Origin of the sequence: Vibrio sp. McD22-P3 (genome assembly GCF_021568915.1) — a bacterium.
Taxonomy (GTDB): domain Bacteria; phylum Pseudomonadota; class Gammaproteobacteria; order Enterobacterales; family Vibrionaceae; genus Vibrio; species Vibrio mediterranei.
The window spans coordinates 115343-229613 of the sequence record NZ_JAKGTN010000006.1; the positions used below are offsets into that span (position 1 = coordinate 115343).

At 42.9% G+C, this 114271-nt stretch carries 123 protein-coding genes and 1 pseudogene (1 of these 124 only partly in view); 80 read left to right on the top strand and 44 right to left on the bottom strand.

Going from position 1 to position 114271, the window contains the following annotated elements; translation table 11 throughout:
• On the top strand, positions 1-681 hold the 3' portion of the coding sequence (locus tag L2W36_RS08800; protein ID WP_006070739.1) for a glyceraldehyde-3-phosphate dehydrogenase. The gene continues 777 nt to the left of window position 1, outside the view; the window shows 681 of its 1458 coding nt (coding positions 778-1458); the start codon falls outside the window, past its left edge; it ends in the stop codon at positions 679-681.
• A 167-nt stretch (positions 682-848) separates the two neighbouring features.
• On the opposite strand, the gene L2W36_RS08805 is transcribed toward L2W36_RS08800, so the two are convergent.
• Positions 849-1739, bottom strand: coding sequence for a LysR family transcriptional regulator (locus tag L2W36_RS08805; protein ID WP_006070738.1), 891 nt, complete (start codon positions 1737-1739; stop codon positions 849-851).
• 471 nt (positions 1740-2210) lie between these two features.
• Between L2W36_RS08805 and L2W36_RS08810 the strand changes: the two genes are divergently transcribed.
• The 15 genes from L2W36_RS08810 (at position 2211) to L2W36_RS08880 (ending at position 15499) form a co-directional block, all read left to right on the top strand.
• Positions 2211-2426, top strand: a complete 216-nt coding sequence (locus L2W36_RS08810) for a Flp family type IVb pilin (protein WP_088877449.1) — start codon at positions 2211-2213, stop codon at positions 2424-2426.
• 170 nt (positions 2427-2596) lie between these two features.
• Positions 2597-3022 (top strand): A24 family peptidase, encoded by a 426-nt coding sequence (locus L2W36_RS08815; RefSeq protein ID WP_236109833.1) that lies wholly within the window; start codon positions 2597-2599, stop codon positions 3020-3022.
• A gap of 21 nt (positions 3023-3043) precedes the next feature.
• Complete coding sequence (gene cpaB / locus L2W36_RS08820) at positions 3044-3868, top strand: Flp pilus assembly protein CpaB (protein ID WP_236109834.1); 825 nt, start codon at positions 3044-3046, stop codon at positions 3866-3868.
• The gene (locus tag L2W36_RS08825; protein WP_236109835.1) at positions 3868-5238 is read left to right on the top strand and encodes a type II and III secretion system protein family protein; all 1371 of its coding nucleotides are present in this window, start codon (positions 3868-3870) and stop codon (positions 5236-5238) included. The genes cpaB (L2W36_RS08820) and L2W36_RS08825 overlap by 1 nt, the downstream gene beginning before the upstream one ends.
• Positions 5235-5711: a hypothetical protein gene (locus L2W36_RS08830; RefSeq protein ID WP_236109836.1), complete on the top strand. Its 477-nt coding sequence runs from the start codon at positions 5235-5237 to the stop codon at positions 5709-5711. The genes L2W36_RS08825 and L2W36_RS08830 overlap by 4 nt, the downstream gene beginning before the upstream one ends.
• Position 5712: 1 nt before the next feature.
• The gene (locus tag L2W36_RS08835) at positions 5713-6954 is read left to right on the top strand and encodes an AAA family ATPase (protein ID WP_006070731.1); all 1242 of its coding nucleotides are present in this window, start codon (positions 5713-5715) and stop codon (positions 6952-6954) included.
• Entirely contained in the window at positions 6951-8222 is a 1272-nt protein-coding gene (locus tag L2W36_RS08840; protein WP_006070730.1) for a CpaF family protein, read from the top strand. The genes L2W36_RS08835 and L2W36_RS08840 overlap by 4 nt, the downstream gene beginning before the upstream one ends.
• 1 nt (position 8223) lies before the next feature.
• Positions 8224-9126: a type II secretion system F family protein gene (locus L2W36_RS08845; protein WP_006070729.1), complete on the top strand. Its 903-nt coding sequence runs from the start codon at positions 8224-8226 to the stop codon at positions 9124-9126.
• Positions 9123-9971 carry a type II secretion system F family protein gene (locus L2W36_RS08850; protein WP_236109837.1) on the top strand — a complete coding sequence of 283 codons (849 nt, stop codon included), beginning with the start codon at positions 9123-9125 and terminating at the stop codon, positions 9969-9971. Before L2W36_RS08845 ends, L2W36_RS08850 begins: the two co-directional genes overlap by 4 nt.
• A gap of 3 nt (positions 9972-9974) precedes the next feature.
• Positions 9975-10697 carry a tetratricopeptide repeat protein gene (locus L2W36_RS08855; RefSeq protein WP_006070727.1) on the top strand — a complete coding sequence of 241 codons (723 nt, stop codon included), beginning with the start codon at positions 9975-9977 and terminating at the stop codon, positions 10695-10697.
• Positions 10698-10699: 2 nt separating this feature from the next.
• Positions 10700-11182 (top strand): TadE/TadG family type IV pilus assembly protein, encoded by a 483-nt coding sequence (locus L2W36_RS08860; RefSeq protein ID WP_063606277.1) that lies wholly within the window; start codon positions 10700-10702, stop codon positions 11180-11182.
• Entirely contained in the window at positions 11169-11729 is a 561-nt protein-coding gene (gene tadF, locus L2W36_RS08865; protein WP_236109838.1) for a tight adherence pilus pseudopilin TadF, read from the top strand. The genes L2W36_RS08860 and tadF (L2W36_RS08865) overlap by 14 nt, the downstream gene beginning before the upstream one ends.
• A gap of 4 nt (positions 11730-11733) precedes the next feature.
• Positions 11734-13338 carry a pilus assembly protein gene (locus L2W36_RS08870; RefSeq protein ID WP_236109839.1) on the top strand — a complete coding sequence of 535 codons (1605 nt, stop codon included), beginning with the start codon at positions 11734-11736 and terminating at the stop codon, positions 13336-13338.
• An 8-nt stretch (positions 13339-13346) separates the two neighbouring features.
• Entirely contained in the window at positions 13347-14000 is a 654-nt protein-coding gene (locus L2W36_RS08875; RefSeq protein WP_236109840.1) for an OmpA family protein, read from the top strand.
• A gap of 116 nt (positions 14001-14116) precedes the next feature.
• Positions 14117-15499, top strand: a complete 1383-nt coding sequence (locus L2W36_RS08880) for a hypothetical protein (RefSeq protein ID WP_236109884.1) — start codon at positions 14117-14119, stop codon at positions 15497-15499.
• Between the two features lie 2 nt (positions 15500-15501).
• On the opposite strand, the gene L2W36_RS08885 is transcribed toward L2W36_RS08880, so the two are convergent.
• Both L2W36_RS08885 and L2W36_RS08890 read right to left on the bottom strand, forming a co-directional pair.
• Complete coding sequence (locus L2W36_RS08885) at positions 15502-16221, bottom strand: transglycosylase SLT domain-containing protein (RefSeq protein WP_236109841.1); 720 nt, start codon at positions 16219-16221, stop codon at positions 15502-15504.
• Between the two features lie 160 nt (positions 16222-16381).
• Positions 16382-17233 (bottom strand): LysR family transcriptional regulator, encoded by an 852-nt coding sequence (locus tag L2W36_RS08890; RefSeq protein WP_062459551.1) that lies wholly within the window; start codon positions 17231-17233, stop codon positions 16382-16384.
• Between the two features lie 326 nt (positions 17234-17559).
• Between L2W36_RS08890 and L2W36_RS08895 the strand changes: the two genes are divergently transcribed.
• The 14 genes from L2W36_RS08895 to L2W36_RS08960 are packed head-to-tail and all read left to right on the top strand — an operon-like array spanning position 17560 to position 29174.
• On the top strand, positions 17560-17784 hold the full coding sequence (locus tag L2W36_RS08895) for a Flp family type IVb pilin (protein ID WP_124939778.1): 225 nt from the start codon (positions 17560-17562) through the stop codon (positions 17782-17784).
• An 18-nt stretch (positions 17785-17802) separates the two neighbouring features.
• Positions 17803-18243 carry an A24 family peptidase gene (locus L2W36_RS08900; RefSeq protein WP_236109842.1) on the top strand — a complete coding sequence of 147 codons (441 nt, stop codon included), beginning with the start codon at positions 17803-17805 and terminating at the stop codon, positions 18241-18243.
• A 9-nt stretch (positions 18244-18252) separates the two neighbouring features.
• On the top strand, positions 18253-19098 hold the full coding sequence (gene cpaB, locus L2W36_RS08905) for a Flp pilus assembly protein CpaB (protein WP_006070717.1): 846 nt from the start codon (positions 18253-18255) through the stop codon (positions 19096-19098).
• Positions 19098-20459, top strand: a complete 1362-nt coding sequence (locus L2W36_RS08910) for a pilus assembly protein N-terminal domain-containing protein (RefSeq protein ID WP_200874597.1) — start codon at positions 19098-19100, stop codon at positions 20457-20459. The genes cpaB (L2W36_RS08905) and L2W36_RS08910 overlap by 1 nt, the downstream gene beginning before the upstream one ends.
• Positions 20456-20941, top strand: coding sequence for a hypothetical protein (locus L2W36_RS08915; RefSeq protein WP_236109843.1), 486 nt, complete (start codon positions 20456-20458; stop codon positions 20939-20941). The genes L2W36_RS08910 and L2W36_RS08915 overlap by 4 nt, the downstream gene beginning before the upstream one ends.
• Positions 20941-22176, top strand: a complete 1236-nt coding sequence (locus tag L2W36_RS08920; protein WP_006070714.1) for an AAA family ATPase — start codon at positions 20941-20943, stop codon at positions 22174-22176. Before L2W36_RS08915 ends, L2W36_RS08920 begins: the two co-directional genes overlap by 1 nt.
• Positions 22173-23447, top strand: coding sequence for a CpaF family protein (locus L2W36_RS08925; RefSeq protein WP_006070713.1), 1275 nt, complete (start codon positions 22173-22175; stop codon positions 23445-23447). Before L2W36_RS08920 ends, L2W36_RS08925 begins: the two co-directional genes overlap by 4 nt.
• A complete protein-coding gene (locus L2W36_RS08930) occupies positions 23447-24352 on the top strand; it encodes a type II secretion system F family protein (RefSeq protein WP_006070712.1) in 906 nt (301 codons plus the stop codon). The genes L2W36_RS08925 and L2W36_RS08930 overlap by 1 nt, the downstream gene beginning before the upstream one ends.
• Positions 24349-25200 (top strand): type II secretion system F family protein, encoded by an 852-nt coding sequence (locus tag L2W36_RS08935; protein ID WP_006070711.1) that lies wholly within the window; start codon positions 24349-24351, stop codon positions 25198-25200. The genes L2W36_RS08930 and L2W36_RS08935 overlap by 4 nt, the downstream gene beginning before the upstream one ends.
• 1 nt (position 25201) lies before the next feature.
• A complete protein-coding gene (locus L2W36_RS08940) occupies positions 25202-25915 on the top strand; it encodes a tetratricopeptide repeat protein (RefSeq protein ID WP_031494400.1) in 714 nt (237 codons plus the stop codon).
• 5 nt (positions 25916-25920) lie between these two features.
• Positions 25921-26406 carry a TadE family protein gene (locus tag L2W36_RS08945; RefSeq protein WP_006070709.1) on the top strand — a complete coding sequence of 162 codons (486 nt, stop codon included), beginning with the start codon at positions 25921-25923 and terminating at the stop codon, positions 26404-26406.
• Complete coding sequence (gene tadF, locus L2W36_RS08950; RefSeq protein ID WP_006070708.1) at positions 26406-26930, top strand: tight adherence pilus pseudopilin TadF; 525 nt, start codon at positions 26406-26408, stop codon at positions 26928-26930. The genes L2W36_RS08945 and tadF (L2W36_RS08950) overlap by 1 nt, the downstream gene beginning before the upstream one ends.
• Before the next feature lies 1 nt (position 26931).
• Entirely contained in the window at positions 26932-28503 is a 1572-nt protein-coding gene (locus tag L2W36_RS08955; protein ID WP_124939775.1) for a TadE/TadG family type IV pilus assembly protein, read from the top strand.
• 5 nt (positions 28504-28508) lie between these two features.
• Positions 28509-29174 (top strand): OmpA family protein, encoded by a 666-nt coding sequence (locus L2W36_RS08960; RefSeq protein ID WP_006070706.1) that lies wholly within the window; start codon positions 28509-28511, stop codon positions 29172-29174.
• A 34-nt stretch (positions 29175-29208) separates the two neighbouring features.
• Here L2W36_RS08960 and cobA read toward each other — a convergent pair whose 3' ends face one another.
• The 4 genes from cobA to nirB all read right to left on the bottom strand — a co-directional run bounded on the left by cobA (position 29209) and on the right by nirB (position 33930).
• Entirely contained in the window at positions 29209-29961 is a 753-nt protein-coding gene (gene cobA, locus L2W36_RS08965) for a uroporphyrinogen-III C-methyltransferase (RefSeq protein WP_006070705.1), read from the bottom strand.
• A 126-nt stretch (positions 29962-30087) separates the two neighbouring features.
• Entirely contained in the window at positions 30088-30948 is an 861-nt protein-coding gene (locus L2W36_RS08970; protein WP_236109844.1) for a formate/nitrite transporter family protein, read from the bottom strand.
• Between the two features lie 97 nt (positions 30949-31045).
• A complete protein-coding gene (gene nirD / locus L2W36_RS08975) occupies positions 31046-31369 on the bottom strand; it encodes a nitrite reductase small subunit NirD (RefSeq protein WP_006070703.1) in 324 nt (107 codons plus the stop codon).
• 2 nt (positions 31370-31371) lie between these two features.
• Positions 31372-33930 (bottom strand): nitrite reductase large subunit NirB, encoded by a 2559-nt coding sequence (gene nirB / locus L2W36_RS08980; RefSeq protein WP_006070702.1) that lies wholly within the window; start codon positions 33928-33930, stop codon positions 31372-31374.
• Positions 33931-34356: 426 nt separating this feature from the next.
• Between nirB and L2W36_RS08985 the strand changes: the two genes are divergently transcribed.
• Both L2W36_RS08985 and L2W36_RS08990 read left to right on the top strand, forming a co-directional pair.
• Positions 34357-34527 (top strand): hypothetical protein, encoded by a 171-nt coding sequence (locus tag L2W36_RS08985; protein ID WP_006070701.1) that lies wholly within the window; start codon positions 34357-34359, stop codon positions 34525-34527.
• A complete protein-coding gene (locus L2W36_RS08990) occupies positions 34514-36724 on the top strand; it encodes a hypothetical protein (RefSeq protein ID WP_236109845.1) in 2211 nt (736 codons plus the stop codon). Before L2W36_RS08985 ends, L2W36_RS08990 begins: the two co-directional genes overlap by 14 nt.
• Positions 36725-36754: 30 nt before the next feature.
• Here L2W36_RS08990 and L2W36_RS08995 read toward each other — a convergent pair whose 3' ends face one another.
• Positions 36755-37375, bottom strand: a complete 621-nt coding sequence (locus L2W36_RS08995; RefSeq protein WP_038222142.1) for a LysE family translocator — start codon at positions 37373-37375, stop codon at positions 36755-36757.
• Positions 37376-37657: 282 nt separating this feature from the next.
• Here L2W36_RS08995 and L2W36_RS09000 point away from each other — a divergent pair, with 282 nt between their 5' ends.
• Entirely contained in the window at positions 37658-38740 is a 1083-nt protein-coding gene (locus L2W36_RS09000) for a TRAP transporter substrate-binding protein (RefSeq protein WP_006070697.1), read from the top strand.
• A 49-nt stretch (positions 38741-38789) separates the two neighbouring features.
• Here L2W36_RS09000 and L2W36_RS09005 read toward each other — a convergent pair whose 3' ends face one another.
• From L2W36_RS09005 to L2W36_RS09045, 9 genes are all read right to left on the bottom strand, one after another.
• Positions 38790-39338, bottom strand: coding sequence for a DUF3124 domain-containing protein (locus L2W36_RS09005; protein ID WP_096443271.1), 549 nt, complete (start codon positions 39336-39338; stop codon positions 38790-38792).
• 178 nt (positions 39339-39516) lie between these two features.
• Positions 39517-41601, bottom strand: coding sequence for a transporter substrate-binding domain-containing diguanylate cyclase (locus L2W36_RS09010; RefSeq protein WP_236109846.1), 2085 nt, complete (start codon positions 41599-41601; stop codon positions 39517-39519).
• 267 nt (positions 41602-41868) lie between these two features.
• Entirely contained in the window at positions 41869-43077 is a 1209-nt protein-coding gene (emrD, locus tag L2W36_RS09015; protein WP_124939770.1) for a multidrug efflux MFS transporter EmrD, read from the bottom strand.
• 192 nt (positions 43078-43269) lie between these two features.
• Positions 43270-44943: a mechanosensitive ion channel domain-containing protein gene (locus L2W36_RS09020; protein WP_236109847.1), complete on the bottom strand. Its 1674-nt coding sequence runs from the start codon at positions 44941-44943 to the stop codon at positions 43270-43272.
• 29 nt (positions 44944-44972) lie between these two features.
• Entirely contained in the window at positions 44973-45137 is a 165-nt protein-coding gene (locus L2W36_RS09025) for a hypothetical protein (protein ID WP_006070692.1), read from the bottom strand.
• 263 nt (positions 45138-45400) lie between these two features.
• A complete protein-coding gene (hpf, locus tag L2W36_RS09030; RefSeq protein ID WP_006070691.1) occupies positions 45401-45757 on the bottom strand; it encodes a ribosome hibernation-promoting factor, HPF/YfiA family in 357 nt (118 codons plus the stop codon).
• 95 nt (positions 45758-45852) lie between these two features.
• The gene (locus tag L2W36_RS09035) at positions 45853-47133 is read right to left on the bottom strand and encodes an MATE family efflux transporter (RefSeq protein WP_236109885.1); all 1281 of its coding nucleotides are present in this window, start codon (positions 47131-47133) and stop codon (positions 45853-45855) included.
• Positions 47134-47326: 193 nt separating this feature from the next.
• Positions 47327-49243: a monovalent cation:proton antiporter-2 (CPA2) family protein gene (locus L2W36_RS09040; RefSeq protein WP_006070689.1), complete on the bottom strand. Its 1917-nt coding sequence runs from the start codon at positions 49241-49243 to the stop codon at positions 47327-47329.
• On the bottom strand, positions 49240-49878 hold the full coding sequence (locus tag L2W36_RS09045) for an NAD(P)H-dependent oxidoreductase (protein ID WP_236109848.1): 639 nt from the start codon (positions 49876-49878) through the stop codon (positions 49240-49242). Before L2W36_RS09045 ends, L2W36_RS09040 begins: the two co-directional genes overlap by 4 nt.
• 164 nt (positions 49879-50042) lie before the next feature.
• On the opposite strand from L2W36_RS09045, the gene L2W36_RS09050 reads away from it, so the two are divergent.
• The 6 genes from L2W36_RS09050 to ihfA all read left to right on the top strand — a co-directional run bounded on the left by L2W36_RS09050 (position 50043) and on the right by ihfA (position 56150).
• Positions 50043-50519: a GNAT family N-acetyltransferase gene (locus L2W36_RS09050; protein ID WP_236109849.1), complete on the top strand. Its 477-nt coding sequence runs from the start codon at positions 50043-50045 to the stop codon at positions 50517-50519.
• Positions 50512-50991 (top strand): GNAT family N-acetyltransferase, encoded by a 480-nt coding sequence (locus L2W36_RS09055; RefSeq protein ID WP_107306839.1) that lies wholly within the window; start codon positions 50512-50514, stop codon positions 50989-50991. Before L2W36_RS09050 ends, L2W36_RS09055 begins: the two co-directional genes overlap by 8 nt.
• Positions 50992-51057: 66 nt before the next feature.
• On the top strand, positions 51058-51753 hold the full coding sequence (locus L2W36_RS09060; protein WP_236109850.1) for a class I SAM-dependent DNA methyltransferase: 696 nt from the start codon (positions 51058-51060) through the stop codon (positions 51751-51753).
• A 192-nt stretch (positions 51754-51945) separates the two neighbouring features.
• Positions 51946-52929, top strand: coding sequence for a phenylalanine--tRNA ligase subunit alpha (gene pheS, locus L2W36_RS09065; RefSeq protein ID WP_006070684.1), 984 nt, complete (start codon positions 51946-51948; stop codon positions 52927-52929).
• Between the two features lie 18 nt (positions 52930-52947).
• Positions 52948-55335: a phenylalanine--tRNA ligase subunit beta gene (pheT, locus tag L2W36_RS09070; protein ID WP_062459621.1), complete on the top strand. Its 2388-nt coding sequence runs from the start codon at positions 52948-52950 to the stop codon at positions 55333-55335.
• A gap of 521 nt (positions 55336-55856) precedes the next feature.
• Complete coding sequence (gene ihfA, locus L2W36_RS09075) at positions 55857-56150, top strand: integration host factor subunit alpha (protein WP_006074250.1); 294 nt, start codon at positions 55857-55859, stop codon at positions 56148-56150.
• Positions 56151-56245: 95 nt separating this feature from the next.
• Here the strand turns inward: ihfA and L2W36_RS09080 are convergent, their stop codons facing one another.
• Positions 56246-57022, bottom strand: a complete 777-nt coding sequence (locus L2W36_RS09080) for a RelA/SpoT domain-containing protein (protein WP_236109851.1) — start codon at positions 57020-57022, stop codon at positions 56246-56248.
• Between the two features lie 230 nt (positions 57023-57252).
• Here L2W36_RS09080 and L2W36_RS09085 point away from each other — a divergent pair, with 230 nt between their 5' ends.
• The gene (locus tag L2W36_RS09085; protein ID WP_038230379.1) at positions 57253-57906 is read left to right on the top strand and encodes a thiopurine S-methyltransferase; all 654 of its coding nucleotides are present in this window, start codon (positions 57253-57255) and stop codon (positions 57904-57906) included.
• A 100-nt stretch (positions 57907-58006) separates the two neighbouring features.
• On the opposite strand, the gene L2W36_RS09090 is transcribed toward L2W36_RS09085, so the two are convergent.
• From L2W36_RS09090 to ppsA, 3 genes are all read right to left on the bottom strand, one after another.
• The gene (locus L2W36_RS09090) at positions 58007-58378 is read right to left on the bottom strand and encodes an STAS/SEC14 domain-containing protein (RefSeq protein WP_062459627.1); all 372 of its coding nucleotides are present in this window, start codon (positions 58376-58378) and stop codon (positions 58007-58009) included.
• 32 nt (positions 58379-58410) lie between these two features.
• A complete protein-coding gene (locus L2W36_RS09095; RefSeq protein ID WP_006074245.1) occupies positions 58411-59109 on the bottom strand; it encodes a toxin-antitoxin system YwqK family antitoxin in 699 nt (232 codons plus the stop codon).
• A gap of 218 nt (positions 59110-59327) precedes the next feature.
• The gene (gene ppsA / locus L2W36_RS09100) at positions 59328-61721 is read right to left on the bottom strand and encodes a phosphoenolpyruvate synthase (protein WP_038230382.1); all 2394 of its coding nucleotides are present in this window, start codon (positions 61719-61721) and stop codon (positions 59328-59330) included.
• 154 nt (positions 61722-61875) lie between these two features.
• On the opposite strand from ppsA, the gene ppsR reads away from it, so the two are divergent.
• Positions 61876-62709: a posphoenolpyruvate synthetase regulatory kinase/phosphorylase PpsR gene (gene ppsR, locus L2W36_RS09105; RefSeq protein ID WP_006074241.1), complete on the top strand. Its 834-nt coding sequence runs from the start codon at positions 61876-61878 to the stop codon at positions 62707-62709.
• A 78-nt stretch (positions 62710-62787) separates the two neighbouring features.
• Positions 62788-63429 carry a TPR domain-containing protein gene (locus L2W36_RS09110; RefSeq protein ID WP_051868346.1) on the top strand — a complete coding sequence of 214 codons (642 nt, stop codon included), beginning with the start codon at positions 62788-62790 and terminating at the stop codon, positions 63427-63429.
• A 28-nt stretch (positions 63430-63457) separates the two neighbouring features.
• Here L2W36_RS09110 and L2W36_RS09115 read toward each other — a convergent pair whose 3' ends face one another.
• Positions 63458-64519: a 3-oxoacyl-ACP synthase III family protein gene (locus L2W36_RS09115; protein WP_236109852.1), complete on the bottom strand. Its 1062-nt coding sequence runs from the start codon at positions 64517-64519 to the stop codon at positions 63458-63460.
• Positions 64520-64522: 3 nt separating this feature from the next.
• The gene (locus tag L2W36_RS09120) at positions 64523-65209 is read right to left on the bottom strand and encodes a hypothetical protein (RefSeq protein ID WP_062459642.1); all 687 of its coding nucleotides are present in this window, start codon (positions 65207-65209) and stop codon (positions 64523-64525) included.
• A gap of 187 nt (positions 65210-65396) precedes the next feature.
• Between L2W36_RS09120 and L2W36_RS09125 the strand changes: the two genes are divergently transcribed.
• Positions 65397-66185 carry a ferredoxin--NADP reductase gene (locus L2W36_RS09125; protein WP_006074233.1) on the top strand — a complete coding sequence of 263 codons (789 nt, stop codon included), beginning with the start codon at positions 65397-65399 and terminating at the stop codon, positions 66183-66185.
• Between the two features lie 3 nt (positions 66186-66188).
• Here the strand turns inward: L2W36_RS09125 and L2W36_RS09130 are convergent, their stop codons facing one another.
• The gene (locus L2W36_RS09130) at positions 66189-66620 is read right to left on the bottom strand and encodes a hypothetical protein (protein WP_006074231.1); all 432 of its coding nucleotides are present in this window, start codon (positions 66618-66620) and stop codon (positions 66189-66191) included.
• 117 nt (positions 66621-66737) lie between these two features.
• Positions 66738-68153 carry an ammonia-forming nitrite reductase cytochrome c552 subunit gene (gene nrfA / locus L2W36_RS09135; RefSeq protein ID WP_006074229.1) on the bottom strand — a complete coding sequence of 472 codons (1416 nt, stop codon included), beginning with the start codon at positions 68151-68153 and terminating at the stop codon, positions 66738-66740.
• Between the two features lie 494 nt (positions 68154-68647).
• Between nrfA and nrfB the strand changes: the two genes are divergently transcribed.
• From nrfB to L2W36_RS09205, 14 genes are all read left to right on the top strand, one after another.
• Positions 68648-69241: a cytochrome c nitrite reductase pentaheme subunit gene (gene nrfB / locus L2W36_RS09140; protein ID WP_236109853.1), complete on the top strand. Its 594-nt coding sequence runs from the start codon at positions 68648-68650 to the stop codon at positions 69239-69241.
• Position 69242: 1 nt separating this feature from the next.
• Positions 69243-69929 carry a cytochrome c nitrite reductase Fe-S protein gene (gene nrfC, locus L2W36_RS09145; RefSeq protein ID WP_006074225.1) on the top strand — a complete coding sequence of 229 codons (687 nt, stop codon included), beginning with the start codon at positions 69243-69245 and terminating at the stop codon, positions 69927-69929.
• Position 69930: 1 nt separating this feature from the next.
• Complete coding sequence (nrfD, locus tag L2W36_RS09150) at positions 69931-70887, top strand: cytochrome c nitrite reductase subunit NrfD (RefSeq protein WP_006074224.1); 957 nt, start codon at positions 69931-69933, stop codon at positions 70885-70887.
• A 119-nt stretch (positions 70888-71006) separates the two neighbouring features.
• A complete protein-coding gene (locus tag L2W36_RS09155; RefSeq protein ID WP_107306846.1) occupies positions 71007-72977 on the top strand; it encodes a heme lyase CcmF/NrfE family subunit in 1971 nt (656 codons plus the stop codon).
• Positions 72967-73383, top strand: coding sequence for a cytochrome c-type biogenesis protein (locus L2W36_RS09160; protein WP_124939758.1), 417 nt, complete (start codon positions 72967-72969; stop codon positions 73381-73383). The genes L2W36_RS09155 and L2W36_RS09160 overlap by 11 nt, the downstream gene beginning before the upstream one ends.
• A 71-nt stretch (positions 73384-73454) precedes the next feature.
• A complete protein-coding gene (locus L2W36_RS09165) occupies positions 73455-73874 on the top strand; it encodes a GNAT family N-acetyltransferase (protein ID WP_006074218.1) in 420 nt (139 codons plus the stop codon).
• Positions 73867-74355, top strand: coding sequence for a GNAT family N-acetyltransferase (locus L2W36_RS09170; RefSeq protein WP_038168298.1), 489 nt, complete (start codon positions 73867-73869; stop codon positions 74353-74355). Before L2W36_RS09165 ends, L2W36_RS09170 begins: the two co-directional genes overlap by 8 nt.
• Complete coding sequence (locus tag L2W36_RS09175) at positions 74345-74812, top strand: ASCH domain-containing protein (RefSeq protein WP_031496394.1); 468 nt, start codon at positions 74345-74347, stop codon at positions 74810-74812. The genes L2W36_RS09170 and L2W36_RS09175 overlap by 11 nt, the downstream gene beginning before the upstream one ends.
• A 6-nt stretch (positions 74813-74818) precedes the next feature.
• A complete protein-coding gene (locus L2W36_RS09180) occupies positions 74819-75346 on the top strand; it encodes a GNAT family N-acetyltransferase (RefSeq protein WP_236109854.1) in 528 nt (175 codons plus the stop codon).
• 1 nt (position 75347) lies between these two features.
• Positions 75348-75836, top strand: a complete 489-nt coding sequence (locus tag L2W36_RS09185; protein ID WP_006074211.1) for a GNAT family N-acetyltransferase — start codon at positions 75348-75350, stop codon at positions 75834-75836.
• A 127-nt stretch (positions 75837-75963) separates the two neighbouring features.
• Positions 75964-77865 carry an alpha/beta fold hydrolase gene (locus L2W36_RS09190; RefSeq protein WP_236109855.1) on the top strand — a complete coding sequence of 634 codons (1902 nt, stop codon included), beginning with the start codon at positions 75964-75966 and terminating at the stop codon, positions 77863-77865.
• Positions 77866-77911: 46 nt separating this feature from the next.
• Positions 77912-78331, top strand: a complete 420-nt coding sequence (locus L2W36_RS09195) for a DUF1801 domain-containing protein (protein WP_006074207.1) — start codon at positions 77912-77914, stop codon at positions 78329-78331.
• A 71-nt stretch (positions 78332-78402) separates the two neighbouring features.
• A complete protein-coding gene (locus L2W36_RS09200) occupies positions 78403-78819 on the top strand; it encodes a GNAT family N-acetyltransferase (RefSeq protein WP_236109886.1) in 417 nt (138 codons plus the stop codon).
• A 24-nt stretch (positions 78820-78843) separates the two neighbouring features.
• Positions 78844-79590 carry a phosphotransferase enzyme family protein gene (locus L2W36_RS09205; RefSeq protein WP_236109856.1) on the top strand — a complete coding sequence of 249 codons (747 nt, stop codon included), beginning with the start codon at positions 78844-78846 and terminating at the stop codon, positions 79588-79590.
• 6 nt (positions 79591-79596) lie between these two features.
• On the opposite strand, the gene L2W36_RS09210 is transcribed toward L2W36_RS09205, so the two are convergent.
• Entirely contained in the window at positions 79597-80154 is a 558-nt protein-coding gene (locus tag L2W36_RS09210) for a hypothetical protein (RefSeq protein ID WP_236109857.1), read from the bottom strand.
• 328 nt (positions 80155-80482) lie between these two features.
• Between L2W36_RS09210 and L2W36_RS09215 the strand changes: the two genes are divergently transcribed.
• The 12 genes and pseudogenes from L2W36_RS09215 to L2W36_RS09270 all read left to right on the top strand — a co-directional run bounded on the left by L2W36_RS09215 (position 80483) and on the right by L2W36_RS09270 (position 87019).
• Positions 80483-82174 (top strand): mechanosensitive ion channel family protein, encoded by a 1692-nt coding sequence (locus tag L2W36_RS09215; protein WP_006074200.1) that lies wholly within the window; start codon positions 80483-80485, stop codon positions 82172-82174.
• Between the two features lie 112 nt (positions 82175-82286).
• Positions 82287-82487 (top strand): hypothetical protein, encoded by a 201-nt coding sequence (locus tag L2W36_RS09220; protein ID WP_063606343.1) that lies wholly within the window; start codon positions 82287-82289, stop codon positions 82485-82487.
• A gap of 74 nt (positions 82488-82561) precedes the next feature.
• Positions 82562-82858, top strand: coding sequence for a Dabb family protein (locus L2W36_RS09225; RefSeq protein WP_236109858.1), 297 nt, complete (start codon positions 82562-82564; stop codon positions 82856-82858).
• A gap of 7 nt (positions 82859-82865) precedes the next feature.
• Positions 82866-83279: an alternative ribosome rescue aminoacyl-tRNA hydrolase ArfB gene (arfB, locus tag L2W36_RS09230; protein ID WP_096443297.1), complete on the top strand. Its 414-nt coding sequence runs from the start codon at positions 82866-82868 to the stop codon at positions 83277-83279.
• 19 nt (positions 83280-83298) lie between these two features.
• A complete protein-coding gene (locus L2W36_RS09235; protein WP_006074192.1) occupies positions 83299-83760 on the top strand; it encodes a GNAT family N-acetyltransferase in 462 nt (153 codons plus the stop codon).
• A 112-nt stretch (positions 83761-83872) separates the two neighbouring features.
• On the top strand, positions 83873-84142 hold the full coding sequence (locus L2W36_RS09240; RefSeq protein WP_236109859.1) for a hypothetical protein: 270 nt from the start codon (positions 83873-83875) through the stop codon (positions 84140-84142).
• Between the two features lie 21 nt (positions 84143-84163).
• Entirely contained in the window at positions 84164-84586 is a 423-nt protein-coding gene (locus tag L2W36_RS09245; protein WP_443088387.1) for a GNAT family N-acetyltransferase, read from the top strand.
• 112 nt (positions 84587-84698) lie between these two features.
• Complete coding sequence (locus tag L2W36_RS09250) at positions 84699-84890, top strand: CPXCG motif-containing cysteine-rich protein (RefSeq protein WP_006074186.1); 192 nt, start codon at positions 84699-84701, stop codon at positions 84888-84890.
• Between the two features lie 65 nt (positions 84891-84955).
• Positions 84956-85558 carry a LysE/ArgO family amino acid transporter gene (locus L2W36_RS09255; protein WP_171392738.1) on the top strand — a complete coding sequence of 201 codons (603 nt, stop codon included), beginning with the start codon at positions 84956-84958 and terminating at the stop codon, positions 85556-85558.
• Positions 85559-85596: 38 nt separating this feature from the next.
• Positions 85597-85965, top strand: coding sequence for a GFA family protein (locus tag L2W36_RS09260; RefSeq protein ID WP_038230429.1), 369 nt, complete (start codon positions 85597-85599; stop codon positions 85963-85965).
• Positions 85966-85978: 13 nt separating this feature from the next.
• A pseudogene (locus L2W36_RS09265) lies at positions 85979-86545 on the top strand (GNAT family N-acetyltransferase); the annotation flags it as partial.
• Complete coding sequence (locus L2W36_RS09270) at positions 86546-87019, top strand: HAD family hydrolase (protein ID WP_329605667.1); 474 nt, start codon at positions 86546-86548, stop codon at positions 87017-87019.
• A gap of 4 nt (positions 87020-87023) precedes the next feature.
• Here L2W36_RS09270 and L2W36_RS09275 read toward each other — a convergent pair whose 3' ends face one another.
• Positions 87024-87890 carry a fructosamine kinase family protein gene (locus L2W36_RS09275; RefSeq protein WP_006074178.1) on the bottom strand — a complete coding sequence of 289 codons (867 nt, stop codon included), beginning with the start codon at positions 87888-87890 and terminating at the stop codon, positions 87024-87026.
• 178 nt (positions 87891-88068) lie between these two features.
• Here L2W36_RS09275 and L2W36_RS09280 point away from each other — a divergent pair, with 178 nt between their 5' ends.
• Positions 88069-88413, top strand: a complete 345-nt coding sequence (locus L2W36_RS09280) for a DUF3802 family protein (RefSeq protein WP_006074176.1) — start codon at positions 88069-88071, stop codon at positions 88411-88413.
• 64 nt (positions 88414-88477) lie between these two features.
• On the opposite strand, the gene L2W36_RS09285 is transcribed toward L2W36_RS09280, so the two are convergent.
• Positions 88478-88948, bottom strand: a complete 471-nt coding sequence (locus L2W36_RS09285) for an NlpC/P60 family protein (RefSeq protein ID WP_236109861.1) — start codon at positions 88946-88948, stop codon at positions 88478-88480.
• Between the two features lie 145 nt (positions 88949-89093).
• On the opposite strand from L2W36_RS09285, the gene L2W36_RS09290 reads away from it, so the two are divergent.
• Positions 89094-91133: a methyl-accepting chemotaxis protein gene (locus L2W36_RS09290; RefSeq protein WP_236109862.1), complete on the top strand. Its 2040-nt coding sequence runs from the start codon at positions 89094-89096 to the stop codon at positions 91131-91133.
• A gap of 2 nt (positions 91134-91135) precedes the next feature.
• Here L2W36_RS09290 and L2W36_RS09295 read toward each other — a convergent pair whose 3' ends face one another.
• The gene (locus L2W36_RS09295) at positions 91136-91948 is read right to left on the bottom strand and encodes a sterol desaturase family protein (RefSeq protein WP_236109863.1); all 813 of its coding nucleotides are present in this window, start codon (positions 91946-91948) and stop codon (positions 91136-91138) included.
• Between the two features lie 68 nt (positions 91949-92016).
• Between L2W36_RS09295 and L2W36_RS09300 the strand changes: the two genes are divergently transcribed.
• Together L2W36_RS09300 and nagK are read left to right on the top strand one after the other, a co-directional pair.
• Positions 92017-92763 (top strand): tRNA-uridine aminocarboxypropyltransferase, encoded by a 747-nt coding sequence (locus L2W36_RS09300; RefSeq protein ID WP_236109864.1) that lies wholly within the window; start codon positions 92017-92019, stop codon positions 92761-92763.
• Between the two features lie 151 nt (positions 92764-92914).
• The gene (nagK, locus tag L2W36_RS09305) at positions 92915-93823 is read left to right on the top strand and encodes an N-acetylglucosamine kinase (RefSeq protein ID WP_236109865.1); all 909 of its coding nucleotides are present in this window, start codon (positions 92915-92917) and stop codon (positions 93821-93823) included.
• 66 nt (positions 93824-93889) lie between these two features.
• On the opposite strand, the gene yegS is transcribed toward nagK, so the two are convergent.
• Positions 93890-94792, bottom strand: coding sequence for a lipid kinase YegS (gene yegS, locus L2W36_RS09310; protein ID WP_038230439.1), 903 nt, complete (start codon positions 94790-94792; stop codon positions 93890-93892).
• Positions 94793-94837: 45 nt separating this feature from the next.
• On the bottom strand, positions 94838-95641 hold the full coding sequence (locus tag L2W36_RS09315; RefSeq protein ID WP_236109866.1) for a Cof-type HAD-IIB family hydrolase: 804 nt from the start codon (positions 95639-95641) through the stop codon (positions 94838-94840).
• A 148-nt stretch (positions 95642-95789) separates the two neighbouring features.
• On the opposite strand from L2W36_RS09315, the gene queE reads away from it, so the two are divergent.
• Positions 95790-96470: a 7-carboxy-7-deazaguanine synthase QueE gene (gene queE, locus L2W36_RS09320; protein ID WP_236109867.1), complete on the top strand. Its 681-nt coding sequence runs from the start codon at positions 95790-95792 to the stop codon at positions 96468-96470.
• A 17-nt stretch (positions 96471-96487) separates the two neighbouring features.
• Positions 96488-97174: a 7-cyano-7-deazaguanine synthase QueC gene (gene queC / locus L2W36_RS09325; protein ID WP_124939739.1), complete on the top strand. Its 687-nt coding sequence runs from the start codon at positions 96488-96490 to the stop codon at positions 97172-97174.
• A 32-nt stretch (positions 97175-97206) separates the two neighbouring features.
• Here queC and L2W36_RS09330 read toward each other — a convergent pair whose 3' ends face one another.
• From L2W36_RS09330 to L2W36_RS09345, 4 genes are all read right to left on the bottom strand, one after another.
• Positions 97207-97566 (bottom strand): DUF2750 domain-containing protein, encoded by a 360-nt coding sequence (locus L2W36_RS09330; RefSeq protein WP_006074158.1) that lies wholly within the window; start codon positions 97564-97566, stop codon positions 97207-97209.
• A 121-nt stretch (positions 97567-97687) separates the two neighbouring features.
• Positions 97688-98311, bottom strand: a complete 624-nt coding sequence (locus tag L2W36_RS09335) for an OmpA family protein (RefSeq protein ID WP_236109868.1) — start codon at positions 98309-98311, stop codon at positions 97688-97690.
• Between the two features lies 1 nt (position 98312).
• Complete coding sequence (locus L2W36_RS09340) at positions 98313-99632, bottom strand: TolC family outer membrane protein (protein ID WP_006074156.1); 1320 nt, start codon at positions 99630-99632, stop codon at positions 98313-98315.
• 384 nt (positions 99633-100016) lie between these two features.
• On the bottom strand, positions 100017-101207 hold the full coding sequence (locus L2W36_RS09345) for a class I SAM-dependent methyltransferase (protein WP_006074154.1): 1191 nt from the start codon (positions 101205-101207) through the stop codon (positions 100017-100019).
• 150 nt (positions 101208-101357) lie between these two features.
• On the opposite strand from L2W36_RS09345, the gene yccX reads away from it, so the two are divergent.
• Complete coding sequence (gene yccX / locus L2W36_RS09350; protein WP_236109869.1) at positions 101358-101633, top strand: acylphosphatase; 276 nt, start codon at positions 101358-101360, stop codon at positions 101631-101633.
• A gap of 4 nt (positions 101634-101637) precedes the next feature.
• Here yccX and L2W36_RS09355 read toward each other — a convergent pair whose 3' ends face one another.
• The 6 genes from L2W36_RS09355 to L2W36_RS09380 all read right to left on the bottom strand — a co-directional run bounded on the left by L2W36_RS09355 (position 101638) and on the right by L2W36_RS09380 (position 107166).
• Positions 101638-101967, bottom strand: coding sequence for a TusE/DsrC/DsvC family sulfur relay protein (locus L2W36_RS09355; RefSeq protein ID WP_124939737.1), 330 nt, complete (start codon positions 101965-101967; stop codon positions 101638-101640).
• 147 nt (positions 101968-102114) lie between these two features.
• Positions 102115-102777: a Bax inhibitor-1 family protein gene (locus L2W36_RS09360; protein WP_038230452.1), complete on the bottom strand. Its 663-nt coding sequence runs from the start codon at positions 102775-102777 to the stop codon at positions 102115-102117.
• 217 nt (positions 102778-102994) lie between these two features.
• Complete coding sequence (locus L2W36_RS09365; RefSeq protein ID WP_031496112.1) at positions 102995-103744, bottom strand: amino acid ABC transporter ATP-binding protein; 750 nt, start codon at positions 103742-103744, stop codon at positions 102995-102997.
• 21 nt (positions 103745-103765) lie between these two features.
• Entirely contained in the window at positions 103766-104863 is a 1098-nt protein-coding gene (locus L2W36_RS09370; RefSeq protein WP_198557846.1) for an amino acid ABC transporter permease, read from the bottom strand.
• A gap of 1 nt (position 104864) precedes the next feature.
• A complete protein-coding gene (locus L2W36_RS09375) occupies positions 104865-106067 on the bottom strand; it encodes an amino acid ABC transporter permease (RefSeq protein ID WP_006074561.1) in 1203 nt (400 codons plus the stop codon).
• 70 nt (positions 106068-106137) lie between these two features.
• Positions 106138-107166, bottom strand: coding sequence for an amino acid ABC transporter substrate-binding protein (locus L2W36_RS09380; RefSeq protein ID WP_006074559.1), 1029 nt, complete (start codon positions 107164-107166; stop codon positions 106138-106140).
• 457 nt (positions 107167-107623) lie between these two features.
• Between L2W36_RS09380 and L2W36_RS09385 the strand changes: the two genes are divergently transcribed.
• Positions 107624-108562: a siroheme synthase gene (locus L2W36_RS09385; RefSeq protein WP_236109870.1), complete on the top strand. Its 939-nt coding sequence runs from the start codon at positions 107624-107626 to the stop codon at positions 108560-108562.
• A 41-nt stretch (positions 108563-108603) separates the two neighbouring features.
• Here L2W36_RS09385 and L2W36_RS09390 read toward each other — a convergent pair whose 3' ends face one another.
• Together L2W36_RS09390 and L2W36_RS09395 are read right to left on the bottom strand one after the other, a co-directional pair.
• On the bottom strand, positions 108604-109086 hold the full coding sequence (locus tag L2W36_RS09390; RefSeq protein WP_006074555.1) for a YajQ family cyclic di-GMP-binding protein: 483 nt from the start codon (positions 109084-109086) through the stop codon (positions 108604-108606).
• Between the two features lies 1 nt (position 109087).
• On the bottom strand, positions 109088-110152 hold the full coding sequence (locus tag L2W36_RS09395; protein ID WP_236109871.1) for a 3-deoxy-7-phosphoheptulonate synthase: 1065 nt from the start codon (positions 110150-110152) through the stop codon (positions 109088-109090).
• A 261-nt stretch (positions 110153-110413) separates the two neighbouring features.
• Here L2W36_RS09395 and L2W36_RS09400 point away from each other — a divergent pair, with 261 nt between their 5' ends.
• On the top strand, positions 110414-111325 hold the full coding sequence (locus L2W36_RS09400; RefSeq protein WP_006074553.1) for a putative PEP-binding protein: 912 nt from the start codon (positions 110414-110416) through the stop codon (positions 111323-111325).
• Between the two features lie 126 nt (positions 111326-111451).
• Positions 111452-111931: a PaaI family thioesterase gene (locus tag L2W36_RS09405; protein ID WP_006074551.1), complete on the top strand. Its 480-nt coding sequence runs from the start codon at positions 111452-111454 to the stop codon at positions 111929-111931.
• A 36-nt stretch (positions 111932-111967) separates the two neighbouring features.
• Here the strand turns inward: L2W36_RS09405 and L2W36_RS09410 are convergent, their stop codons facing one another.
• Positions 111968-113317, bottom strand: a complete 1350-nt coding sequence (locus tag L2W36_RS09410; protein WP_006074549.1) for a hypothetical protein — start codon at positions 113315-113317, stop codon at positions 111968-111970.
• 112 nt (positions 113318-113429) lie between these two features.
• Between L2W36_RS09410 and L2W36_RS09415 the strand changes: the two genes are divergently transcribed.
• Positions 113430-114269, top strand: coding sequence for a CvfB family protein (locus L2W36_RS09415; protein ID WP_006074547.1), 840 nt, complete (start codon positions 113430-113432; stop codon positions 114267-114269).
• The last annotated feature ends 2 nt before the right edge of the window (positions 114270-114271 follow it).

Genomic DNA, 114271 nt, shown 5'->3' on the forward strand with positions numbered 1-114271 from the left:
GTGTTACTGACTGCTCCGGGTAAGGGTGACATTAAAAATATCGTATTTGGTGTGAACCATGAGTCGATTCTGGAGGACGATACTATTGTATCGGCAGCGAGCTGTACGACCAACGCGATTACTCCGACTTTAAAAGCGGTCAATGATAAGTATGGCATTATTTCAGGCCACATTGAGACGGTTCACTCATACACGAATGATCAAAACCTTATTGATAACTATCATAAAGGTGACCGTCGCGGACGTTCTGCTTCTTTGAATATGGTTTTAACATCAACGGGTGCAGCAAAAGCCGTTGCTAAAGCGCTTCCGGAGCTGGCAGGCAAACTAAGTGGTAACGCTATTCGTGTCCCTACACCAAATGTCTCGATGGCGGTGGCGAACTTAAATCTTGAAAAAGAAACCTCAAAAGATGAGCTTAATGCGTACTTGCGTGAAATCTCTCTCACCTCATCTCTATCGGCACAAATAGACTATACCGATTCAACAGAGATTGTTTCGACCGATTTAGTTGGTGCTCGTCATCCAGGTATCGTAGATGGCCAAGCGACAATCGCACAAGATAATCGCTGCGTATTGTACATCTGGTACGACAATGAATTTGGCTACAGTTGCCAAGTTGTACATTGCATGGAACAGATGATGGGCGTGAAATACAAAACCTACCCAGCTGTTGTGTAAATCCGACATCCACTGCTAGATATTGCCGTCATCGCTAGGTGACGGCTTTTTTATGCCTAAAGCTCTATCTTTGCCTGATTCTAAGGCTTGAGGGAACAAAGCGTAATTATCTCACTCTGGGCACGCTACGCTGCTGACTTGAGTGTGATGTATACTGAGCGCAGGACCTATTGGGCTAAATCTGCAATGAATGATTGTTTTCTACTTACACTAGTTTGAAGTTTTCCTTTGATCCATTGATTAAACAAACTGAAGTCAGAATGTACCGGCCAGAAAAGGGAGGCAACGACTTTTTTGCCAAAGAAATCGGGGTGGTCGGTAATTACTTTTAGTTTGCTGTCTTTCATGTTTTTGTCGATAAGGAACTCAGGCAAAAATGCAATGCCACGTTGAGCCTTGCACAGATCGATAATAGTTCCTAAGTCATCTAGCCTCCATAGGTTGTATGAGGCTATATTTGAGAGATTGAGTAACTCCTCAATGCCATCCATTAACAGCACTCGTTGGGAGGGATGACTTTTAACGGATTTTAAGTCTTCATGAGCGACCCACCAACAGTTAACGTGAAATAGTTCGTCTATGTTAAAGTCATTATCAGTCTTGTGATAAGGGTTCCCTAACGCAAGATCTATTTTCCCCTCATTAATGTAGTTCCCTAAAACGAAACTTGGTTTAGTAACAACGACCAAATCGACGTTGGGAAATGCTTCAGAGAAGTCCAACAGTGTTTTCTTCACTTCTTTATTGAACACTAAAGGATCAATACCCACACGGTAGACAATTTGCTCTGATATATTCATTTGCTTCGCAGTTGTGATCAACTCACGATACTTCGACACAACCGGTGTCGATAAATGGAACAGGCGTTTCCCTTTTTCAGTTAACCAGACTTTAGAGTGTTGTCTATTAAATAAATTGAAGCCTAAGTCTGACTCTAGATTCTGAACAGCAGTGCTAACAGTAGATTGGGATTTACCAAGCTTACGAGCAGCGGAGCTAAATGAACCTTCGTCAACTACAGCTACGAACGAAACAATATTTTCGAATTGTAGTTTCATGATTCAACCAACCTTTATAAAGCAAGCAGATTATAATTATGTAAATTGTATATTTGCAACACAATAGCGTGATGATACTAGTATTTCAACTCGTTTTATAAAGCATTAGTAATTAATAATATTAACTTCTGGGTGGATATATTCCTATATTGCATAAATTATCATCGCATCTATCTCTTTTTGTGCTAAGAATAATTATAGCCAACAATAAAGTAATGGCTCTATTAATGATCTATATCTCACAGTATGAAATATGTTATCTGTACTTAAATGTGTAATAAAAGTATAACATTTCTTCTTAAGTATATGTTATATAAGTGTTTGTATGATTTTTGTGTTGTTGTTTGATTTCTCATTTTGAACATTGTTTGTTAAGCCTATCGACTGTATCGATAGGGGGTATTTTTCGTTGAATGTAAGTATTAATTAGAATGAGCAAGCTTTTGTAAATCGACCTTAAAGGAAGTTAAAATGATTACCAAACTATATGTAAAAACAAGCTTGTTTTTATCACAATTTAAAAATGACCAACGCGGTGTAACTGCAATTGAGTATGGACTTATTGGTGTAGCTATGGCTGTTGCGTTGAGCGTTGCGCTAAGCACTTCGGGCTCTGACGGTTTTATCAATGAACTAAAACAAGCCTTTACTAAGATTGGTGACACGATCGAAACATCTACTCAGTAATCGTAAATACTTACATTAACCTTATGTGGGTTATTGTAGACAATATCTCTAGATATCTACGCCAGACCTATGATTTTCATTGGTCTGGCGCGAGTTATTAAGTATATCTAGGGTGTATCGGTTGATGTAAAACTCACTAAATAAAAAAGAATAGTAGCTCGAGTAATACAATGTATTTATTGGTATTGGCAATAATGTGTTTAGTAATCACTATTACTGATTTTCGTTACAGAACAATACATAACTCCATATTGATCGTATTGCTCCTAGTGCAGTGTTTTTTGTCACCGACGGATATTCATATAACGACCTTTTTGTTGGTGTTAAGTATGGGGCTGTTAATTTATGCTCTTATATGGATTGGTGCAGGTGATATTAAATACGCTGCTATTTTGTCACTGACGATTCCGCTTAATCTTCTACCTTGGGCATATGTTATTACGGGCTTTGTTGGGGGGATTATTGCGGTAATCTACTGGTTAAGCCAAAAATTATTAAGCAACCCATATCATAGCCAAGAAGGTATCCCTTATGGGATAGCAATTAGTGTCGGATTTTATTTAGTCATTTTTACACAAAGTGCGCTGCATATTTAAATCTCGAAGAGTGAGAAAATTATGAGATCTCGACTGGTATTACTTGTCGCTCTTGTAGCGTTGGTAGTAGGGGCGTTAGGCGTTGTCGACTTATTCAAAAGTAAACCTCAACCGACTACTGTCACTGAAGTGACGGAAAACAAAGATGAAGAGCATGTTGCTGTTTGGATGACCACAAAATCATACGAAAAGGGTCATGCAATCACTGCTCAAGGGGTGGTTAAAAAGCAACTACCTTTAAGTGAGGCACTAAGCCTTGGTGTTCGAGAGGACGCAAAAATTAGTTTTTCACCATCTGTGCTATTAAACCGAAGTCTTACACCGGGGGCGATCGTTCTGCCCGAATATCAAGTTTCCCCAGGACAATCGGGTTATATCGACTTGCTGGTTACTGAGGGAATGACGTTATATCCACTCGAAGTAAGTGATAAAAACCTTATCAATGATTACATTCGCCCTGGTTCGTTCATTGATGTTCTAACCGTGAGTTCGCCTAACGATAACTTAGCTGGAAGTGTTGATAAGCCAAAACGCTTCAGAGGAGTGAAAGCCTCAATGTTTCTCAAACATGTCAAAGTACTTAACGTGGGTGATGACAAAGGTGATAACAGCTCTGTTACCGCTAGGTCTCCCACCAAGGAAAATGGGCTTACTACCGTGGTGATCGAAGTAAAGCCTGACGATTTAGCAAAGCTTGCGCTAGCGCAACGAACCATGCATATCGAAATCTATCGAAGCCAAACCTATAAGCAGCCGGAATACGCTGAAGTACGTAACATTATTGACAACTATACAGGGATTGAAGAGTTACGTGGTAACGAAACGAATCCGAGAGAGGCCTTGTAATGATCATGCAACACCGACTCAAGCAAGCACTGTGGATTTACATTACATCCTTGCTTATAGGCTTACTTTGGGTGAAACACGCTTACGCAGCGGATCGCTCAATTACTCTTAACGATGGCCAGCATATTCAATTGAATATGCCTATTGGTAAGGTTTTTATAAGTAATCCTGCCATCGCAGACTACAAAATTATCAATGACAACACGCTTGTGGTGTTTGCTAATGGTGTCGGGCAATCAAGGCTTATTGTCTACGGGACAAACAATGATGTTCTGCTTTCAGACCGCATTATTGTCGATCTCGATTTATCTGAGGTACGCCGTCAGCTTAAGTTCCACTTTCCCGACGCGAAGGTCAAGGTTCAGTCGGTAGGTGAGCAGGTTGCGGTGAGTGGTGTTGTGGACTCGGAGCAAACTCGAGACGATATCTACCGCCTAGTGGCAACGCTTCTTGGACGTGAAAAAATCAAGAAGTGGGATAAAACGGAAAAGTTGGAAATTAAATCTGAACATATGGAACGTAAAGAGCCAGAAAGTATGGTCTTTGCCCGCAATATGACTTGGGAAGGGATTCTTGAACGTATTGAGGTCGCCACAACTCAACAGGTTAACGTCAAAATATCTGTTGCTCAGGTAACGGAGTCGTTTGGTAAAACTGTCGGTGTAGACTGGAGCTCAGTAGGCTCAAGTGTGGGAGAGTTCGTCTTTGACCAATTTGATGCCGCAAATCTTAGTACGCTCATCACTGCATTAGGTAATGACAGCATTGCAGAAGTGCTAGCAGAACCGAATCTAACCGTATTGTCTGGAGAGTCTGCGAGTTTTCTCGTCGGTGGAGAAGTTCCCGTAATAGTGTCAACAAGCAACAACGTGAACATTACGTTTAAAGAGTTTGGTATCAAGCTCGATCTAACCGCAAAGGTGCTCAGCCAAGACAAAATTCGTATGCAGCTTTCTCCAGAAGTTAGTGAAGTGGAAAGTTATGTTGAAGCGGCCGGTGTCAAGGTACCTCAATTAGCGTCCAGACGTGCTATGACTACGGTTGAGTTAGCGGACGGTGATAGCTTCATTTTAGGTGGGCTGATGAGTAGTAGTGACCTAGAAAAAATGCAGAAAATTCCATTTATCGGTGATGTGCCTGTACTCGGTGCTGCGTTTCGAAAAGCAACCACTCAACGAAAACGAACCGAACTTATCATTGTTGCTACCGTGAACTTGGTAGAGCCTATGAAACCAAAGGATATCCAACTGCCATACATTAAGAAAACCTCTACCTTGTCGCGTTGGCTAAATGTTGACTCAGATGGAAAACCTGTAGCGTCCTCAGATGCCACTATTCGTCTGTTATCGCAAGGAGGATTCATTCAATGAAGAAGCTAATCATAATTGTTTTCCTTGTTTCAACTTTATTAGGCTGTGCTTCCGAACGCTACTTTGGTGGGAATGGTGCAGAGGCTATTACCTATCAAGAACATCATAGCTTCGACTTTGCAATTAAGAATTATGATGAAACGGCTAAGCAAATTAGCGCATTGGTAAAGGACATTGAGTCGACCGATAAAGAGGCGACTTACGTTATCGACTATAAGAACACTCGCAGCAAAAAGATGTTAGAGAAGATCTTTGACCAGTATCCGTCTCACAAAGTCGCACCGCAACGATTGGAGTTCAAACACGTTCACACCATGCGTAATGATCTCAATATTCAAGTCACGTTAACTCGACTGAAAACGCAACAATGCGCACCCGCGCAGATACAACACCAGATTGGACAGCCTGACTGTTTTGTTGAGTCAATGCGTTTGAAGCAAGTGTCCTACAAGTCTCGATTGGTAGGAGAATAAAATGTTTGACCTTACTAAAGCACTAACCACAAAGGCAAAGCCGGTTCCGAAAACACCAACAGGGGTCGCGGGTTGTACATTGTTTTATCAATCACAGGAGTGTTTGAGTCTTGTACAGGAAGTGTTCCGATTTGAAGGCTGGAATGATCCAGCATGTGTGAAAACCACGGCGGGACTGACGAAATTAACTGAGCAGCAAAGTAGCCACATCGTTATTCTTGAGCTTAATGAATCGAATAATGTCGTCGAAGATGCTAGAGCGTTTGCTAGCAAGCTGCCTACTCATAAAGGTGTGATAGTTATTGGTAAAGAAGATGCTATCTCTACTTTACGTTCACTTAAAGACATGGGCTTTTACTACGTTTTTTGGCCAGTGAACAAGCAAGAATTTGCTGATTTTTTAACTCACGTGAGCAAGAACCTCAAAACCTTTTCTGGGGTTAGCCAAAAGCGAAAAGCTAAGCGCGTGGCTGTAGTCGGCTCCAAAGGTGGTGTAGGCGCATCATTTTTGGCGACAGAACTGAGTTCTCTACTTTCTACTCATGGGACCGACACCATCCTTGTGGACCACCAATACTCCGGTACCAATATAGATGTTTTGCTCGCTCTCAAGGATTTTAAGCCTCGAGCGATTGACGAGTTTACCGCACCTTTGCATGAGATGGATGAAGAGGGGGCGCTAAGTTATCTGTTTAGTGCTAGAAAAAACCTGCGCTTGTTGGCCATTGATGGTGATATGAATCAAAACGATATTCTCACCTACAACCAGACGCTTTGTGAGTTACTAGCACGAAATACCAACTTTATTATCGAAGACTTCTCCGGAAGCGTCGATTTTAAAGTGGAACCTCAGTTGCTTGTTGAAAACTTTGACGTCGTCGTATTGGTACTAGACGCCTCGGTATCATCGGTCCGTAGTGCAAAGCGACTGTTTGAGAAAGTCGCTAACTTACAACTCACGCTATCTTCGCGTACGCGCGTTATTACGGTGGTGAACTATCATCGACCTGAAAATGCATATGTGTTGCAAAGGCCAGATCTTAAGAAATATTTAGGAGCGGATATCGACTTGGAAGTGGCCTACTGTAAGTCATTGTCTCACATCATTATTGACGGCAAACGTGGACACAAACACGACCGCCACATCAGTCGTTCTATAGAACAACTGGTGAAACTAATTAATGGTCAGCCAGTGGATACTAAAAGCATGGGCTCTTGGTTAAAGAAGGTGCGCGCTAAATGAGTTCTAACAAAGACTTATATCTCGCATTTCGTGGTCAGATTTTTGAAGCCTTGGACGCAGAAGCGGTTCAGAAAATGAGTCGTCGAGACCTAGAGTCTCAGATACAAAGTGCTGTGGATCTTCTTGCTAATAGCTATCAAAGACCTATCACATCCATGATGAAGTCAGGCTTAGTAAAGAGCTTAATGGATGAGTTGTTTGGCCTAGGTCCTTTGCAACCTTTGGTAGAGGATCAGTCGATTACCGACATTATGGTGAACGGTCCTAATAACATCTTTTTTGAAAGACACGGCAAAGTGCAAAAGTCTGAGGTGACGTTTGTCAACGAAGAGCAGGTGTTGGCAATTGCAAAGCGTATTGCATCGCGTGTCGGGCGTCGCGTTGATGAACTTTCTCCTACGGTCGATGCCAGGCTAGAAGATGGCAGTCGTGTAAACATTGTTATTCCTCCGATTGCACTAGACGGCACGTCTATTTCAATACGTAAATTCCGCGAGCAGAACATTGGTTTTGAGGATTTGATTGGCTTTGGCTCTATGTCTTTAGACATGGCGCGGGTGTTGATGATTGCTTCTCGTTGTCGAATCAATGTGTTGATTTCTGGTGGTACGGGCTCAGGCAAAACTACCTTACTCAATGCCTTGTCTCAGTACATTGCCGAAGATGAACGCATTATAACCATAGAAGATGCCGCTGAACTGCGCCTTCAACAGCCTAACTTAGTTCGATTGGAAACAAGAACTTCGAGTATTGAGCAAACCGGAGCCGTCACGCAACGCGACTTGGTGATCAACGCACTTCGTATGAGACCAGATCGTATTATTCTCGGTGAGTGTCGTGGCTCGGAAGCGTTTGAAATGCTACAAGCGATGAACACGGGACACGACGGTTCGATGTCAACGTTGCACGCCAACACACCACGCGATGCTATTGCTCGTGTTGAATCCATGGTCATGATGGCGAACTTAAATCAGCCTTTGGATGCTATTAGGAGAACCATAGTCAGTGCGGTTCAAATGGTGGTACAGGTTAACCGTTTACGTGACGGTTCCCGTAAAGTTACCAGCATTTCAGAGATTGTCGGGCTTGAAGGCGACAGCGTGGTGATGGAGGAAATCTACCGCTTTCGCTATGACGATGCGCATTACGGCGAGGCAGTGAAGGGTGATTTCGTCACTAACGGTATCATGCAGCGCTCGGAACTGGTGAAAAAAGCACAGTTTTTCGGCTTATATGATGACTTAATGGCATCGTTTAAGGGGCTATAACATGCTTTGGTTGTCGTTAGTCCTCTTTGCCTTGGTCATCATTCTTTTGAGAGACTCTAAAGTCAAAAAAGTCGATCAGTTTTTCAATATAGAAGAAGCTGAAGCGGAAAACTTAAATGCTATTAACGTTAAATCGTTGGTTAGAAAGCAGAACTGGCAGAAATTTAAGGAGTCGATTTCACCGACGCTTACCATCTTGGGGCCGCGTTCTTCGCTTTATATAGCTCTTTATATTACAGGCAGCATTATCGCGTCGTGGTATATCGTTATTGAATTATTATCCATGACCAATTCTTGGTTAGTGCTCAGTCTTTCTCTCATTTTCACTGTTTTCGGTTATCGCTTTTTGGTGGGAAGACGGCGACGTGATTTTGAAAACACCTTTCCTGATGCTCTGAATATTCTGATGAGCGCAGTAACGGCGGGTGATAGCTTGATGCAAGCAATTAGTTATGTCGGTGAAGCAATGAACAATCCGATAGGCCGTGAGTTTAAGTTAATGGGCGATCGGTTGAAGTTGGGCGAATCACCGGAAGTCGTCTTGCAGCGTTCGTGTAAAAATTACCCTTATCCTGAGTTTTTATTTTTCACAGTGACCATTAGGGCAAACATTGCTCGTGGAGGACAACTCAAAGGAGTATTAGCTCGCCTTATAAGAGTATTGGTTGATTCTAGGACGCTAGAGAAAAAGAAAATGGCCATGACTTCAGAGGCGAGGATTTCTGCGAAAATCGTCGCGGCTATTCCGCTTATCTTTACCGTTATTCTAAATTACGTAAATCCAGCGAATGTCGACTTTGTTTTAAATGATCCACAAGGTCAGTACGTCTTGTTTTACGTCCTTGGTAGCGAACTCATCGGCTTGTCTATTGTTTGGCTACTGGTAAGGGGGGTGCGCGCATGATGTTATTGACGGCGCTTATCGTCCTGTTTGTTTCCCTGTTATTTCTGATTTTTGAATCTTTGCGAGCAGAGCAGAGGCGTAAGAAGGTAGAGGACTATATTGGTGGGCAGACTTTAAACTCTTCTTCTCGTGTTAATCGCTTTTTTGTTCGATTTGGTAAAGAACACCGACACGAGCTCGAGCAGAAGCTAATCGAAGCAGGCTATTACAACACTGAATGGGCAAGATTTTACTTCCCAGCTAAGTTAGTGGTACTTGTCGTATTGTCGGTTTTAGTTTTAGTGACGGATATGACGGCCAGTAACAAGTTGTTAGCCGTGGTGTTGTCTCTTGTTGCGGTGATTGTCGTGCCTGACATGCTGTTGCAGATGCGACGCAAGATACTCATTGGAAAAACGTCCGCTCAACTTCCTTATCTACTGGACATGATGTCAGTGTGTGTACAAACCGGTATGACCATCGAAGCAGCATTGATCTATTTAGGTAAAGAGCTTGCAGAGTTTGATTCTGATCTTTGCTATCAGGTTAAGCGCACTTCTGATTCTGCCAAAATACATGGTTTAGAAAAAGCACTGAATGACCTCAGTGATCGCATACCTACGCCTGCAGTGCGAAGTTTTGTACTGACTATTATTCAAAATCTGCAATACGGTACTTCCGTGGCGCAAGTACTGAGTGATTTGGCAGAAGATATGCGAAAAGTACAAATTCTAACTGTGGAAGAAAAAGTGGGGAAATTGTCCGCAAAAATGAGTATACCATTGATTTTGTTCATTATGTTTCCCATCGTGATTCTTATTCTCGCACCGGGAATTATGCAAATGTCCATAAATATAGGAGGGTAACGAGTGATTAGAAAACCGTTCTATATCGTCTTAGTTTTACTGATTTCGCTAGTCGGATGTCAGTCAGCTCCATCTCCAGAGCGTGAGCAACAGGACGAAATTGCCAGTATGGAAAAGGTAAAAAACTATGATGGTTTGATTAGTTACTACAAGTCTGAGTTAGAAAAAGGATCGAAAGATCCTCAAGTCAAAGAAAAGTTGGCTTGGGCCTACTTTCATAAAGGTGACCTAGAATCTGCCGATTTTTACGTTCAGCACTTACAGAAAGAAGGTGTCAAAAATCCAAGTTTGTACCAGTTAGAGGGGCAGGTTTTTGACGCTAAAGACGACACTGATAATGCGATTAATGCTTATTTAGACTCTATTAAATCGGGTAATCAATCCGGTCAAGTTCATGTCTTGTTGGGCGTATCGTATACCAAGGCTGGGAGCTACAAAGAAGCCTACAAGCAGTTGAATGAAGCAAGATTACGAGGTTATGACGACGTTGTCATTAAGAACAATCTAGCGATGATTCATATGGCAAATGGTGATTACCAAAAGGCGGTAGAAATGCTCACTCCAATCCTCAAAGAAAACCCGAGTAATAAGATCGTAAAAGCAAACTTAGCCATTGCACTTATGAAAGTGCAGCAGGTGGATGCCGCGAGAAAACTGCTAAAAGGTGAGTTTTCTGACCAAGAATTGCGTGATATTAGCGCCGAACTCACTCAGTACCGGAGTTAACAATGAATCGCCTGTACAAGCAAAAAGGAGTTACAACGGTTGAGTTTGCTTTGGGAGCCATCGTACTCATCTTCGCTACATTTGCTATTTTCGAATCGAGTTACCAAATCTACGTCGTCAATATGACCGAGTATTCGCTGAGAGAAACGATTAGGAACACCAAAATCTATGAAGGAAAGGGCATCAATCAGCAATACGAAGCAAAGTTTAAGACGCTTATCGAAGACGATAAAAACTTATGGCACTTCTTAATCGATAGCTCGAGATTTTCTATAGATGGCAAGTACTTCAAAACCTATGACGATTTCATTGCTAACCGAGGGCATTCGAGCCAAGGGTTGAATTTCAACTATGACTTGGCAGAAATCACAGTTACTTATCATTACTCTCCAATGCTCAAGTTTTGGGGAACGTCTGATAGCACCATCTCTCGTACTATGGTGCTCAATTTAGAACATGAGGGGTGGAAAGATGACGCTCCATAACCACGGTGTACGTTCCAAACATCGCCAAAAAGGGTCCTTCGCGATCGAATTAGCGTTCGTCATGATGGCTCTGTGCGCTGTCTATCTCTTCTCGACAGATTTGAGTCATCAACTTCTAGTTCGAGCCAAGTTGGATCGGTCTAGCTTCGCGCTCGCCAACGTGATCAAAGAACGTACTCGCTATTTCGATGCTGATGTTGCTGCCGGAAAGAATCTAGCAGTAACCAGCTCTGATTTAGTCAACCTTACTCAAGTTGCGAGTCGAATGCTAAATACAGCGCCTGGAAACGTAGCACTTAAAATTGAATCGCTGACCAATAAAACGTCCGTGGTTGGGTTTACTAGTAACAAATTTAATAGCTTAAATTGTCAGACTGACTCACTCCAAGATCACGCTGATTTAGCTCCGGTGGAAAAAGGGGTTATCTATCCGCTGTATCGAGTGAGCATATGTCAGCAACAACACTCTTGGTTTGAACCCTTTATAAATGGCGGTACCAGTACCACCGTCAAAATTGTTTCATCCTCAATACTGCCCGGGAGATAGTGTAATGAGAATGCAGCGTTATCAGCATCGAAGTCTCCGTCGCCAGAAAGGAGTCGCCGCAATTTGGATGGGATTGATGCTTGTACCCATAATGGGATTTACATTTTGGGCAGTCGAAGGGACGCGTTATGTTCAGGAAACCAGCCGTCTAAGGGACGCTTCTGAAGCTGCTGCTTTAGCGGTAACCATTGAAGATCAACCAACGCTCGCTAACAATCTTGCGACTAAATATATTGAAAACTACGTGCGCGATATCAAGTCAATGGCACTGACCGCGCAGCGATTTCATCAGGCAGAGAACCAAAACGCAGGTGTACTGGAGTATATCCAATATACGGTTAACGCTAAAACGACACATGATTCTTGGTTTGCGAGCAGCTTTATTCCATCATTCGGTGACCAGCAAGATCTAGCAGGACGCTCCTTGGCGAGAAAATACCCAGTCTATTTGGGGGATAATAATATCGATATCGTGTTTGTTTCCGACTTTTCTGGTTCTATGAATAGCCGATGGGGTACTAATCGAAATAGAAAGATCGATGACCTAAAAACAGCCATTAATCAGATATCAGACAAAATTCTTTGTACATCAATTCGCCGTGACCAAGTAAACGGTAATGTGGAAGATGTATGCGATGAACAAGGACAAGACTCGACAGCAAATAAACTGCTTAACCGTGTAGGTTTCGTTCCGTTCAACATTCGCACTAGAGAAGTCATATCTTCTCAAAATGCTAGGTCAACGAGTCAACTTAGCTACAGAAACGATACTCACGCTAATCGTTCTACATACACATACAACCAAGTACCATGGGATGCCTGGCGCGGTGAGTCGTGGAATCAAGTATCAAGCTGTGCCAATAATCCGGGGAACTGTAAACCTGTTAGAAACTGGAGTTGGAATCGTCGTCAAAACTGCTACTACCATGCCCGTTGCCCACAAGAGGCGCTGAATAACCAGCAATATGCAAAACGAATAAATGATGTTCTGTCGAGAAGTTACTACTATCCAGATGATTACAATTATGTTGACTTCAATCAGACAGTATCCACTATGTTTAGCGACAAGTCAGGGTTGTCATCTAACTATTATCGAATTAACGGCGTCCAATTGTTCGCGGGTTTTGGTGACCAAAGCTCCACACAGTTTCACAATATTGCGTTAACTAACAAACTATCCGATCTCAATGCCATTTCACCAATGTGGGCGAACGGAAGCACCGCTGCATTCCAAGGAATCTTGAGGGGAGCGCAAATTCTTAAGCAAGGCGATCCCAATAGTTCCGATCAAGATAAGCAGCAAGCCTATACAAAGAAAATAAAAATGCTGCTCATATTAAGTGATGGTCAAGAGAGCCCTAACAACGGCATTTTGAGGGGACTGGTGAATGCTGGCATGTGTAATAAAGCAAGACAGCAAATACCCGGCTTATACATAGGTGTAATAGGTATTAACTTTCAAGCGTCTCAACAAAGTGGTTTTCAAGACTGTGTAGTTGACCCTAACGAAGACATTATCGACGTATCCAACCTCGATGAATTGATTAAGAAGATAGAAGAACTCATCCGCAAGGGCTCTAAAACAAGCGGAATAACTAAGTTGTACTAGAGGAAAATATGAAGAAGTTAGTGATTGGTGCACTTGTCATGTCGATGTTGCCATACAGTTTGGCCGCAAATGCAGGAGAGGGGCAAAGCGTTTATTGCGATAACACTTTTAATGAATATCAGCACAGTGTCACCGTCGGGGATATCACAGGTATTGCGGAGCATCGAAAAGGTTTTCTGCAAATCGAACAAAAGTCAGATGACAGTGACTTAAAAAAGCTTTTGGCCGGGGAATCTAGTCTTGCTTTAAGTCAGTCAGGCTGCACAACTTGGATAGGTGATGAGCAAGGAAAGGCAGAACAAGGAGGCTTAGTGGCACGTCTTCATTTTGGTTTTGACCAAGCCAATCTCACTCCCATGGGCGATGAAGCATTAAATCGTTTAGCAGATACGCTAGGGAAACAGGCTAGTAATATCACTATAGACGGGCACACCGACAGTACTGGACCCGTAGGGTATAACCAAGCACTTGGGCTGAAAAGAGCGTTAACAACCTCAGATGGCCTAATCTCAAAAGGCGTGGATAAGAATCATATTGTTGTGCGTTCCTTTGGCGAAACCAAGCCGATTGCGACCAACTCGACGACAGAAGGACGAGCGCAAAATCGACGTTCGGAGATATGGGTTTCTTCCGGTAGCACGGTTAAATCAGTGAACAAGTGATTCAATAACTAAGTGGTCATCTTGCTGTTTAGGGAAGTTGCCACATCAAACTGAATGGAGTCATGGTGGATAGCAATAGAGTGGCAGTGGATAGATACAAAATAACGATCGCCATTATGGTTGTGATGACTTGGAGTGGTGTCGTTGCAGCGTCGGAGCTCATTGATTTTGAAGAACGAGACAAGTTAAACAACATTAACTCTTCGTATGAGCAGCAATACAGTGAGTTGAGAATCGATGAGAATATAGCTCGATTTAATAAGTTGAATGCAGACATTGAATCAACCAAGATCAAGCTCGACAACAATATAGAAATGATAAAATCAGAGACGTCTAGGCTTAAGGATAAACTGGTGGAAGGCGTCTACGACGAATCGTTGATTCTGACTCTTCGTAACTTATCAGCGAAAGTTAACTCAATGAAGCATCAGATAGAGACTGCAGGAAAGCAACTTACTGAAACTAAAAAAGAACTGTCTCTTGGCCAGCAACAAGCTGCTCAGGTTGAAAGGGTTAAGAATGATGCAATTCTCGCTCTATATGAGCAAATAAAAAGCCGTCATATGAATGAAGCTAAGCAAGTAGTTAAAGATACATATGAGGGTAGTTTGCAATGTAATGTGGCGGAGAGCCTATCGACTTGTGTAAACCGAAATCTACCGTCGATAAAAAATGCATTTGTAATTAGCAAAGGTGGTTTATCTCGTATTAAACTCACTGGATTCAGAGTGGTCGATGCAACACAAAGGTTAAATGGTGATTTAAGCTTCATTGCTGATGCGAGTTATAAACACAGTTACAGCACTAACACTGAAGTTGAGCTTAGGAAAGCACTAAACTTGGATAATGTGCGTTTTGTGTTTCGATCTAACTCCTCTAAAACAAGTTTTTATATTAACGACCAGAAGGTCGGTTCTGGTGAACGTGTTGATGTAACTGGTAATTATGTTGGAGTCTACAGCGTGCGTGCTGTAAATAATGGAAAAGCACAGTCGCTAAAACTTAACTTAAAGAATGGTGGAGATTATTTCTTCCCATTTGCTAGCAAAACAAGCTCGGACAAGCTTGTTTTAAAAGAAACGAGCAATGCGATCAGTCGTACCATACCCAGCAGTCATAAAACAAAGTTTACTAAAAGCGTTCTAAATCCAAGCAAGATTAAGGAAGCGACATCAGCTAGTTCAAAAAATGAAACGCATTATACTAATAAGGTAATTTATAAAGATCAGGCATTTACCTATTTATCACCGAGATTTCAGGGGAACAAAAAGTCTCATGATCTATTCCTAAATCGTGAAGACGCTATTCAATATTGTGAGCAACGTTTGTCTTCTAAACTACCAACGCAAGCCGCTTATCAGTATTTAGAGCTATATACGGACCTTGCACCTGGAGATTATTGGACTCAAAAAGGTAAGGTGTATTCTTCGGAAAAACATGAAGAACTTGACAAAGCTTTTGATACTAATAGGTTTATTTGCATGGTAAGTATGAATTAACCTTATCGGTTTAAATATCGATTTTGCATTTCTACGACACGCGCAACATAGTTGCGCGTTTCTTTTATTGGAAACTCTTTAGTAAGCTTAACATAAAGTTGCTCAGTAGTGAGTTGACTAACTCTAAAAGTAAGGTGTGATAAAGATTGGGTATCGAATCCATATTTCATCAGATTGCTAAGGCCGCAGTTGTAAGCTGCTATGACGAGTAGCTTTCTAGAGCTTCGATCTCTTATATTGCGAAGGTACACGGTATCAAGAATACTAAGGTAAGCAGTTCCGATATCGATGTTAGTTGTAGGGTCAAAGATTTGTTGAATGGAATAGCTCACACCCCCTCTGTATCTTTTTGCGACTTCTTGCGCCGCTCCATCTTCTGTTATCTGCATTAGTCCGTACGCATAAGCAGGGCTTTGTGCTGTAGGATTAAAATAACTTTCGACATGGATTACAGCATAAATCAAACTGGCATCAACGTTCCATTTTTCTGAAGAAGCGCGGATAATTGGTTGATATAAAGTGCTCTTAACACCACCCGCTGTGATATTGGGCGAGGGGAGAGGTTGATTTTGACTCCTGCCTCCACGAAGTTGGATAATATTATGATTAGACTGAGATGGATTAATTGTAGTCAATCTTGATTTAGCCGAGCTTTGACTCTTGAGTTTCTCTGAAGAAGAACTGTTGTCCGAGACAACCTCTATGTATTGCTTTCCATACACATTATTTTGATATAGTAGAAAAACTACCGTTAACAATAGGTATAGGATACTACGTGAAATTATTAGCATAAGAGAATAGCAAGCAAGAAACCTAAAATTTAAGCTTAGCGTTCTTTTGAAAAATGGAGTGTATTGGTTTTGATACTATTAAGGAAACATGTTATTTCTTCCTTAATCGATCATGTAGCCATTGATGGTGAATGCTGTAATCACCATGTTGAGACCAAATTAGTGATGCATATATCTGTCGGCCAAATAGTAATGTTTGATCGTTAATCATCATAATTGAATCTCTTTTTATATGATTTTCAACAAGGTGCTGAGGAAGAAACGCTATTCCTTTTTTTGCTAAACATAGCTCTAGAATTGTAGATGTATCATCCAGAACCCAAATATTGTGCCGAGCAATACTGGAGATATCAATGATGTCTTCGCTACCGTCGATGAGCAAAAGCCTTGCGGATATATAGCTATCGGTTTCAGAGAAATCCTTATGTGCAATCCAATGACAATTAACCAAGAATAACTCATCGACGTTGAAGTCAAACTCTGTCTTATGGTAAGGGTTTCCTATGGCGATATCTATTTGATGGTTGTTAATATATTGCCCAAGGATATAGCTCGGTTTTGTGACAACTGTAAGTTCCGTATCAGGATAGATTTCAGAAAATTCCATCAGTGTGTGCTTGACATTATGGTCAAATACGAGTGGGTCGATACCTATCCTTAATTTACTTTCGTCTTTAAAGCTCAGTGCTTCTGCAACATTAATAAGCTCCATATATTTTGACACAATCGGTGTTGCTAATTGAAAGATTTTCTTTCCTCGAGAAGTCAATTCAATAGAGTTGTTTTTTCTCTCTAATAAGTCATAACCAAGCTCATTCTCTAGGTTTTTGACGGCGCCACTAATAGTTGACTGAGATTTAGCAAGTTTTCTGGCGGCCTTGCTAAATGAACCATTAGTAACAACGGAGTGAAACGATAGCAAATTGTCGAAAGGTAGCTTCATACATACGCTCTACGATAAGGTAAAGTAACGATTTAAGCGTAACAGTCTATTTGCAAATAGAATGTCATATTGAGAATAGTGTGATTTAAGTCACACTACAGATGGGCGATTTGAGATTTTAATTTTTAATGAGAATTAAGAAATTGAAAAGTAAGATATTGAAAATTGCGAAGGTTTAGTTATTCCTAATTATAAATTACTAAAAATAGTTTATTTATGTTTCTCAAACGCTATCGGTAATTCCGATAGCGTTCACTTTTGAGACGGTGATCCAATGCCTACCTTTACTAATGCCAAGGGCAAACAGTCATAAAAGGAATAGGATTATGTTGATGACATTATACGTAAAAGCTTTGTCATTTTTGACCACGCTTAAGAATGATGAACGCGGTGTTACCGCAATTGAGTATGGGTTGATAGCGGTGGCTATGGCTGTACTCTTGTCTGCAGTTCTGGTGTTTGGTGAAGGTAATATGCTTGGAGAGCTTCAACAAGCGTTTGATGCAATATCAGGCGATATTAACACCACTACTGGTTTAACCGCCCCTTAGTTGCACAGTGGTGATCTGGTGTTTAATAGCATCCTGCTAGCATCAATCGTTGTTCTATTGGTACTGATTTCAGTTTCTGATATTAGGAAAAGAACAATACCAAACTCTTACATCGCGATGCTAGCAGTATTGTCACTATCACTTGGGTTTCAGTATTATACAACAGAATACCTTTTCAATTACTTTCTTCTAATTACCATTCTGCTAACGACTTTCTATTTTGGCTGGATGGGTGGTGGTGACGTTAAGTTAATAGCAATATTAGCGTTGGCATTACCTAGTGTTATAACAGTAGTAGCACTTTGGTTAACGATGATATTTGGTGGTGTATTAGCCGTCGTTCGATTATCGCAATACCGCTTTAGCCTAATTTCAGCGAAGAAAGATCAACGCGGATTACCCTATGGAGTTGCAATATCTATGGGTTTCTGCTTACCACTGATATATATTTATATATAGGTAAACATTATGAAGTCGAAGATAATATTTGCTGTCGCATTTCTAGCAATATTAATTGGGGTTCTTGGCGTTTATTCAAGCATGAATAAGCCCCTACAACAGCCAGTGGTAGAAGAAAAACAAGCAGCGACTCCTACCATCGAACCTAAGGCAGAATATGTGACCGTTTGGCGGTCTACCGAATCTATTTCTAGAGGCGAGCCAATTAATTCATCCAAGGTCAAGCGAGAGCAATTATTACTCACTTCTGCTCTTGATGAAGGTATCCGATCTGATGTTGAATTGGATTTTGACCCTACAACATTATTCAATACCCCCATTTCATCGGGTCAACTGATTCTGCCCGAGATGCTCACTAAAAAAGACGCCCCAGGGTATATTGATCTTCTTGTTACCGAAGGAATGACACTTTACCCACTTGTGGTGAGCAGTAAAAACCTTATCAGCGACTTTATTCGCCCTGGAGAACATATTGATATTCTTACAGTAAGCTCTCCTAAAGATAACTTATCAGGAAAGCGTGAGAAACCAATTAAATTTAGAGGTGTCACGGCAACCCTATTTTTGCAAAATATCAAAGTGTTAAACATGGGCGGTTCGGAAGAAGAGCAAAGTGTTAAACCAGTATCAGAAAACAAAGAGGATGGTTTCACCACCATTATTATTGAAATTCCACCAGAGGAAGTGGCTCGGTTAGCTCTTGCGCAACGAACGATGCATCTCGAAGTTTATAGAAGCCGTGAATATCAAGAGCCTGTATATGCGGATGTCAGAAATGTTATGGACAACTATATTGGCGTAGAGGAGCTAAGGGGCTCGCCCTCAGGAAACGACCGTTTTGGAGGGGATTTGTAATGGACTACAAAATAATGAGGTATGGATATCGTCTCACCGTAATTTTACTGAGTTTCTTCTTATCATCAACAGCTTACTCGGGTGAAACTTACATAACTGTAAATGATGCTAAAAATATAGAGCTTAGTGAGAGAATCACTAAAGTTTTTGTAAGTGATCCCGATATTGTGGACTACAACGTTATTAATGAAAACTCCATCGTAATATTCTCAAAAGCTGTCGGTCAGGCAAGGTTGATGATTTATGGCGAATCAGAAAAATTGCTCTATTCCGAACGCATCATAGCTGACATAGACCTGAGTCAAGTGCGTCGCCAAGTCGCGCTATTGTTCCCCGATACTAGTGTGAAAATTGAGTCCGTAGGTAACCAAGTTGCAGTGAGTGGTATCGTAAACTCTGAAAGAGAAAGAGACGATATTTATCGACTTGTTGCAACTTTACTCGGTCGAGAAAAACTAGAGAAATGGGATAAAGTCCAGAAGCTAAAGTTCCAGAACGACAATATTTCTATCGAAGAACCAGAGAGTATGATCTTTGAGAGGAACATGACGTGGGATGGGATAATAGAACGACTTGAAGTGGCGACCGTGCAACAAGTCAATGTAAAAATATCCGTAGCCCAAGTGACTGAGCGTTTCGCTGAGACGGTAGGTGTCGATTGGTCTTCGTTTGGTGCCAACGTTGGCCAGTTCTTGTTCCAGCAATTTGAAGCTGCAGACTTAACAACTCTCATTACTGCGCTTGGCAATGAAAACGTCGCACAAGTGCTTGCTGAGCCCAATCTAACTGTTATCTCAGGCGAATCAGCAAGTTTCCTCGTAGGTGGGGAAGTCCCGGTGATTGTCTCTACCAATAACAACGTAAATATCACCTTTAAAGAGTTTGGTATCAAACTCGACCTTACCGCAAAAGTGCTAACTGAAGAAAAGATACGAATGCAGCTTTTTCCAGAAGTAAGTGAAATTGAGCGTTATATCAGAGCCGCGGGTATTGAGGTGCCTCAATTAGCGACACGCAGAGCTATGACCACCATAGAGCTAGGTGATGGTGATAGCTTTGTGCTCGGTGGTCTTATGAGTAGTGCAGACTTTGAAGAGATTCAAAAAACTCCCCTCATTGGCGATATACCAGTACTTGGTGCGGCGTTTAGAAAGTCTTCCACAGACAGACGTCGAACAGAACTGATCATTGTCGCAACGGTGAACTTAGTTAAGCCAATGAAAAGAAAAGACATCCAACTTCCGTACATCACCAAAACCAATACTTTACGCCGTTGGTTGAATATCTCTGAGCCTGAAGAAACGAATGAAGGGTCAAGCCCTACGATTGAGCTCTTATCCAAAGGAGGGTTTATCCAATGAATATTTCAATAAATACCTCAATTTGGTTACTGCCTTTGTTGCTACTTCTAGGATGCAGTGAACGTTACTACAACGGAAAAGGGGCGGAGTATCTTGTTTATCCAGAGACCCATGTGTACGAGTTTACGGCTAGAGACAAGGTTGAAGCAACGAAAAAACTGGCTCAAATCTTTGACACGATCGACGACATTGATACTGGTCCAATTTATGTCATTGAATACAAAAATAATACTGCAAAGTCGATCTTGAAGGATTCGATGAAAGACCTCAAATATCTACCTTATCGAGCGGACGCGTTTTCAATGACCAAGAACGCTGCTCTCAGCTCAGATATCAAGGTGATAGTGACATTTCATAATTTAGCTAAAGCCAAATGCAAACCGATTGAAATCGAAACTCAGAATAGCAGCAGGAATTGTTTTTCAGAAGCGGCAAGAGTTCAGCAGGTGGCTCATAAAGAACGTCTGGTGGAGGGAATCTAATGTTCGATATCACTAAAAAACTTCCGGAGTCAAACAAACCGCAAGTTGGAACGTCGAGTTCCAATATTACTTGCTCGTTAGTTTATCAAACGGATGAATGTCGAAATTTGGTGGAAGAGCTGTTTGAGTTTGAAGGGTGGGATTGCCCCACTGGTATACAACAACATAAAGCAGACAGCGAGTTCTATTCGAAACAAGAGAGTAACTTAATTCTCTTGGAGCTAAATGAATCATCGAATGTTGTCTCGGATGCGCAAGCGGTAGCGGCCAAACTTCCAACCCATAAAGGCGTGATCGTTATAGGTAAAGAAGATGCCATCTCGACGCTGAGAAGCTTGAAAGAGATGGGCTTCTACTATCTTTTTTGGCCTATTAACAAGTATGAGTTCGCTGAGTTTGTAATGCATGTTAACAATGACTTGAAAGCTCAAAAAGGGGTGAGTAAAGAAAGGAGAGCGAAGCGAGTAGCGGTTGTAGGTAGCAAGGGTGGAGTAGGTACGTCGTTTATTGCTACGGAGCTTGGGAACAAACTGGCTGGCGAAGGCGTAGACACTATATTAGTTGACCATCAGTACAATGGAAGTGGAACCGATGTCTTATTAGGTCTTACAGAGTTTTCTGCGAGACAGGTCGATGAGCTATCTGTCCCTCTCCACGAGCTTGATTTGGAAGGAGCGTTAAGCTACCTAACTTCGGTATCTCCTGAGCTTCGGTTGTTGTCGCTTCAAGGAAGTGCAGACCAAAAGGACTTGTTGAATTACAACCAAACACTTTGTGAACTTTTAGTTCATAACACTAACTTCATTGTAGAGGATTATTCGGGCAGCGTTGATTTCCCACTCGATTGCGACATGTTAGTAAGAAATTACGATGTTATCGCCATTGTCATCGAGCCAACAGTTACCGCAGTTAGAAAAGCTAAAGCACTTATTTCAGATATTGATACCTCGCGAGACCTAACCAAGAAACGGACTCGAATCGTTACTGTGGTAAATCATCACAGACCTAATAATAACTTCCCAATCGCACATGATGATGTCACAAAATTTCTGGGCGCAAGCGTCGATTTGGACGTCGAATACTGTAAACAACTTGCTCATCTTCAAATCGATGGCAAGCGTGTGTACAAGCATGATCGTTCTGTGAATCGATCCATTGACCAGCTGGCGCGTTTAGTTAACGGCCAACCAATTAACACTAATAGGGGCATTTTACAAAGGTTGGGATGGAGATGAGTTCAAACAAGGAAGTCTACGTAGCGTTTCGGTCGCAAATCTTTGAAGCATTGGATCCTGAAGCAATACAAACGCTAAGTCAAAAAGAGGTTGAGAATCAAATTCGCAATGCTGTGGATGTGCTTGCGAACAACTTCGAACGTCCGATTACAGCGATGATGAAAAGTGGCCTCGTTAAAAGCATGATGGACGAGTTGTTTGGACTTGGGCCCATTCAATCGTTAGTTGATGACCCAACCGTAACCGATATATTGGTCAACAGTGCAACGGATGTGTTTTTCGAGAAAAACGGCAAACTACACCGCTCTGATATTTCATTTGTGAGTGAAGAACAGGTTTTAGCCATTGCGAAACTTATTGCTGCTAGGGTTGGTCGACGCGTTGATGAGCTCTCTCCAACCGTCGATGCTCGACTGGAAGATGGAAGCCGTGTAAACATTGTTATTCCTCCTATTGCCCTTGATGGCACTTCTATCTCCATCCGAAAATTCAGAGAACAGAACTTTGGCGTCGAAGAGCTTGTCGAGATAGGTTCGATGTCATTAGACATGGCGAGAGTACTATCTATAGCCTCACGTTGCCGGATGAATATTCTCATTTCAGGTGGTACGGGTTCTGGGAAAACGACGTTACTTAACGCCTTATCGCATTATGTCGAAGACGATGAACGCATCGTAACGATAGAAGATGCAGCGGAGCTACGATTACAACAGCCTAATTTGGTGAGACTAGAAACTCGCTCAGCCAGTATTGAGGAAACGGGCGTAGTGACGCAGCGGGATTTGGTGATAAATGCGCTGCGGATGAGGCCGGATCGGATCATACTTGGGGAGTGTCGTGGCCCTGAAGCGTTTGAGATGTTGCAGGCCATGAATACAGGCCATGATGGCTCAATGTCGACGCTTCATGCTAACTCTCCTCGAGATGCCATTAGTCGTGTTGAATCTATGATAATGATGGCTAACCTCAACCAGCCTTTAGATGCCATAAGGCGTTCTATTGTTAGCGCAGTCCAACTTATTGTGCAAGTAAATCGATTGAGAGACGGTTCTCGAAAAGTCACTAGCATTTCAGAAGTTGTTGGCCTAGAGGGCGAGAATGTGGTGATGGAAGAAATCTATCGCTTTAAGTATGAAGAGTCAGGCTATGGTGAAAATGTCAAAGGATCGTTTCTTACTCAAGGGATTATGCAGCGTTCTGAGTTGGTGAAAAAGTCACAGTTCTACGGTTTATACGAAGAGCTGATGATGTCTTTTAATGGAGTAAGATAATGCTTATTTGGATCTCGTTCATATTACTCGGTGTCGTAGCAATGCTTTTGGCCATGGGCAAGAAGGACAAGGTCGCGCAGTATTTCCCTGACACAGGCACGCAAGAAGAACTAACCTCTGCGATTAACTTAGGTACATTAGTGCCTAAAAAAGGGATCAAGCAAGCTCAAGAGTCATTTAAATTCTCAGTTCAAACATTGGGGCCACGTGCCAACATCATGGTCGGGCTGTTCGTTGTGGCTAGTGTGGTTGCTGCTTGGTACATTGCGTTTGAAGTACTGAGTGCTAATCAGATTGTTGTCTTTGTCGTCGCACTGTTAGTGTTTTGGTTTCTAGGATACCAATGGCTATCAAATCGTCGTCGAGTTCAGTTTCAACAAACGTTTCCGGATGCACTTAATGTGTTAATGAGTGCGGTGACCGCGGGTGAAAGCCTAATGCAAGCCGTCAGTTTTGTCGGTCAGAATCTTGATAATGAGGTAGGTAGGGAATTCAAAAATATGGGGGATCGGCTCAAGCTCGGTGAGTCGCCAGACCAAGTGTTACAGCGTGCCGCTAAGCGTTTTCCTTATCCTGAGTTTATCTTCTTTACTATTGCTATCAGAGCGAATATGAGCCGAGGAGGTCAGTTAAGGGGGGTCTTAGCGCGCCTGATTCGAGTCTTAGTCGACGCGAGAACGATGGAGACTAAGAAAATGGCGATGACCTCTGAGGCAAGGATCTCTGCCAAAGTCGTCGCAGCGATTCCTGTTATTTTTGCAGTCATACTCTATAACGTGAATCCCGATAACATTAACTACATCCTCCATGATCCCAAAGGTGTTTGGGTATTGTATTACGTTGTAGGTAGTGAGCTTGTCGGCCTGTTTATCGTTTGGTTATTGGTTAAGGCGGTAAGATTATGATCATTTTGATGAGCTTATTAGTGATTACTTTAACCATTACCTTTTTAGTTTTTGAAATGGTAAAGGTCAATGGCAGACAGAAAAAAATCAAATCATTTATTTCTAAGTCACAAACACTAAGCCCAGTAAAGAGTAATCGTATAATTATTGGCTTTGCGAAAGAACAGCGAAAGGAACTAGAGCAGAAGTTACTTGATGCAGGTTATTACAACAAAAATCTGGCAAAGTACTATCTACCCACTAAATTTGCTGTCGCAGTATGTATATCGTTAGCAATATTATTCTTAAATATAGCAGTGCTTTATAAAGTAGTTGCAGTTGTCGTTGTTATGATAACGGTAATAATTCTTCCAGATATAATTCTCGATATCAAAAAGAAGTTAATGGTCAGAAAGATTTCACGAAACTTACCGTACGTATTAGATATCATGTCTGTATGCGTTCAAACGGGTATGACAATCGAAGCTTCTTTTGATTACTTGCATAAAGAATTGGCGGCATTTGATAGTGATCTTAGCTATCAAATCAAGAAAACATCAGATGCAGGAAAAATCCATGGCATTGAAAAAGCACTTAATGACTTAAACAATCGCTTGCCGGCACCAGAGGTCCAGAGCTTTGTTTTAACCATAATTCAAAACCTTCAATACGGTACATCGGTTGCCAATATTTTGAGTGATTTAGCTGAAGATATGCGTCGGATTCAATTGTTAAAAGTTGAAGAGAAGGTTGGGAAACTCTCTGCCAAAATGAGCGTTCCTTTAATACTTCTCATTATGTTTCCAATCGTAATTTTAATTCTTGCACCTGGAGTGATGCAACTAGACTTCACGGACCTAAGGAAATGATATGGATATTCGAGGTATCTTGGTTTGTATAGTAACCATTTTTCTATTCGGTTGTGTGTCAAGCTCAACGCCTAGTAATCAAGACATTGTTAACAGCATGGAGCGTGTTGACAATCATGACGGACTTATTCAGCACTATAAGGGGCATTTGCAAAATAAACCTGAAGATAATCAAATTACCCAAGAACTTGCGAAAGTGTATTTTGATAAAGGTGATATTGAGTCGGCACAATTCTATACAGATCATTTATTAAATGACGGAGTGCAGAATTGGCAGCTTGCCCAACTGCGTGGCCAGATCCACGATAAGATGGGTGAGAACAGCTATGCTGAAACTCGTTACAAGCAATCACTGAAGTTGGGTAATACATCGAGTGATATTCACGTACTTTTAGGTATTACTTATAGTAAGCAGGACAAGTTTAATCAAGCCGAGCAAGAATTTAATACAGCAAGACTGAAAGGTCATAATGATCTAATAATAAAAAACAATTTAGCAGTAGTTTATTTAGCAAAAGGTGATTACTTCAGAGTAACTCAGTTACTCACACCGGTATTTAAAGAAAATCCAAGCAATCAAGTGGTGAAAGCAAACTTGGCTATAGCGTTCTTTAAACTGGGAAGAATTGATCAAGCCAGAGAGCTGTTAAATGATGAGTATAGCGACAGCCAAGTGTCGAAGATATCACGACAGCTCTACAAATCTGATGGGTAGTAGTTATGTTTATTCGGATTTCTCGTCAAAAAGGAACTTCAACTGTTGAGTTTGCTGTAGGAGCGGTTGCGCTGATATTAACGACGTTGTTGATTATTGAAGCAAGCTATCAAATATACGTAACCAATTTGGTGGAGTATTCGCTTCGAGAAACAGTAAGAAATGCTAAGGTCTATGAAGGTTCTAGTGTCCATGACAATTATAAAAATAGGCTTGATGAACTGATTACATCTGATGGCAAGCTATGGAGTTATCTAGCGCCACAGGAGAATTTTCAAATTACAGGGAAATATTTCAATTCATATAGGGACTTTGTCGATGATGTAGGCTTTTCGGAAGACGATGATGGTTTTCAAGAGGGCTACGCTTTGGCGGAGATAACCTTGGATTATCAATACACCCCAATACTCAATGTCCTCGGTGCATCTGAAAAAACTATTTCCAGAACAACTGTGTTGACACTAGAGCACGAGGGGTGGGAGGGAGAATAATGAAGTACTCTCATAAAAACCAACGAGGCACGTTCATTATTGAGCTTACTTTAGTTGTTATTGTTTTAATTGGAATTTTCCTTTTTACGACGGATATCAGTCATAAACTTTTGGTAAGAGCTCAGTTAGATAGGGCGAGTTTTGCTCTTGCTAACATCCTTAAAGAGCGCGCTCGTTTCTATAATGATCGTCTGGTTCTTAGTGACGGTGATAGAGATGACATGCATGCCTTAGCATCTAGGATGCTTGATACGGCAGAAGCAGACATAGCGATAAAGATAGAAGCGTTGCATAACACCGCGACGGTGGATAGTTACACCAGTGTCCAATATGGAGCGATGGGCTGTGAAACTACATCGATTGACCAAAAGTCGGACCTTGTTCCCACCGAGGATGAAACGGTTTATTCCTTATATCAAGTATCACTGTGTGAGCAAAGAGACTCTTGGTTCGCGCGGTTTTGGGGAAACACTGGATCGCCTACTTTAACCATCACATCTAGCTCAGTCGTGGCGGGGAGGTAGCATGAGTAGTATATGTAGACAGTGTGCACGGCGACAACGAGGCATTGCAGCCGTTTGGATGGCATTTACACTTATTCCAGTACTTGGAATGACGTTTTTTGCTGTCGAAGGTACGCGATACATCCAAGAAACGAATCGCTTACGAGATGCAGCACAAGCCGCTGCTTCAGCAGTAACAATAGAGGACCAATCTGCTAACGCGAATGAAATGGCAAAAGACTATATCCGAGATTACGTCAGAGACATTAACAGTGAAACAGTAGTAGCTACGCGTTTTTATCAAGCCCCTGACCCAGAAAATGATGTGGATGAGTTTATCCAATATACGGTTGAAGCAACGACTAATCATAATTCTTGGTTTGCTAGCAACCTGATACCAGTGTTTGGAGAAACCCAAGATCTAAAAGGGGTCGCTGTTGCCAAAAAATACCCGTTCAACCTAGGCGATAAGAATATAGATATCGTTTTTGTTTCAGACTTTTCAGGCTCTATGAGTTGGCAATGGGGCGGGAATTCAAGTGACCCGTGTACCGCGACGAACTGCAAGATCGCTGACTTAAAAGTCGCGGTTAAAGAGATTGCTGATAAGTTGCTCTGTAGTGACATACAAACTGATCCAGCAACTAACGAAGACTATTGCGCTGACGATGACCAGCCTGAACTCACAAGTAAGTTGGATAATCGTGTAGCGGTTGTGCCGTTTAATATTAGAACTAGAGAGTCTAATGGCAGCAATGTGTTTACTGTGACTCAATTGCGCTACCGAGACGATGTCGATGAAGACGATTCTCCTCGGACATATGAAGACGTTAACTGGAACAAATGGCGAGAGTATACATCTGGCGAAGTATACGATTGCTCTCAGGATCGAGATGATTGTCCCAATGGCCGGAATGGTGAAAGGCGACAAGCACAAAGGCTAGTTAGTGTTTTTGATATTGATGAAGATGATAATGACCGGTCGTATCATGTTGAAGTTTATGACTATGTTGACTTTGATTTGAGTGTGGCTGAAATGTTCATCAACAAATTTCCAGATGCGCGTACCGAGTATCGTCTAGACAGTTTAGAGCTTTATAGAGGTTATGGAAGTTCTAACGAGAATCAGTTTTATTCTATTGACCTTACCAGCGATCGAACAGAAATTGATGTTATAGATGATATGTGGGCTGATGGGAGTACTGCCTCATTTCAAGGTATGCTACGCGGTTTTCAACATATGCTTGCCGGTAAACCTGATACTTCGGATGAAGACGAGTTGGCTGAGTACAATGATAAAATCAAAATGGTTTTGGTGCTTAGCGATGGGGTAGAAAGTCCAAACAACGGTATTCTAAAAGGGCTTGTTGATGCAGGTATGTGTGACAAAGCTCGAGAAGAAATCCCTGGGTTGTATATTGCGGTGATCGGCATCGACTTTGCGGCGTCGGAGCAAAGTGGGTTCCAAGATTGTGTGTTAAATCCGGATGAAGACATCACAGATGTAACGGATACCGAAGAGTTTATAGAAAAAATCGAAGAGCTAATTCAAAAAGGCTCACAAGGAACAGGCGAGACACGTTTATATGGGTGATTAGGATGTCGAAATTACAAGCTATACTAGCAATCGCAGTCGTTAGCAGTTTCAATGCCGTCGCTAATGAAGAAAGTGCTCACATTACAGAGTATTGTGGAGCTAAGCACTATGAGTATTCACATAATATAACCATTGGTGATATCGAAGGTGTGGGAACACATCGACAAGGTTATATGCAGGTAACGGAAACCAGCACGGATGATGAGCTTAAATGGCAGTTACTTAAGATGTCTGCACTCATTACCAATCCCGAGGAATGTTTGACTTACATATCGAATTTGGGCATTGCTAAGTTTGGTGAACCGACTGATAAGGGATACTTGGTTGCGCGGGTACATTTTGCCTTTGATAAATACAATCTCACGCCTTTGGCTCACAAAACCTTAACTGGAGTCGCCAAGCAGTTAGCGGCTAACAATTTTGAGGTGACTGTAGAAGGGCATACAGACTGGGTAGGTTCTGATGAGTACAACCAAGCATTGGGGATGAGACGTGCAACGGCAACGGCTAATGAACTAGCCAGTAACGGGGTGAGGAAAGAGAATACAACGTTAAAAACATTTGGTGAATCTGAGCCATTAGCTTCGAATAAAACAGCGGATGGGCGATCTCAAAATCGACGTTCTGATGTTTATATACCGTTGGACTCGAAAGTAGATAATCAATAAATAAAGCCCAGCGAGATAGCTGGGCTTTTTTATATCAGAACCATTTCAACTTATCATGCAGTTGCGTAACACTTCCAACCACGATCAATGCAGGACTTTCAGCCTCACTTGCCATTGTAGGCAGCGTGTTAAGTGGCCCTTGGAAAACGCGCTGTTCTTTGCGTGTACCGTTTTCAATCACTGCGCACGGCGTATTTTCGTCAAGACCATGGGTAATTAGTTTATCAGTGATACGGCCGCTTTGCTTCAGACCCATGTAGAACACAAGTGTATTGTTTGATTGAGCCAGTGAACTCCACTCAATTTCTCGACCGTCCTTTTGAACATGTCCGGTAATAAACTGTACGCTTTGAGCGTGGTCGCGGTGGGTGAGGGGGATGCCAGCATAGGCTGTGGCACCAGCCGCTGCGGTAATTCCTGGAACCACTTCAAAACTAATGCCATTTTCTGCCAGTGTTTCCAGCTCCTCGCCGCCACGACCAAATATGAAGGAGTCGCCGCCTTTGAGGCGCACCACTTTGAGCCCTAACTGTGCTTGTTCAACTAAGATCTGGTTAATTTGATCTTGAGGCACACAGTGGTAATCGAGCTTTTTGCCCACATAAATCATCTCAGCATCTGGTTTGGCAAGTGCAAGAATTTCTTTAGAGACTAAACGGTCAAAAACGACAACATCAGCCGATTGAATTACGCGATATCCTTTCACTGTCAACAAATCTGGGTCTCCCGGCCCTGCACCGACTAGAGAAACGAAGCCAGTGTTTAAAGATGTTTGATGAGTGGTCATAGTTATGCCTATCAATTTCAAATTTTGGATATAAAAAGTAAAACTCAGATAATGGCAAAGTTAATACTGTTTATAGCCAAAGAAGCTATCATCAAGGCCTCGCACATAGTACGAGGCCCAAGAAGCTTATTTGCTCAGTGCTGGCTCAGCGTTCACTGACACTTCTGCGTCTGCTTGTGCATCTAGAGATGGTGCAGTTTTAGCGTGAGTTAGGTAAAGCGGGAGACAAGTCATGATAAGACCGCCAACGATGTTACCAAGAATGGTAGGGATTAGGTTGAAGTTCAACCAAGTTGCAATACCAAAATCAGCACCAAGAATCATACCTAGTGGGAATAGGAACATGTTTACCACAGTATGCTCAAATACTAGTGCGAAGAAGATGAAGATAGGGAACCACATCATCGCCACACGACCTGATACAGAACGTGCTGTCATGTTGCCGATAACGCCAAGGCATACCATAAGGTTACAGAAGATACCGCGTACGAAACAGGTGATCCATCCGTCCATGCCCATGTTCTCAAAACCAAGGCTACGAGCTGTCGATACCGCTATAAACTTTTTAGCAACCGCATTAAGTTCCAGAGAGAAGTTACCAGTTAGTGAAACTGCTACAAGGTAAGCAACGATAAGAGAACCAATTAGGTTGCCCAAACCTACGAGTCCCCAACAGCGGAAAATACGGTTCCAAGTAATACCCGGACGGTTAGCAAATTTAGCCAGTGGCGCAAGACCGAATACACCCGTTACAAGGTCATAGCCCATTACACTTAGAATAACGAAGCCAACAGGAAAGACGAGTGCGCCTACGATACCGATACCCGTTTGGACGATTGTTGTGATTGCAACAACTACCGCTAAAGACAGGATGATACCGGCCATTGTGCCACGAAGGAGTAGGTCGCGAGTGCTTGTTTTTGTTTTCGCTTCGCCAACGTCGATCATGGTTTGCACAAACTGCGCAGGTTTAAAATCAGCAGACATAGAATTGTACCTATTAAAAGTTAAAGTTAAAAAGTTAAGATTGAATAGTGATAGGGGCTAGAGCTTCCAACCCCTATAGGCTATTCAGTCTCTTGGCTTACGCCGAAACTTCTACTGCACCTTTGGCAATACGAGTTTTGTATGCTTTCACGCTAAAGCGCTCATCTTCCATACAAGTACCTGTTGCTAGGTTAAAGCGTTGTTTCTTAAGAGGGCTTGCTACCCAAAGCTCGCCTTGGTGCTCAACAATTAATCCACGTGATAGCACGTTAGATTGGTAGAACGGGTCCATATTGCTGATCGCCATCACTTCTTCAGCGGCCGTTGGGCGGAAAATAGCAACCTGTTGGCCGTCCACCAATGCACATACGCCAGTGCCGGGGATGATGTCTTGGATATCACATACTTTTTGAAATGCCATGATTACTTCTCCAACTCGACGTGTAGGATGTCACCTTTAGCTTCTGGGTGTTTCTCTGTAAATGTCGCTGGACGGTGTTGCTCACGCTCTTGAACGAAAACAACATTGTCATCGCGAAGATCGCTGTTGATGAAGTGAGAGAAGCGTTTAAGCTGAGACTCATCTTCAATTGTGTTCTTCCATTCGCAGCTGTAATCACCCACTAGACGTTGTACATCGGCTTCTAACTGTTCGTTGATACCAAGTTTGTTATCAACGATCACCTCACGTAGATAGTCGACGCCGCCTTCCATGTTTTCCATCCAAACTGAAGTACGTTGTAGCGGTGCAGCAGTACGGATATAGAACATCATGAAACGGTCGATATATTGAATTAGCGTTGCTTCGTCTAAGTCAGAAGCAAGTAGGTCAGCGTGACGTGGCTTCATACCACCGTTACCACATACATACATATTCCAGCCAGCATCCGTCGCGATAATGCCCAGGTCTTTACCTTGAGCCTCAGCACACTCACGAGTACAGCCAGAAACGCCAAACTTCATCTTATGAGGAGTACGAATACCTTTGTAACGGTTCTCGATGCGTGAACCCAGGCCAACAGAATCTTGAACACCATAACGACACCATGTTGAACCCACGCAAGTCTTCGCCATGCGAAGTGCTTTGGCATACGCTTGACCAGTCTCGTAGCCAGCCGCAATCAGTTTTTTCCAGATAGCAGGAAGGTCGTCTTTTTGCGCACCAAATAGACCAATACGTTGAGCACCCGTGACTTTAGTATATAAGCTGTACTCTGCTGCCACTTCAGCAAGCACTTTCAGTGCTTCAGGAGTAACTTCACCACCCGCCATACGAGGAATGACAGAGTAAGTACCGTCTTTTTGAATGTTACCTAGGAAGTTGTCGTTGGTATCGTGCAGTTTCACAAGCTCAGGCTTAAGAATATGCTCGCCCCAGCAAGACGCTAAAATAGAGCCTGCAAGAGGTTTACACACTTCACAGCCGTAACCTTTACCGTGTTTCTCAAGTAGTTCTTCGAACGTCTTGATTTCTTCGATACGAATTAAGTGGAACAGCTCTTGGCGAGAGTAAGCAAAGTGTTCACAAACGTCGTTTTTAACTTCGATGCCTGATTTTGCTAGTTCAGCATTAAGGACCGAGGTAACAAGAGGGATACAACCGCCACAGCCCGTACCTGCGCCAGTCACTGCTTTAATATCGCCAATCGTGTGGTGACCGTCAGCAACAGCTTGTGCAATCTTGCCCTTAGTGACATCAAAACAAGAACAGATAACGGCTGATTCAGGTAGAGAATCTGCACCTAGTGTCGGCTTTTCAGCACCAGCATGCGCAGGTAGAATCAAAGTATCAGGGTGCTCTGGAAGTTCGATTTCATTGAGCTTAAGCTGAAGTAGATCGCCGTAATCAGAAGTATCGCCAACCATTACTGCACCGAGCAACTTCTTGCCATCTTCAGAAACAATCAAACGCTTGTAAACTTCTTGTTCTTCGTTTTGGTATACGAAGCTCTTACAACCAGGAGTACGGCCATTTGCATCGCCAATAGAGCCCACTTTTACGCCAAGTAGCTTTAACTTAGCGCTCATATCTGCGCCTTCAAACTGACTGTCGTTACCTACCAAGTGGTCAACAGCAACTGTCGCCATTTTATAACCAGGAGCAACTAACCCGTAGAAAGTACGGTTCCACGAAGCGCACTCACCAATGGCATAAATATCTTGGTCAGTAGTTTGAGCGAAGTTGTTAATTTCGATACCGCCACGAGGTGCAACACCTAAGCCCATCTGACGAGCAAGTTTGTCTTGTGGACGGATACCCGCAGAGAACACGATGAAATCTACTTCAAGATCAGTACCGTCAGCAAACACCATAGTGTTGCGGGCTTCATTACCCTCGGCTTTGATTTCAAGTGTATTTTTGCTTGTGTGAACCTGAACGCCCATACGTTCAATCTTGTTGCGAAGTTGCAAACCACCTTGAAGGTCTAACTGTTCCGCCATTAATACTGGAGCGAATTCCACAACGTGTGTCTCGACGCCCAGTGCTTTAAGTGCTCCGGCTGCTTCTAAACCAAGTAGACCGCCACCGACAACAACGCCGCGTTTACTCTTTTTCGCCGTTGCTTCAATAGCTTTTAGGTCTTCGATAGTACGATAAACAAAACAGTCTTTGCTCTCGTTACCTTTAATAGGTGGTACAAATGGGTAGGAGCCTGTTGCGAGAATAAGCTTGTCGTACTTAATTTCACGACCAGTACTTGAATAAACGATTTTGTTTTCGCGGTTAACGTTGATTGCGCGTTCACCAATAAGGACATTGATGCCGTGCTTTTCGTAGAAACCTTCTTTAACTAGGGAAAGTTCGTCTGCAGTGTGGTGTGAAAAGTAAGAGGAGAGGTGGACACGGTCATACGCGACGCGTGGTTCTTCGCAGAAAACGGTGACGTCATAGTTAGCCATATCGGTTTTCTCGACTAAGTCCTCGAGATAACGATGACCAACCATGCCGTTTCCTATCACGACAAGCTTCATCTTGCTCATATTAATACCTAAGTGTTAGTTCTTCGAATCTTCGCGCATTGTTAAATGTGAAAGAAAATTAAAACATGATGTAAATCAATTACACTTTTAAACTACTCTAAAGTGGTAGGTGGGGTGATTAACTAATCAACAAGTTAATAGTAGAAGAAGCTATTTATAGGGGAAAAGCATAGCAATCGTTTTGCCGCAAGGGTGAACGCAGATTAGCATAGATATATTTGTCATACAATAGTGCTGTTTTTACATATATTGTAATTTACCTACATAAACCATGTAAATTGTATGGTTTATAAGCAAATGCCATATGTATATGGGATTTTGTTCTATAAACTTATGTATCCATTATCCTAGGGTATTTATAACCACATTATAAATAAGGTTAGTTGGCGCGAATTACGTTCGTAAGTTGAATTACAAGGAGGAGATATGAAACGACTTCATATCCAAGCAGTAATCGCTACCTTTGTCCTAGGAATACTCTTCGGTTGTAATGGAAGTGGAGGAGACTCCAGCTCAGGTAATCAGACTCAAACCATTCCGACATCTCAGCTTTCGCTGCCTGAACAATTGGAGGTAGTGACCAATGAAAACGACTAAACTAATTCCACTTGTCTTGGCGCTAGCCCCTTTCACTATTCAAGCCGCATACAATGACGCGGGCACAGACTATACGCTCGCAGAGCAGCGGACACATGTCTGGAACGAAGCTTTAGAACCTATTGAACTCGTGAACAGCATTCTGTGCTTTACGGCGCAGTTCAACAGCGTCGAGTTTGCTAACCAAGGGCCTTACTTAGTTTTAGCTGATGAGTCAGTGTGTTTTGATGAAGATAAATCAGGTGATAGTGGGCAATCATCAGGCGCGAGTAATCAAACCCAGTTGATGAAAGCGGTAAGTACGGTTGTTCGAGAGTCTGATTCCGACCCTTTACGCGTTAGTGTATGGCTTCCAGATATGGGACAAAGTGATGAGGGGGAACAAGCGATTAAGTTCAAAGCGGAAATTCGTAATGGCGCCACTGATGCCAATCCATTTGGCGACTTCACCTTTAACTTTGACTTCTTTGATAATTTTGACCAAAACAATCAATCAGGAGGAGGTGAAGTCAAAACGATCTCTGATCTTGATGGACAAATTGGTTTCACATTATATGAGCAGGGAAGCCACGGCGGTAACCAAAGCTACAAACAATGTGCCAGTGTGGTCATGTCTGAAGATAGAACTACAGGCGTTGCGTTAACGGGCATGGAATACTCTGGTCAATATGGTAGTGGAGGACAGACGTTTGCACTAGCATTCAATGAGAATCGCGTATTAGTTCAGAGTACCAATGGCGGTTTTGATGATTTGCCTTACAAGTCAGGAGACTTTGCAACTGGCTCTCAATGTTTGAGTCGGACAGAATTTACATCACACGTTCATCGATATGATTTATTTGATGCATCGACAGGGGCTGCTGTCGAACTCAATAGTGGCTTTCCTATTCGTTATGACTCTACGGGCAATGGCAATAACGATAACTACGGCTTTATAGGTTATTGGGGGCTTTGGACCGAAAGCGGTCATCAGTTCAGTAATGGTGACACCGTAGTGAAGGATAACAACGAACAACAGGAAACTTTGACTATCGTGACAGCGCCGGGCCGTTTAATCAAGAACACAGTGAATACGTTAGCGCTCACTGAATTAGCAGGGATAGACTTTAACTATTGGGATGATGATGTCTATCAAGACAACTCTTTCGATCAGTGGGTCGTGAACTATAGCAATCAACAGTTCATTAAAGTTGGTAAGCTGTCTTGGACGGATAATGGTCCTAGTGTGACTCAGCTAGAAACTCCAATCGTAATATCGCTTAGCGATTACGACAGTCTATATATGTATTCTGAGCAGCTCGGCGGAGAGGTGAAGTATCTCAACGGAGAGGATAGCATAACTTATTATGTCCAAACCTTTATTGATGGGTCACAAAACGGTGATGCTGCACTTCCTAACAACGGCACCATTACACTAACTTGTTACGATAATTGTCCGATCGGTACCATTGATGACCAGCATATCGCCCAGTATTGGGGAGAGAATAGCCCATTTGAAACTGTGAATGGCACTGCTTATCAATTTACGTTCTCGATTGATGGTGTTAACGCACTGACGCTCGTTAGCGTAACCAGTGGCGAAGCGGTTCATTTCGATTCGTCTGTTACCTCATCAAGCCTTGAATCTACACCTCACCATTGGGGATTGAGAACAGGACCAATGGTTCTATCGTCGCAGTCTATTTCTAATCCATGGGAAATTTACGATCCTAATGTTGTGCAAGAATTTTATGTGTGGGAAACAGGGGTCAATGAGTGGAATCGATTGACTACAGTTCGCAATGAATCGGGGGATATCGTGAGCTTCGACCGTCCAATTCAGTTTAGCTATGTTCATACCACTAACAATGATAGAAATGGTGATGCTGGTGACTATGCGAACCAGACCTTTATGCTTAACTACGGAGGGAATGGTGATCTATGGGGCATTCCAAGTATCAAAAATGACGGGGACGACCATTATCGTGCTGCCTTTTCAATCGGCGATGGTGTAGTTATGGGAGGAAGCAGTCAATACGTTATAAAAGCTCGTGAAATTGAAGAGTTGATGAAACCTTTGGCAACGTCTGAGTGCGACGCATTAACCTTGCAAGACCCTGCCGTTGCGGTACCAACTTCTGTCACGGGTAGTGCCGATATCGGTAGTATGCCTGAAGTGACGGGAGAGCCTTCAGTGATTGCAGGTGTAACACAATAAAATAAATGGGCTCCAAATCGGAGCCCATTTTTACCCAATAAACAACCAAACCCCAACACCACACATGAGTGTTCCCGCAATGCGGTTCATGGTCCGTACGTTGTTTGCATTACCCAATGTTCGTTTCAATCCTTTTCCGCCAGTCGCGTAGATAGTCATACAAACAAACTCACTGACCAAAATAATTCCGAGCATGATCGATACTTGTCCAAACATTGGCTTTGACTGGTCGATAAATGGGGGAAGAAGCGAAATCATAAATGCCCAACCTTTGGGATTGGCAATAGCGGTAACAAAGCCTTGAACGACTAGATCCCAATCTTTGTGTTCGGTTTGTTGTTCAACGTCAGAGGTGATGGCTAGTTTACCACGTGAGCGCCACATTTGGATGCCAAGATAGAACAGATAAGTTGCGCCGACGGCCTTAAAGACAGTGAATACTTCTGGGTATTTCAACATGACGGCAGCAATACCTAAGATAGCAGCAAGAGAAACGGCGGCAACACCGAGCAATTCACCGACCATCATCCACAACGTACGTCGGTAGCCAATACTCATACCCATTGTAAGCGCCAGTGTCATGCACATTCCTGGGGTGATAGAAACAAAGAAAAATGTGGGGATGAATATTGAGAGTGTTGCCCAGTCCATAATGATGCTTATTAGAATATTTAACAATTTAGCTATTAATAACAGAGATTTCGTGACAGAACTATCAATTTGTTAAACAGAATGGAATATTTTTGGCTAGTGAAAGGTTGGAGTTAAATAGAGTCGTTAGACAATGTGAAGTATAAAATAGGGATGAACGGTTAAATATTAGGCGTAATGACTGCTTAAGAAGAATATACCCAAACGGTAACACTTTGACATACATAGTGTTTACATCCATTGTTGTTGAGCTATCCAATAACGTACATAGGAATCTAAGAAATGGAATTCACAAAAACCATTCGTCGACTGAGTACTATCGTCATTGCATCCCTCACTGCTGTGGCAACCTTTCAAGTGCAAGCTGACGATAAAGTTTACCGTTTAAAACTGGCAGAAACCTGGGGGCCTAATACACCAATTCTGGGTGACGCGAGTAAGAATATGGCAAAGTTAGCCAAAGAAATGTCGAATGGACGTTTAATTATTCGAATCGACTCTGCTAACAAACACAAAGCCCCTTTAGGTGTGTTTGATATGGTTAAGTCTGGTCAATATGACCTTGGTCATTCAAGTTCATACTATTGGAAAGGTAAGGTCCCTAATACTCTGTATTTTTCATCGATGCCATTTGGTATGACTACGATGGAGCAGTATTCGTGGTTCTATCATGGTGGGGGTCTAGAACTTATGCAGCAAGTCTATTCACCGCATAATTTGTTGTCGTTCCCTGGCGGCAACTCAGATATACAGATGGGTGGTTGGTTTAAAAAAGAGATCAACACCGTTGAGGATCTGCAAGGTTTGAAGATGCGTATCCCTGGCTTTGCAGGTGAGGTGTTAGCGAAAGTTGGCGCGAAACCAACCAACATCGCGCCGGGCGAACTGTATACTTCATTAGAGCGAGGAACAATTGACGCATTAGAGTGGGTAGGGCCTGCCTTTGATTTGCGAATGGGTTTTCAAAAAATCGCACCTTATTACTACACAGCATGGCATGAACCAGGCTCTGAGACTCAGTTCTTGGTCAACAAGAAAGTGTGGGAATCTCTGCCAGCAGATCTCCAAATCATTTTAGAAACTTCGTTCCGCGTTGCCGCGTTTGATATGTACACCCAAGCTTTGCATGAGAACGCGAACAGTTGGTCTAAGATGAGTTCAGAGTATCCGAATATTAAAGTCCGTTCTTTCCCGCCAGAAGTAATCAATGCCCTAAAAGCAGCAAATGAGGAACTGCTTCAGCAGCAGGCGGCTAACGATAAATTGGCGAAAGAGATTCTTGATTCACAAGCCAATTATCTAGTGAAGATGCGTGAATGGACGAACATCTCACTTCAAGCTTATCTAAACGAACAGGCTAACTAATTACAGTGGTTATATTGATAAAACACCCCGCATTATGCGGGGTGTTTTTTTATAAAGGAGCTCGGCTAGTGAATGAAATATCCTTTCCATGGCCAGAGCCAATCATGACCGCTTCAAAAATAGGGGCTGACGCTTGGTTTGGATTCGACCATTCGATTAAGAAATTAGCCCCTGCGCCTCCACTGACTTCGCGCTTTTCAACCAAGTATTCAGAACTGGACATTGCCTCAAGTTTGTAACCTTCGGAGACAAACTGACGAACAAGTTGGCCATTGGTGTCATAGTAATTGATGCTATGGATATTAATACTTGAGTTAGGGTCAGTGTTACGCACGACTAAGGTGCTTTCCAGCAATACGGGTTTACCACCATCGGTATAAATATGTGAATAGACAGGAACATAAGAGCGAGCGGTATCACCAAGACTACCATTTGCTGCTTTTAGAGAAGTTCTTTCTATTTGTTGTGCCTGATGGCTAAGCTTCTCTTCTATCGTATCAACAGACTTCACTAGAGTACCAAGATAGATAGCGAGTCCGATAACAAGTATGGTTGAGATAATGGACACGAATTGGCTAGCATTTTGTTTTGCAGTCATAAAGTCTCTTGTTATTGTTTATTTCACTAAAACTATTATATTCGCAATCTCGTGCTAGGTGTCATAAATTTCTTCAAATCAGGGAGTTATGAGTGAGGTTTTCTGTTAGCAATTGTGTTTTTTTGAGGGGGAAGTCTTTACTAAGAAGCATGTTGGAATAAAGGTTAAGCAGTTTTACTTATCCTTTGTGAACATCACGATGTGAGCGTTTTTTGGGGTCATGAACGATAGCAAGATCTCTGAGTTTAGCCTCATCAATAATGACACTTCGGATCTTGTCATTACGCTTGGCTTCGTACATAGCGAAGTCTGTATAGATAAGTAACTGCTTGATACTTAACTCACTAGTGTCTGGCAAAAAGACTCCAACAGAGGCATACAGCGTCAATACAACCCCGGAACCGCGCACTATAAACGGATAGCTTTCTAGTTGGTCTAATATTGTTCTGAGTTCATTAGGGTCGAATTCAGTGATGGCAACGAACTCGTCACCACCGATCCGGTAAATTTGACCATCAATGGTTTCTTTCAAACGTTTGGCGTAGCAACGTAATACTTGGTCACCGACCGTATGACCATAAGTGTCGTTAATGTGTTTAAAGCGATTAAGGTCGATGTAAATTAGTCCGTGGCCTTTTTCTAGAGCCTGTTTACGGATACGGTTTAAAGCATGACGATTTTTAAGTTTAGTCAGTGCATCATGATTGGCGCGATGATTAGTTATGTAACCGAAGAAAAAGGTCACTAGCACTAGCAGCGCTAACAGTGTATTGATGATATTTAATCGACGTTTGTCACTCTCTTTTTCATTCAGTTCACGCCAGTTTGCTGGTGGCTGATAACGGCGGTTGATTGAGTTGGCGTCGATAAAGTCTAAGGTTCTATTAAACAACTGAGCGAGAATCTCGCCACGCTCAGTTTTAGGAAACCCAAAACTCAACTCAGATTGATAAAAAGGGCGAAAGTAACGGTCTTGTGTCACGTTGGTTATATTGTGTTCGTACAATAATGTGTCTAACGTAACTTGACTGGTAATGGCGTAATCGACCTCTCCGGTAGTGAGCGCGTTAATGAGCTTTTCAGTATTGCTATAGTAAACCAGAGTTTTGTTGGGCAATGAACGTCGAGTGATGGAGGCAAACACATCGTTTTCCACTACACCGACTTTTTCCGCGAACAGTTCGGAAATATGTCGGTAGACTTCTTCTTTGTAACCAACACGCTTGGCGATGGCACCATGAATAGAAGCGTAGGGACGACTGAAGTTTAGTATACGTTGACGGTGTTTTATGTCAGCAATAGGAGTCGTCACGTCACGTTCACCCAAAGTGAGCTTTTGCAAAGATGCTGACCACGATTCTGTAGGATCGTAGACCATTCGGCATTTTAGTTGATTGAGTTTGCAAATTTGCTTTGCAAACTCAACAGAAATACCCTCAGGTTGTCCATTCGCTCCTGAAAACACATAAGGTGGGCGAGGGTTAAGATAGATCTCAATAATAGAGTCTAGGTCTAACCCACTGGAGTTAACTTTGTGTCTCAGTTGTTTAATGGCAATTTCGGTAATGTAACTGTCGATGTAACGACGAATTTCTTTCTGGACAGAGTCTTTTGCAATAATGTCGCTAAAAGCCGCCAATAGTGGTTTGTTCTGTTGTTTGTTGGTAATAATGGATACAGGTGGAATGGAGACTTGGTCGTTGATCGAGGTTGCTTTAAACCCCGCAGATAAAAAGCTCTCTAATTGTAGGAAAGTGCCAATATAACCATCTATATTACCAGCCAATAAGCTCTCAAATGCAACGTCATTGTCATTGAACCCCAATACACGTTTGTCTGGATAGTATCTCTGAATTATGTCGTTAAACGCTGTTCCCATTGTTGTTCCAATGACATGCATTTCATCAAACGACTCGCCACCTTTGTTAAATAAATAGGTTGGCTCAATGTTGATTGGCTCAGAGAAGATGAATCGTGAAGCTCGACTCTTGGTATAGGTAATATTAGCGACAAAGTCTATTTTACCGTCTTCAACAGCATCTAATCGCTCACCAAATACAGGATAGTCTGCGTACTGAAAAGAGAAATTGGATTGTTTTTCAATGGTAGAAAAAATAAAACGGGCGATAAAGTCTCGTTCATGAGCCGCGACAATATAGGTATCAGACTGAGCTAGAGTAACGTGCGTGGCTCCTAGTAATACGATCAAAACAACCATGCGAGTGAGCATGGTTTTAAGAGTGAGCACACATTTAAGTTTCAACTCCAATAACTCCTTCCTTGGGGTGAATCAGAGGTACAGACATAGTTTAATAATAGATATGAAGAATACAACGTTAACTGGCTGAATTAAAAATAAAAGCTGGTTTATTTTCGAAAACTGAGAAGGGCGTGTTGCTCTTTGAATGAATAGCGCATGATTATAAGAAAGTTGAAGTTTGAGTAAGTGTTCTTATGAGGGGCAAAGCGACGGACGAAGGCTCTTAAAAAGGCTACCTAAGACTGAGGTAGCCTTTGTTTCTTTTCTAATTTAAACCATTACCGCATCGTCGGCGTTATCTGGACCATTGTCGCGCTTGGCGATATGCAAACCCCACATAGCTAACAACGCCATGATCAACATGATTACGCCCAGTGGTAGCTGGCTAGTAGCGGGTATAACAGATGCGCCTAAGGTTGCTAAACCAGCACCGAGATTTTGCATACCCCCTAACACAGCTCCACCTGTTCCCGCGTGGTTTGGGAAAGGGGTTAAGGCACCTGTAGTTGCAGCAGGGAACAAAACACCTGCGCCAAGGAAGTAAACGGTAGAGCCGATGGTAAGTGTCCAAGCGTCGGTCGAGCCTTGTAATCCAGGCACAAGGACGACCGCTGAGCCTACAAGTATCGAAACCAAACCAAACTTAAATGCTGCGTTGTTACCATACCGTTTTGCGATAATGGAAGAGAACCCAGCACCAAGTAAATAACCTGGAATTGGTAATACAAACAGGATGCTTACCGTCAGTGCCGAAAGCTTTAAAACACCACCAAACAACACACCAGCAGCGGCTTCAAACACGGCAACGCCTGCAAAGGTAGCAACTAAGCAAATGACATAGCCCTGAAAACGCTTGTCAGAAAGCACAAATCGGTAGTTATCCATCGCCGAACTTTGGCTACGTCTCTCAACTGGTAGAGTTTCGACCAGTTTGGAAGCCATGACTATGACTACTGCAACAGCAAACAGAGTCAGAAAAAGGTAGCTAGAGCGCCAACCCATAGTTTCAGTTAACACGCCACCAAGAACGGGGGCGAGCAGCGGTGAAAAGATCACGCACATACTAATGATGCTGTTGGCTCTGTGTAATTCTTCGCCTGAAAAGCAGTCACGAGAAAGAGTTCGTGACATTGCGCCGCCACTACCAATTCCCGCTCCTTGAATGAAGCTGCCTAGTAGAAAGAGTTCAAAAGAATGTGCAAATAAGCTTACGAGCGCTCCAATTAGATAGATAACAAGACCAACGATAATTATTGGCTTGCGACCTAATCGATCCGACAGTGGACCATAGATGAACTGGGACAAACCATAGGGAATTAAGTAACACGCCATTACTGCCTGCAGCATCGCTGGATTAACGCGGAACTCTTGCGCCATTTGCCCAATTGACGGTACGTACATTGTCTGGGTCATTTGGCCAACGGCAGTCAAAATTGCGATTAAAAAGGTCAGCCTAGCTAATGGGTATTTGGATGCCATTTCGTTTTTGTCTCGTCTCTGCGTGGTTCGTGCTTTTTGTTGTTCAAATTCGCCACTGTGGGCGGTAGGGCGCAGATATTAGAGTTTGAAATAGAATCAATCAATAGAAAAGTGTGATGACAATCACGATAAATATTTTGATTTTCCATAACTAAAACTAATGCGAACTTCGGTTGAAGTTCGCATTGGTGGTTATTTGCTTGCGACTTGAGTGACCAGGTCTAGTGTTGTGTTTTGAGCGAGGTCATGTTGATATACGTGAACGTCTCTTTGTGGGAAAGGAATACTGATCCCATTGCGGTCCAGTTGTTTCTTCACCTCTTCGGTCACTTCCCAATATACATCCCAATAGTCTTCTGTTCGTACCCACGGTCGAACAATAAAATCGACAGAGCTTTCATTAAGTGTATGTACATAGATCATCGGCTCTGGAGATTTAAGTACTTTCGGGTGCTGCTGCAAGATGTCAGAAAAGACCTGTTTCGCTTGATCTATATCGTCGCCGTAGCCAATACCAAAGGTCATATCAACACGTCGAGTTTTCTCTGCGGTAATATTATTGATAGTATCGCCCCAAATCTTATTATTCGGAATGACTAATCTTTGATTATCAACAGTCCGTATGGTCGTTGATACTAAGCTCATATGGCTCACTGTTCCTGATATGCCGGCAACCTTGACCAGATCTCCTACATCAAAAGGACGATAGATGAGTATCATCATGCCAGACGCAAAGTTAGACAAGGTATCTTGTAATGCAAAACCAATAATTACACCCGCCACTCCAAAACCAGTCAATAGCGGTCCTAACTCTATACCAAGCTGTGATAAGGCTATAAGCAGCCCTAGAGCCGTTACTCCTTTTTGTGCCATTGAAACAAAGAAATCTTGCATCAAAACACTGAATTTCATTGTTGAATGGCTAACGCTCTTCCTAACCGCCTTACCAACAATTTTAGCGAACGAACGTGACAACCAGAGTATGACGCCAAAGACGAATATCTTCACAATTAGTGACGGAGTATGCTCCATCGTCCAATCTTTAAATGCGCCTAACCACTCTTTCATGAGCCCGACAATTACGCTGAAATCGAGAACGTCCGTGCTAATACCCCCCGTTACAGTGAATAACAGCTGTTTATACTCTGTAGTGTCAACACCGTAGTTTTCCAACAGGGTAATACTGGACTCTAAGCTAAGAATAAGTAAATTAATCTGACCAGAAATTCGGATCCCATCTTCTTGCAATCCTGCTTTACCGTCTTCTGGTACGTAAGCAAGTCGGTCATTAATGTCACTTAGTTGGCTATCTAAGAAAAGAACAGAGTTATATAAAAAGTCAGCACGTTTCTGTAAGTCTTGCTCTAATTGAGTTTCCGCTTTTGAAATGTCTACCCCTAATTCAGCGGCCCAAGATAACGTGGTGGACAGATCAGCATAATACTCATCCATCGCGGTAATACGTTTTTGCATTGCAAACTGAACGGCATCTTTTTCAGTGTCGCTCGCAATTTTGGATGCGTCGGAAAGTCGTTTAAGGTCTTGGTCGTTTGCCGCGAGTAATGTTTGTAAGAGGTGAATTTGTTGTGTAACAAGCTGCTTGTTCTCATCTACTTGGTTTTTATGTTGCAACTGTTCCGCAAGTGATTGTCTCAACGCGTCGTTTTTTCTGTCGATAATACTCTCTTCAAAACGATTAAGTTCAGCCTGCTTTTGTAATGTATTTATGTCCTGTTGAAGTGCATCCATTTGTGCGAAGAGTGGGCTTGCAGTACCTACGGATGTGGCATGGCTATCTTCGGCTAGCGTAACAGGAGAGGCACATCCAATTGCCAATGCTAAAACAAGAGTTAATTTGCTTTTCATTCGCTGTCTCTGGTTGAGTTGATGTTGGATTATCGCTTAGCGATCCATGAGTAGGTTTTTTTAGCAAGCCATACTCCGGCTTTGGCTATCGCTGTGATTAGCGTAAAAAGAAAGGAAGCAATAGATGAGATTAACTCCCCTGTGCCAACCATCAGTTTGTAAGTGTCAGTATGTTGAAATTCTCTATATGTCATATCGTGCCTCCTAAAGCGTTAAGCACATAGTAATGACAACGCATTATTGAATTTGTCATTTTGCGCCATTGTGGTCAGAAAGGAGCGAACTTTAGAGAAATGCTGAGCTGGGTTCGATATTGTTGGCAATAAAGCAGATATTTAGAATAGAAAAGTCAGTGTAAGAATTTATGAATGGGAATGGATAAGTTATTGAGCTGCAATAAGTTTTCGAGTTAAAGCCGGCTAAGAGCCGGCTTTTTAGGTTGTATTTAAAGGGTAGGCTAAGTGAGTTTCATTTCTTGAATGATGTCTGACGCGATCTCTGGTTTGGTGCTCGTCGGTTTGGCGTGCAAGTCAGTTTTTAGTTGTCCTTTTCGGTTTCGCAAACCTGCTTCAAGCTTCTTCAACGCTGCGGAAATGGCTGGGTACATAATATCGTGGGTGGCTTTAGCTGATACTCTCACACCCTCATAATTGGTGAAAATTTCCACTTCGTGTTGGCCATGCTCTTTCTTGATAATGATGTCACAGCTGATCAACTGAGGAAAGTGAGCTGATACTTTGTCAAATTTGTTTTCAATCTCTTGACGAGACTCTTCGCCAATTGAAACGTGGTGGGTCTGAACGTTTATTTTCATTAATTGTACCTCTCCTTTCACTACGTCTTTTAAACGTAGCAAAGGAGGGCTATTTTGACAAAAATAGTTAGTACAAATGGAATAGAAATTGAGCCTTATTTAGAAAGGGACTTTTCTAATTGCGTTAAAGAATAACTGTATGTGAACCAAGCGCTTAGACCCGCAAGGACATTTCCGACCAAAGCGCCCCAAAAGAGTCCTTCGATTCCTCCAAACTGTGACCCTAACCACAAGCAAGGCAAGAAGAACGCAAATAAACGAAGCGCTGAAATGGTCAAAGCGGTTTTTGCTTTGCCAAGCGCATTGGATATAGACACCATTAACATACAGATGCCCAAAGGCCCAAGGCTGAAAGGGACTAAAATAAGATGATAATTGAGGATCTGTTGTACATTGTCTTCGCTGGTCATCAGTATTGATAAGTGACCTGCAAACAAGTAAGTGATAATGGCGACTAAGAGTTGGAACGCAAGAATATAACTTACGGCAAGGTTGACGAGTTTTTTGATATCTGTAAGGTTTTTAGCCCCCAATAGCTTACCGACCATAGGCGGCATAGACATGGTCAAAGCTAATACGGTTACAATGGCAAAAAACTCGTAACGAGAGCCCAGTGCCCATGCAGCTACTGCAGCAGTACCAAATGTTGCGAGTAGTTTAGTAGCCAACATCGAGGAAAGCGGGGGAAGTAATTGACTGACCATCGCGGGTGCCATAATTTTCCATATCGACTTCAAACTGTTTACTACATTGACATCTTTCCAATCAAACGATGCCCAATTCTTATTGACCACTTTCGGTGCGACGAAAGCGATACCAATACCAAAGGCGACGATAGTCGCGATTGCCGCGCCATTGATACCCAAATCAAAGGTAAAGATAAACAGTGGATCGAGAATTAAGTTAATGATACTCGTGGCGACCATCATCATTCCTGGTAGAACCGTATTACCATTAGCGCGACAGACGCTGTAGTAGAAGTACAGCACCGCACCAACCCAAGAGCTTAGAAGCCAATAAGGCCAATAGCTGTCAATTACTGGATAGACAGATTCGGGTGCACTTAACAAGGCGAGGATTGGGTGTCGAATTAGCCAAATGAGTACGCCAATTGCCGCAACGCATAAGCTACCGAAAACAAGGATCAACCCCCCTAATTGTTTTGCGTAAGACTCGTCATTGGCCCCCAAAGCACGAGAAATGATTGCCGTTGTAGCGATACCAAGGCCTACTTGGATACCAATAATGAGCATTTGCATCGGCAGTGTAAAACCTTGAGCAGCGAGAGGTAATACGCCGAGTTGTCCGATAAAGGCACTATCGACTAATTGAAAGCTCATAAGGGACAACACTCCCAGCACCATAGGAAGGGTCATGTTGAACAATTGTTTGGCTAACTGTTTTGAATCTTTATCCACGTTGTTCTCTTTATTTGTGCCTATTTACTTATCATTGTGTACTTGTGAAAAAGGAAAGACGGACTAAATGCCCGTCTCTGTTAACATCATAGCTTATGAGCCCATTAGTTACAGGGGGCTAAACAAAGCAAAGATTAATGTTACTTACGCTTTATTCCTCGAACTTATCCGCATAACCTTTTGGAGGTGGTGTCCATCCACGCTCGCGAGAATGTTTGTCATTTCGATCGACTTGCATGGCATCCTTTATGAAGCCTTCCAATTCAATGAATAAGTCACGGTAGTTGTTATCGTAGCGTTCTTCACCATCAGCACCGTCTGCCCAAGCTTTATATAGACGGTCGGATTGTTTGTCTTCAATCGTCTTATAGATGGATTTCTGCTGTTCAATAAAGAATGGGTGAAAGCCAAGACATTTCATGGTTTTAGCACCAAGCTCTAAAGCTGAATGGTAGGTTTCAGACTCTATATAATCTGCGCCGGCTTGCCTTAGTTGGTAACCGTGCCCTCTGTCGAATGCTCGAGTAAGAATTTTGACGTGAGGGTACGTATGTTTAACGTATTTTACAAGCTCAACATTGGTTTCTTGATTATCAATAGCAATAACAAGCAGTTTCACATCTTCGATTCCTGCAGTATGCAGGATATCTGGCTTGGACGCGTCACCAAAATAAGCTTTGGTGCCAATTTGGCGCATGTTATCGACTTGTTCAGCACGTACGTCTAGTACCACCGTCTTCACATCATTGGCGACCAAAAGACGATTGACGATCTGCCCAAAGCGGCCAATACCCGCAATCAAGACAGTGCCCCGCTCTTCAACTGTGTCGGCCTCACGGTCATTACTGTCTTTCTCAAATTTAGGCAAAATGACTTTATCAAACAGAATAAACAGACCAGGAGTTAAGAACATAGATAAAGCAACAACCAGTGATAGTGTTTGGGCGATATCGGTAGGCAATACATGATTCTGAACCGAGAAGCTTAACAGAACAAAACCAAACTCACCGGCTTGAGCAAGACTCAAGGTAAATAACCATCGGGCACTATCTTTGATTTTGAAAATCATCGCGAGTACGTACAGTACTGCTGCCTTTAGGAGCATTACACCCAAAGTTAAACCGATAATGACAAAGAAATCGTCAAATAGGATACCGAAGTTAATACCTGCGCCAACGGTAATAAAGAACAAGCCTAGGAGAAGCCCTTTAAAAGGATCAATATTTGACTCCAGCTCATGTCTAAACTCACTGTTGGCCAATACGACACCTGCCAAAAATGTACCAAGGGCAGGAGATAGACCGACTAAGCTCATTAAGGCTGCAATACCAATAACAAGCATAAGCGCAGTAGCTGTAAAGATTTCTCTTAATCCAGATGATGCGACGAACCTAAACAAAGGTCTACTAAGATAATGACCACCAACGACGACCACCGCAATTGACGCAGTAATGACTAATCCATAAGCCCATCCTGGAAGTCCAGCTACCAAGCTTAATTCGTCATGATGCTCAGCCGCCTGCGCCGCGGCATTTTGCGCTTGTTCAACTAGTTCTGGCAAGGCGAGTAAGGGAATGAACGCCAACATTGGAATTACGGCAATGTCTTGAAATAGCAAGACTGAAAATGCACTCTGGCCACCTTCTGTTTTCGACAGTCCTTTTTCATTAAAGGTTTGCAGAACAATTGCAGTCGAAGAAAGAGCAAAAATAAGGCCAATAGTCAGCGCAACGCTCCAGCTTTGTCCGAGCATCAGTGCTATTCCCATAACCGCTGCTGCTGTGCCACCAACTTGAATGCCACCAAGACCGATAAGTTTATGACGCATGCCCCAAAGCATCTTAGGTTCTAGTTCTAGGCCAACTAAGAACAGCATCATAACGACACCAAACTCAGCGAAATGTTGAATGGTAGTAGTTTCTTCGCCCACGAGGCCAATAATAGGTCCAATAACCACCCCAGCAATGAGGTAACCAAGTACAGATCCCAAACCCAAGCGCTTAGCAATAGGTACTGCGATGACGGCGGCTATAAGATAAACGAAAGCCTGGAGAAAGTAACCGGTCATGATGCGTCCTTATCTGATTCGATAGCCTGTTCTTGTGGCCAATAATGGTTTAGTTTTTCGAGAGGTTTTGCTCGTTCGATATCGAACGAGCTGGTAACAAGCAGGTTTAAAAGCGTTTTCCAACGCTCTCTATGCTCCGGTATACGTCGCTCTTCTTGAGCTGTACGTGAACCAAAAAGGCAGAAAGGCGGTAAATAGGTCATGCCTGTCAAACTAGCAGTCTGTTCTAATGGTTGGAGTAGTTCTCTAATAGTGAAATGGTTGTAGCCTTCTGTTTGATAAGCATCGGCCTTACCGCCAGCAGAGATTGCACATAAAAAAGTCTTACCATGAAGTGCTGTGCCATCTTGCCCATAAGCAAACCCATACTCTAATACCAAGTCTTGCCATTCTTTAAGGATAGAAGGCGTTGAGTACCAATAGAGAGGGAATTGAAAAATAACAATATCGTGATCAATTAATCGTTGTTGCTCTCTATCGATATTAATGTTGTGAGTTGGGTACTCATAATACAGATCGACCGCGGTGACTCCTTTAATGGATTGGGCATCTCTAAACATCGGAGCATTGACCTCTGAGCGTCTCTGAGATGGATGTGCGTACAGCACCAGCACTTTGTTATTTTTTTTGGGCATAATGGCTTCCGGATAGCTTCATCTATGAGTTTTAATATCTAGTACACAAAAAGATATTTTTCAATTGGTTACCGTCTAGTAACCTTAACATTGAACCCCGTTAAACATCTTTAGCTTGCTACTATTAATTGCGAGAATTAACGGTCACATAAAGGAGTCTAGATATGCGATTGTCGGTTAGAGCAGCGACGCAAGACGATGCAAATGAGTTATTGGAATTATATCGGCAAACAATTCGCACTGTAAATCGCAATGATTACAATGAGATGCAGATTAGAGCATGGGCTCGTGATGAGTTAGAGACATCCGCTTTTGAAGCGTATATTGCTCGATGTAAACCTTTTGTGGTGACAAACCAAACTCAGATACTGGGTTATAGTGATTTACAAGCCGATGGATTAATAGACCATTTCTATTGTCACCACCAAGCACAGAGGCAAGGGGTAGGGAGTGTGTTGATGCAGACCATTATCAATAAAGCACGAGAAGCTGATATTTGTAGGCTGTACTCCTATGTGAGCATTACAGCAAAGCCGTTTTTCCTTCATTTTGGCTTTAACGTAGTGCGACCAAACCAAGCTGACATTCGTGGCGTCGTGTTAGATAACTATCTGATGGAAAGAGTATTAAAAGATGAATAACTCGATGTTTGAAGTGAAAGAGATTGCTCAAGAACAGTTACCGTTGGATATTTTGTTATTGGCTGACCCAGAGGAAGCCGCGATTAACGTTTATCGAGGCCGATGTCATGCTTTTGCAGTGTTTATGCAAGATAGGTTGATTGGGGCAACGTTAATTGAAGTGGATAAGGTTAATGGTAAAGCTGAACTGTTCAATATCGCAACCTACCCAGAGTACCATGGCAAAGGATTTGGCGGAGTTCTACTTGATGAAACACTAGCGAAGTTAGCGAGCCGAGGTATTAGAATTGTCGAATTAGGAACAGGTACATTTGGTTATCAACTATCGTTTTATCAAAAGCATGGTTTTCGAGTAGATAGAGTGATTAAAGACTTCTTCCTCGATAATTATGATGAACCGATCTTCGAATACGGTATTCAACACAAAGACATGTTACGCCTAGTTTGGCGAGCAGAAGAGATTGACGAGTAGTTATAGTAACGGTAGATTGCGCGACCCGAATGTGGAATTAATGGTTTGATAGTTGGAGGTATTTATATGGGTGAAATGTATACAAAACATGCAGAAAAGTACGCAGATGCGATTGAAAATAACGCGTATAACGGCCTTTATGAGCGTCCTTCAACACTAGCTTTGGTGGGTGAGGTAAACAACAAAGCGGTATTGGACCTAGGGTGTGGTCCTGGTGTTTATGCGCAGCACTTTGTTAATCAGGGGGCGAAAGTAACCGCTGTCGATCTCTCGGAACAAATGATTCAAATTACTAAACAAAAACTAGGTGACGCTGTAACATGCTATGCGCAAGATCTATCTGATGGACTTCCTCAAGAAGCCGACGATAGTTATGATTTTGTTGTTTGCCCTTTAATGGTGCACTACCTTGAAGACTTGGTACCTCTTTTTAAAGAGGTACATCGTGTACTCAAACAAGGTGGACAGTTCATTTTCTCTACCCATCACCCACTTGTTGATTTTGAAGATGACGCTTTTAACAACTATTTTGCAGTAGAGCGTATCACTGAAGATTGGAATACCGTTGGCGAACCCGTAGAAGTTTCATTCTTTAGACGTTCGTTTACTAACTTGTTTGATAGCTTAGCTGAAAGTGGTTTTACTCTCGACAAGTTTTCCGAAGGTCAACCTGATCCCGCGATGAAAGAAGTATCACCTGAGACATTTGATAAACTTTCACGTCGTCCAAACTTCATTTTTATTCGCGCAAACGCGAATTAACCATTGCCGAATATCGGCAAATGGCCATCGTTTCCGGTGTGATTTCTGCTAAAAGGGCAAAAAACGAGTTTTTTTTGCCCAATAACCCGTTCAAATTACAAATCAATTTGGCATTAGCTGCGGGTTTTATTAGTATGTACAGCTATCAAAAAACACCCTTATGGATACTACCGGACGGTAGACGAGGAAACGATGCAACATCTAGAAGAGATCATTGCTAACGCGAGCGCAGCGATTGAAGCTGCAGACTCGCTAGTCGCACTTGACGAAGTGCGTGTTCAGTATCTAGGTAAGAAAGGTGAGCTAACCGCTCAACTTCAAAGCCTAGGTAAACTACCACCAGAAGAACGCCGCAGTGCTGGTCAAGAGATCAACAAAGCAAAAGGCGTAGTTCAACAAACGATCGCTGCTCGTAAAGATGCACTACAACGTGCTGAACTTGAAGCAAAACTTGCAGCAGAGACAATCGACGTTACACTACCAGGTCGTCGTATCGAGAACGGTGGTCTACACCCAGTTACTCGTACTGTTGAGCGTATTGAACAGTTCTTTGGTGAGCTAGGCTTTAACACTGAGTCTGGTCCAGAAATCGAAGATGCATTCCACAACTTCGATGCACTAAACATCGCAGAAGACCACCCAGCTCGTACTGACCACGATACTTTCTTCTTCAACCCAGATTTGATGCTACGTACTCACACGTCAGGCGTTCAAATTCGTACGATGGAAAATGGTAAACCACCATTCCGCTTCATCGCACCTGGTCGTGTTTATCGTAACGACTATGACCAAACTCATACACCAATGTTCCACCAAGTGGAAGGGATGCTAGTTGACGAGAATGTAAACTTCGCTCAGCTAAAGGGCATTCTGCATGACTTCCTATGCAACTTCTTCGAAGAGGAAGTTGAAGTTCGTTTCCGTCCATCTTATTTCCCATTCACCGAGCCTTCTGCTGAAGTAGACGTAAAAGGCAAGAACGGCAAGTGGCTTGAAGTTCTTGGCTGCGGCATGGTTCACCCGAACGTACTTCGTGCTGTTGGCATTGACCCTGAGAAATACTCTGGCTTCGCGTTTGGTATGGGCGTAGAGCGTCTGACAATGTTACGTTACGGCGTAAATGACCTGCGTGCGTTCTTCGAGAACGACCTTCGTTTCCTAAAACAGTTCAAGTAATCCAGAGGGTTCATCACAATGAAATTCAGCGAATCATGGCTTCGTGAGTGGGTAAGTCCTTCGGTTACGACTGACGAGCTTACGCACCAAATTACAATGGCTGGTCTTGAGGTAGACGACGTACTACCAGTAGCTGGCTCTTTCACTGGCGTTAAAGTAGGTAAAGTGGTTGAGTGTGGTCAACACCCAGACGCAGATAAACTACGTGTAACAAAAGTTGATGTTGGCGCAGAAGAACTGCTAGACATCGTTTGTGGCGCTCCTAACTGTCGTGAAGGTCTTAAAGTAGCAGTAGCAACCGTTGGTGCTGTCCTTCCAGGCGATTTTAAAATCAAGAAAGCGAAATTACGTGGTCAGCCTTCACACGGCATGCTTTGCTCATTCACTGAGTTGGGTATCGACGTTGAGTCTGACGGTATCATGGAACTTGCAGAAGACGCTGTTATCGGTACTGATTTCCGCGACTTCCTAGGTCTTGATGACGTAACGGTAGACGTAGACCTAACAGCTAACCGTGCAGACTGCTTCAGCATTCGTGGTTTAGCTCGTGAAGTAGGTGTTCTAAATCGTGCTGACGTGACAGAGCCAGCAGTAAACGCGGTTGAAGCGTCTATTGCAGATGTTGCTTCTATCGAAGTGAAAGCGCCAGCAGCGTGTCCTCGCTACCTAGGTCGTATCGTTAAGAACGTGAACGTTCAAGCTGAAACGCCACTGTGGATGCAAGAAAAACTGCGCCGTTGTGGTATTCGTTCAATCGATCCAGTCGTTGACATCACTAACTACGTTCTACTAGAGCAAGGCCAACCAATGCATGCATTCGATCTAGCGAAGATCGAAGGTGGCATCGTGGTACGTATGGCGGAACAAGGCGAGAAGCTAACACTTTTAGACGGTACTGAAGCAGAGCTTAACGCAGATACTCTAGTTGTTGCTGATCACAATAAAGCACTGGCAATTGCTGGTATCTTTGGTGGTGAAGAGTCTGGTGTTACCTCTGAAACTAAAGACGTTCTACTAGAATGTGCATTCTTCGCACCTGACCACATCCGTGGTCGTGCTCGTAGCTACGGTCTTCACACCGATTCTTCAATGCGTTTTGAACGTGGTGTGGATTTCGCACTTCAGACAGGTGCAATGGAGCGTGCAACAGAACTTCTTGTTGAAATCTGTGGCGGTGAAGTAGCACCAGTTGTTGGTGTAGAGTCAGAAGCTGACCTGCCAAAAGCAAACACAGTAGCACTGCGTCGCACTAAGCTAGATGCGCTACTTGGCCATCACATTGAAGATGCGGACGTTGTTGAAATCCTTGAGCGCTTAGGCTTGACTGTTGAAGCATCAGAGTCTGGTTGGACGGCAACAGCACCAACATGGCGTTTCGATATCGCTATCGAGCAGGACCTGATTGAAGAAGTTGGTCGTATCTACGGCTACGACAATATTCCAAACCAGCACCCAGCAGCAGCACTTAAGATGCACAACCATGTTGAAGCGGATCTGCCTCTCAAGCGTGTTCGTAACCTGCTTGTTGACCGCGGTTATCAAGAAGCCATCACTTATAGCTTCGTTGAACCAGAGCAGCAAAAGCTAATCGTTCCTGACGTTGAGCCACTCGTCTTGCCATTCCCAATTTCTGCGGAAATGTCAGCAATGCGTCTTGGGTTGATTCAGGGCCTACTTAACACGGTTGTTCACAACCAGAAGCGTCAGCAGCCACGTGTTCGCCTATTTGAGTACGGTTTACGTTTCATCCCTTGTGAAACTGCAGAAAACGGTATGCGCCAAGAGCCAATGCTTGCTGGTGTTATTGCTGGTACACGCAGCGAAGAGCATTGGGATATTGAAACTAACACAGTTGACTTCTTTGACCTTAAAGGCGACCTAGAAGCGATCCTAGAACTGTCAGCAAACGAGAAAGCATACTCATTTGCTGCAGCGAAACACCCAGCACTTCACCCAGGTCAGTCTGCGGCAATCGTCGTAGATGGCAAAGAAGTTGGTGTAATTGGTACTGTTCACCCAGAGCTTGAGCGTAAGTTTGGTCTTAATGGCCGTACTATCGTGTTCGAAATTGAATGGTCTGCAATTAACTCTAAAGTGATTCCAGAAGCGGTACAGCTTTCTAAGTTCCCTTCAAACCGTCGTGATATTGCAGTTGTTGTTGATGAAGCTGTAGCTTCAGGTGACATCGTTGCTGCGTGTCTAGAACAGGGTGGTGAGTTCTTGAAAGACGCGAAACTGTTCGATGTATACGTTGGTAAAGGTGTTGAAGAAGGCAAGAAGAGTCTTGCCATCGCACTAACGTTGCAATCAGTTGAACGTACTCTAGAAGACGCAGATATCGCTGGTGCGGTAGATACAATCGTTGCTCACGTATCTGAGAAGTTTGGTGCTTCACTGCGTGACTGATTATTAGTTATTCACTTAGCTAAGTGTTCGAAAAGCGAGTCAATTTAATTGGCTCGCTTTTTTTTGTTTAATCACATAGAACTGATGCAACCTAAAAATATAGCTCTTTATACACGAGATTGTATAACTTTCTGTCGAGCGGGTTAAACGTGTTTCATATTGACAGGCATCTGCAACTTACTGTTTTTATAAGATAAATGCTGTAAAACTGTGGTCTGCGTTAGGTATTTTGTAATTTGTTGTTATTTTATTTATATCTGATATATCGAAGATAATTGAAATATATGACTGCGGTTAAGCTCTGTGTGCTGTTGAAACTTTTGTTTTGTGCTATTAAAACGGTAACTTGCTAATAGATAAGAAAATATCCTGACATTTCCATGATATAAAAAAGTTGGCGAAAATCAGAAGGTTGGCTTACACTTTTCAAAGTTAGACCGTTATGTTGTTGATTGGTCAAACGAAATGTTTAGCGCTATCGCTGTGATAGTAAGGTTTAAATTAGCTTTGAGGGGAGTTTTATGGCGCTCACAAAAGCCGATCTGGCTGAGAACCTATTTGAGAAACTCGGATTCAGTAAAAGGGATGCCAAGGAAACGGTAGAAGTATTTTTTGAAGAAATCAGAAAATCACTCGAAAGTGGCGAACAGGTAAAACTGTCGGGTTTTGGTAATTTTGACTTGAGAGACAAGAATGAACGTCCTGGTCGAAATCCTAAGACTGGTGAAGATATTCCAATTTCTGCTCGACGCGTAGTTACATTCCGTCCCGGCCAAAAACTGAAGGCACGAGTCGAGAACATCAAAGTAGATTAAGTTCTTACTTTAGAAAACAAAAAGACCACAATATGTGGTCTTTTTGTTTTTTTGTCGATGAATTTACTCGTTAAAGAGTCAAGACTAAAGCGACACTATGCCGCTTTAATATTGGTAGTAATGTATGGCTGCCACGCATTTTGATAAAGCTCTAGAGATTGTCTTCTTAAGCTGGTGATTTGCGCAGTTTCAATATCGTTTAAGCTACGATCTTGTGAGGCTGCGTTGCGCTCGATGCCTTGAATTATCTCATAAAGATCATGCTCTGGACCGCTTTTCACGTCGGCAATGGCTTTCAAGTGAAGCTGAACTTCTGCAATGATTCCGGTCTTTGGAAGTTGAACCAAAATATTCAAGTCACGGTAGCCAGAAGGCGCAGGACTCTTGAAGCGGTTTTTAACACGAACGACTTTGGCTTCGCGATTGAGAGCTTCATAAGCACCAACAAGACCTTCAACATCATCGGCTACGATTGTGCCACGAGCTAAGTCGGTGATTTGAGTTACTTCACCATTAAGTTCAGTACGGATTTTTTCCTGTGCGCGGTCATAAGATTTCACGCCTGCGAAATAAGCGTCGGTACCAGTAAGTAGGGCGGTAGTTTTACACAGCGACTCTAATTCGTGCTGAGCTTGGTGGGCTTTGCTATACAAGATATCAAAGTCAGAGTGAGGTTGAAGTGCGTTGCTGTTAACAGCATCGATGCCATATAAGCCACTTAGGCTATGTTTGAATACAGATGGACAAACTTCGTTCTGTTCTTGGTTTCCTTTTGAAGTAGTTGAATCGGATTGATTAAGCGTTGCCGCAAATGCAGGTGCGCGGCTGAGTACCAATAGCATTAGTGCTGCGGTACGAAGAAACATGCTCATTCTCTCTCCTAGTTACGTTACGAAAACGGTATGCAAAAAGGACGATAACGTTCAGGAGTTGCACTACCTATAGTATGGGGACTAACTTACCGAACCCAACCTAAAAACACGAAACAGTGTCTGATGTGTGACCTAAGTCTCGCAATAAAGTTACCTTCAGAGGCATGACTTTTTGTCCTCATTCTGTAAACTCTACGTTAATGATTATCCACACCGAATATGAACGATAAATGAACGACTTTGAATTGTGGCATGATAAATGGGCATCGAATAAAATTGGCTTTCATCTGGAAGATGTGAACCCGTTACTTATCAAATACTGGAACCAAGTAAAACCAAACCGCACTGATGGTGTTTTTGTGCCGCTTTGTGGTAAATCTGAGGACCTTGTTTGGCTAGCACAGCGCCACGATAGCGTTCAAGGTGTAGAGCTCAGTCAGATCGCTGTGCGTGCCTTTTTTGCCGAGCATTTTTATACGCCAATGGTCACTCCAATTAATGGCCAATTTGAGTTGTATCAGTTTGACGAGTTAGATATCTACGTAGGTGACTATTTCACAGCTCCTATACGGCCTGTAGAGCTTATCTATGACCGTGCTGCACTTATCGCTATGCCGGAAGAGTTAAGAGCCTTATACGTTGAGAACTTGAAGCGTTCTCTAATGCCGGGTGGTCGAATCCTATTGATTACGCTTGATTATGTCCAAGCTGAAATGTCCGGGCCTCCGTTTAGTGTTCCGTCGAGTGAAGTAAAGGCGTACTTTGGTGAAGAATACCGTTTAACGTTGTTGGAACGAGATGAGGCAGACGATAATCATCGTCGCATAAAACAAGGCTTAACTCGATTTGCTGAAGAAGTTTGGCTTATTGAGCACCTAGATTAATGAGTGCAAGCAGTTTACCCTGACCAAGAAAGCCAGACCCTAAGGATCTGGCTTTTTATTTACTGTCTGTGAGCTGTCAACGATCTTATGTTGAACGCGACTACTTGGGAGCTTGAATCCAGTTCCAAGCTTGTTCAAAGTCGGCTGAGGCGAATGCTTTTTCTTGAATATCAAACATTCGAGCGATAATAGCATCCGCATTCACCAACCAAGTAATAACCTTGCTGTCAGCAACGATTGCTACTTTTTCGATTCGTTTTAGATTTGTCAGTGTCCAGACAATGTCCTTAAATCCTGCCGCAAGCGACCAGTTAGCACTTTCATCAAGTATTGCCATCACACTAATTCTTTCATGTTCTGCCAATAGCTTGTCTACCTCAGCGATAATGTGTTTTTCTTGCACTAAATCGACGTTGTCATCAAATTCAATGACCAGTATATCTGGGCGTGGTGATGGTAGGGTAGTAAACATAAGCATCTCCTCCGAAAGGCTAAACTGATGGATTAGGATTTATTATCAAACCAATGCTGTTCAGAGACCATCTTGTTATCTTTGACGGTTACTTCATATTGTTTCTGTCCATCAGGTGCGTATTTGGTCACGATGCCATCATTGATGTCACCTTGATCGTAAGTTGCTTCGTAAGCTTTATTTCCATTTGGATAGTAGCTAATGGCTAGACCGTCTTTCTTGCCTGAATCATAGTTTTCAACTGATCGTGGTTGGCCATTCTCATACCAAGAAGATAACTTACCTTGCAGTTCGCCATCATCATACTTCGCTGAGACAAGTTTTTGACCATTATAGGACCACTCATCGAAAGCGCCATTTAATACGCCTCCTTTGTATTCAGCATCGACTTTCAACTGTCCATTTTCATACCACTGTTTCCAATCTCCGTCTGCGAGACCATCTTTGTAATTGATAGTAGAAGAGACCTGGCCATTTGGATAGTAAGTGGTTTCTGCACCTACGGCTTTACCGTTAGCAAATCGAACATGAAGTGCGTTTTGCCCGGAGTTATATTTGCGTGTAAGTTCACCGGTGAAAGGTGTGGTTTCGTTTACTTGGTAAGCGATACCGTTTCTAACTTGAACGTAGTCAACGGAATTTTCAGTATCTTGGGCAGTTGACTCGGTGGCATAAGCACCAACAGATACACAGGTAAGTACACCCGCAACAATTGCAATGGATTTTCTCATAGCGTTACCTCATATGTAGAGCTTTGGTCTGCCTATCCAGAATAGGCTTGAGATAGCGCAATTAAAAAGTGAAAAAGTCGACAAGTATTATTGCAAAAATAAAACGGAACCTTTGGTTAAAACACGTGACTAACGTGCTCAAAACTAACCAAAACAGGCATTCTGCTAACAAAAAAGCCAGAGCAAACGGCTCTGGCTTAGTCATAACGTGCAGCTATTTATTGCTTAGCAACATTACCCAATTTCAACCAGGTATCAATAACAGTATCTGGGTTCAGGGATACTGAGCTGATGCCTTGTTCCATTAGCCATTCTGCTAAATCGTCATGGTCGGAAGGACCTTGACCACAGATGCCGACATATTTGCCAGCTTGTGTTGCTGCATCGATAGCCATTTTCAACATCGCTTTGACTGCTGGGTTACGTTCGTCAAACAGATGTGCCACGTCTCCAGAATCTCGGTCTAAGCCAAGTGTTAATTGTGTCATATCGTTTGAACCGATGGAGAAGCCGTCAAAATACTTAAGGAATTCGTCAGCTAAAACTGCGTTTGAAGGTAGTTCACACATCATAATGACCTTAAGACCTTGTTCTCCACGGCGCAGTTCAAACTTAGCCAGTAAGTCGATAACTTGGGCAGCTTCACTTGGTGTTCGCACGAATGGAATCATGATTTCAACGTTCTTTAGGCCCATTTCATTGCGTACACGTTTTAATGCGCGAGTTTCTAACTCAAAGCAATCTTCGAATACCGGTGAAATGTAGCGAGACGCACCGCGGAAGCCAAGCATAGGGTTTTCTTCGTGTGGTTCAAATGCTTTACCACCGACGAGGTTGCTGTATTCATTCGACTTAAAGTCAGACATACGAACAATCACACGTTTAGGCCAGAAAGCAGCGGCAATCGTAGCAATACCTTCAGTGAGTTTGCTCACATAGAAATCGATCGGGTCATCGTAGCCGCGAATGCGCTGAGTAATTTCAGCTTGTAGCTCTGGAGATTGCTGGTCGAAGTTAAGTAGGGCTTTCGGGTGAATCCCTATCATTTTGTTAATGATAAACTCAAGACGCGCTAGACCTACGCCCTCATTAGGGATTTGAGCGAAGTCAAAGGCACGATCTGGGTTACCAACGTTCATCATTACTTTGGTCGGTAGAAGAGGCAATTCGTCAACGGCTGAGCGTCGTACTTCAAACTCAAGCTCTCCCTGATAAACGTAGCCCGTTTCGCCTTCTGAACAAGAAACAGTTACGGTCGCGCCATCGGCAAGGCTATCTGTTGCGTTACCACAACCAACGATAGCTGGGATACCTAGTTCACGAGCGATGATTGCAGCGTGGCAAGTACGGCCGCCTCGGTTGGTGACAATTGCAGAGGCCTTTTTCATGACAGGTTCCCAATCAGGGTCGGTCATGTCAGTCACTAGCACGTCTCCTTCTTGAACCAGTGACATTTGGTCAAGTGAATCGACCAATCTAACTGGACCTGTACCGATGCGTTGGCCAATAGCTCGGCCTTCGACTAACACGTCTGCTTTGTTGTTCAGTTGGAAACGTTCGATGACATTTTGTTCACTTTGAGAGCATACTGTTTCTGGGCGTGCCTGAACGATGTAGAGCTTGCCATCAATGCCATCTTTTGCCCATTCAATGTCCATTGGACGCTGGTAGTGCTTTTCGATGATCATCGCTTGTTTAGCAAGTTCTTTGATTTCTTCATCAGTTAGCGAGAACTGGTTACGCTCTGCATCAGACGTGTCAATGATGTCGACCTGTTTACCAATTTCTTGATTGTTGGAGTACACCATTTTAATGAGTTTGGAGCCGAAGGTCTTTTTAACAATCGGCGCTTGTCCTTGTTCAAGAAGCGGTTTGTGGACGTAAAACTCATCTGGGTTAACGGCGCCTTGAACGACCATCTCACCTAGACCCCAAGCCGATGTAATGAACACGACTTGGTCAAAGCCAGATTCAGTATCTAAGGTGAACATCACGCCGGATGATGCTTGATCAGAACGCACCATACGCTGAATACCAGCCGATAGTGAGATACCGCGGTGGTCAAAACCTTGATGGACACGATACGAAATCGCACGGTCATTAAATAGCGAAGCGTATACGTGTTTAGTAGCTTCAAGAACGGCCTCGATGCCTTTTACATTTAAGAATGTTTCTTGCTGGCCAGCAAATGAGGCATCTGGTAAGTCTTCCGCAGTCGCAGAAGAGCGAACTGCTACAGATAGCTCTGTGTTACCTTCAATGAGTTCTTGGTAATTTTCTCTAATGTCCTGCTCTAGGTCAGCAGGGAATGGGGCTTCTAATACCCATTGACGGATGGTTGCGCCTGTCTTACGCAGTGCGTCAACATCATCAACATCAAGTTCGTCTAGTAGGCCATGAATGCGCTCATCCAATCCTTCGAAATCGAGGAACTGGTTGAAGGCATAAGACGTCGTCGCAAAGCCATTCGGTACTGACACTCCCGCATTAGCAAGATTGGAAACCATCTCGCCCAGTGAAGCATTCTTACCGCCGACCTTATCGACATCGTCCATGGACAGGCCATTGAACCAAAGGGTGTTGTTTTGTTGCATGTCTATCTCCAGAAACATTGCAGCTGTAGGATATAGCAATCGATTACGTATTCAGTAAAAAAATAGTTAACTATTTTTCAAAACTGTGGGGGAACGTTATTGAATGCTAGGGTTTGTTATCGATATTATGTAATGCATCCTACTTAAATTTTTTTGAAAAATTAAATAAAAAATGAAAAATAATGGTCAAAGTCGTGACGTGTTCTACGTTTCTGACGGAACAGCGATTACTTGCGAGACATTGGGACACGTGGTTTTAGGACAGTTTCCGTTCACTGCGAATGAGAAAACGTTTCCATTTGTCGAAAGCGCACATAAGCTTGATGAACTCATTAGGGAAATTAATCAATCTTATGAACGCAACGGTGTAAAACCGTTAGTGTTTTTCTCCATTGTTGTACCTGAAATTCGCACAGGTCTTATGCAGTCTTCTGCGTATTGCTACGATGTGTTGGAAAGTATAGTGGCGCAAGTGAAGGACGATTTGCAGCTAGAACCGAAACCTAAATTGCAACGTTCTCACAGCGTGGGGAAGGATACGGATAAGTACTTTGATCGTATTGCAGCAATTGAATATACCCTTGCTCACGACGATGGGATTTCACTCAAGAACCTTGATCAAGCTGATATAATACTGCTCGGTGTCTCTCGTAGCGGCAAAACACCAACAAGTCTTTATCTAGCCATGCAATTCGGTTTGCGTGTGGTGAATTATCCTTTTATCGATGACGATATTAAGCGTCTTCGATTGATGCCAGAATTTGAAATTCATCGTCACAAACTGTTTGGTTTAACCATTGATCCTGAGCGTTTAACTGAAATACGAGAAAATCGATTGGCAGGCAGTGATTACGCAAGTACTGAGCAGTGTCTTCAAGAGCTGGCAAGTGTGGAGTCTTTATTTAGACGAGAAGCAATTCCGTACATCAATACGTCTTCATTATCCGTTGAAGAAATTTCAACCAGAATCCTCGAAAGAGCTGGGCTAAAACGCCGAGTGTTCTAGAAAACGACCACGAACTCACAGTGAATCTTAACGGGAACCGATATAATGTCGGTTCTTTTTTATCTTGAGTAACAAGCATTGTCCTTCAATATCTATCTATTCGCTTTACTTTGCGGCATTGTCGTTTTCATTATCGCGTTGCTGAGTCTAAAAAGCCTAGGTAGCCGTAAACAACGTTTTTTGTTTTCTGCTGCCGCTAGCGTCCTCGTCTGTGGTATTTCTTTGGGTATTTGGTCACAAATGCGCAATACACTCCCTGAGCTCGAACTTGCTGCACCATTTAAAAATGGTGAATCCATGATGCAAGAACTGCAGCAAGCACTAAAACAGAACCCTAATGATGCGAAAGATTGGTTTAGGTTAGGGCAGCTTTATATGCAAAGCTCTGAGTTTGATGCGGCGATTACTTGTTTTGACTACTCAATTCGACTGTCTGAGACCCCTTACGCTGGTCAGTATGCGGCAATAGCGACGGCGAAGTACTTTGATGAGTCGCAAACGATCACCCCTGAAGTGCAGCAGTTTCTTGATAAAGCACTCGAAATGGATGAGTACAACGACACCGCATTGCTACTTGTTGCGTCTGACTATTTTCTACATTCAGAACACAACAAAGCGATTGAAATTTGGACGAAAATCCTTGATTCCAATCGACCAGGGATTGATAGAGCGGCTATTATTGAGAAAATTAATCAAGCGAAACGCATGAGCGGCAACTAAATACTTACTGGTAATAATCTTTAGAGCCTCAACTTTTGTGCGTATAGATAAAGCCACCATACATATATTTGGTGGCCTCTGCGCCTAGAATAACGACCTTACTTCCCGCCCTAAGCTTGTCGCGATGAACTAGATTCGAAAAACTACACCAAATTGCAGCAGAGCCCAGATTTCCCCAATGTTTAGCATCATTGATGATCTTACTCGGGTCTATATCCAAAGCTTCAGCCAGCATACTATCGATTCGCCCACTTGCTTGGTGGGGGATGATGTAGTCAAAATCGTCCAACTCAAAACCTTGCTCTCTCAGCGCGAGAATACTCGCTTGAAACAAGGCTTCGCCACTTTTACGGACATCGGTTGCGCTATGATGAAAGCGCGCCTTTCCCGCTTGAGTGTAAACAGATGCAGAGCCGCCGTCGAGAGATAAACCCGGTGACTTATCTATACCAATTTGACCAGTGAAACAGTGCGATATCGTACCTATTCCTTCGCTTGTCTCAGGTCCAATAATGACCCCTCCAGCACCGTCTCCCATTTGCATGTAATTCACCAATTGAGACTGGTCGAGAAAACCTTTGTCGTAATCGAAATACACTGACCCTGTTTCGCTACCCACGATGGCGATGGGTTTGTTGAGCATAGCAAGGCGCGGAATGGCGATTTGTAAAGCACTTGCGAAACCAGTACAAGCTTGTCGCAGTTCCATAAACGGACCTTGGTATCGAAGCTTTTCGGCTACCCATGCGATGTTGGGAGGAAGCTGAGTGTCTGGCGTTGTCGTATGGCCAATAAGATAATCAATATCAGAGAGAGTATGTTGAGAGTTTGCGAGCAAATCTTTAATGGTATGAACTGCAAGATCAGAGTTGCTCGGATTTGGCTCGCTAGTATGAGTCTGAATGCTGCGTGAAAAATGACGACCTTCAATGCCTAGAAAAGGCACTATCCTTGCTGCCACTCTGGCAAAGCGTTTTCCGGAAAGTTGCTCAAGTGCTCCGAGTAGTTCCCCATTTGATAAGTGTTGTTCGGGAAATTGATGGCTGGCGGCAAGCAGTGAAACGCGCCCGGGTAGAAAAGTTGCAGTCATAAATTATCCCTCTTTAGTCTCGAAAATCATGTCTAGATTTACTCCAAGTACTTCAAACGCGTCACGTTCGGTATTGAGTAGCTCATATAGCTTGTCTGAGATGTTGATGTTCAGCTCACGCCATCGAGATTTATCGTATCCAAGTTCTATGGCGTGAAGCTTCGATACAGAGACATGCCTGGCCTCATCCTGTTTGATGGCGCGGCAAAGGAGAGTAAAAGGATGATGTGGTCCCAAAGAGCCTTTCTCAATAAACAGCATCAACTTACACACTAGGGCATCCAAACAAGCGATTTGAGCAAAGTGCTCTTCGAATGTTTTTCTTGCTCCCAATGAGGCAAAGAATCGCTGGCTGCGTCTTTTTATTGCAAGTATATCTGCAGGTTCTTCAATTTGATGACGAACCCACTCTAGAGCCTCTTCATGGTATTTCTCATCGGCAACGATACGCTCAAAATCGTTGGCGGCAATTGCTAAGGGACTTTCTTTTTGCCTCACTGATTCGTTGTAAAACACCCATTGAGAAGATTGTTCACCACATACTAGCAATGGCAAAAGGCGTGAAAGTGCCTTGCGTTCCATGTCGGTAAATTCAAGTAGTCGATGTTGGTATTCGTGCAACCAGTAGCGAACTGGACTTTCGCTAGGCACATCTAGTGGCACAGCTGGAAAACAAGGTTTCATGGTCACTAACACATCCTTTTTACGACACACAATATAGTTAGACCGGAAAGTTGAGAATTTCTTTCATCTGTTATTTAAATCTATGATGAAATGGTTCGAAAGTCCTAATTCCCTCATAAACTGTAGTTTAAATTTTGTCGGATTTAGCTCTATGATGAACAGAAGCTTATGTTTTCTTCATCGGAGGTAAAGTATGGCGAACATAGATAATGTGTTGGTTCCTAACGGTTTGGTTGAAGGGCGTGTACTCGCTAAGAAGCAGTGGACAGAAAAGCTCTTCAGCCTTGAAGTGGCAGCATCGATAGAGACTTATGTCGCTGGTCAGTTTACTAAATTGGGTTTACTGAACTCAGACGGCGAATGGGTTCGTCGAGCTTATTCTATGGTGAATCACCCGAAACATCCTTATGGCAAAGATCATCTGGAGTTTCTCATCATTGCCGATGACAACGGTCAACTGTCGCCGAAATTAAACGACCTAGAGGTGGGAGACAAACTGTTTGTCGGTAAACAGCCTTCGGGTTTTATGACTCTAGAAGAAATACCGGATTATGCCAAAGCGCTTTGGATGCTCTCTACCGGTACGGCGATTGGTCCCTTTCTCTCTATTTTAGAAGATGACTCGATTGCCAAACGCTTTGATAGCATCGTTCTTGTCCACGCCGTCCGAACCCAAAGTGAATTAGTATACTCAGACTCTATCGAATGCGCGAAAAACGCGTTGGGCGACAAGTTTCATTTCGTTTCTGTGGTGTCAAGAGAAGCGCATCCCACTAGTCTTAGAGGTCGAATTCCCGAGTTACTACTTAATAGGGAGGTTCAGAAACAGGTGGGCTTAGCGCTGAGTGCGCCAGACAGCTTTGTATATATTTGTGGAAACCCTGCAATGGTCAAAGATACAAGTGAGACACTGCTAGAGCTAGGACTTACTAAACATCTGCGTCGTAAGCCGGGTAATTTTGCGAGTGAAAATTACTGGTAGCCACTAATAGGTGTAGCCTACACCAAAGTAAGCAGCCTCAAGACCGGTGTTATAACCTACATCAGCGGTGAAACCGGTGACGCCAGTTTTAAACAACAATCCAATATTGCCATTAAAACGGAGTGATGAGTCATAAGTTTTGATTGGAGAACCATTGAACTGCTCTTCGCTTCGGTTGGCAATTCCGGCACCAACATAACCGACAAAATTCTCACTCAAAGATTTTACTAGACCCACATTAAGAGCGAAATCATCATTGTTAGGGCCCGTTCCACCAGCCAAGTTGCTGTAAAAGCCGAAGCTTAAATTACGATCGTGATAAAGACCTACGCCAAAACCACCGTCACTAGTTGTGCCGACAGAAACGCTGTTGTAAGTGCCTGCAAGTAGGGGAGAGCTTACTACGCAGAGAACAAGTGCGAGATGCTTTTTCATAGAGCGCCAATTTAGGTGTCTGATAGTCATAGACTTAATGGTAGCAAAAAGCCCCAACTAAGTGGTTGGGGCTTTAACTAATAATCGAATAGATCACAGAATCATATTAGTGAAATATTAGTACTTCGCTTCTCTTGCTTCTGCTTCTTTGTCCCACTCAGGTACGACGGTTTCTAAGAAGTGTTGTTTCTCAGCGTTCATCTTATCCATATCCATACCTAATGCTGCTTGAGCTTTCTCTTTAGTTGAGATATCAGGGATTTCTACCGGATCAGTGATGCCTTTCTTAGCAAGCAGTCGGATAAGTTTCGCACGTGCATCTGCTGCTTTGTCTACTGATGTACCAAGCACCTCAAGTGCCACTTCTGGAGCGTGCATATGCACACCATGAGAAGCGATGGCATAGTCCCAGCGCCATTGTGCATGACGAATATCCATCAAGATAGGTTTCATCTCTTCTTCTGTCGCACCTGCATCCCATGCAGCACCAGCTTCAAAGTGAGCGGCAACGATTTGCTTTTCAGCGGTAAGCTTCATATTAAGAACCTGAGCTTTGCGCGTTGAAACGATGCCTTGTAATTGCTCTTTCGTTTGAGTGTGACAATTAGCACAAGTATCTTCGAAGCGATCAAATGGGTTACCAACTTTGTGGTCAGTAAAGACCGTACCATCTTCTTTGGTCACTTTAGGCATATGACAGTCAACACAGACTACACCGTTCTTACCGTGGATACCATCACGCCAAGTTTCGTATCCTGGGTGTTGAGCTTTTAGCATTGGCGCTTTAGAAACAGCATGTTGCCAATCTTTGAAGTTCAATGCATCGTAGTACTCTTCCATTTCACCAACAGTTGTTCCCATATCCCACGGGAACTTAACCGCTTTCGTTGGGCCAGTGAAGTAGTACTCTACGTGACACTGAGCACAGACAGATGCTTGCTGGTCTAAGCGAGATTGTTCGTCAAACTTCTTGCCAATAGCTTCGAATGCACGTTCTACATACGGCTTTGCGATTGCCAATGCAGGCTCGCCGTTTTTAAACGCGTCACTCCGAGTATCGTGACAGTCAGCGCAGCCTATAGGGTTAGAGATTTCTGCACCTAGTCTTGCCCATTTGCCTTCAAAGTAGCCATCTTCGCCACGTTCATCGATCACACGACCAACATCTGGGCTTTTACAGCTCCAACATGCCATCGGCATAGGGCCTGATTTAGGATCTGTTGGACCGCCTGTTCTCAGTGTTTGTCTTACATCGTCTAACGCATAAAAGTGACCGCGCGCCTTATTATAGTCTTTAGCAAAGCCATAGCCTGCCCATAGGATGACCATATTAGGGTCATGCGCTAACGCATCTTCTATTTCTTCACTTTCACTTGTTTCTTTCCACGTTTTATATTGATCGGGATGATCTTTTTCGTATGCTTGATTTCGAGGGTCAATCAACCCTTCTTCTGATGCTGCATAAGCTGGCACACTCGCGGCGCCTAATAGAGCTATTGCAGCAACGGAACTTAGAATCCAGTGCTTTTTCACAGTGTTATCTCCATATTCTAATTTTTGAAATGCGTTGTGGGGCTATTTCCCTAAATAAGATTTGGAGACGTCTTATCTTATTAAGACCTGTTAATATTAGCTCATATCCATTAATACTTAATTACATGTCGGGGCGTTTACTGTTTTAGATCAATTTATCTAAGTGATTGAGTTCACATCTATTTTCAACTAACCCTAAAGGGGTATGCGTCCTTATTTGTGATGATATTAATTATCATTTTTAAATGGAAGTTATGTAAAAATTCACACACAAACATTAGTGATATTGCTCACTAATTACCTCTAAAGTGATAGGCAAATAACACATCGGAAACTATGATCGTCATGTGAAGCGTTGTGGCTCATCCTAAATAAGAATTGATTACATTTCGTTGGTAATGACTTAATTCAAGTAATTACTAGAGGAAAGTTATTAATTATTAATCTGACTTTGTAGGTTTTACCTTCAATATTGGGTTTAAGGAAAGGATACAATGGGCAATGTTAAATTGACCATGGTGATAATGCTTCAGGCCCTCCTAGCATTTACTCTCTATGGTTATTCACTCAATGCCTTAGCTGATGAAGCAGCCCTCGAAAAAGAAGGGGTATCTCAACGGCATAAGGTGGAGTTGATTCGTGACAAGGACTATAAATGCGTTCAGTGTCACAAAGACTCCAAACAGACACTTGCTGGCTCTCACGGAGAGGACGCAATCGAAATCATTGGCAGCGAAGTTAATTGTACTCAATGCCACAGTAATATCGGTCCAGATCACCGTGACGGTGGTTCTACGGTCATTAAATATCATCCTGCGCAGTCTCAGCCGGGTTCCGATAAAACATGGTTAGACCCTGAAGCTATCCTCAAAGCAAACAGCCGATGCACCGAATGTCATCAGCCGCAATATTTGCGCAAAGATAGCTGGACTCATGATGTGCATGCGAAAAACCTAACCTGCACCAATTGCCACTCAGTGCATGCCGAGAAAGCGAAAGTACTTTCTTACGACCACAAAGCAACTATTAAGATGTGTGTCGATTGCCACAAAGACTTCAACGAAAAACGTGAAGAGGAGGGCAAGTAATATGAGTTGTTCAAGACGAAATTTCCTCGCTGGCACAGGCGCTGTCATCTTTACCACGGGGGTGGCAACAACTTCAGTGTTAACTTCTCGACAGTCGGTAGCGAGTGATGACACCAAAAAAGCGGTGCGCTATGGCATGTTGCATGATGAAAATGCCTGTATTGGTTGTACCGCTTGTACAGACGCTTGTCGTGAAGTCAACAAAGTACCGGAAGGTGTTTCCCGCTTGGAAATTCACCGCTCAGAGCCTATTGGTGAGTTTCCAGATGTGGAGTATCGATTTACTCGTGATTCCTGCCAACATTGTGAAAACCCTCCTTGTGTTTATGTGTGCCCAACAGGTGCAGCTTATAAAGATGAAGAAACAGGCATCATCGATGTACACAATGAAAAATGCGTAGGTTGTGGTTATTGCTTAGCAGCATGTCCTTACCAAGTGCGCTTCTTCAATCCGGAAACTCGCTCTGCAGATAAATGTAACTTCTGTCGTGACACCAATTTAGCCGAAGGCAAGTTACCGGCGTGTGTGGAAAGTTGTCCAACTAACGCTTTGGTGTTTGGTGATTTGAATGATCCAAACAGCGATATTAATAAGATGAAGAGTATCAAGGTGATATACCGTGATAAAGAACAATTAGGGACTAAGCCTAAACTGTTCAAAGTTCCGTTCCATAAGGGGGAGGTATAGTATGAGTACTTGGGAAACTGCCTTTCATTTCGACTCTCTTGTGTGGGATTGGATTATTGCGATCTATCTATTTTTGGCTGGTATGTCCGCGGGTTCTGCACTGATAGCGATTTATCTTAAGCGAAAAGTCATAGAAGGCGATCCAGCGCAAAATGGCATCCTGAAGGCTATGGCCTGGTTGGCGCCATTTGGCATTATTGTTGGTCTGTTGATCTTGGTATTCCACTTAACCAAGCCACTCGAGTTTTGGAAAATTATGATTTACTTCAACCCAACGTCAGTGATGTCGATGGGTGTGATCTTATTCCAAGTCTACATGGTTGTCTTGTTTGTGTGGATTGGCATGATTTTCAGAAAGCCAATTATGGATGTTTTGGGAAGCAAGTTCGATTTTGTAGAGAACATTCTGATTAAGTTCGAGAAAATTGAGAATGGTTTGGAGTTGTTTTTAGGTTTCTTAGCTATCGTATTAGCGGCTTATACTGGCTTCTTATTATCGGCACTGAAAACCTATCCAATGCTTAACAACCCCGTGCTTCCGATTTTGTTCTTGTTCTCAAGTCTGTCGTCGGGTGCCGCTGCAAGTCTATTGTTTGGGATTTTGGTGTTTAAAGAAGATGCGCATAGCCCAAGTGTCAAATGGGTACACAGCTTTGAACGTCCTGTCGTTTTGTTCGAACTGTTTGTCATCGTTACCTTCTTTACCGGTCTTATCTTTAGTGGTGGTCAAAACGAAGCGGCCGCTTGGAATGCTATCGGCGGTGGATTCTGGTCTAACTGGTTCTGGTATGGCGTTATCGGTATGGGTATGTTGTTACCTTTGGCAATGAACTTCTTTAGTTCTGAAAAGGCAAAGCATAACCACGGCTTTATCCTAGTCGTCACAAGCCTTAGCTTAATCGGTGTTTTGATGCTACGTACGTTTGTGCTTTATGCAGGCCAAATGACGGTAGTCTAAATATACTATCCCCGTGAAAGCGGGGATCTTCTAAAGCACTCTCTGCACAAATCTATATCGAGTGTGTTTTAGAAGAGTAACAGAGTCGTTTTCACTCTTGGCAACAACATAGAGGTTACATGATCGGGTACATTGGATTATTCACTTTGATAGTCGTTGCTGTCACGAGTAGTTTAGCGAGCATGAGCGGAGTCGTCTCCTATCGACTGCTGCTGCAACACAGACTGCACCTAGATAAAGTAGTGCAGTTACTGACATTACTAAGCATGCTATTTGCGGTTGCTGCTATCGTGGTACTTGCTGTTGCCTTCGCTGTTGATGATTACTCAATAAAATACGTTTCAGACAATTCAAACAGTCAACTTCATCTTGGTTACAAGATTGCTGCCACCTGGGGTGGCCATCAGGGATCGATGCTATTCTGGGTGGTGACGCTGTCACTTTGGGGTGCGGCTCTTTCTTTCGTTCAAGACTCTGTCAGGCGACATGCTATGTGGTTAATGCAGCTTATCGTCGCCATATTTGCTTGGTTTACATTGCTTGCGTCTAATCCATTTGAATTAAATGCCGTAATACCAACTCAAGGCAGAGACTTAAACCCCATGCTTCAAGACATTGGTCTTATCATTCACCCGCCATTGTTGTACGTCGGCTATGTCGGGTTTGCATCGGTATTAGCGCTAGCCTTGGGTTCACTGTTTACTTCGTCTTTGGGAACTTCGGCCAGTTCAACCCAATGGGTGGTAAGCGCAAGAGTGTGCGCCGTGGTTGCGTGGCTATTTTTGACTGCGGGTATCGCTGTCGGCTCTTGGTGGGCGTATTACGAACTCGGTTGGGGAGGCTGGTGGTTCTGGGATCCTGTGGAGAATGCCTCATTGCTACCTTGGTTAACCAGTTGCGCGCTAATACACACTATGATGCTTGCTAAACACCGTCAGTTGGTGTTCTGGACCTATTCTCTTGCATTCATTACGTTCTGCTTGAGTATCCTAGGCACCTTTATTGTTCGCTCAGGCGTATTGACTTCTGTTCATGCATTTGCGGTCGACCCAACCAAAGGTTTCAGTTTGTTGGCGATCTTAACCATCATCTTTGTTCTGGCTTTTGTTTCTTTGATATTACGTTCGGATAGCCTTCATTCTAAGGCTATCACTGACATTCGAACCAAACCTTTTCTGATACTTATTGCTGCAAACCTTTTTACGTTGGCGACTATGGTTGTGGTATTTGGTACGTTTTATCCTATGGTGTATGAGCTTTTGGGCTTAGGCAATATTTCTGTGGGTGCGCCGTATTTCAATTTGTTGTTTGGTCCACTCTCAATTTTTGCTTTATTTGTCATGGGTTTTGTACCGTTTTGTCGGTGGAAATCTGATGAGAAACAAGTGCTTACCCCACTCATGGCGGTCTTGTTTTTTGCCAGTTTAATCGCCGCATTTGCCGTCGTATTGTATTACTCACAACATAACGCACATGTTGGTGCAGAGTGGTCGTTTTGGGCATTTATGACGGTCTGGGGCAGTGTGTGGGTGATGCTGTCTCACCTGCGGCTATTGCACAGTCATAAGATGAATCGTGGCCTGTATGCAGTAATATTGGCACATGTTGGAATTGCGGTGGCCGCATTTGGCTCTGCGATGAATGCTGAGTATTCGTATGAAATGACAAGAAAGCTAGGACCGGGTTCTAGTGTAGAGTTTGGTGATTTTAACGTGCGCTATCTTGATACCCACCTCTATGTTGCTCGCTCGTTCAGTTCAGAACAAGCTGAGATTGAAATTACTCCACTATCGAATCCTTCAAAAATACAACGTGCTTATCCTGAGAAGAGGCACTATCCCGTACGCGTGATGAACATGACAGAGCCTTCTATGACGCCAAAATGGGATGGCGATGTATACATATCATTGGGTGATAAAGTGGATGCTGAGCACTACGCGGTTCGCATCCAGTTTAAAGCTTTTGTGCGATGGATATGGTTTGGGGCGTTGTTGGTTTGTTTATCTGGAGTTTGGATGCTCTTGTCTCAGTTATTCTCTATTAAGCGTGTGCAATGTGAAAATAGTGTAGGAGACACTAATGTTGTTTAGGAATATCGTAATCACTGGCTTCCTCTTATTATGTTCAATCCTAGCGCCAGTTGTTCATAGCTCGGAGAGCCAATTCGTGGAACTGTTTGAATTTGATTCACCCAAGCAGCAAAAACAAGCGATAGAACTGGCTAAAACACTACGTTGCCCAATGTGTCAAAATCAGAACTTAATTGAGTCAAATTCTCCGGTCGCGAAAGACATTCGTCTAAAAGTGTTCGAATTAATCAAACAAGGGAAAACAAACCAAGAAGTGAAGGACTTTATGGTTGCTCGTTACGGTGAACATGTTCTTTATCGACCATCCATGAGTCGTCACAATGCGTTGCTATGGGGAGCGCCTATCGTGTTTGCACTGGGGCTTGTCGTGGTTATCTTTGTTAATGTAAAACGAAAGTCTCAATAATATCTAGTTGATCTTTCAACGGTAATTGTATATTCCTTTAACCCTATTGGTACAAGTAGGGACGGTTGTACATGTCATATTTCATTTCCTCGGACAAACGTTTATTAGATATTCCTCTCATCCATAGAGAGTTAGCTAACAGCTATTGGGCTAAAGGCATTCCTCTCGACGTGGTCGAAAAATCCATCGAACATTCTCTTTGTTTTGGTGTGTATACCGCCTCTAACGAGCAAGTTGGCTTCGCTCGAATGATAACTGATAGAGCGACGTTTGCTTATTTAAGTGATGTATTTGTAGTTGAAAAAGCAAAAGGAGAGGGGTTGGGTAAGCAACTCATTAAAGCCATTGACGAACACCCAGAGCTGCAAGGGTTAAGACGTATCATGCTCGCGACAAGCGACGCTCATGGATTGTATCGGCAGTTTGGTTATCAAGAGGTTAGTAACCCGCAAATCTTAATGCAAAAATGGAATCCTGCGATATATGACTAAATCTGCTGTCACGTTCGACACTATCTCTGAACACCCTGAGTTTAAGGCTACCATTGTTGATTGGTATTATCATCAGTGGGGGAAAAGAGATCCTAACAATTCACTTGAAAGCTATACGACCAAGCTTGATGATTTACTCGAGAATGGCGGCATCCCTGTTAGTGTCGTCGGTGTGCAAGATGGTGAATTGGTTGCGACCGCACACTTGAGACTAAATGAAATTCCAAGTTTCGAGAATTACGAGTTTTGGTTGGGTGGCGTTTATGTGCATCCATCGCGTCGAGCGTCAGGGGTAGCCTCGCAGTTAGTGAAGCAAATGATAGCAGAAGCCAAACAGCTCGGTATCGAGACACTCTACCTTCAAACAGAGAACCTGACAGGTGGGCTCTACGCCAAACTAGGGTGGGAGAAACGGCATCAACTCAATAATAAGGGTGTTGAAGTCATCGTCATGGCAAAGGAGTTAAGCAGTGACGCCTAAACAGAAAACATTTCTAAACCAGTACTTAGAACAGTTAACTACCTCAGAGCGAGCAAGCATAAAAGATGTGATTGCCGAGCATTTTTGTGGCGATGAATACAATGCCAACAAATGTGCGAAGCTAATTAATGAAGGTATTAAAACCGCTTCATGTAGCCTAAAAGCGGGGTATGAGATTGAGCAAGAACCATTGCCTCAAGTTGGGCGGTTATCTGTTGTTTTGGACTGGGACCAAAATCCTATATGTATCATCAAATTGACATCGGTTGAGGTTTGTCCGTTTAATCAGGTATCTGAAGCGTTTGCTTACGCAGAAGGTGAAGGTGACAGGACCTATCAATGGTGGAAGCAAGCGCATCTACGTTTCTTTGAATGGTACGCGAATGAACTGAACATCACATTTAGTGAGTATGATGACTTGGTGCTTGAGCGTTTTGAAAAAGTGTTTCCGAGGTAATTAACCATGCTTACTCTAGAGACACCTCGATTGCAGCTGAGACAAATTGGTCGTAGTGACTTCAAGCTTTTCCGACTATTACACCAAGATCCAGAGATTATCCGTTTGTGTTTTGATGCCCCTTCGATGGACGAAATTAAACAACGATTCGAAGAGCGACTACCGGTTTGGCAGCCAGGTAGCGATCAGTGGTTATGCATGACAATTGTGTTAAAAAGTAATCAAGCTAAAGTCGGTGTTACAGGGTTCAAGGTATCAAATCGCGTTGCAGAAGTCGGTTACCTCATGCTTACCGAATTTCAAGGGATGGGTATTGCTACAGAGTCGCTAAAATGCGTTCTAGATTGGGGAATATCGCAACTCGACGTCTCAAAGTTTAATGCTGTCGTAACGCAAGGTAATCATGGCTCCGAACGAGTGCTAGAGAAATGTGGATTCCACATTAAAGCGATAGAGAAAGAGGCGTATGTTATCGGAGGAAAAACGTTCGACGATATTATTTATCAGCGCAATGTCACGAAGAGAGGAGAGTAAAGTGATAAGAAATGTTCAAGAGACAGACAGTATAGCTATTGCTAGGATCTACAATCATTATATTGCTCATTCGACATGTACGTTTGAGGAACACCCTGTAACCGATGCAGACATGGCTGAGCGTATTCGCGTTGTTGTTGATTCCGCCCTACCTTGGTTGGTGTATGAGCATCAAGGACAAGTGGTTGGCTATTGTTATGCAAAAAGATGGAATGCACGCAGTGCTTACCGATTTACAGTTGAGTCCTCTGTGTATGTTGACCATGAAACACCAATAAAAGGTGTAGGTTCCAGATTATACGATGCACTGTTTAACGACTTACAGACACGTGGTGTTAAGAATATTATGAGCGTTATCACCTTACCAAATGACGCCAGCGTAAAGTTTCATGACAAGATGGGAATGCAGCAGGTCGGTCACTTTAAGCAAATCGGATTTAAGTTTGAGCAGTGGTTGGATGTGGGCTATTGGCAAAAGGTTTTAGATTGATTAACGCCCTATAAGTTTTCTTGAATTTATTTTGGTACTGTCCCCATATTATCCTTAGTTCACACTTTTTTTAGGCAACACATTCTGAACTGAGTGATTTTAGCGTTTAATAGATTTTGGAATCATCATGGGCAAGCGATACATCATAAGCAGCAAACATCACGACAACTTTATGTTGCGCCAACAACATGTAGATAAAATAGCCTTGGTGACCGAAGGTGGAGGGCAACGAGGAATCTTTACCGCAGGTGTTCTTGACGCTTTTTTACGTGCCGACTTCAATCCATTTGATTTGCTTATTGGTACGTCCGCTGGTTCGTTGAATCTCGCTTCCTATATCTGTGGACACCAAGGTCATGCCTATAAAGTCATAGCTGAAGCAACTCGCCATCCCGAGTTTTTCAAGCTCACTAAATACCTCTTAAGCGGCGAGGGGTTGGATTTAGACTTTTTGGTCGATAGTGCGGAAGTCAATATTCCACTGAATTGGGATAAGGGCTCGGACCTGTTGAAGACTAAACAGGTTATAGCGGTCGCCACACATGCTCAAAAGCTGACCTCAGAGTGCTTTGATGTCACGGTTGATAACTGGAAAAATGTGCTAAGGGCGTCATGTGCTATTCCAGCATTGCATAAAAACCCCGTTGTGTTTGATGATGCACGGTGGCTGGATGGTGGTGTTTCAGCTCCAATCCCGGTAGAGGAGGCTTATCGTCGAGGCTACAAACATATTGTGGTCGTTCGTACTATGCCTATCGATTTTGACGACCATCATCCGCTGTTGGAAGCGATTTTAAAACGAGCGCCAACTAAAACGATGAGTGAACTATCAGCAATTCTTATCAAGCATGAGGAAAGCTATCGTAAAACACAGCGTTTTCTCGCATCACCACCTGATGACGTTAACATTTACGAAATCTCGCCGGCAATAAATCTTAAGTCTTCAGTTATTGGCAGTACTAAAAAACAACTTGATGCGGATTATATGCATGGTGTGCGTTTAGGGCGCTTATTTGTGGAAAGTGTTGGCAGAAAACTCGATATTCCCTATACACCATATAAACGGCATAAAATCGTGACATCAGAATTTGCCAATGATGATGCTTATCACCAAAAAATCGATGAGGTTTGGGAGAATCGAACTCGCGGTCATTTTAAAGGCGCGATGGATTGCGATATTGCTTGGGTCAATGTCAACCCACAAAACCTGAATCGAGCGTTGGTTTTAGTACAAGGCCGCAATGAGTCGTGTTGGAAATATAAAGAGTTAATGTATGAACTCAGCCAGCATTTTAGTGTTTACTCTTTTGATCATCGAGGGCAAGGTGAGTCAGAACGATTGGTTGAAAATAGCGAGTTGGGTCATATTGATCAGTTTGTCCATTATGTGGATGATTTAGCGCAGTTTGTCGAGAATGTGGTTCGCAACAAAGACAGCGATGAAGTGATGATGTTGGCGCACTCAATGGGCGGAGCGATTGCGACGCAATTTATTGCAAAATACCCTGACACGATTAAAGCGTGTGCGTTGACGAGTCCAATGTTTGGAATCAAGCTACCTAAGGTGGTAGGTGGCATACAAACCGCAACGATTAAGATGATCAGTCAGCTGCAGAAAACGCCGCACTTTGCACCCAAGCAAACTGCGTTTGTAACCAAAACGTTTGAAGGAAATGATCATACAAGTAGTCCAACGCGTTTTAAAGCATACAGTGACCTATTGAATAATCACCCCAAACTAAGACTTGGTGGAGTGAGCCCCAAGTGGATTACGGAAGCGATGGCTGCGGGTAAAACATGTATTTCCCAAGCGAAAAACATCAAAACGCCAATCTTAATTATTCAACCAGAAGGTGACAATGTCGTTTCCCTATCGGCACAAGATTCGTTTAATGAAAAGTGTACGAGCTCTCGAATATTGACCATACCTCACGCAAGACACGATGTGCTCATTGAAGCGGACCGCTATCGAGATTGGGCATTGAAACACATTATGAATTTTTATGACCACAAGCATAAATTCATGTAGTTCGCGCAATGTGAGAACAGGCGGGACCATCTGATAAGGAATACCGATGACCACGCTAAAAACACGTCCTACAACAGAAGACCCCAGTGCTTTTATTGAATCAGTTAAGAATGAGCAAAGAAGGAGAGATGCTGAGACTTTGCTCACAATGTTTACCAAAGTGACTGGGCGGCAACCTGTTATGTGGGGAGAAAGCATTATCGGCTTTGGCGAATACCGTTACACTAACACTCGAGGAACGTATTCTTGGATGATGACGGGCTTTTCGCCACGGAAACAGAACCTGACCCTTTATATCATGCAAGGCTTTGACAATCTCCAATCCGAACTGGAGAAACTTGGCCAGTTCAGAACGGCAAAGTCATGTCTTTACATAAATAACCTATCAAAAATCGACCTGAAAGCTTTAGAGTTACTGCTTGTAAAAGCAGTAGCAGAAATGGAGTCTAAATATCCTTGTACCTGAAAGCAGGCTCTAGACAAAAAGAATGACCTGAGTAAAAAGGAGTAACTCAAGTGAGCGTAACTTTCCGCGAGATGCAAATCGCCGACTACGATAACGTGATGACTTTGTGGCGGCAAACTGATCATATGGTGATTCGAGAGGCGGATAACCGCGACAACATCATTGCTTATCTAGATAAAAATCCGAATATGAGTTTTGTGGCCATCCTACATGGAGAAGTAGTGGGTGCTGTCTTAGCAGGAACAGATGGGAGGCGTGGCTACCTGCAGCATTTGGCGGTTGCATCCCAGCATCGTGGAAAACGAATAGGTAAAACATTGGTGGAGAGAGTGACGGACTCTTTTGCTCAAATTGGTATCGAGAAAACGCACTTATTTGTTAAAGCTGACAACGAGGCTGCACAAGAGTTTTATCGTTCTATGGGGTGGGAAGTGCGAAAAGAAGTCAAAATGTATTCATTCAATGCCTCTGCAAACGTCGATATTTAATTTTAACCTTAATGAGTGAAACCAATGAGCCCCATTGTAGTAAAGACCGACACGGTTATCAGGCCTGCAAGTCCATGGTCTCGTTCTGTACATATTTTCCTTAAGTTTTTAGAGCAGCAAGGCATCCATTACGTTCCTAAAGTACTCGCTCTGGATAACGATAATGAGACACTTTCATTGGTAAAAGGCAAAACATTTAACTATCCGTTACTTGAGGAAATAGCCAGTCTACAGGCACTGGAAACAGCGGCGAGACTGCAAAGGCGGCTTCATGACGCGAGTGTTGGATTTATTGAGCAGTATGATGTCGCACGTTTAGATTGGATGCTGAGCTCAGACACCGAATCTGAAGTTATGTGTCATGGGGACTTTGCACCCTACAACGTGGCATTAGAGGCGAATAATGTCGTCGGGGTATTTGATTTTGATACCGTTCATCCAGGCTCAAGGTTGTGGGATTTATCGTATTCTGTCTATTGCTGGGCACCTTTCAAAACCAACTCGGTAGATAAACTTGGTGATATCGTTCAACAAGTACGTCGGGCAAAAGCATATCTGGATGCGTATGAAATAGATACAGTAAGCCGATTTAAATTGGTTGAAACGATGGTGTCTCGTTTAAGGTATCTCGTCAGTTTTATGGAAGACAAGGCCAATAAGGGGGATCAAGGTATGCAGCAATGCATAGAGGAAGGTCATAGGCGCAGCTACCTCAACGATATTGATTATCTGCTACGCAACTATGATGAGATTACTCGTGGCATTCGATAGGCTTGTCTAGTCAGTAAGTGACTGGTTAACTTTAGCGCGAATAACTCTGGCTGTGACAGTTGCTGACGCTCCGCCGTCAGACAACACATGCAGAGTGAACTCGGGGTTCATATCACCAGAAGAACCTTGTGCTGCGGCGCTGCCAGCAGAGGCTTCCGCTCCAATTTCAAATTTCCATTCACCGTCTTTCCAATCATCGACCAACTCTTGTGTGTTTAGAAGAATCAATACTTTGTATGAACGTGCACCCCAGCCAGCACCGAAATCAAGTCGTTTAACCGTAAAGTAGATATGTGGCTCAGCACCTTTTATTACCATAACACCTTCGCCGCCTCCGACACCCACAACAGGGACTTTGGTCACTTTCATGTTTGCAACACCGTACGCTAATGCTTTATTCATTTGAGCTTGCAAGTGTGGTTCTTTTTTTAGTAACTCCGATATAGTGGTTTGCGCCATAGTGTCGAGTTCATTCCGCTCGGCTAATTTTTGCTGTTCACTCAATGATGAACATCCACCGGCGATGAGAATAATAGCTAGGAATAATAATCGGCGAAACTTCATGTTACATCCTCATCTTAATGTGATGAATTGAATCGAACTAATCTGTGGCACGCATAATAGGGTAGAACACTAGGTGATAACAATGGCCGTCAGGTAAAATCATGGCATTTTATAATATGAGAAGGATAAAGCGCATTGGCCTCGAATCACATAGGCGTGTTGTCAGAATCTACCTAAGCATAGTCGATAGTTTTCATACAGATGACACCGAAGACTATGGCAAGGGTGATCATGTCATCAATCTCTATCTAGAGATGCGTGTACAAATGGTTTTATGACCTATCATTAAAGCAATTAATCTAAACTTAACACCTTCAGGGAGTTGTGAATGAGTGTTTGTTTCCCTCAATTTTTAAAGACTAATGCTATTGCAGTATTTGTTGTATTCGTAATGTCGATGATGAGTGGCATTGCCTTAGCTCAAGATGATACTCCTACTAGGGTACCACCTCCAAAGGCTCAAGTAGCCTTAGACAAAATTAACGCGGAGATAAGAGATCTTTCGGAATCACTCAAAGCTTCTAGTGGAGATCAAAAAGACGCTATTCAATTCCGCCTCTTCAATAAAAACAATGAGCTAAGAGATGTCATCGGTAGCGCGGTTGAATCTAATGATTTACCAAAAGATATGCTCATTGAACAGGTACGGTTCCAGCAAAAATATACAGAAGGCGCGAAAACTTATCTAGAAGATAAGTTAAAAACGGTTGGAGAGCAGTTCAATAGCGCTAAAGCTGAGAATAAACTGTCCATTTTAAATACTTATAGTGAAGTTCAAGACTATTTGAACGCCACCTTTAATGCGGCATGGCAAAACCTGATGTGGCTGAACAAACTTGGAGTTCAGGATGAGAGTGGTGAAGCGCAGTTTGAAGTACTAGTCGCGAAAAACCTGAGGTTAACGTCAGCGTCGATTGAATATTTCAACCAACAGGTGGAGGCGATCAATTCTCAGTTGGCATCGGCGCCAGAAGGAGACAAAGCTGCACTTCAAACTAGTCAGTTAGTGCTTAAGCAGCGTATTGGCATTGAAACAGAAAGTCTTCGTAATTTGATCGTTCTAGGCGATGACGTTGGTTTAGAAACGTCTGAATATAAAAGACAAGTATTCTCTGTAACTGGCAATATCACTCAAGACATTTTAGATTCAAAAGTGTTGATTTCGCTGTTGAGTTATTGGTGGAGTGCCGCCGTTGATTGGCTAGGCGATAACGCACCACAGCAACTATTCCAAGTGTTTATTTTCATTCTTATTCTTTTTGTTACACGCGCCGTTGTAAAACTGGTACGCAAGATTGTGACAAAAGCAGTTCATAACAAGAACTTGAAGCTCTCTCACTTGATGCAGAACTTCTTTGTGTCTATGTCGGGAAATATTGTTTGGATTATCGGTATCATGGTTGGGCTGTCACAGATAGGGCTTAATTTAGCGCCTATCTTGACGGGTTTCGGTATCGCAGGTGTGATTATTGGTTTTGCGCTACAAGATACATTATCTAACTTCGCAGCGGGTATGATGCTTCTTATCTACCGCCCATTTGATGTTGGTGATTTTGTTTTTGCTGGTGGTGTAGATGGTAAGGTAAGTCATATGAGTTTGGTCAATACCACGATTCGCACCTTTGATAACCAAATTATCATTGTTCCTAACAGTAAGATCTGGGGAGACGTTATCAAAAACGTTACTCACGAGCGTACTCGTCGAGTAGATATGGTGTTTGGTATTGGTTATGGAGATGACTTGCTCAAAGCTGAATCTGTTTTACATGAGATTATCGAGGCGCATCCTGCGGTTCTTAAATCACCAGAGCCTAACATTCGAGTTCATACACTGAATACCTCATCAGTAGACTTCATCGTTCGACCATGGGTAAAAACAGATGATTACTGGGATGTGTATTGGGATGTGACTAAAGAGGTTAAATTACGCTTTGATAAAGAGGGCATTTCTATACCTTTCCCTCAACAAGACGTGCATTTACATATGGTGGATAAATTGAAGTCTGAGTCTAACGCTTAATATCAACACAATTATTCATTGATAGGGCTCTAATTTCATAAATTAGAGCCTTTTTATTATCTGTAATATTAGTTATTAAATAAGTTGAATACAAAAGCTCAGAGGTACGATTATGACGGAAGAAAATACAAAGAATAGCGAAGTGACAGTCGTAGACATCAAAATGCCATTTCTATCTATGGTGATATTTATGGTCAAGTTCGCCATCGCATCAATACCAGCTATGATCATCCTTGGGTTGATATTTAGCCTCTTTGGTATGATATTTGGTGGCATTTTTAGCGGCTTTCATGGCGGAATGGGGCACTACTAAAATGTCCTTGTCTAGTCACTGTGGTTGAATTTCTGTAGTATCGAGTGATTGATTCGCTAAGTAGAACTCTAGTAATGATTAGACATATCTTGTTGATTCGATTCAACGAAAAAGCAACAGAGCAAAGCATTAACGAACTTATGGCTTTGTTTGAGGCTATGCCCAAAAAAATAGCAGGAGTGGAAGCGCTAGAGTGGGGTGTGAACGATAGCCCAGAAGGTAAAAATAAATCCTATACGCACAGCGTAATGATGACATTCAAGGATGAAAGTGGTCGACAGAACTATCTGCCTCACCCCGAACATGATGCTCTAAAATCGGTGTTCAGACCGATTTTAGACGACATTATCGTGTTCGATTACTCAGTTTAAATTCAGCATGTTACAGATTTCTAATACGGTAACGTTGGCAGATTGGGAAATCGAGCTAAATGCAATTCGTTCGATGGGGAGCGGTGGTCAGAATGTTAACAAGGTTTCCACTGCTATCCATCTACGTTTTGATATTAGACGCTCGACACTACCCGCGATATATAAAGAACGTTTGCTTGCAAGCAACGACTCTAGAATCTCTAAGGAAGGTGTCATTGTGATTAAAGCGCAATCACATCGTACTCAAGAGAAAAACCGGGAAGACGCACTTGCGAGGCTAGCTGATTTGATTCGGTCAGTGATGGTCGTGCAAAAGAAACGTCGTGCAACAAAGCCAACTCGTTCATCGCAAATAAGACGCGTGGATAATAAGAAGAAGCAAGGGCAGAAGAAGTCCCTACGTGGAAAGCCAATATTGTAAATCTAGTTAAGGAAAGAAAGTGAAAATAATTAAGGATGATTTGACAGGTCCAGAAATAAAAGCCCTTTTACAAGCTCATTTGGATGACATGTACGCGACTTCTCCTCCAGAAAGTGTTCATGCTCTTGATATTGATGCTCTTCGTCAGCCAGAGATTACGTTCTGGACTGCATGGTTTGAAGATGATTTGGCAGGATGTATAGCCTTAAAAACCATTGAGTCGGGACATGGTGAAATAAAATCGATGCGCACGACAGAGAGTGCTCGTGGCAAGGGAGTAGCAAGAAAACTGCTTGCTCATCTAACCAGTAAGGCCTCAGAAAACGGCTTGACACGACTGAGTTTAGAGACAGGAACCGAAGCATTTTTCGAACCAGCAAGAAACCTATATCAAAGAGATGGCTTTGTAGAGTGTGAACCATTTGCTAGCTACTCGCTTGACCCTAATAGCGTGTTTATGACGAAATCGCTGACAAGATGAACATGATCGGATTGAAAGAAGCCTTTTGAATATGGGCTCTCTATTTCGCTTCGTTTTCATAGCGAATATAAGTTCAGGGATTGTGGTCTGCATAGCTGGCTACATTTTCCCTATGTTGAAAACATCCGAACTTTCTGATTTCTCATTTTACGTCGCTATCGTGTTATGGGGCGTGGCTGGTTTAGCTTGGGATGGAGGAAGAATAAGCCGAACCTATGACGTCGATGTTGTGTCACAAAAGATGAGAGCAATGGTTAGAGACCATAATCTTGAAGCTGAAAAACATAAGCACTATCGACAAAACTACTCTTTTGGTTTTTCTTTATTTGTTGCAGGCGTTTTCCCTCTGCTAATTTCCGCAACTCTCGCTTGGTTAAATTAAAAAGTGGGTAATAATAACGTGGTGAAAATATCTTTAGTTGAACTCGAACAGGTCCTACCTATTCGTCAGCAAGTTCTGTGGCCCGATTTACCAATAGAGAGCTCGCTGGTAGAAGGAGATAACCGAGCGATACATATCGGCGCATCTGTGAGTAATAAGTTGGTCTGCGTTGCTTCGATATTTATCGATGGTAATCAAGGTAGGTTGCGTAAATTTGCAACGCTTCCTGATTACCAAGGTCAGGGTATTGGCTCACAGGTCATCGAGTTTGTCTTGAACATGCTTGAAAGGCAAAATATTGAGGTATTTTGGTGCGATGCAAGGGAGTCTGCGCTGGATTTCTATAAGAGATTTGGAATGGTTATTGAAGGAGACATATTTTACAAAAAAGGCGTGGCATACAAAAAGGCGTCGTTAGTTTTATCAACGCTAAGATATGAGTAGCAGCACTGCGTTAGTATTGAGCACTTTGGACGACAAATATCTCTGACTGCCATATTTGAGTATCTCTTTTTACGATTCTACACTTTGATAAAACCTACCATGAGTGTAATCGATGGAAGCATTAAAAGAGTGGCGAGTAAACTGCCCGTATTGTGGGGAGGCTTTTGAAACATCAATTGACTGTTCCGTTGATGAGCAAGAGTATATTGAAGACTGCTATGTATGTTGTCGACCAATCTTGTTTGAGGTCACATTAGACAGTGATGATGTGTTTGTAACAGTAAGACACGAGAACGAAACATAGCTTGAAATTCAATTAATTACGCGTTACAAGATAACCTCTCCTCGATAAAGGATTGTGAGGTTTACTTGGATGTAACGACTTTTTTGACAGGCTTTTCCTTGGGTCTGTCGTTGATACTTGCAATTGGTGCTCAAAATGCGTTTGTTCTAAAACAAGGGCTAAAGAAACACTATGTATTTGCAGTGTGTTCTGTATGTGCAGTTTCTGATGCCATTCTCATTTCTGCGGGTGTCGGCGGCTTCGGTGTCATTATTGAGCGGTTTCCTCAAATCGAAATAGTAGCTCGTTATGCGGGGGCTGCTTTTCTTACTGTATACGGGATCCAAAGTTTGCGTTCTGCTTTCAAAAGCAAACATCAACTCGACCCTGAAGGTGATTCAAGTGCAAGTTTGCTAAAAACCATTCTGATTTGCTTAGCGCTAACTTGGCTAAACCCACATGTCTATCTAGATACCGTTGTTTTGCTAGGCTCTATTTCCACCCAATATGCTCCGAATCAGTTCTCTTTCGGGCTCGGTGCTGTGATGGCTTCCTTTGTGTTCTTTTTCTCCTTGGGGTACGGTGCTCGACTGCTAACGCCTATCTTTCATAAACCAATATCATGGAAAGTATTGGAGCTCTTTGTTGGTGCTATTATGTTATCCATCGCCCTTAACTTAATTTTATAACCTAGCTAGATATCGTTAATGTAAATAGGGAAGAAATAATGTCTCACCATAACGCGCAATGTCATTGCGGAAATATAACTCTCAGTTTTGCCAACTGGCCGGCGAATTTAACAAGTTGCAACTGCTCTGTATGTCGTCGTTATGGAACATTGTGGGGCTATTATGAGCCTGATTCGGTGACAGTTTCAGTATTACGTCAACCGACAAAGGCGTATCAATGGGGTGATGGTTTTATCGACTTTCACCACTGTCCAGAATGCGGATGCGTGACGCATTACACTTCAACGGATAAATCGCCAACCCAGAAAGTTGCTATCAATTTCAAAATGGTGACCCCAGAAGAGACAAGTACCATACACATTCGCTATTTTGATGGTGCAGACAGTTGGAAGTATCTTAATGATTAGACAAGGATATTCGATGCATAATACCAAACTAAGGTTTCAGGATATTACCTTACGCAAGGCATCAACCGAAGATCTAGAGCCGCTTTATCAACTTATGACGGCTGACGAAGAGTGGACGAAATACAACGGCCCTTACTTCGGTTATGTTCGGCCAACACTATCCGAATTTAAGCAGCAACAGTTCCAAAAGTTCCTAGATGGTAACACAGGCTTGGTTATAGATTATTTGGGGCGAGCAATAGGCAGTGTTAGCTACTATTGGGAAGATGAAAACACGCGTTGGCTTGAAGCTGGTGTGGCCATTTACGACTCATCACTTTGGGGTAGGGGCATCGGGTTGAAAGCGCTGATTCCATGGGTGGAGCATCTTTTTGCAACATTGGAGATCGAGCGAGTAGGCTTTACTACTTGGTCTGGAAACCCTGGAATGATGCGATGTGCCGAGAAGCTTGGAATGACGCAAGAGGCAAGGCTGCGCAAAGTTCGCTATTACCTAGGTGAGTACTTTGATTCGATAAAGTACGGTGTCTTGCGTGAAGAGTGGCAAGAGCTCTACAAGCGTTGGTTGAGTCGAGACCGAGTGTACTTGTTTGACTGGGGTGACACTCTAATGGTCGATGACCCTACACAAACTGGAAAAATGTGTGATTGGTCAAATGTTGAAGTAGTTTCTGGTGCCGTAGAGTTGTTGTCAGCGCTTTCTAAGCAGTATCCCATTTATGTTGCGACCAATGCACAAGATTCTAATGAAATCGATATAAAACAGGCATTTGAACGTGGTGGTTTAGCTCAATACATCACAGGCTACTTCTGTTTTAACAATCTTGGCGTTTCTAAAAATAACGCAGAATTCTATCGGCTTATCGCAGGCAAGTTAGGTATCCCGGCAAACAAGTTGACGATGACCGGCGATCAAAGGGACAAGGACATAGTACCCGCTAAATCCGTTGGTTTAGTCACCAACTGGCTTAATTCGAGTGGTGTGTCCGACCCGTATGATGTTGGCTTCGCCTCGTTGCTTGAGATATTAGATAAAGAGGTGAAGGTCGAGTAAACCTCTAAGAGGCTTGAATCGTTGAGATTAGCTCTTCAGCTTGGTCGAGGTAGCTGCCCCCAAAAAGGTTGCAGTGATTGAGCACATGATAGAGATTATAGATGTGCTTTCTATACTCGAACATAGGCTCAATGGGCAGTACACTTTCATAACCGTCATAAAATTCCTGCCTGAAACCACCAAAGAGTTCTGTCATAGCGAGATCGCACTCTCGATCTCCCCAATAACTGGCGGGATCATAACAAATAGGCCCAAAGGCTGAGTTAGCCACATTGCCGTTCCAAAGGTCGCCATGCAGCAAAGAAGGTTTAGGGTTATGGCCAGAGAGCTGCTCGTTGATAAGGGAGACAAACTGGTCGATATCGGTAAAGCTGATTTGTTTCTCTTTAAGTAGCTGTAGTTGCCAGCCTATACGTTGTTCAGAGAAAAAGCGGGACCATTTTTTATGCCACTGATTAGGTTGTAAAGTAGCACCAATATAGTTGTCTTGATCAAAGCCAAATTCGGCTTGTTCACCCCATTTATGCAGTTTTGCTAACTCAATTCCAAACTGATGACTGGCAGTACTCACGTCTAAAGGTTTGACAGGGATGTAGTTAAGAATGATGAACGCGCATTCTTTAGTTTTGCTAATTAACACCACCTCGGGTACATGAACCGTATTAGTGTCACGGAGCGCTTTGAGGTTATCCGCCTCAATCTCAAATTTAGCAAGGAAGTCTTTGTGATTGGTTTTCACGAAGTAGCGCTGATCACCATCGCTAATCATATAGCATTGGTTAATATCGCCACCGCTCATTTTGACACGTTCTTTGATAGAAAAGTTGAACATGAGTGCATCGGATAGCTGATCTGAAATCGCTTGCCACATAAGTTACTCCCGTCTGCCAATCTATGGCTAGTGTAGAACAATATTGACTACATAACATACTGCCAGCGCACAGAATCATTGACGTGCAGCGCGATTTTTCGTACTAGTTCTTACAAACGTGAACTAGGTTTGCTATGTTTAAGTTCTTGTCATTTAAACAATTGCTAGGAGTTCAGTCGTGGTTGTAGATACTGACGGCTATCAGGCATTAATCGAACATCTCGCCATGAATCTTGATGTATTTACTTCAACTTCTGGAGATACGGGCGAAGAAACAATAGAAGATGTGTCCACGGACATGGTCGCGTCCAACATTATGGTGTTGTTTGAACAAAACCCAGAACTTCATTCAAGTGTGCGATTTAAGTTGCTAAAAGAAGTAGATTTAGTGATTCAAGACTTAGAAGAAGTATTGGCTGGAGTTTGGAACAAGCCTGCCACCAATGAGCAGGTTGCATTTCTTGAAGAGTATATAGCGTTAGTCAAAAATCTTTTTGATACTGCTGTTGCAATATATGATTAAAGAAATTAACAAAAGGATCGTTCCCTCTCAGGGTATTTTATTTCTTTGAGAGGGAGGCATCCTATTACTGAATATTTCTAAAATGCCAAAATGTTGATGCCCAATAAGGATTGTCGAGTCGAGAAAGGACCACACCTTTAGATGTTGAGGCATGCATAAATGTATTCCCACCTAAATAAATACCTACGTGTCTAGTTTTTCTTCCCGTTTTAAAAAACACTAAATCTCCGCTTTGAGCATTATTGTAAGCTACTTTGTGACCTATTTTAACTTGCTGCGCAGTGGTTCTGGGTAAGCTAACAGCATAAGCATCTTGATAGACAGCCTGTACAAATGCCGAGCAATCGACTCCAGAATAATTGGTGCCACCAAGTCGATAAGGAACGCCTTGCCATTTCTTGTATTCAGCCAAAAATGGTGCATTTTCAGCACTTCTATAATTAACTTGTGTGTGTGGTGCTTGGCTTGGTTGGCTTGAACAAGCCGTCAATAATGCCACTATACCGTATGGAATCAATACTTTAACAATTTTCATCTGTCACACTGCTTACATTTATGTGTAATAAATATGTAATTAACGGCCTCTACCATTTCCGAATAATTTTATACCAAATTATCGTTTTGTACTATTTATCCACGAAATTTGGTCGCAATTTAACGATTGATGCAACGGAATCGCTATGACATCGTCAACACAACGAAAACGTCCAACCTCAATAATTCACTCACTCAGCACAATATTCATTTTAATCTGTATCTTCTTTATTGCTCTAAGTTGGCTAAGTTCAAGTGGATTAACACAAGTAAAACATCAATTCGATAATTTATCGGATCGCGTACTCCCTCTGGCAATGAATAATGCAGCCTTAACACAAGATACGTTGGAACAAGTAAAGTTACTGAACTTTGGAAGCCAGTTATCTTCTGAGGCAGAGTTAAATGCTATCCAGGAACGTATCGCGCTGCTGACTAGCCTTAGTGAAACCCGGGTCAATAGTCTGTTCGAGATTGCAAAAAAGATAGATAGTGCCGTGACTCAAGATCAAAGAGCTCAACTCAGGGAAAAAATAGCTGAATTGCAATCCGTTACTGAGTCCGTATTGGCGTTTCAGTCTCAACTCATTGCAATGAAAGGTCGTATAGATAAGCAAGTGACGGGATTCCGTTATGGGTTAAGTTCTATTGGCCCTGAAATGAATCGTATTAGCTTAATTCTGTCTCAAGACAATCCATTGTCTTCAGATGCGGCGAGTCGATTTATTGCGAGTGCTAGCTCAATGGAGAGCACGTTCTTAGTCATGATGATGCAAGAAGAACTGAGTAAAGCGAAAAGTGAATATCGTGAAATGCGTAATCGAATCGCTGGAATCAACCTAGCATTTGCAGACTTCTCTGATTGGCACCCTGAAGTCAAAGAGTTTGCCAGTCTTATTGCACCATATGAAATGGTTCAGGACGGATTCAAACAAAGTGGTGTACTAAGTCAAATACTCGACAGGCTAGAAGTGGTTGAAAAGCAAAAAGTGGAGTTGGAACGTGCTGTTGTGATAGCCGATGACACGGTACAACTCCTACAGCAAATCTCTGATACTGCCTCGACACTAATAAAAGATAGTCAATCCGTAGTGAATCATACTCTTGATACAACCTCACAATGGTTAATTGCTGCTACAACATTTCTAATTGCAACAATCGTCGTAATCTTCTTCTCTCTGCGTCGATGGATAAATCGACCTTTAAAGAACATCATCTCTCAATTGAAAGGGCTCACAGAATACGAACTAACGGGCAAAGTGATGCTAGCGGGTCCTGCTGAAATGCAAGATATCGCCAGAAAGTTGAACCAAGTTATCGAGTCGACTCATGATTCGATTGAGGTGGTAACGAGAAACTGTGAAACACTCTATCAAACGGCGGAGATAAGTCACGGCGCGGCAGAGGAAACTCGTCTGAGTTTGCGTTCACAAAACGCCTCCCTAGATAGCATGGTGACAACGGTTACAGAACTGGAAGCATCGATTAAGGAGATAGCTCAAGTGACGACTGCGTCGTTTAACGATTCTCAACAAGCGGATAGTTATGCCAACCTTGGTTTGGAAGCGGTATCTGACAACCAAGAACGGCTTCATATGTTGGATACGACGTTAGGCAACAATGAAGCGTCAATGACTGAGCTAGATGGCAAAGTGAAGCAGATACAAGAGATGGTGGATATGATCAGTGGGATTGCAGATAACACTAATCTATTAGCATTAAATGCGGCTATTGAAGCTGCAAGGGCTGGCGAGAAGGGCAGAGGCTTTGCTGTTGTGGCGGACGAAGTTCGTAAACTCGCTAGTGATACTTCTGCACAAACCACAAACATTCGACAAATGATGTCGGAGCTCATCCAAGCAGCCCAAGACTCACGTCAATCGGTTGTCGAGTCACGCAAAGAAATGTCTTTTGCTTTGGAATCCAGCGACCGAGTAAAAACGTCTTTTACTGACATCGCCCATTCAGTGAATCAGATCCGTAACAGGGCAGAGCAAGTTTCTGTGGCTACTGAACAACAAGAGCGTGCCACGGCAGACGTAGGCCGCTCAATCGTTCAGGTTACTGAGCAAGGTGAACATTCGAGCATGCAGTTGGAGTCCATGGTAGAAAGTGCTGAGCAAGTAGCGGAAATTGCGGGCCACCAGCAATCGATGTTACATAAATATCAATTGAACCAAGCTTAGTTCTACTGAGAATGGCTAGCGTCGTTCTTATCGTTCCTAAAAGGTTGGGTAAGCAGTTTGTCCAACCTTTGTTCTCTTGGCTCGACAAAGGCTGGAATACCGATTACCACGCCATCATGCCCCAACTTAGGTTGAGCACGATAAGTTCCAAACCAGATGTCCCAGATGGATAGAAAGAAGCCAAAGTTGGAATGAGTTTCTTTGACGATTTCCGAGTGATGAACACGGTGAAAATCCGGTGTTACGATAACTTTTCTCAGCAAGGCATCAAACTTCAAAGGCAACTTGCCGTTGCTATGGTTAAACATTGCACTGGCATTGAGTACAATTTCGAAAATAAGTACTGCGATTGGAGGTACGCCTAAGGCAATCACGATCACTATTTTTATCCACATGGAGAGGATGATTTCAATAGGGTGGAATCGAGAACCTGTGGTGACGTCGATATCCCGATCAGCGTGATGCATTCTATGCAATCGCCAAAGGATTGGAACGCGATGAAAGACTATATGTTGAAAGTAGATTGCTGCATCCAACAGCACTACGCAAAGTGGGGCAATTAACCATGTATTCACTTCGAACTGGTTAAAAAGCCCAATACTATGTTTCTGAGCAAAGAGTGCAGCTTCTATGGCAAGAAGTGGCATGACTAAGGCGAGAATTAGAGAGTTAAGGCCAACTAGGCTGAGATTGTTAATCCAACGCAAACGTCGTGTCCTTGTACGATGTTTTCTAGGTACACACCACTCCCACACCGCACAAATTATGAGTACAGAGAGAAAGATCGACAATCGAATAGAGTCACTGTGTTCCATTGAATAGGGTTTCCTTTTACTTACAAAGTGTACCAGAGTAGAATCCCGCCACCTTTCGCTAGAATACCATGAAAATGAGACGTCACGCCTTCCATAAAATGTACGATGAGCGCCTAGCCGCGGCAACTAAACCATTTAATGCTCGTGGAGCGAAAGTCATACGTTGTAAAAGCTGCCAAATTGCGCAACAGTATTGTATTTGTGAGTACCAGCCAAAACCGAGCAATGACTTTGCAGTATTGCTGTTGGTTTCTGATGCGGAAATTCTGAAGCCAAGTAATACAGGCCGCCTGATACTTGATACGGTCGAAGAAGGTTATGCGTTTCCTTGGCATCGAACTGAAACTCAACCAGAACTCCTTGCACTGCTAAAAGATGAGACCTATCAACCCGTCATAATCTTTCCAGAAGATTATGTTGATGATAAAAAGCGTTTAATCGACCAAAACCAGTTCGAAGCAGAGGGAACTAAGAAACTCTTGTTTATCCTTTTGGATGGCAGTTGGCGTGAGGCTAGACGTATGTTTAGAAAGTCACCATATCTCAATCAGTTCCCTGTGTGTTCGATTAAGCCTGATGCTTTGTCTAACTATATGATGCGAAAGTCAGAGAACGAAGATCATCTTGCTACCGCAGAAGTTGCGAGTATTGTCTTTGAGCAATTCGGGTCATTGAGTCATTCGATGATATTGAGAGAATGGTTCGCGGTTTTCCGCGAAAGTTACATGTTGAGCAAAACGCGTCTCTCTCCAGATTTGTCGCGACCAGCACTGAATAATTTCATAGGTCTAATAAAAAACGAGAACTCGCTCTAAAGTTCCAGTTCTAATGTGATGGCTTGTTGAACAAGCAGTTCGAACAAGGGCATAAATCCGCTCTACGTCACGGTTTGAGGGGGTAGGGATATGGATAATGCCAACAGTTATCTATTTTTTGCCTCAAGTTGAGGTTAGCAAGGAGAGTTGCATGTATTACGGCTTTGATGTCGGTGGCACTAAAATTGAATTTGGTGCATTTAATGAAAAACTTGAACGCGTTGCGACAGAACGTGTACCTACACCAGGCGATGATTATGCGCTACTAGTAGAGACCCTAGCAGGTTTAGTGGCTAAGTACGATGCAGAACTTGGAACCGAAGGTAAAGTAGGTCTTGGTCTGCCTGGTATGGAAGACGCTGAAGACGGAACTGTACTCACCGTAAACATTGCATGTGCGAAAGGCAAACCTCTGCGTAGTGACTTAGAAGCGAAGATTGGTCGCGAAGTGAAACTTGAGAATGATGCAAACTGCTTTGCATTGTCTGAAGCATGGGATGACGAACTGAAAGATGCTCCATCTGTAATGGGTCTAATTCTTGGAACTGGCTTTGGTGGTGGGTTGATCTACGAAGGCAAAGTGTTCTCTGGTCGTAACCACGTAGCTGGTGAACTAGGTCATATGCGACTGCCTATTGATGCTTGGTTCCACCTTGGTGAAAAAGCGCCGCTTCTTGATTGTGGCTGTGGTAAGAAAGGGTGCTTAGATAACTACCTATCTGGACGTGGATTCGAGCTACTTTATGCAAATTATTACGGCGAAAAGAAGAAAGCTATCGACATAATTAAAGCACGTGAAGCCGGTGACGTCGATGCTACTGAGTTCGTTGATATGTTCATGGAACTTTTGGCTATTTGTTTCGCTAACATCTTCACGGGCAACGATCCGCATGTGGTTACTTTAGGTGGTGGTCTATCTAACTACGACCTTATTTATGAAGAAATGCCTAAGCGTATCCCTAAATATCTAATGTCTGTGGCGAAGTGTCCGAAAATCGTCAAAGCGAAGCACGGCGATTCTGGTGGTGTTCGTGGTGCAGCATTCCTTAACATCAAGTAGAGTTGATTGGATTGAAAAAAGCGACCAGAAATGGTCGCTTTTTTGTTACTTACATTAAGCTGAAAATCAGTGACTAACTAGCATTGGGCAGTGCTCTGGTAAAACCAATTGGATTGTGTTTGGCAGCACACAAAACTCGATATTGGTAGCTTCGATAGGTTCACCATCTAAATTTACAGGCATGATACCATCGGAAATCCATTCAATGGTTTTTACCTGATTACGTTTAACGAACGTTCCACTATAACCATCATCTTGCATCAACTCCTCAATTACGGCAGGGATATCGCTGGGGGTGAATTCCTCAAGCGACACCACATCTAAATAGCCGTCGTTGATAAAGGAGGTTGGAGAGAGCGCTTGGCCACCACCGGCCATTCTGCCATTGCAAATAGCGCCGACAACCACATTGCTTGTGACAGTTTGACCATCAAACTTCACCGTGCCTTTAAAAGGTTGGAAGTTGATGGCTTGAACGAGGCCTGCGAGCGTGTAAGCTCCTCCGCCAAGGAAGTTTTTTAGGGCAATAGGTGTGTTTGCTGTAACTTGCGCACCAAACCCAGCTGTAGCGATATTCACAAAGTGACGGTCATTCGCTCTCGCTGCATCAACTGGCTTAGACGTTCCCGAAACAGCTAATAGCAAGGCATCGTAAGCAGAATTGGTTGGGATGGAGCAGGCGGTCGCAAAGTCGTTAGCGGTTCCAAGTGGCAAAACCGCAACTTCCATTGTGGTGATATTGTTTTTTAGAAGTGCATCGACTACTTCGTTTATGGTTCCGTCGCCACCTCCAGCAATGAGCCGAGAGACGCCTTGATCCGCCGCTTCTTGTACTAATCTTTCAATATCGCCTCCTTCCCAAGTCACACGGACTTCTATAGGGTAACCTTCACCACGGAGTTGATAGATGGCTTCTCTAATATCATCTTGAGCAGCTTTCTTTCCGTTAAGTAGGAGGCGATAAGTCATATTTTTTCCTTAAAACAGTATGTTACCTAGTCAACACAATGAAAACTATAGCACAAACTTTTCAATGGCTTTAGCTACACCGTCATCGTCATTACTGTCAGTAATATAGTCGGCAATGGATTTAGTTTCTGGCATGGCGTTCGCCATCGCAACACCTTTACCAGCGAATTTGATCATATGATGGTCATTTTCTGCATCACCAAAACACATGGTTTGTTCGTACGGGATATTTAAGTGATCGGCAATAACTTTAACACCTTCACCTTTGTTGCTTAAAGGGTTCAAAAACTCAAGGAAGAATGGGGCGCTTTGTACAATGGTATAGTCGTCGTGGTAGCGCGCTGGGATTTTACCGATGCCTTCAGTTAGTAGAGCTGGTTCACCAACAATCATCGCTTTGATGATCTCGTGATCATCCTCTAGCTTATTAAAATCATAGATGGTGATATCTAGCTTATTGATCTCAGCTTCGTGGTCGGTGTAAGGATTCGCTTCTGTAGCAATCAAACCCAATTCGCGGCTAAAGGCATGGCAATGCAGGCCGAGCTGTTTCGCTAGGTTCGCTACTTCTTTAGCGCGACGACCATCGATGATTTGTTGATGAAGTATGTCACCTGATACTACCTTCTGTACAAAGGTACCATTGAAATGGATGACATAATCTTCTTCACCGTTCAAACCAAGCTCATTAAGGGCATCTAACATACCGTTGAGAGGGCGACCAGATGCAAGCACCACTTGTACGCCTTGTTGTTTGGCAGATTGGATAGCTTGTTTAGTACGCGGAGAGATTTTTTTATCAGATGTTAGTAGGGTTCCATCCATATCGATGGCAATGAGTTTATACACGTTACTTACCTAAAAAAGAAATAAATCAAACGCCTCTAGGATATGAAAAAGCGCGTTACACTACCAGAGATTTAGTATGACACTTTGTATTGAATTTCTTGGTCGCATCCTTTAAGGTCTGCTCATCTTATATAATTGGCATGATTTGATGAGTAATACTCGATTTAAAATCAACGAGATGTTTGAAACCATCCAGGGTGAGGGCATGTTTACCGGCGTCCCGGCGGTATTTATCCGACTTCAAATTTGTAACGTAGGCTGTTCGTGGTGTGATACGAAGCAGACATGGGATGCGAATAATGAAGACCAGCGTTCGTTTGGAGAAATCATAACTAAACAAGGTGATAGCCCTACGTGGAGCGATGTCGACGCAGCGGAAATTGTGGCTATGTATCAATCGCAGCAGTTTAACGCAAAGCACATTGTGATTACTGGAGGCGAGCCTTGTGAGTATGATCTAAGCGCGTTATGTGAAGCCTTTGAAGCCATTGGATGTCGTTGCCAAATCGAAACCAGCGGTACTTCAGAAATAAGAGTCACGCCAGTAACCTGGGTTACGGTGTCACCAAAGGTGGCAATGAAGGGAAAACTTCCTGTACTTTCCTCGTCGTTAGAACGTGCTGATGAAATCAAGCACCCAGTTGCGACGCAAAAAAACGTCGACCAATTAGATGAGCTTTTACAGGGTGTAGAGTTAAAGAGTGATGTGGTTATTGCGCTTCAGCCAATCAGCCAGAAGCCACGTGCAACTGAGTTGTGTATTGAAACTTGTATTCAGAGAAATTGGCGTTTATCAGTTCAAACACATAAATATTTAAGTATTGCTTAAAGGACGAGGAGATATTGATGAAAAAGGCAGTAGTCGTTTTTAGTGGTGGACAAGATTCAACAACTTGCTTGGTCCAAGCACTTGAGCAGTACGATGAAGTACATGCAATTACGTTTGATTATGGCCAACGCCATAAGCTAGAGATTGAAGTAGCGGAAGCATTGGCAAACAAGCTCAACGTGAAAGCACACAAAGTCATGGACGTTAGCTTGCTCAACGAGCTTGCGATTAGCTCATTAACTCGTGACGATATTCCTGTCTCGCACGAGCTTCAAGAAAATGGTCTGCCGAATTCATTCGTGCCGGGTCGCAATATACTGTTTCTGACACTGGCGGGTATTTACGCCTATCAAATCGGCGCGCAAGCTGTCATTACCGGTGTATGTGAAACGGACTTTTCTGGCTACCCTGACTGTCGAAATGACTTTATCAAAGCTATGAATAGCGCTTTGGTGCAAGGGATGGACAGAGAGTTTGATATTGTTACGCCACTTATGTGGTTAGATAAGGCAGAGACTTGGGCGCTGGCTGATAAGTTTAATGCGCTATCTTTAATCCGAGAAGAAACGTTAACCTGCTATAACGGCGTTATTGGCGACGGTTGTGGAGATTGTCCATCTTGTGATCTTCGAGCGAACGGACTGAATCATTATTTAGAGAATAAGTCCGAAGTGATGGCTTCTCTGAACGAGAAGTCAGAATAAAAAAAAGAGGCTGAAAGCCTCTATTTTTTCGTTTACTTAGCGTTTAAGTACAACTTAGCGATAGCTGATGGTTCCATTTCCTTACCGTCTAGCTGACTGTTCCAGTTGGTACCGATTAGCACACCATCTTCATCGAGAGTTAGTAGCCAATCTTCTACAAAGATATCAAGTGGGATGTGTAACACTTCAAAATCAGCCCACTCTTCAACGTTGTGTGTTTTTGCGTCTTCCTCAGACGACCAAAACGGCATAACTTCTGTGTTTTCGAACTCAGTAGAATCGCACGCTAACCAACCATCTTCATTACGCAGGCCCCAAACAAGCTGGTTTTGGGTGGTTTCCTCAATAAACAGGTTAAGGTTTTGTTCGATATCTGAAGTTAATTTACTCATCACTTTATACTCTTAATAAGAATTGCTACAAGGTTAGCATGAGATACCGAATATCTAAATGAAATAAAACAAAAAGAGCGCTAATACATAGCGCTCTTAGTTTAACTGAGTGAAGAGTGAACTATTTACCGATAGTAGTAAAGATAGTCCATTCTTTTTCTACTTCACCTTTATAACCAACAACGGAAGCAACCACTTTTCTGTTCATCGCATGTGCAAACTCGGTATCACCAAGCTCTTCTGGCTGGGTATCGCCATAGCCCACAATAGTTAGGCGTTCTGGGGCAATACCGTTGTTGATGATCGCTTCACGAACAACCTCAGCGCGATTCTTCGAAAGTACCAAGTTCTTCTCTGGGTTACCAACTACACTCGCATAGCCTTGAATTTCAATAGTGGTATCTGGGTACTCCTTTAAGAAGTTTGCCATTTGGCTGATTTGTGTTTGGAATACTGGTTTGATATATGTTGACGCGTTATCAAACAAAATTCTCAACGCCATCGTATTCGACACGTCGACATATTGTTCACAACCATCGTTATCTAACGCAGCGCCCTCCGGAGTTGCAATACACAAGTCACGGGCATTAATAACGCCATCACCATCATCGTCGATTAAATCGGCTTTTTGATCGGCAAGAGGAGTTGCGATGTAGTCGTATTTATCATTTTCAGGCGTTGTTGCTGATGCAAAAAGCGGCAGAGAAACAAGGCCACATAGTAGTAATTTGGTCTGTAGTTTCATATTAATACTCCACCTTCTCGTTCCACTCTTTTGGAGTGTCAACTCGTAATGCTGCAAGTAAATCGCCAGTAGCATTCATCACTCGATAGCGAGCAAATTGCTCAGCGTATTTAGCGTCTAAATATCCTTTACGAGCCTCGAACAGTTCGTTTTCGGTGTTAAGAACATCAAGAAGAGTACGTTTGCCTATCTTGTATTGTTTTTGGTAAGCAACAACAGTGTCAGAAGCAGAGTCTACGTGATCGGACAAAAATTCACGTTGTTGAATGGTGAACTCTAAACCTGTCCAAGAGAGTTTTAATCCTTCTTCAACCATGCGGTAGGTTCTGTCACGGAAGTCTTTGGCTTTATTGAGTTGGTACGCTGCAGCTTCAGTACGATCGGAATCTGAGCCGCCATTATATAAGTTGTAACGCATTCGTAGCATAGCGCGAGTTTCATTATCGGTACCGATATTACCACCGGCATCGTCACGCCAGTTATGGCCCGCATCGATATAGAAGGTAGGGTAGTTAACCCCTTTAGTTTGTTGGTATTGAAAACGAGCAGAGTCTACATCCACCTGAGAGACTTTGATTACAGGGTGATGTTCCATGGCGATTTTTAGTGCGTCATCTACGGTTGGTGGAATAGCGACTTCATCAGCTCTAGGATATTTGAGGCCCAAAGGGGCTTGCCCTACTAGGCGTTTAAACTGCGTATGTGTATCGAAAAGGTTGTTCTGCGCGGCGAGTAAGTTACCATGAGCTTTTGCAATACGAGCTTCGACTTGTGAAAGGTCTGCGGTTGAACCAATACCTGAGTCAACACGCTTTTTAATGTCTTTATATATTTTCTTGTGTACTTCTAGATTAGCTTCAGAGAGAGCCAATATCTCGTAGGCTTTGGTCGCGTCGAGATAAATCTGAGCAACTTCAAGCGCAATGTCTGAGGCATCCGCTAGTAATTGGTATCTCACAGACTCTGCTTCCGCAGCAGTTCGATCCATATCGTTTAATGTCTCGTTACCATCCCAAATCAATTGAGTAAGACTAATACCAACTTCCTTTCGAGTTAAGTTCTCGTTTCGACTATTTAAAGAGTTTTCACGGTCATAATCCGTTCTTTCGTAGCCGATACCACCGTCCAAGTCGACTTTAGGTCGATACGCCCCCACAGAAGCTTCTGCGTCATATCGTTTACTAACGTATTCATTATAAGCGGCTTTAATATCAGGGTTAGTAGCAAGTGTGTTTGCCACTGCTTGCTCTAATGTTTGACTGCTAACCGGAAGGCTAAGGGCTACAAAACAAGCGGCTGCTGTTAGAGTGAACCTGTTCAATGTTATTCTCCTTAATCCTTGGCTAGACGAATTGCTGATTTTTGGTTTTGAGCTTGCAAATTCATCACTTCTACTCACTACTATTTATTCGAGTTAAGTCATAAACTTAGGTAACACGCTATAGAATTACTATAGCGCACAACCTTGTTCTTTCAACCTAGCTCGATCACACCTTGAACCTAAAGAGGGGTAGGTACAGGCTAGATGTTGGCTTTGTTATACATTGCCACATACTATTGAAAATAGTAGAGAAATTCGTTAATTCAATTAAGGAAATGAAAAAATGTCTTATTTTTGAGACAGCTCAATCAAAAAAGCCATTCTTTTCGAAAAAAGAATGGCTTAGAAAATGATGTAGAGTCTTGACTCTAAAGTGCTTTAGGTCTAGAGGACTTTACAAGCAAACCCTTTCAAGTAGAAGCCTTCCGGGTAAGCGGTATCTGTTGGGTGGTCTGCGGCTTGTTCAAATCGTTCTACAAACTTAACAGAACGGTTAGCATCTACAGCGGCGTCTGCGATTATTTTTTGGAATAATGCGCCGTCCATTAATCCTGAGCAAGAGTAAGTCAAAAGGGTACCACCGGGCTTCAAGATCTGCATTGCTAGCATATTGATATCCTTGTAGCCGCGACAAGCGCCATTGAGTTGAGCTTTCGATTCGGCAAACTTTGGCGGATCCATGATAACTACATCAAACTTGGTTCCTTGATCTCGGTATTCACGCAATAACTTGAAGACATCTGCATTGAGGAACACCGCTTTTTTCTTCTCAGTGAAACCATTCAGCTCGGCATTGTGTTTCGCGGTATCAAGAGCCAGTTGAGAAACATCGGCGTTAATGACACGCTTGGCACCGCCTTTTAATGCATAAAGTCCAAATCCACCGGTATAACTGAAGCAGTTTAGTACTTCTTTATCTTTTACATACTTCTGTGCTTGATAACGGCTATCGCGCTGATCCAAGTAGAACCCCGTTTTGTGTCCGTTAATGATATCGACGCTAATTTTTACGCCATTTTCTTCGATGACGACTGGCTTTGATGGTGTTTCCCCATGCAATACACCCGTGCGTTCTCTTAATCCCTCTTTTTTACGAACCGATACATCAGAACGCTCGTAAATAGAGCATTCTGGGAAGCACTGCGTAAGTGCTTCTACAAGGGCATCCTTTTGGAATTCTGCTCCAGCACTGAGCAATTGGCAAACTAGGAAGTTTTCATAGCGGTCGATGGTAATACCCGGTAAACCATCAGACTCTGCAGCTATCAAGCGATATCCGGTCAAGCCATCTCGTTCAATAATGTCTTCCCTTAGTAACTGAGCTTGCTTGATACGGCTGACAAAAAAGCTAACGTCAATATCTTGCTTTTCAAAGCTCCATACACGTGCTCGAATCTGAGAGTTAGGGGAGTATGCAGCCTTAGCTAACCACTCGCCATTGCTAGCGAACACGTCGACTGTTTCGCCAAGTGACGGCTGGCCGTCAACATGAGAAATACCTCTAGAGAAAATCCAAGGATGTTTGCGTCGAAGTGATTTGTCGCGACCTTTAACAAGATGAATAGCTGGAGCCATAGGATGCCTTACGAAGTTGAAACAGAGAAAAGGTTGGCTATTTTGTGTGAAGATTCAAACAAATGCAAATAGAGTTCCGTTAACCTGATTTAGAAACTGTATAGATGAACTAAAATCAGCTTAGCACGCTGTTCATGCAGGAGAGAAGATATGACTCAAATTTGTCAGAAGGTTGTTGTGAAAGGCATGGTTCAAGGAGTAGGGTTTCGTTACCACACTTGTCATGAAGGGTTAAAACTGGGACTGACTGGGTATGCTAAAAACTTATATGATGGCTCGGTTGAGGTGGTTGCATGTGGTGATCAAACTAAAGTTGAAGCTTTGTGTGAATGGCTAATGCAAGGCCCAAGGACCGCAACGGTTGATTCGGTGACCAAAGAGCCTTGTGAACAAAGTACTGTTTACAGTGGTTTTAAAATTCTCTGAGTACTTATAAGCACTTTGCAGGCTTTGGTAAACCTGCAAGTTTTGTAGCTTGCTTTGCCGGGCCTTTTTTGAACAGCTTGAAAAGATATTTACTGTTTCCTTTTTCCGGACCATGTGCCTTTTCCATTGCTTTTACCAGCATTCGTACCGCTGGTGAGGTGTTAAACTCCACATAAAAGTCGCGAACAAACATTACAACCTCTAGATGTGCATCGGTCAGTTCAATACCTTCCTCTTGTGCTAGAGTTTCGATCATCGCAGGCTCCCAATCTTGATGATTGAGCAAATACCCTTCGGCGTCAGTTTCGATGGTTTTACCGTTAAATTCAAACATGTTTTTGATCTTGTAATTGAAACACGTGGCAAGGTTAGCTTAGTTACACGCTTTTTTTCAAGAGTGGTAGGGTGGTTTTAATCAGTATTTAGATGCAAAAAAGCCCAAGAACGTGTCTTGGGCTTTCCTTAACATCCAGCGACTTGATTAGTCGTCGTTCATAATACCTAGGATAGATAGTAGGCTGATGAAGATGTTGTAGATAGAGACATACAAGCTTACAGTTGCAGAGATGTAGTTAGTCTCACCGCCGCGAACAATTTGCTGAGTTGTAAGCAAGATAACGCCTGTTGAGAACAGGATAAACATTCCGCTCATCGCTAGGTATAGCATTGGCATTTGTAGGAAGATGTTTGCAACCATACCTACCAACAGCACAACGAAACCAGCTAGAAGCATACCGTTAAGGAACGATAGGTCACGTTTGGTTGTTAGTGCGTAAGCCGACGCGCTTAAGAACGCTAGAGCAGTACCACCTAAAGCGGTCACAATAACATCGCCCATACCTGCGCCAACATAAGCGTTAAGGATAGGACCGATTGTGTAACCTAGGAAGCCAGTAAATAGGAACGTAAATACCAAGCCCATGCTGTTGTTGCGGTTCTTTTCAGTAAGGAAAAGCAAACCGTAGAAGCCAACCAGCATAATAATCAAACCTGGGCGAGGCAGGTTCATAGCCATAGAAAATGCTGCAACGACCGCAGACCAAAGTAGCGTCATAGATAGCAGCGCGTAAGTATTTCGCAATACTTTGTTAGTTTGCAGTACACTCGCTTGAGATGAACTGCGAGATACCATAGGATCGTTCATAATCTTCCTCATAGATGATTGTCTTTACTTATATGACTATTTATGGGGCTGTTTGTTCGAAAAATCAAGTCCACAAATACAAGTCATTGAACAAAATCATAATAAAAATAATTGGTTAAGTGTGTAGTAAGTTGTAACACGATATTTCTACGTTGCAAATGGCAAAACAATGTAAAAATGGCGACTTAAAAAAGTCGCCATTTCTCATCCAGAGCAATCAGTGATGAAGTATCTGACTTAGGAAGTTTTGCGTTCGATCTGATTGCGGATTTTCAAAGAAATCAACAGGATTGTTCTCTTCGATTATCTCCCCGGCATCCATAAATATCACTCGGTCGGCAACCTCTTTTGCAAAACCCATTTCGTGCGTTACACACAGCATGGTCATTCCTTCCTCTGCGAGTTCTACCATTACGTCCAGTACTTCTCTAACCATTTCTGGGTCGAGAGCTGACGTTGGCTCGTCGAACAACATAACCTGCGGGTTCATACACAATGAGCGAGCGATAGCTACGCGTTGCTGCTGTCCACCAGATAGCTGACCAGGATATTTGTCAGCTTGATCTGGGATTTTAACGCGCTCAAGATATTTCATCGCAATGGCTTCCGCTTCTTCTTTTGGCATCTTTTTGACCCAAATAGGAGCAAGCGTGCAGTTCTCCAGCACCGTGAGGTGAGGGAACAAGTTAAAGTGTTGGAAGCACATGCCCACTTCACGTCTCACCGCTTCGATGTTTTTCAGGTCTTCAGTCAATTCGTTACCAGAGACAAAAATGTGTCCTGCTTGATGCTCTTCTAATCGGTTAATACAACGAATCATCGTTGACTTACCTGAACCGGAAGGGCCACAAATTACGATTTTTTCACCCTTTTTAACGTCAAGGTTGATATTTTTCAGTACGTGAAACTCGCCGTACCACTTGTTCATGTCCTTTAATTGGATCATGTAATCTTCTTGTTGCGTCATAATACGTCCTCGAATTTCCGTTTATCGTTTGTGACCGGTATGCAGCTTGTTCTCTAGCCAAATCGAGTATCTCGACATGCCAAAACAGAACACCCAGAACACTAACGCGACAAATACATAACTTTCCGTAGCAAAACCAAGCCACTCGGGGTCGGTGTTTGCGGCTTGACCAATACCCAGTACATCAAACATACCAATGATGAGTACTAGACTGGTATCTTTAAATAAACCGATGAAGGTGTTTACGATTGAAGGAATGGTAATCTTAAGTGCCTGCGGTAGCACAATAAGCCCCATTTTTTTCCAATAAGTAAGACCTAAAGCGTCTGCTGCTTCATATTGGCCTTTTGGAATAGCCTGTAGACCACCACGAATAACTTCCGCCATATAAGCTGCACTGAACATGACAACACCAATCAATGCTCTAATCAGCTTGTCAGTTTCTACACCTTCTGAGAAAAATAACGGCAGCATTACCGACGCCATAAACAGAACAGTGATAAGCGGAACGCCACGCCATACTTCGATATAAACAGTACAGATACTGCGAATAATCGGCATCTCTGAACGTCGACCTAATGCTAATGCTACACCAATAGGTAGAGAGACGATAATACCCACAAGAGCAATGATCAGTGTGACAAGTAGACCACCCCATTTGTGTGTTTCTACGACTTCAAGCCCAAACACACCACCGTATAAGAGGCCAGCGGCGATGAAAGGATAGATGTTGACGAAGAACAACCAAATCCATAAACGTTTAGGCGTTCGCTCATAAGCAAGCAAAGCAACGAAAATTGCCAGTGTTGCGTAGAACAGGCGAGGGCGCCATAACTCAGCTTGAGGGTAGAATCCATACATGAACTGTTCCCAGCGAACGCTGATAAACACCCAGCACGCGCCTTCTCTAGAACAAGCGTCGCGAGTGGTACCAACCCAATCTGCTTTGAGAATAGCCCAATCGAACACATACCAAAGTAGAGAGAGAGCAAAGTAGCCTAAAACAATCGTTAGTAGAGAGTTAACTGGGCCATTAAATAGATTCTTTCGTAACCAACCTACCACACCAACAGTATTGGCTGGCGGCGGAAGGTCCGGTTGAAATTGATGCTGTGACATATTACCTCTCCACCAATGCAACTTTCTTGTTGTACAAGTTCATCAATGCAGACGTCACCAAACTCAAGGTTAGGTAAACGGCCATAGTCATTGCGATGATTTCAATGGCTTGTCCAACTTGGTTTAACGTAGTACCAGCGAACACAGATACTAAATCTGGGTAACCTATCGCCATAGCTAAAGAAGAGTTCTTTGTCAGGTTAAGGTATTGACTGGTGAGTGGTGGAATGATGATCCTCATGGCCTGAGGAATAACGACCAGTTTTAATGTGCGAGATTTAGGTAATCCAAGAGACATTGCTGCCTCGGTTTGACCGTGGTTTACAGCATTAATGCCTGAACGAACGATTTCAGCAATGAAGGAAGCGGTATAGATACTTAAAGCAAGAGTCAAAGCCGCGAGCTCAGGAATAATACTGATACCACCTTTAAAGTTGAAGCCTTTAAGAACGGGGTACTCTGCCGTGATAGGCATGCCCATAACAAAAAATACAACAACAGGAAGGACAACGATTAAACCCAAACCAATGCGAAACATTGGTGTTTGTTGACCAGTAAGCTTTTGTTTGTTCTTAGCCCAAATATTAATAATGATGGTCGCAATAATACCGAGTATAAAAGCGCCGATCACCACGCTACTGCCTTCTCCAAACACTGGAGCAGGGAAGTAAAGGCCGCGAACATTTAAGAAAATAGCTTCACCTAGGCTCATACTTTGACGAGCGGAAGGTAAGGCTTGAAGGACCGCAAAGTACCAGAAGAAGATCTGTAACAATAAAGGAATGTTTCGGAAAATCTCGATATACACTGCAGCAAATCGACTAACTAGCCAGTTAGAAGAAAGTCGAGCAATACCGATGACAAATCCGAGAACAGTAGCTAACACAATGCCTAGCACAGAGACTAGCGCCGTGTTTAAAAGCCCCACAAAAAAGGTTCGGCCATAAGAAAAGGTTTCGTCATACTCGATAAGAGTAAGACCAATTCCAAAGCCTGCTTCTTGGTTTAAGAAATCAAAACCCGTTGCGATACCTCGAGCAGCTAGATTGTTTAACGCATTGTTAACGATCGTATAGAAAAAGAGTCCTAAAGCGAGAACGGCGATAACTTGGAAAACAATAGAGCGGAAGGTGGGGTTGTATAGTAGATTTGCGCTTTTCGCAGGTTTGTTCTGCGGTGCGACTTGAGTCGTAGTAGGTTTCATACAGCTATAACCTCAAATCCTTTTAAAAAAAGGGCGGATGAACCGCCCTTATTTGAGCACTTAATAGTTATTAGCGGATTGGTGGCGCGTACATGAAGCCGCCAGCATTCCATAGTGCGTTTACGCCACGTGAGATTTGAAGTGGTGAACCTTCACCAACTGTACGCTCAAAACTCTCGCCGTAGTTACCTACTTGTTTAATGATTTGGTAGCCCCAATCATCACGGATACCTAGGCCTTTACCTTTAGGACCATCAACACCAAGAATACGCTTGATGTTTGGATCTTTAGACTTCAGCATTTCATCTGCGTTCTTAGACGTGATGCCATATTCTTCAGCGTTCACCATTGCTGCTAGTGTCCACTTAGCGATGTTGAACCATTGGTCGTCGCCTTGACGAACTACTGGGCCAAGAGGCTCTTTAGAAATGATTTCTGGAAGAACGACCGCTGAACTTGGATCTTGAAGGTTTAGACGAAGTGCATATAGACCAGATTGGTCAGTTGTTAACACATCACAACGACCTGAGTCGAAACCTTTTGACGTTTGAGCTGCAGTATCGAATACTACTGGCTTGTATTCCATACCATTGTTACGGAAGTAATCAGCTAGGTTCAGCTCAGTAGTGGTACCTGATTGAACACAAACAGACGCGCCGTCAAGTTCTTTAGCGCTAGAAAGACCTAGATCTTTCTTAACCATAAAGCCTTGACCATCGTAGTAGTTAACACCAACGAAGTTTAGACCTAGTGCAGAGTCACGGTGTAGAGTCCATGTAGTGTTACGTGATAGTACATCAATCTCACCAGATTGAAGTGCAGTAAAACGTTCTTTCGCAGTCAATGGAACGTATTTAACTTTGGATTTGTCACCCAATACCGCAGCAGCAAGAGCTTGGCAGTATTCTACGTCAATACCTTCCCACTCACCTTTTGAGTTAGGGTTAGAGAAGCCTGGAAGACCAGTACTAACGCCACAGGTTAAAACGCCAGCTTTAGTGACTTTGTCGAGAGTGCCGTCAGCAGCAGATGCTGATGTACTCATCATTGCAGCAGATGCCGCTACTAAAGAAGCAATAAGAGTGAGTTTCTTTGCCATTGTGTATCCTTCCTGTTATTTCCGTGTAAATCAGGTCCAGCCTGAATACAATGTGCTAGTTATTGTTGTGTTGCATCATAAGTCGTTAAAATTGAACTGATTTGGTGCAATTTGTAACGACCGTTTAAAGCGTAGATAATGATTTGTGATTTCTCAAATTATTAATTTAAATAGTGTTTTGAGTTGCCACATACGTCTAAACAGTAGTTAGAATGACGAAATGTGATGATTTTGTAAATAGTGCAGCTTGGCACCAAAAGGGTGCTTCAGAGAGTGGTATGTTATATTTGTGTTAAATTAACATAATCAGTCGTTTTATTGATTTTGGTTCAAATTTTTGACTAATAAACATTAAAAATTCAGTGAAAAATTGTTTTGTGACCAATGTCTCGGTGACAAATATGCACCGTAATGGTGAATATGAATGAATAGTTATTTCGTTTAGAAAAGGAAATTTATGCGTTACTTTCCACTGTTTATGGATTTACTAGATCGACCAGTTTTGGTCGTAGGGGGCGGAGAGGTCGCGTGCCGAAAAGTGGATACTTTAACGAGAGCAGGGGCTCGCGTAACGATAGTATCACCTCAACTAGAGCCTTACCTTGATGATTTAGTCGAGCAAGGTAAATGTTTATGGGTAAAGCGTTTCTACGAAGCTGAGTTAATGCATCAGGACTTTGCGCAAGTTTGGGCGACAACTGATAACCCAGAGCTTAACCATCAGGTGCATAAAGATGCTAAAAAAATGGGTATTTTGGTAAATGTCGTTGATGATACCCCGTATTGCGACTTCATTACTCCATCGATAATCAATCGCGGCCGCGTTCAAATTGCCATATCAAGTGGTGGCGCCTCGCCAGTTTTAATTAGAGGTATTCGAGAAAAGCTTGAGTCCATACTTCCCATGAATACGGCTCAGCTGGCGGATTTTGCCGCAAGCAAACGTGGTGATATTAAACAGCATTTCGCTACCGTTGATGAGCGACGCAAGTTCTGGGAGTTGTTTTTCAACGAACCTAGGGTAGTGGAATGTAAGAATAATCATGAACTTGAGCTCGCCTATCAACAGCTCATAAACAGTGACGCAGAGTTTTCCAATGCCTGTACGTGGATCAAGTTTGGTGTTGACCCTGAACTCCTGCCTATTAAAGCACTAAGGATTATGCAAGAGGCTGAAGTGGTGTTCTTTGACAAGAGTTGTCCATTCGGATTTGTTGATTTAGCTCGACGGGACGCAGAGCGCATCGAGTTTCAAGATATCGCACAAGTCTCTCAAGACATTCAGAAACGCAAAGCAAACAAAGAACGTATAGTAGTGTTTGTAGACCCGCAATCTTCATCACATAGGCTTCTAAAAGAGGGCGATGAGGAAATTGGCTTGGCGCAGATAAAATAAAAGGGCGTTAACGCCCTTTTAATCAAAACAACTAACTCGAGTTAGTCGCGGAAGTTATTAAACTGGAATGGTTGACCTAGTTCGCCAGTCTTAACTAACTGCATAGTTGCTTGCAGGTCATCGCGTTTCTTACCTGTTACGCGGACTTTGTCACCTTGAATCGCGACTTGAACTTTAATTTTCGAGTCTTTTACCAGTTTCACAATTTTCTTTGCAACGTTGGTTTCGATACCTTGCTTGAACAATACGGTTTGGTGCCATTGTTTACCTGATTGTTCAGCCGTTTGCGATTCCATCGCGTTTACATCAACGCCGCGCTTAGTCAAGTTACCACGCAAAATATCGCGCATTTGCTTAAGCTGGAAATCGCCTTCACATGAAAGTTTTACGGATTCATCGTTTTGAGAGAACGATGCTTCGACGTTCCTAAAATCAAAACGCGTCGCCAGTTCACGGTTTGCATTGTCTACAGCATTACGCAGTTCTACTGTGTCGATTTCTGAAACAATATCAAATGACGGCATGTTAACCTTCCTTCTCGTTACGTTGTTTTACAGCATCAGCAAGAATGTCTAGCATTTGAACGGTATCATTCCAACTAAGGCAAGGATCTGTGATTGATTGTCCATAAGTAAGGTTATGGAGATCTTCCATGCTCTGGTTACCTTCTTCTATGAAGCTCTCAGCCATGATGCCTGAAATCTTATTGGAACCAGAGATGATTTGACCAGCGATGTCTTTTGCAACGTCGAGTTGCTTACGATGTTGTTTTTGGCAGTTTGCGTGACTGAAGTCAACAACTAGGCGAGCTGGCAAGTCAAATGATGCTAACTGCTCGCATGCTTTCTCGATAGACGCTTTATCGAAGTTTGGTCCTGTGTCTCCACCACGTAGAATCACATGACCATATGGGTTACCACTGGTGCGGTATACTGTCATACGGCCATGTTTATCTGGTGAGTAGAAATAGTGCTGTGCTCTCGCGGCGCGAATCGCATCAATTGCAATTTTGATGCTGCCGTTGGTACCGTTTTTGAAACCAACAGGGCAAGATAAAGCTGAGGCCATTTCTCGGTGAATTTGCGACTCAGTAGTACGTGCGCCAATTGCGCCCCAAGTGATAAGGTCGGCGATGTATTGGCCCGTAATCATATCTAAAAACTCAGTTGCTGTAGCCAAACCAAGTTTGTTGATGTCTAGGAGCAAACCACGAGCTTTGTTCAAGCCAGTCTCAAGAGCATAAGAACCATCAAGATTGGGATCAGTAATTAAGCCTTTCCAGCCAACAACAGTGCGTGGTTTTTCAAAGTAGGTACGCATGACGATAAATAGGTCGTCTTTATACTTGTCTTGAATTGCACTTAAACGCTTAGCGTAGTCTAGTGCAGCTTCAGTATCGTGGACTGAACAAGGTCCTACGATGCAAAGAAGACGATTGTCTTCTCCGCTTAAAATACTTTCAATTTGACGGCGAGAATTAGCAATGCGCTCTGCAACGTCATCCGTGATTGGGTGATTCGTACTCAATTCTGACGGAGTCGGCATTGGACCTAATGCCTGTGTTCTTAGTTCATCTGTCTTTAATGGCATGGTGCAGCCTGCAAATTTATTACGAAGCGGTAAAGATAAACGAAATGACAGTTAGAATAAACCTCTAATCCGGAGATAACCGTATCATTTGCATTGATTCGTCCTTCATAAAACACGCATTGGTTAAATTAGAATCAAAGTTTGGCTTTATCCTCGTGCTACAAAAATAGTGGTCACATTTAATTAAAAGGAATCCCTTGTATTCATTGGCGGGAGTCGGTATTTTTCCTTTAAAGCAAATAACAACAGCACGGAGCAGCAATGGGGTACGACACTATCCAAACTGGCCAAGAAGAAGCCGAATCAACAACCAACCTGAACCTTGGAAATGTACTACCTAGTTTTGGCGAGCAGCAGCAACCTGCTACCCATCTTTATGTATCTATTTCTGAGCTCATTATGGAAAAGATATTCTTTCACCCCAACTATGCCTCAATGGTTGACTCTCTCGATACCGTAGAGCTCGAGGCAATAAATGCTATCTTAGGTGAGCAAAGTGCTTCAGAGTTTTTTGTTGAGACGTTAGTGAATGCAATTAAAGCGGCGAATATTGCTTCTTACGACACCGTACGTCTTGAACTCAATGATGCAAATAGCTACGAGATGAGTGCTCTACTAGGTGGAGGCGCGGAACCTGATGAGGTGAACCCTTGTCTGGGACTTCGTGGTGTCTCTCGATTTGCTTCTGACGCTTATAAAGCGTGCTTTGCGCTTGAATGCGAAGTGATAAAGCGTTTGAGAGCTGACGGTATTAATGTCGAAATCGTTGTGCCTTGCGTACGTGCCTTGAGTGATGCCGCTAAAATCATTGATCGACTCGCTGAGCAGGGTTTGCCACGAGGCCTTAATGGTCTAAAAGTATTGTTTGCTTGTGACACTCCTTCTGCAGTGCTGCTGTCTGAGCGTTTGCTTCAGTATTTCGATGGATTGGTAATTAAAGTTGAGAGCTTGACTCAATTGACTTTAGGTGTCGACATCAATCAAGAAGAACTAGTTCATCTATACGACCCTCAAAACGAAGCGGTACTAAAGCTAATTAAAGAAGCGGTTGCCGCTTCAAAAGAAGCGCGAAAACCGGCTCTACTGACAATTGGATCACTCGACGATTATCCAGCCCTTAAAGACTTCATTTCTGAACTGGGTAGAATCGACGTATATTCCACTGCAGCTTAATTACGGCGGCGCTACAGTGAAAGCTCCTGTCTTCTTACGAAGTTAGGAGCTTTTTATTAACAAAATTTTGACATCTTCGTAGCTTTCTAGTTTACTGGTCAGACAAGTATGAATGAGGGAAGTCGTATGTTATCGCCGTTACAAAAGGCTAATTTTTACCTTAACGCGTTTGGGTTTATGAAGGTGCCGTTAATTTGGTTATGCCGTCCAAAATTACTGGAACTGAACGAAGAAAAGGTCGTAATTAATATTCCATTAAGGCGACGTACGAAGAACCACTTAAACAGTATGTATTTTGGCGTGCTTGCGGTTGGTGCTGATGTGGCCGGCGGATTTATGGCGATGAACAAAGCGCAAAAACGCGGTAATAAAGTGTCGTTGGCATTCAAAGAGGTCGAAGGCAAATTTCTAAAACGGCCAGAAGCTGATGTTCAATTTGTTTGCTCTGACGGAAGGCTTATTGATGAAATGTTGGACGAGACGATAAGAACGGGAGAGCGTGTGAACAGACCGGTAAAGATTACCGCCATCTGTCCATCACTACATGGTGACGAACCAATGGCGGAGTTTTCTTTGGTCTTGTCATTAAAAGCTAAGGCAGCGTAACCTAGCAAACCAAACTGTGTACTCAAACTTTTAGTACTACAGTGGGATTTGTTCTATATCGACAATTTTCGAACGGCTGAGCACAATTTTCCAACGATAGTAAATGGGTTCGTTACCATGGTTGTGCTCCTTCACAATCAGATTGAGCAAGTGACGTTTTTCTAACGATTCTTTCACTACTTGACCGTCTTGAAGCTTATAAAAGCGGTTGTTGGATTTATCCATCAATCGCGTCAGCGCTCGGAAGTTAATATTAATGACTTCACGAGTCTGATCATAACCACTGGTAAATTTAGAGGTCGCCATGTCGGTTAGTGAGCGATAGTGCAAGATTTCTTCTTCTCTTTGAACCACACGCTTCTTGCGAATAGACTTAATTCTATCTGGCATCTTTTCGAACGTTGTGTAGTCCAACCACTCAATTTTCCTGCCCACATCTTTCTTTGTAGTTGCATCGATATAACGTCTGCGCCACTTAGGTTTTCCTCTTTGTATCCAGCGCCACATAATATCGCGTAGGTCATCTTTAAATACTTCACGCAATGCGTAGATAACAGATAGTACAAGAATAAATGAAGCGGTAATCTCGCCCAGATAATCGCGTGCCAATATGACCGCGGACGTTACGAATAACATCACCAGTCCAGTCGCAGTACCTTTGATAACTCGTTTAGTATTACTGCCGACGGACGTTGACTTTTCTTGCAGTACTACAGGGTGTTCAATCAAGCGGCGCAATAATCTCATCTTGTTGCTAAGACGAGTAGGGTCTTTACGAACTTTTTCAGAGTTGTAGTTGTTAAGATTTCGATGTGCCTGTTCTTTTTCGACAATGGTAATAAGCCGATCTTTTAAAGGGGTATATGCCTTACCGTTAGGGATATAGACGACGAGTTCCAGAAACTTCTGCCCGGTATACCAAGATAAATAGTTATCAATGTTGGCATAGTGACGTTTAAGGCTTTCTTCATAAGGAATCGAACGGCGCATCTTCTTAAGAATATCGAGAGCGAGCTCGATGACTTCATCTATTTCATCTGCGGTGACATCTTCCTTCGCCGTTTCTTTTAAGGTTGCAACTGCTTTATCGAGGGCAATAACATATTGGTAGGCGAATAGACTCAAACTGACGCGGTATTGAGTATTAGAAAGACGTCCTCGCTTTGCTAATCGCGAGTGAACAAGTGGCAGAAGTGTTTCATTACTGTAGTAGGCTCGCTTTTGCGAAATTGAATCGTAGTAGAAATCTGTTTCGGATACTAGATGTGACTTCATCCCTAGTTCGTTCGGGACGAATAAGTAAACATCTAAATCTAATCTTTTTGAATTTGCCATCACGTGTGCAATTTTGAGTGTAATGGCGTCTTGCTTGTCGACGGTGATCAAACAACTTCTCCGTGTGCTTTGATAACGTTAAGCATATCAGAACCAAGGTAAACTAGCATCTTAAAGCGAGTCAGGTATAATCGCGCCAATTACCCCAATAGAGATAAACACAATGATTAACGTAGGTCGTATCAACCAGCTAGAAGTAACAAAAGAAGCGGATTTTGGTTGGTTTTTAGACGGAAAAGATTACGGTTCGATTTTATTAACCAAGAAGCACGCTCCTGAGGGTGTAGCGGTTGGTGATGTTGTTGATGTTTTTCTCTATTTTGATGCGGACAACCAAATTGCTGCAACCACAGAAAAACCAGTTGCACAAGTTGGCGAGTGGGGCCTGATGAAAGTTGAAGGCGTAAATAGCATCGGCGCATTTGCCAGTTGGGGAATTAAAGAGAAAGACTTACTTATTCCTTTTAGCGAACAGCGTGGTCGCCTGTCAGCAGGACAAACGATTCTGGTTTACGTGTACACCGACAAAGCATCCGGCCGTATCGTTGGTACCACGAAATTCAACAAGATTTTAGACAATACACCTGCACAATATACAAAGAACCAGCAAGTTGATTTGCTCATCGCTGAACGCAGTGACTTGGGCTACAAAGCGATCATTAATGGTGAACACTGGGGAATGATTTTCCCTTCGGATGTATTTGGTAAGTTGTTTATCGGTAAGCAGTTGAAGGGCTTTATCAAACAAGTTCGTTCTGATGGTAAGATAGACTTGACGCTTCAAAAAGTGGGCGTTGCAAAAATGGATGATTTAAGTGAAAAAATCCTAAGTCTACTAGAGAAGAAAGGTGGCTTCTTACCATTGAGCGACAAATCTACGCCTGAAGCGATTTTTGCCACCTTCAAAACCAGTAAAGGTACATATAAGAAGAGTATCGGTGGTCTATATAAGCAAGGTAAGATCAGTATTGATAAAGATGGTATTCGTCTGATTCAAGACTAATC

What these genes read in the sequence shown, in the direction of transcription:
- L2W36_RS08805 (WP_006070738.1), bottom strand. Translation starts at nt 1,739, where the DNA reads ATGAAACTACAATTCGAAAATATTGTTTCGTTCGTAGCTGTAGTTGAC.
- L2W36_RS08810 (WP_088877449.1), top strand. Translation starts at nt 2,211, where the DNA reads ATGATTACCAAACTATATGTAAAAACAAGCTTGTTTTTATCACAATTT.
- L2W36_RS08815 (WP_236109833.1), top strand. Translation starts at nt 2,597, where the DNA reads ATGTATTTATTGGTATTGGCAATAATGTGTTTAGTAATCACTATTACT.
- cpaB (WP_236109834.1), top strand. Translation starts at nt 3,044, where the DNA reads ATGAGATCTCGACTGGTATTACTTGTCGCTCTTGTAGCGTTGGTAGTA.
- L2W36_RS08825 (WP_236109835.1), top strand. Translation starts at nt 3,868, where the DNA reads ATGATCATGCAACACCGACTCAAGCAAGCACTGTGGATTTACATTACA.
- L2W36_RS08830 (WP_236109836.1), top strand. Translation starts at nt 5,235, where the DNA reads ATGAAGAAGCTAATCATAATTGTTTTCCTTGTTTCAACTTTATTAGGC.
- L2W36_RS08835 (WP_006070731.1), top strand. Translation starts at nt 5,713, where the DNA reads ATGTTTGACCTTACTAAAGCACTAACCACAAAGGCAAAGCCGGTTCCG.
- L2W36_RS08840 (WP_006070730.1), top strand. Translation starts at nt 6,951, where the DNA reads ATGAGTTCTAACAAAGACTTATATCTCGCATTTCGTGGTCAGATTTTT.
- L2W36_RS08845 (WP_006070729.1), top strand. Translation starts at nt 8,224, where the DNA reads ATGCTTTGGTTGTCGTTAGTCCTCTTTGCCTTGGTCATCATTCTTTTG.
- L2W36_RS08850 (WP_236109837.1), top strand. Translation starts at nt 9,123, where the DNA reads ATGATGTTATTGACGGCGCTTATCGTCCTGTTTGTTTCCCTGTTATTT.
- L2W36_RS08860 (WP_063606277.1), top strand. Translation starts at nt 10,700, where the DNA reads ATGAATCGCCTGTACAAGCAAAAAGGAGTTACAACGGTTGAGTTTGCT.
- tadF (WP_236109838.1), top strand. Translation starts at nt 11,169, where the DNA reads ATGACGCTCCATAACCACGGTGTACGTTCCAAACATCGCCAAAAAGGG.
- L2W36_RS08870 (WP_236109839.1), top strand. Translation starts at nt 11,734, where the DNA reads ATGAGAATGCAGCGTTATCAGCATCGAAGTCTCCGTCGCCAGAAAGGA.
- L2W36_RS08875 (WP_236109840.1), top strand. Translation starts at nt 13,347, where the DNA reads ATGAAGAAGTTAGTGATTGGTGCACTTGTCATGTCGATGTTGCCATAC.
- L2W36_RS08880 (WP_236109884.1), top strand. Translation starts at nt 14,117, where the DNA reads ATGGTTGTGATGACTTGGAGTGGTGTCGTTGCAGCGTCGGAGCTCATT.
- L2W36_RS08890 (WP_062459551.1), bottom strand. Translation starts at nt 17,233, where the DNA reads ATGAAGCTACCTTTCGACAATTTGCTATCGTTTCACTCCGTTGTTACT.
- L2W36_RS08895 (WP_124939778.1), top strand. Translation starts at nt 17,560, where the DNA reads ATGTTGATGACATTATACGTAAAAGCTTTGTCATTTTTGACCACGCTT.
- cpaB (WP_006070717.1), top strand. Translation starts at nt 18,253, where the DNA reads ATGAAGTCGAAGATAATATTTGCTGTCGCATTTCTAGCAATATTAATT.
- L2W36_RS08910 (WP_200874597.1), top strand. Translation starts at nt 19,098, where the DNA reads ATGGACTACAAAATAATGAGGTATGGATATCGTCTCACCGTAATTTTA.
- L2W36_RS08915 (WP_236109843.1), top strand. Translation starts at nt 20,456, where the DNA reads ATGAATATTTCAATAAATACCTCAATTTGGTTACTGCCTTTGTTGCTA.
- L2W36_RS08920 (WP_006070714.1), top strand. Translation starts at nt 20,941, where the DNA reads ATGTTCGATATCACTAAAAAACTTCCGGAGTCAAACAAACCGCAAGTT.
- L2W36_RS08925 (WP_006070713.1), top strand. Translation starts at nt 22,173, where the DNA reads ATGAGTTCAAACAAGGAAGTCTACGTAGCGTTTCGGTCGCAAATCTTT.
- L2W36_RS08930 (WP_006070712.1), top strand. Translation starts at nt 23,447, where the DNA reads ATGCTTATTTGGATCTCGTTCATATTACTCGGTGTCGTAGCAATGCTT.
- L2W36_RS08935 (WP_006070711.1), top strand. Translation starts at nt 24,349, where the DNA reads ATGATCATTTTGATGAGCTTATTAGTGATTACTTTAACCATTACCTTT.
- L2W36_RS08940 (WP_031494400.1), top strand. Translation starts at nt 25,202, where the DNA reads ATGGATATTCGAGGTATCTTGGTTTGTATAGTAACCATTTTTCTATTC.
- L2W36_RS08945 (WP_006070709.1), top strand. Translation starts at nt 25,921, where the DNA reads ATGTTTATTCGGATTTCTCGTCAAAAAGGAACTTCAACTGTTGAGTTT.
- tadF (WP_006070708.1), top strand. Translation starts at nt 26,406, where the DNA reads ATGAAGTACTCTCATAAAAACCAACGAGGCACGTTCATTATTGAGCTT.
- L2W36_RS08955 (WP_124939775.1), top strand. Translation starts at nt 26,932, where the DNA reads ATGAGTAGTATATGTAGACAGTGTGCACGGCGACAACGAGGCATTGCA.
- L2W36_RS08960 (WP_006070706.1), top strand. Translation starts at nt 28,509, where the DNA reads ATGTCGAAATTACAAGCTATACTAGCAATCGCAGTCGTTAGCAGTTTC.
- cobA (WP_006070705.1), bottom strand. Translation starts at nt 29,961, where the DNA reads ATGACCACTCATCAAACATCTTTAAACACTGGCTTCGTTTCTCTAGTC.
- L2W36_RS08970 (WP_236109844.1), bottom strand. Translation starts at nt 30,948, where the DNA reads ATGTCTGCTGATTTTAAACCTGCGCAGTTTGTGCAAACCATGATCGAC.
- nirD (WP_006070703.1), bottom strand. Translation starts at nt 31,369, where the DNA reads ATGGCATTTCAAAAAGTATGTGATATCCAAGACATCATCCCCGGCACT.
- nirB (WP_006070702.1), bottom strand. Translation starts at nt 33,930, where the DNA reads ATGAGCAAGATGAAGCTTGTCGTGATAGGAAACGGCATGGTTGGTCAT.
- L2W36_RS08985 (WP_006070701.1), top strand. Translation starts at nt 34,357, where the DNA reads ATGAAACGACTTCATATCCAAGCAGTAATCGCTACCTTTGTCCTAGGA.
- L2W36_RS08990 (WP_236109845.1), top strand. Translation starts at nt 34,514, where the DNA reads ATGAAAACGACTAAACTAATTCCACTTGTCTTGGCGCTAGCCCCTTTC.
- L2W36_RS08995 (WP_038222142.1), bottom strand. Translation starts at nt 37,375, where the DNA reads ATGGACTGGGCAACACTCTCAATATTCATCCCCACATTTTTCTTTGTT.
- L2W36_RS09000 (WP_006070697.1), top strand. Translation starts at nt 37,658, where the DNA reads ATGGAATTCACAAAAACCATTCGTCGACTGAGTACTATCGTCATTGCA.
- L2W36_RS09005 (WP_096443271.1), bottom strand. Translation starts at nt 39,338, where the DNA reads ATGACTGCAAAACAAAATGCTAGCCAATTCGTGTCCATTATCTCAACC.
- emrD (WP_124939770.1), bottom strand. Translation starts at nt 43,077, where the DNA reads ATGGCATCCAAATACCCATTAGCTAGGCTGACCTTTTTAATCGCAATT.
- L2W36_RS09020 (WP_236109847.1), bottom strand. Translation starts at nt 44,943, where the DNA reads ATGAAAAGCAAATTAACTCTTGTTTTAGCATTGGCAATTGGATGTGCC.
- L2W36_RS09025 (WP_006070692.1), bottom strand. Translation starts at nt 45,137, where the DNA reads ATGACATATAGAGAATTTCAACATACTGACACTTACAAACTGATGGTT.
- hpf (WP_006070691.1), bottom strand. Translation starts at nt 45,757, where the DNA reads ATGAAAATAAACGTTCAGACCCACCACGTTTCAATTGGCGAAGAGTCT.
- L2W36_RS09035 (WP_236109885.1), bottom strand. Translation starts at nt 47,133, where the DNA reads ATGACCCTTCCTATGGTGCTGGGAGTGTTGTCCCTTATGAGCTTTCAA.
- L2W36_RS09040 (WP_006070689.1), bottom strand. Translation starts at nt 49,243, where the DNA reads ATGACCGGTTACTTTCTCCAGGCTTTCGTTTATCTTATAGCCGCCGTC.
- L2W36_RS09045 (WP_236109848.1), bottom strand. Translation starts at nt 49,878, where the DNA reads ATGCCCAAAAAAAATAACAAAGTGCTGGTGCTGTACGCACATCCATCT.
- L2W36_RS09050 (WP_236109849.1), top strand. Translation starts at nt 50,043, where the DNA reads ATGCGATTGTCGGTTAGAGCAGCGACGCAAGACGATGCAAATGAGTTA.
- L2W36_RS09055 (WP_107306839.1), top strand. Translation starts at nt 50,512, where the DNA reads ATGAATAACTCGATGTTTGAAGTGAAAGAGATTGCTCAAGAACAGTTA.
- L2W36_RS09060 (WP_236109850.1), top strand. Translation starts at nt 51,058, where the DNA reads ATGGGTGAAATGTATACAAAACATGCAGAAAAGTACGCAGATGCGATT.
- pheS (WP_006070684.1), top strand. Translation starts at nt 51,946, where the DNA reads ATGCAACATCTAGAAGAGATCATTGCTAACGCGAGCGCAGCGATTGAA.
- pheT (WP_062459621.1), top strand. Translation starts at nt 52,948, where the DNA reads ATGAAATTCAGCGAATCATGGCTTCGTGAGTGGGTAAGTCCTTCGGTT.
- ihfA (WP_006074250.1), top strand. Translation starts at nt 55,857, where the DNA reads ATGGCGCTCACAAAAGCCGATCTGGCTGAGAACCTATTTGAGAAACTC.
- L2W36_RS09080 (WP_236109851.1), bottom strand. Translation starts at nt 57,022, where the DNA reads ATGAGCATGTTTCTTCGTACCGCAGCACTAATGCTATTGGTACTCAGC.
- L2W36_RS09085 (WP_038230379.1), top strand. Translation starts at nt 57,253, where the DNA reads ATGAACGACTTTGAATTGTGGCATGATAAATGGGCATCGAATAAAATT.
- L2W36_RS09090 (WP_062459627.1), bottom strand. Translation starts at nt 58,378, where the DNA reads ATGTTTACTACCCTACCATCACCACGCCCAGATATACTGGTCATTGAA.
- L2W36_RS09095 (WP_006074245.1), bottom strand. Translation starts at nt 59,109, where the DNA reads ATGAGAAAATCCATTGCAATTGTTGCGGGTGTACTTACCTGTGTATCT.
- ppsA (WP_038230382.1), bottom strand. Translation starts at nt 61,721, where the DNA reads ATGTTTCTGGAGATAGACATGCAACAAAACAACACCCTTTGGTTCAAT.
- ppsR (WP_006074241.1), top strand. Translation starts at nt 61,876, where the DNA reads ATGAAAAATAATGGTCAAAGTCGTGACGTGTTCTACGTTTCTGACGGA.
- L2W36_RS09115 (WP_236109852.1), bottom strand. Translation starts at nt 64,519, where the DNA reads ATGACTGCAACTTTTCTACCCGGGCGCGTTTCACTGCTTGCCGCCAGC.
- L2W36_RS09125 (WP_006074233.1), top strand. Translation starts at nt 65,397, where the DNA reads ATGGCGAACATAGATAATGTGTTGGTTCCTAACGGTTTGGTTGAAGGG.
- L2W36_RS09130 (WP_006074231.1), bottom strand. Translation starts at nt 66,620, where the DNA reads ATGAAAAAGCATCTCGCACTTGTTCTCTGCGTAGTAAGCTCTCCCCTA.
- nrfB (WP_236109853.1), top strand. Translation starts at nt 68,648, where the DNA reads ATGGGCAATGTTAAATTGACCATGGTGATAATGCTTCAGGCCCTCCTA.
- nrfC (WP_006074225.1), top strand. Translation starts at nt 69,243, where the DNA reads ATGAGTTGTTCAAGACGAAATTTCCTCGCTGGCACAGGCGCTGTCATC.
- nrfD (WP_006074224.1), top strand. Translation starts at nt 69,931, where the DNA reads ATGAGTACTTGGGAAACTGCCTTTCATTTCGACTCTCTTGTGTGGGAT.
- L2W36_RS09155 (WP_107306846.1), top strand. Translation starts at nt 71,007, where the DNA reads ATGATCGGGTACATTGGATTATTCACTTTGATAGTCGTTGCTGTCACG.
- L2W36_RS09160 (WP_124939758.1), top strand. Translation starts at nt 72,967, where the DNA reads ATGTTGTTTAGGAATATCGTAATCACTGGCTTCCTCTTATTATGTTCA.
- L2W36_RS09165 (WP_006074218.1), top strand. Translation starts at nt 73,455, where the DNA reads ATGTCATATTTCATTTCCTCGGACAAACGTTTATTAGATATTCCTCTC.
- L2W36_RS09170 (WP_038168298.1), top strand. Translation starts at nt 73,867, where the DNA reads ATGACTAAATCTGCTGTCACGTTCGACACTATCTCTGAACACCCTGAG.
- L2W36_RS09180 (WP_236109854.1), top strand. Translation starts at nt 74,819, where the DNA reads ATGCTTACTCTAGAGACACCTCGATTGCAGCTGAGACAAATTGGTCGT.
- L2W36_RS09190 (WP_236109855.1), top strand. Translation starts at nt 75,964, where the DNA reads ATGGGCAAGCGATACATCATAAGCAGCAAACATCACGACAACTTTATG.
- L2W36_RS09195 (WP_006074207.1), top strand. Translation starts at nt 77,912, where the DNA reads ATGACCACGCTAAAAACACGTCCTACAACAGAAGACCCCAGTGCTTTT.
- L2W36_RS09200 (WP_236109886.1), top strand. Translation starts at nt 78,403, where the DNA reads ATGCAAATCGCCGACTACGATAACGTGATGACTTTGTGGCGGCAAACT.
- L2W36_RS09205 (WP_236109856.1), top strand. Translation starts at nt 78,844, where the DNA reads ATGAGCCCCATTGTAGTAAAGACCGACACGGTTATCAGGCCTGCAAGT.
- L2W36_RS09210 (WP_236109857.1), bottom strand. Translation starts at nt 80,154, where the DNA reads ATGAAGTTTCGCCGATTATTATTCCTAGCTATTATTCTCATCGCCGGT.
- L2W36_RS09215 (WP_006074200.1), top strand. Translation starts at nt 80,483, where the DNA reads ATGAGTGTTTGTTTCCCTCAATTTTTAAAGACTAATGCTATTGCAGTA.
- L2W36_RS09220 (WP_063606343.1), top strand. Translation starts at nt 82,287, where the DNA reads ATGACGGAAGAAAATACAAAGAATAGCGAAGTGACAGTCGTAGACATC.
- L2W36_RS09225 (WP_236109858.1), top strand. Translation starts at nt 82,562, where the DNA reads ATGATTAGACATATCTTGTTGATTCGATTCAACGAAAAAGCAACAGAG.
- arfB (WP_096443297.1), top strand. Translation starts at nt 82,866, where the DNA reads ATGTTACAGATTTCTAATACGGTAACGTTGGCAGATTGGGAAATCGAG.
- L2W36_RS09240 (WP_236109859.1), top strand. Translation starts at nt 83,873, where the DNA reads ATGTTGAAAACATCCGAACTTTCTGATTTCTCATTTTACGTCGCTATC.
- L2W36_RS09250 (WP_006074186.1), top strand. Translation starts at nt 84,699, where the DNA reads ATGGAAGCATTAAAAGAGTGGCGAGTAAACTGCCCGTATTGTGGGGAG.
- L2W36_RS09260 (WP_038230429.1), top strand. Translation starts at nt 85,597, where the DNA reads ATGTCTCACCATAACGCGCAATGTCATTGCGGAAATATAACTCTCAGT.
- L2W36_RS09275 (WP_006074178.1), bottom strand. Translation starts at nt 87,890, where the DNA reads ATGTGGCAAGCGATTTCAGATCAGCTATCCGATGCACTCATGTTCAAC.
- L2W36_RS09285 (WP_236109861.1), bottom strand. Translation starts at nt 88,948, where the DNA reads ATGAAAATTGTTAAAGTATTGATTCCATACGGTATAGTGGCATTATTG.
- L2W36_RS09290 (WP_236109862.1), top strand. Translation starts at nt 89,094, where the DNA reads ATGACATCGTCAACACAACGAAAACGTCCAACCTCAATAATTCACTCA.
- L2W36_RS09295 (WP_236109863.1), bottom strand. Translation starts at nt 91,948, where the DNA reads ATGGAACACAGTGACTCTATTCGATTGTCGATCTTTCTCTCTGTACTC.
- L2W36_RS09300 (WP_236109864.1), top strand. Translation starts at nt 92,017, where the DNA reads ATGAAAATGAGACGTCACGCCTTCCATAAAATGTACGATGAGCGCCTA.
- nagK (WP_236109865.1), top strand. Translation starts at nt 92,915, where the DNA reads ATGTATTACGGCTTTGATGTCGGTGGCACTAAAATTGAATTTGGTGCA.
- yegS (WP_038230439.1), bottom strand. Translation starts at nt 94,792, where the DNA reads ATGACTTATCGCCTCCTACTTAACGGAAAGAAAGCTGCTCAAGATGAT.
- queE (WP_236109867.1), top strand. Translation starts at nt 95,790, where the DNA reads ATGAGTAATACTCGATTTAAAATCAACGAGATGTTTGAAACCATCCAG.
- queC (WP_124939739.1), top strand. Translation starts at nt 96,488, where the DNA reads ATGAAAAAGGCAGTAGTCGTTTTTAGTGGTGGACAAGATTCAACAACT.
- L2W36_RS09330 (WP_006074158.1), bottom strand. Translation starts at nt 97,566, where the DNA reads ATGAGTAAATTAACTTCAGATATCGAACAAAACCTTAACCTGTTTATT.
- L2W36_RS09335 (WP_236109868.1), bottom strand. Translation starts at nt 98,311, where the DNA reads ATGAAACTACAGACCAAATTACTACTATGTGGCCTTGTTTCTCTGCCG.
- L2W36_RS09345 (WP_006074154.1), bottom strand. Translation starts at nt 101,207, where the DNA reads ATGGCTCCAGCTATTCATCTTGTTAAAGGTCGCGACAAATCACTTCGA.
- yccX (WP_236109869.1), top strand. Translation starts at nt 101,358, where the DNA reads ATGACTCAAATTTGTCAGAAGGTTGTTGTGAAAGGCATGGTTCAAGGA.
- L2W36_RS09355 (WP_124939737.1), bottom strand. Translation starts at nt 101,967, where the DNA reads ATGTTTGAATTTAACGGTAAAACCATCGAAACTGACGCCGAAGGGTAT.
- L2W36_RS09360 (WP_038230452.1), bottom strand. Translation starts at nt 102,777, where the DNA reads ATGAACGATCCTATGGTATCTCGCAGTTCATCTCAAGCGAGTGTACTG.
- L2W36_RS09365 (WP_031496112.1), bottom strand. Translation starts at nt 103,744, where the DNA reads ATGACGCAACAAGAAGATTACATGATCCAATTAAAGGACATGAACAAG.
- L2W36_RS09370 (WP_198557846.1), bottom strand. Translation starts at nt 104,863, where the DNA reads ATGTCACAGCATCAATTTCAACCGGACCTTCCGCCGCCAGCCAATACT.
- L2W36_RS09375 (WP_006074561.1), bottom strand. Translation starts at nt 106,067, where the DNA reads ATGAAACCTACTACGACTCAAGTCGCACCGCAGAACAAACCTGCGAAA.
- L2W36_RS09380 (WP_006074559.1), bottom strand. Translation starts at nt 107,166, where the DNA reads ATGGCAAAGAAACTCACTCTTATTGCTTCTTTAGTAGCGGCATCTGCT.
- L2W36_RS09385 (WP_236109870.1), top strand. Translation starts at nt 107,624, where the DNA reads ATGCGTTACTTTCCACTGTTTATGGATTTACTAGATCGACCAGTTTTG.
- L2W36_RS09390 (WP_006074555.1), bottom strand. Translation starts at nt 109,086, where the DNA reads ATGCCGTCATTTGATATTGTTTCAGAAATCGACACAGTAGAACTGCGT.
- L2W36_RS09395 (WP_236109871.1), bottom strand. Translation starts at nt 110,152, where the DNA reads ATGCCATTAAAGACAGATGAACTAAGAACACAGGCATTAGGTCCAATG.
- L2W36_RS09400 (WP_006074553.1), top strand. Translation starts at nt 110,414, where the DNA reads ATGGGGTACGACACTATCCAAACTGGCCAAGAAGAAGCCGAATCAACA.
- L2W36_RS09405 (WP_006074551.1), top strand. Translation starts at nt 111,452, where the DNA reads ATGTTATCGCCGTTACAAAAGGCTAATTTTTACCTTAACGCGTTTGGG.
- L2W36_RS09415 (WP_006074547.1), top strand. Translation starts at nt 113,430, where the DNA reads ATGATTAACGTAGGTCGTATCAACCAGCTAGAAGTAACAAAAGAAGCG.